This window comes from Kitasatospora sp. NPDC008115, from assembly GCF_042957205.1.
Lineage (GTDB): Bacteria > Actinomycetota > Actinomycetes > Streptomycetales > Streptomycetaceae > Kitasatospora.
Window position 1 is genome coordinate 1 of record NZ_JBIBHU010000017.1, and the last position, 115,343, is coordinate 115,343.

General features: G+C 72.0%; 90 protein-coding genes, 1 rRNA gene and 3 pseudogenes (1 of these 94 running past the window's edge). 62 read left to right on the forward strand and 32 right to left on the reverse strand.

Translation table 11 applies throughout. The annotated features are described in order from the left end of the window. Together rrf and ACFZBX_RS21600 are read left to right on the forward strand one after the other, a co-directional pair. Nucleotides 1-92 (forward strand): 5S ribosomal RNA (gene rrf, locus ACFZBX_RS21595); the annotation flags it as partial. 189 nt (nt 93-281) lie between these two features. Beyond that, entirely contained in the window at nt 282-1,730 is a 1,449-nt protein-coding gene (locus ACFZBX_RS21600; protein ID WP_391535384.1) for a glyceraldehyde-3-phosphate dehydrogenase, read from the forward strand. A 126-nt stretch (nt 1,731-1,856) separates the two neighbouring features. Here the strand turns inward: ACFZBX_RS21600 and ACFZBX_RS21605 are convergent, their stop codons facing one another. The 6 genes from ACFZBX_RS21605 to ACFZBX_RS21630 all read right to left on the reverse strand — a co-directional run bounded on the left by ACFZBX_RS21605 (nt 1,857) and on the right by ACFZBX_RS21630 (nt 15,460). Then, the gene (locus tag ACFZBX_RS21605; RefSeq protein WP_391535385.1) at nt 1,857-3,632 is read right to left on the reverse strand and encodes an HNH endonuclease; all 1,776 of its coding nucleotides are present in this window, start codon (nt 3,630-3,632) and stop codon (nt 1,857-1,859) included. A 391-nt stretch (nt 3,633-4,023) separates the two neighbouring features. Beyond that, nucleotides 4,024-6,180, reverse strand: coding sequence for a DEAD/DEAH box helicase (locus tag ACFZBX_RS21610; protein WP_391535386.1), 2,157 nt, complete (start codon nt 6,178-6,180; stop codon nt 4,024-4,026). Continuing rightward, nucleotides 6,180-7,484, reverse strand: coding sequence for a BREX system ATP-binding protein BrxD (gene brxD, locus ACFZBX_RS21615; RefSeq protein ID WP_391535387.1), 1,305 nt, complete (start codon nt 7,482-7,484; stop codon nt 6,180-6,182). The genes ACFZBX_RS21610 and brxD overlap by 1 nt, the downstream gene beginning before the upstream one ends. 105 nt (nt 7,485-7,589) lie before the next feature. Next, a complete protein-coding gene (gene pglZ, locus ACFZBX_RS21620; protein ID WP_391535388.1) occupies nt 7,590-10,475 on the reverse strand; it encodes a BREX-2 system phosphatase PglZ in 2,886 nt (961 codons plus the stop codon). Continuing rightward, entirely contained in the window at nt 10,472-14,386 is a 3,915-nt protein-coding gene (locus ACFZBX_RS21625; RefSeq protein ID WP_391535389.1) for a phage resistance protein, read from the reverse strand. Before ACFZBX_RS21625 ends, pglZ begins: the two co-directional genes overlap by 4 nt. A gap of 276 nt (nt 14,387-14,662) precedes the next feature. Then, the gene (locus tag ACFZBX_RS21630; RefSeq protein ID WP_391535390.1) at nt 14,663-15,460 is read right to left on the reverse strand and encodes an ATP-binding protein; all 798 of its coding nucleotides are present in this window, start codon (nt 15,458-15,460) and stop codon (nt 14,663-14,665) included. A gap of 278 nt (nt 15,461-15,738) precedes the next feature. Here ACFZBX_RS21630 and ACFZBX_RS21635 point away from each other — a divergent pair, with 278 nt between their 5' ends. Then, entirely contained in the window at nt 15,739-16,596 is an 858-nt protein-coding gene (locus tag ACFZBX_RS21635; RefSeq protein WP_391535391.1) for a helix-turn-helix domain-containing protein, read from the forward strand. 20 nt (nt 16,597-16,616) lie between these two features. Beyond that, nucleotides 16,617-16,820, forward strand: a complete 204-nt coding sequence (locus ACFZBX_RS21640; RefSeq protein WP_391535392.1) for a DUF397 domain-containing protein — start codon at nt 16,617-16,619, stop codon at nt 16,818-16,820. 74 nt (nt 16,821-16,894) lie between these two features. On the opposite strand, the gene pglX is transcribed toward ACFZBX_RS21640, so the two are convergent. The 4 genes from pglX to ACFZBX_RS21660 form a co-directional block, all read right to left on the reverse strand. Then, nucleotides 16,895-20,488: a BREX-2 system adenine-specific DNA-methyltransferase PglX gene (gene pglX, locus ACFZBX_RS21645; RefSeq protein ID WP_391535393.1), complete on the reverse strand. Its 3,594-nt coding sequence runs from the start codon at nt 20,486-20,488 to the stop codon at nt 16,895-16,897. Continuing rightward, nucleotides 20,485-25,155 (reverse strand): BREX system serine/threonine kinase PglW, encoded by a 4,671-nt coding sequence (gene pglW / locus ACFZBX_RS21650; RefSeq protein ID WP_391535394.1) that lies wholly within the window; start codon nt 25,153-25,155, stop codon nt 20,485-20,487. The genes pglX and pglW overlap by 4 nt, the downstream gene beginning before the upstream one ends. Nucleotides 25,156-25,316: 161 nt before the next feature. Further along, a complete protein-coding gene (locus tag ACFZBX_RS21655; RefSeq protein WP_391535395.1) occupies nt 25,317-26,357 on the reverse strand; it encodes a CBS domain-containing protein in 1,041 nt (346 codons plus the stop codon). Beyond that, on the reverse strand, nt 26,357-28,165 hold the full coding sequence (locus ACFZBX_RS21660) for a DUF262 domain-containing protein (protein ID WP_391535396.1): 1,809 nt from the start codon (nt 28,163-28,165) through the stop codon (nt 26,357-26,359). Before ACFZBX_RS21660 ends, ACFZBX_RS21655 begins: the two co-directional genes overlap by 1 nt. A gap of 594 nt (nt 28,166-28,759) precedes the next feature. Here ACFZBX_RS21660 and ACFZBX_RS21665 point away from each other — a divergent pair. Both ACFZBX_RS21665 and ACFZBX_RS21670 read left to right on the forward strand, forming a co-directional pair. Next, the gene (locus ACFZBX_RS21665; protein ID WP_391535530.1) at nt 28,760-30,448 is read left to right on the forward strand and encodes a glycosyltransferase family 2 protein; all 1,689 of its coding nucleotides are present in this window, start codon (nt 28,760-28,762) and stop codon (nt 30,446-30,448) included. Nucleotides 30,449-30,518: 70 nt separating this feature from the next. After that, entirely contained in the window at nt 30,519-33,560 is a 3,042-nt protein-coding gene (locus tag ACFZBX_RS21670; RefSeq protein ID WP_391535397.1) for an acyltransferase family protein, read from the forward strand. A gap of 83 nt (nt 33,561-33,643) precedes the next feature. On the opposite strand, the gene ACFZBX_RS21675 is transcribed toward ACFZBX_RS21670, so the two are convergent. Further along, nucleotides 33,644-36,670 carry a hypothetical protein gene (locus ACFZBX_RS21675; protein ID WP_391535398.1) on the reverse strand — a complete coding sequence of 1,009 codons (3,027 nt, stop codon included), beginning with the start codon at nt 36,668-36,670 and terminating at the stop codon, nt 33,644-33,646. 192 nt (nt 36,671-36,862) lie between these two features. Beyond that, nucleotides 36,863-37,732 (reverse strand): SDR family NAD(P)-dependent oxidoreductase, encoded by an 870-nt coding sequence (locus tag ACFZBX_RS21680; RefSeq protein ID WP_391535399.1) that lies wholly within the window; start codon nt 37,730-37,732, stop codon nt 36,863-36,865. A gap of 58 nt (nt 37,733-37,790) precedes the next feature. Here ACFZBX_RS21680 and ACFZBX_RS21685 point away from each other — a divergent pair, with 58 nt between their 5' ends. From ACFZBX_RS21685 to ACFZBX_RS21720, 8 genes and pseudogenes are all read left to right on the forward strand, one after another. Next, nucleotides 37,791-38,456 carry a TetR family transcriptional regulator gene (locus ACFZBX_RS21685; RefSeq protein ID WP_391535400.1) on the forward strand — a complete coding sequence of 222 codons (666 nt, stop codon included), beginning with the start codon at nt 37,791-37,793 and terminating at the stop codon, nt 38,454-38,456. 167 nt (nt 38,457-38,623) lie between these two features. Continuing rightward, nucleotides 38,624-39,364 carry a DUF5995 family protein gene (locus tag ACFZBX_RS21690; RefSeq protein WP_391535401.1) on the forward strand — a complete coding sequence of 247 codons (741 nt, stop codon included), beginning with the start codon at nt 38,624-38,626 and terminating at the stop codon, nt 39,362-39,364. Between the two features lie 112 nt (nt 39,365-39,476). Beyond that, entirely contained in the window at nt 39,477-40,196 is a 720-nt protein-coding gene (locus ACFZBX_RS21695) for a flavodoxin family protein (RefSeq protein WP_391535402.1), read from the forward strand. Between the two features lie 468 nt (nt 40,197-40,664). Then, a pseudogene (locus ACFZBX_RS21700) lies at nt 40,665-41,735 on the forward strand (family 2 encapsulin nanocompartment cargo protein terpene cyclase); the annotation flags it as partial. A gap of 15 nt (nt 41,736-41,750) precedes the next feature. Continuing rightward, nucleotides 41,751-42,632: a geranyl diphosphate 2-C-methyltransferase gene (locus tag ACFZBX_RS21705; protein WP_391535403.1), complete on the forward strand. Its 882-nt coding sequence runs from the start codon at nt 41,751-41,753 to the stop codon at nt 42,630-42,632. Nucleotides 42,633-42,838: 206 nt separating this feature from the next. Then, nucleotides 42,839-43,810: a hypothetical protein gene (locus tag ACFZBX_RS21710; protein ID WP_391535404.1), complete on the forward strand. Its 972-nt coding sequence runs from the start codon at nt 42,839-42,841 to the stop codon at nt 43,808-43,810. A 113-nt stretch (nt 43,811-43,923) separates the two neighbouring features. Next, nucleotides 43,924-45,801, forward strand: coding sequence for an HSP90 family protein (locus ACFZBX_RS21715; protein WP_391535405.1), 1,878 nt, complete (start codon nt 43,924-43,926; stop codon nt 45,799-45,801). After that, the gene (locus ACFZBX_RS21720) at nt 45,801-48,812 is read left to right on the forward strand and encodes a hypothetical protein (protein ID WP_391535406.1); all 3,012 of its coding nucleotides are present in this window, start codon (nt 45,801-45,803) and stop codon (nt 48,810-48,812) included. Before ACFZBX_RS21715 ends, ACFZBX_RS21720 begins: the two co-directional genes overlap by 1 nt. Before the next feature lie 76 nt (nt 48,813-48,888). Here ACFZBX_RS21720 and ACFZBX_RS21725 read toward each other — a convergent pair whose 3' ends face one another. Next, nucleotides 48,889-49,779, reverse strand: a complete 891-nt coding sequence (locus tag ACFZBX_RS21725; RefSeq protein WP_391535407.1) for a LysR substrate-binding domain-containing protein — start codon at nt 49,777-49,779, stop codon at nt 48,889-48,891. A gap of 126 nt (nt 49,780-49,905) precedes the next feature. On the opposite strand from ACFZBX_RS21725, the gene ACFZBX_RS21730 reads away from it, so the two are divergent. From ACFZBX_RS21730 to ACFZBX_RS21750, 5 genes and pseudogenes are all read left to right on the forward strand, one after another. Then, nucleotides 49,906-50,913 (forward strand): DMT family transporter, encoded by a 1,008-nt coding sequence (locus tag ACFZBX_RS21730; protein ID WP_391535408.1) that lies wholly within the window; start codon nt 49,906-49,908, stop codon nt 50,911-50,913. A 114-nt stretch (nt 50,914-51,027) separates the two neighbouring features. Continuing rightward, nucleotides 51,028-52,337 (forward strand): annotated as a pseudogene (locus ACFZBX_RS21735) (sensor histidine kinase). Further along, nucleotides 52,325-52,990 (forward strand): response regulator, encoded by a 666-nt coding sequence (locus ACFZBX_RS21740; RefSeq protein ID WP_391535409.1) that lies wholly within the window; start codon nt 52,325-52,327, stop codon nt 52,988-52,990. The pseudogene ACFZBX_RS21735 and the gene ACFZBX_RS21740 overlap by 13 nt, the downstream one beginning before the upstream one ends. Before the next feature lie 106 nt (nt 52,991-53,096). After that, a complete protein-coding gene (locus ACFZBX_RS21745) occupies nt 53,097-54,044 on the forward strand; it encodes an SPFH domain-containing protein (RefSeq protein ID WP_391535410.1) in 948 nt (315 codons plus the stop codon). A 9-nt stretch (nt 54,045-54,053) separates the two neighbouring features. After that, nucleotides 54,054-54,377, forward strand: coding sequence for a hypothetical protein (locus ACFZBX_RS21750; protein ID WP_391535411.1), 324 nt, complete (start codon nt 54,054-54,056; stop codon nt 54,375-54,377). Nucleotides 54,378-54,496: 119 nt separating this feature from the next. Here the strand turns inward: ACFZBX_RS21750 and ACFZBX_RS21755 are convergent, their stop codons facing one another. Continuing rightward, entirely contained in the window at nt 54,497-54,889 is a 393-nt protein-coding gene (locus ACFZBX_RS21755; protein ID WP_391535531.1) for a glycosyltransferase, read from the reverse strand. A gap of 59 nt (nt 54,890-54,948) precedes the next feature. Here ACFZBX_RS21755 and ACFZBX_RS21760 point away from each other — a divergent pair, with 59 nt between their 5' ends. From ACFZBX_RS21760 to ACFZBX_RS21800, 9 genes are all read left to right on the forward strand, one after another. Further along, a complete protein-coding gene (locus ACFZBX_RS21760; protein ID WP_391535412.1) occupies nt 54,949-55,977 on the forward strand; it encodes a GNAT family N-acetyltransferase in 1,029 nt (342 codons plus the stop codon). A gap of 66 nt (nt 55,978-56,043) precedes the next feature. After that, nucleotides 56,044-57,429 carry a pyridoxal-phosphate dependent enzyme gene (locus tag ACFZBX_RS21765; RefSeq protein WP_391535413.1) on the forward strand — a complete coding sequence of 462 codons (1,386 nt, stop codon included), beginning with the start codon at nt 56,044-56,046 and terminating at the stop codon, nt 57,427-57,429. 43 nt (nt 57,430-57,472) lie between these two features. Further along, nucleotides 57,473-58,261: an aminotransferase class IV gene (locus tag ACFZBX_RS21770; protein WP_391535414.1), complete on the forward strand. Its 789-nt coding sequence runs from the start codon at nt 57,473-57,475 to the stop codon at nt 58,259-58,261. Between the two features lie 228 nt (nt 58,262-58,489). Continuing rightward, nucleotides 58,490-59,287 carry an ABC transporter ATP-binding protein gene (locus ACFZBX_RS21775; protein ID WP_391535415.1) on the forward strand — a complete coding sequence of 266 codons (798 nt, stop codon included), beginning with the start codon at nt 58,490-58,492 and terminating at the stop codon, nt 59,285-59,287. Beyond that, nucleotides 59,284-61,920 carry an FtsX-like permease family protein gene (locus tag ACFZBX_RS21780; protein WP_391535416.1) on the forward strand — a complete coding sequence of 879 codons (2,637 nt, stop codon included), beginning with the start codon at nt 59,284-59,286 and terminating at the stop codon, nt 61,918-61,920. Before ACFZBX_RS21775 ends, ACFZBX_RS21780 begins: the two co-directional genes overlap by 4 nt. Nucleotides 61,921-62,325: 405 nt before the next feature. After that, entirely contained in the window at nt 62,326-62,919 is a 594-nt protein-coding gene (locus tag ACFZBX_RS21785) for a hypothetical protein (protein WP_391535417.1), read from the forward strand. Then, entirely contained in the window at nt 62,916-64,544 is a 1,629-nt protein-coding gene (locus ACFZBX_RS21790; protein WP_391535418.1) for a multicopper oxidase family protein, read from the forward strand. The genes ACFZBX_RS21785 and ACFZBX_RS21790 overlap by 4 nt, the downstream gene beginning before the upstream one ends. Before the next feature lie 177 nt (nt 64,545-64,721). Next, complete coding sequence (locus ACFZBX_RS21795; protein ID WP_391535419.1) at nt 64,722-66,080, forward strand: DUF2252 domain-containing protein; 1,359 nt, start codon at nt 64,722-64,724, stop codon at nt 66,078-66,080. 83 nt (nt 66,081-66,163) lie between these two features. Then, nucleotides 66,164-66,493 (forward strand): hypothetical protein, encoded by a 330-nt coding sequence (locus ACFZBX_RS21800; RefSeq protein WP_391535420.1) that lies wholly within the window; start codon nt 66,164-66,166, stop codon nt 66,491-66,493. Between the two features lie 79 nt (nt 66,494-66,572). On the opposite strand, the gene ACFZBX_RS21805 is transcribed toward ACFZBX_RS21800, so the two are convergent. Together ACFZBX_RS21805 and ACFZBX_RS21810 are read right to left on the reverse strand one after the other, a co-directional pair. Then, the gene (locus tag ACFZBX_RS21805; RefSeq protein WP_391535421.1) at nt 66,573-67,532 is read right to left on the reverse strand and encodes a diacylglycerol kinase; all 960 of its coding nucleotides are present in this window, start codon (nt 67,530-67,532) and stop codon (nt 66,573-66,575) included. Beyond that, on the reverse strand, nt 67,529-69,154 hold the full coding sequence (locus ACFZBX_RS21810; protein ID WP_391535422.1) for an FAD-binding oxidoreductase: 1,626 nt from the start codon (nt 69,152-69,154) through the stop codon (nt 67,529-67,531). The genes ACFZBX_RS21805 and ACFZBX_RS21810 overlap by 4 nt, the downstream gene beginning before the upstream one ends. A 20-nt stretch (nt 69,155-69,174) precedes the next feature. Here ACFZBX_RS21810 and ACFZBX_RS21815 point away from each other — a divergent pair, with 20 nt between their 5' ends. Both ACFZBX_RS21815 and ACFZBX_RS21820 read left to right on the forward strand, forming a co-directional pair. Next, the gene (locus ACFZBX_RS21815; protein ID WP_391535423.1) at nt 69,175-69,774 is read left to right on the forward strand and encodes a TetR/AcrR family transcriptional regulator; all 600 of its coding nucleotides are present in this window, start codon (nt 69,175-69,177) and stop codon (nt 69,772-69,774) included. A gap of 56 nt (nt 69,775-69,830) precedes the next feature. Then, a complete protein-coding gene (locus ACFZBX_RS21820) occupies nt 69,831-71,399 on the forward strand; it encodes a glycerol-3-phosphate dehydrogenase/oxidase (protein ID WP_391535424.1) in 1,569 nt (522 codons plus the stop codon). Here ACFZBX_RS21820 and ACFZBX_RS21825 read toward each other — a convergent pair whose 3' ends face one another. After that, nucleotides 71,400-71,624, reverse strand: coding sequence for a hypothetical protein (locus ACFZBX_RS21825; protein ID WP_391535425.1), 225 nt, complete (start codon nt 71,622-71,624; stop codon nt 71,400-71,402). Between the two features lie 385 nt (nt 71,625-72,009). Between ACFZBX_RS21825 and ACFZBX_RS21830 the strand changes: the two genes are divergently transcribed. From ACFZBX_RS21830 to ACFZBX_RS21850, 5 genes are all read left to right on the forward strand, one after another. Then, nucleotides 72,010-79,947 (forward strand): ricin-type beta-trefoil lectin domain protein, encoded by a 7,938-nt coding sequence (locus ACFZBX_RS21830; protein WP_391535426.1) that lies wholly within the window; start codon nt 72,010-72,012, stop codon nt 79,945-79,947. A 1-nt stretch (nt 79,948) separates the two neighbouring features. Further along, nucleotides 79,949-80,359 (forward strand): hypothetical protein, encoded by a 411-nt coding sequence (locus tag ACFZBX_RS21835; RefSeq protein WP_391535427.1) that lies wholly within the window; start codon nt 79,949-79,951, stop codon nt 80,357-80,359. Nucleotides 80,360-80,462: 103 nt separating this feature from the next. Then, a complete protein-coding gene (locus ACFZBX_RS21840) occupies nt 80,463-81,179 on the forward strand; it encodes a hypothetical protein (protein WP_391535428.1) in 717 nt (238 codons plus the stop codon). Nucleotides 81,180-81,207: 28 nt separating this feature from the next. Then, a complete protein-coding gene (locus ACFZBX_RS21845; protein ID WP_391535429.1) occupies nt 81,208-81,651 on the forward strand; it encodes a hypothetical protein in 444 nt (147 codons plus the stop codon). Then, nucleotides 81,648-82,031, forward strand: coding sequence for a hypothetical protein (locus tag ACFZBX_RS21850; RefSeq protein ID WP_391535430.1), 384 nt, complete (start codon nt 81,648-81,650; stop codon nt 82,029-82,031). Before ACFZBX_RS21845 ends, ACFZBX_RS21850 begins: the two co-directional genes overlap by 4 nt. Here ACFZBX_RS21850 and ACFZBX_RS21855 read toward each other — a convergent pair. Beyond that, a complete protein-coding gene (locus ACFZBX_RS21855) occupies nt 82,028-82,792 on the reverse strand; it encodes an SDR family oxidoreductase (protein ID WP_391535431.1) in 765 nt (254 codons plus the stop codon). The genes ACFZBX_RS21850 and ACFZBX_RS21855 overlap by 4 nt on opposite strands. A 72-nt stretch (nt 82,793-82,864) precedes the next feature. On the opposite strand from ACFZBX_RS21855, the gene ACFZBX_RS21860 reads away from it, so the two are divergent. Both ACFZBX_RS21860 and ACFZBX_RS21865 read left to right on the forward strand, forming a co-directional pair. Further along, complete coding sequence (locus tag ACFZBX_RS21860) at nt 82,865-83,782, forward strand: LysR family transcriptional regulator (RefSeq protein ID WP_391535432.1); 918 nt, start codon at nt 82,865-82,867, stop codon at nt 83,780-83,782. Between the two features lie 53 nt (nt 83,783-83,835). Next, complete coding sequence (locus ACFZBX_RS21865; protein WP_391535433.1) at nt 83,836-84,411, forward strand: TerD family protein; 576 nt, start codon at nt 83,836-83,838, stop codon at nt 84,409-84,411. 31 nt (nt 84,412-84,442) lie between these two features. On the opposite strand, the gene ACFZBX_RS21870 is transcribed toward ACFZBX_RS21865, so the two are convergent. Further along, nucleotides 84,443-85,711, reverse strand: coding sequence for an FAD-dependent monooxygenase (locus tag ACFZBX_RS21870; RefSeq protein WP_391535434.1), 1,269 nt, complete (start codon nt 85,709-85,711; stop codon nt 84,443-84,445). Nucleotides 85,712-85,913: 202 nt separating this feature from the next. Between ACFZBX_RS21870 and ACFZBX_RS21875 the strand changes: the two genes are divergently transcribed. The 3 genes from ACFZBX_RS21875 to ACFZBX_RS21885 all read left to right on the forward strand — a co-directional run bounded on the left by ACFZBX_RS21875 (nt 85,914) and on the right by ACFZBX_RS21885 (nt 89,626). Beyond that, a complete protein-coding gene (locus tag ACFZBX_RS21875) occupies nt 85,914-87,974 on the forward strand; it encodes an FAD-dependent oxidoreductase (RefSeq protein WP_391535435.1) in 2,061 nt (686 codons plus the stop codon). Between the two features lie 202 nt (nt 87,975-88,176). Then, nucleotides 88,177-88,728: a PadR family transcriptional regulator gene (locus ACFZBX_RS21880; protein WP_391535436.1), complete on the forward strand. Its 552-nt coding sequence runs from the start codon at nt 88,177-88,179 to the stop codon at nt 88,726-88,728. Between the two features lie 112 nt (nt 88,729-88,840). Continuing rightward, a complete protein-coding gene (locus tag ACFZBX_RS21885) occupies nt 88,841-89,626 on the forward strand; it encodes a hypothetical protein (protein WP_391535437.1) in 786 nt (261 codons plus the stop codon). A 44-nt stretch (nt 89,627-89,670) separates the two neighbouring features. Here the strand turns inward: ACFZBX_RS21885 and ACFZBX_RS21890 are convergent, their stop codons facing one another. Then, nucleotides 89,671-90,180, reverse strand: coding sequence for an RICIN domain-containing protein (locus ACFZBX_RS21890; RefSeq protein ID WP_391535438.1), 510 nt, complete (start codon nt 90,178-90,180; stop codon nt 89,671-89,673). Nucleotides 90,181-90,467: 287 nt separating this feature from the next. Between ACFZBX_RS21890 and ACFZBX_RS21895 the strand changes: the two genes are divergently transcribed. Both ACFZBX_RS21895 and ACFZBX_RS21900 read left to right on the forward strand, forming a co-directional pair. Then, the gene (locus tag ACFZBX_RS21895; protein ID WP_391535439.1) at nt 90,468-91,490 is read left to right on the forward strand and encodes a winged helix-turn-helix domain-containing protein; all 1,023 of its coding nucleotides are present in this window, start codon (nt 90,468-90,470) and stop codon (nt 91,488-91,490) included. A 26-nt stretch (nt 91,491-91,516) separates the two neighbouring features. After that, on the forward strand, nt 91,517-91,951 hold the full coding sequence (locus tag ACFZBX_RS21900) for a hypothetical protein (RefSeq protein ID WP_391535440.1): 435 nt from the start codon (nt 91,517-91,519) through the stop codon (nt 91,949-91,951). Here the strand turns inward: ACFZBX_RS21900 and ACFZBX_RS21905 are convergent. Then, complete coding sequence (locus ACFZBX_RS21905; RefSeq protein WP_391535441.1) at nt 91,906-92,136, reverse strand: hypothetical protein; 231 nt, start codon at nt 92,134-92,136, stop codon at nt 91,906-91,908. The two genes, ACFZBX_RS21900 and ACFZBX_RS21905, sit on opposite strands and share 46 nt — an antisense overlap. A 104-nt stretch (nt 92,137-92,240) precedes the next feature. Next, entirely contained in the window at nt 92,241-93,041 is an 801-nt protein-coding gene (locus tag ACFZBX_RS21910) for an NAD(P)H-dependent oxidoreductase (RefSeq protein WP_391535442.1), read from the reverse strand. Nucleotides 93,042-93,140: 99 nt separating this feature from the next. On the opposite strand from ACFZBX_RS21910, the gene ACFZBX_RS21915 reads away from it, so the two are divergent. From ACFZBX_RS21915 to ACFZBX_RS21945, 7 genes are all read left to right on the forward strand, one after another. Beyond that, nucleotides 93,141-94,031 (forward strand): helix-turn-helix domain-containing protein, encoded by an 891-nt coding sequence (locus tag ACFZBX_RS21915; RefSeq protein ID WP_391535443.1) that lies wholly within the window; start codon nt 93,141-93,143, stop codon nt 94,029-94,031. A gap of 96 nt (nt 94,032-94,127) precedes the next feature. Then, nucleotides 94,128-94,541 carry a RidA family protein gene (locus tag ACFZBX_RS21920; RefSeq protein ID WP_391535444.1) on the forward strand — a complete coding sequence of 138 codons (414 nt, stop codon included), beginning with the start codon at nt 94,128-94,130 and terminating at the stop codon, nt 94,539-94,541. Between the two features lie 145 nt (nt 94,542-94,686). After that, a complete protein-coding gene (locus tag ACFZBX_RS21925) occupies nt 94,687-95,181 on the forward strand; it encodes a hypothetical protein (protein WP_391535445.1) in 495 nt (164 codons plus the stop codon). A gap of 129 nt (nt 95,182-95,310) precedes the next feature. Further along, nucleotides 95,311-96,252: an arsenic resistance protein gene (locus ACFZBX_RS21930; RefSeq protein WP_391535532.1), complete on the forward strand. Its 942-nt coding sequence runs from the start codon at nt 95,311-95,313 to the stop codon at nt 96,250-96,252. Nucleotides 96,253-96,355: 103 nt separating this feature from the next. Next, entirely contained in the window at nt 96,356-96,892 is a 537-nt protein-coding gene (locus ACFZBX_RS21935) for a carboxymuconolactone decarboxylase family protein (protein ID WP_391535446.1), read from the forward strand. A 183-nt stretch (nt 96,893-97,075) separates the two neighbouring features. Next, the gene (locus tag ACFZBX_RS21940; protein WP_391535447.1) at nt 97,076-98,098 is read left to right on the forward strand and encodes a hypothetical protein; all 1,023 of its coding nucleotides are present in this window, start codon (nt 97,076-97,078) and stop codon (nt 98,096-98,098) included. Nucleotides 98,099-98,312: 214 nt separating this feature from the next. Further along, entirely contained in the window at nt 98,313-98,780 is a 468-nt protein-coding gene (locus tag ACFZBX_RS21945) for a hypothetical protein (protein ID WP_391535448.1), read from the forward strand. A gap of 47 nt (nt 98,781-98,827) precedes the next feature. Here the strand turns inward: ACFZBX_RS21945 and ACFZBX_RS21950 are convergent, their stop codons facing one another. Continuing rightward, the gene (locus ACFZBX_RS21950; RefSeq protein WP_391535449.1) at nt 98,828-99,778 is read right to left on the reverse strand and encodes a LysR family transcriptional regulator; all 951 of its coding nucleotides are present in this window, start codon (nt 99,776-99,778) and stop codon (nt 98,828-98,830) included. 72 nt (nt 99,779-99,850) lie between these two features. Here ACFZBX_RS21950 and ACFZBX_RS21955 point away from each other — a divergent pair, with 72 nt between their 5' ends. Together ACFZBX_RS21955 and ACFZBX_RS21960 are read left to right on the forward strand one after the other, a co-directional pair. Further along, on the forward strand, nt 99,851-100,264 hold the full coding sequence (locus ACFZBX_RS21955; protein WP_391535450.1) for a RidA family protein: 414 nt from the start codon (nt 99,851-99,853) through the stop codon (nt 100,262-100,264). 126 nt (nt 100,265-100,390) lie between these two features. After that, nucleotides 100,391-100,792 carry a DUF3052 domain-containing protein gene (locus ACFZBX_RS21960; RefSeq protein WP_391535451.1) on the forward strand — a complete coding sequence of 134 codons (402 nt, stop codon included), beginning with the start codon at nt 100,391-100,393 and terminating at the stop codon, nt 100,790-100,792. A gap of 65 nt (nt 100,793-100,857) precedes the next feature. Here the strand turns inward: ACFZBX_RS21960 and ACFZBX_RS21965 are convergent, their stop codons facing one another. Beyond that, nucleotides 100,858-101,043: a hypothetical protein gene (locus ACFZBX_RS21965; protein ID WP_391535452.1), complete on the reverse strand. Its 186-nt coding sequence runs from the start codon at nt 101,041-101,043 to the stop codon at nt 100,858-100,860. After that, nucleotides 101,030-101,542, reverse strand: coding sequence for an ATP-binding protein (locus tag ACFZBX_RS21970; RefSeq protein ID WP_391535453.1), 513 nt, complete (start codon nt 101,540-101,542; stop codon nt 101,030-101,032). Before ACFZBX_RS21970 ends, ACFZBX_RS21965 begins: the two co-directional genes overlap by 14 nt. Nucleotides 101,543-101,668: 126 nt before the next feature. Here ACFZBX_RS21970 and ACFZBX_RS21975 point away from each other — a divergent pair, with 126 nt between their 5' ends. The 8 genes from ACFZBX_RS21975 (at nt 101,669) to ACFZBX_RS22010 (ending at nt 108,422) form a co-directional block, all read left to right on the forward strand. Beyond that, nucleotides 101,669-102,556 carry a Scr1 family TA system antitoxin-like transcriptional regulator gene (locus tag ACFZBX_RS21975; RefSeq protein WP_391535454.1) on the forward strand — a complete coding sequence of 296 codons (888 nt, stop codon included), beginning with the start codon at nt 101,669-101,671 and terminating at the stop codon, nt 102,554-102,556. Beyond that, entirely contained in the window at nt 102,553-102,735 is a 183-nt protein-coding gene (locus ACFZBX_RS21980) for a DUF397 domain-containing protein (RefSeq protein ID WP_391535455.1), read from the forward strand. Before ACFZBX_RS21975 ends, ACFZBX_RS21980 begins: the two co-directional genes overlap by 4 nt. 143 nt (nt 102,736-102,878) lie before the next feature. Then, the gene (locus ACFZBX_RS21985) at nt 102,879-103,169 is read left to right on the forward strand and encodes a DUF397 domain-containing protein (protein ID WP_391535456.1); all 291 of its coding nucleotides are present in this window, start codon (nt 102,879-102,881) and stop codon (nt 103,167-103,169) included. A gap of 45 nt (nt 103,170-103,214) precedes the next feature. After that, nucleotides 103,215-105,122: a serine hydrolase gene (locus tag ACFZBX_RS21990; RefSeq protein ID WP_391535457.1), complete on the forward strand. Its 1,908-nt coding sequence runs from the start codon at nt 103,215-103,217 to the stop codon at nt 105,120-105,122. Nucleotides 105,123-105,331: 209 nt separating this feature from the next. After that, nucleotides 105,332-106,672: a guanine deaminase gene (gene guaD / locus ACFZBX_RS21995; protein ID WP_391535458.1), complete on the forward strand. Its 1,341-nt coding sequence runs from the start codon at nt 105,332-105,334 to the stop codon at nt 106,670-106,672. Then, nucleotides 106,669-107,616: a hypothetical protein gene (locus tag ACFZBX_RS22000; protein WP_391535459.1), complete on the forward strand. Its 948-nt coding sequence runs from the start codon at nt 106,669-106,671 to the stop codon at nt 107,614-107,616. Before guaD ends, ACFZBX_RS22000 begins: the two co-directional genes overlap by 4 nt. Before the next feature lie 190 nt (nt 107,617-107,806). After that, nucleotides 107,807-108,190 carry a glycine cleavage system protein GcvH gene (gcvH, locus tag ACFZBX_RS22005; RefSeq protein WP_391535460.1) on the forward strand — a complete coding sequence of 128 codons (384 nt, stop codon included), beginning with the start codon at nt 107,807-107,809 and terminating at the stop codon, nt 108,188-108,190. A 49-nt stretch (nt 108,191-108,239) separates the two neighbouring features. Beyond that, nucleotides 108,240-108,422, forward strand: coding sequence for a DUF6342 family protein (locus ACFZBX_RS22010; protein ID WP_391535461.1), 183 nt, complete (start codon nt 108,240-108,242; stop codon nt 108,420-108,422). 180 nt (nt 108,423-108,602) lie between these two features. Here the strand turns inward: ACFZBX_RS22010 and ACFZBX_RS22015 are convergent, their stop codons facing one another. Then, nucleotides 108,603-109,181, reverse strand: a complete 579-nt coding sequence (locus ACFZBX_RS22015; protein ID WP_391535462.1) for a TetR/AcrR family transcriptional regulator — start codon at nt 109,179-109,181, stop codon at nt 108,603-108,605. A gap of 69 nt (nt 109,182-109,250) precedes the next feature. Here ACFZBX_RS22015 and ACFZBX_RS22020 point away from each other — a divergent pair, with 69 nt between their 5' ends. After that, on the forward strand, nt 109,251-109,844 hold the full coding sequence (locus ACFZBX_RS22020) for a dihydrofolate reductase family protein (protein WP_391535463.1): 594 nt from the start codon (nt 109,251-109,253) through the stop codon (nt 109,842-109,844). Nucleotides 109,845-109,855: 11 nt separating this feature from the next. On the opposite strand, the pseudogene ACFZBX_RS22025 reads toward ACFZBX_RS22020, so the two are convergent. After that, nucleotides 109,856-110,086: pseudogene (locus tag ACFZBX_RS22025) on the reverse strand (IS5/IS1182 family transposase); the annotation flags it as partial. Then, nucleotides 110,080-110,721, reverse strand: coding sequence for a transposase (locus tag ACFZBX_RS22030; protein ID WP_391535533.1), 642 nt, complete (start codon nt 110,719-110,721; stop codon nt 110,080-110,082). The pseudogene ACFZBX_RS22025 and the gene ACFZBX_RS22030, both read right to left, overlap by 7 nt. Between ACFZBX_RS22030 and ACFZBX_RS22035 the strand changes: the two genes are divergently transcribed. Beyond that, the gene (locus tag ACFZBX_RS22035) at nt 110,648-110,965 is read left to right on the forward strand and encodes a Scr1 family TA system antitoxin-like transcriptional regulator (RefSeq protein ID WP_391535534.1); all 318 of its coding nucleotides are present in this window, start codon (nt 110,648-110,650) and stop codon (nt 110,963-110,965) included. The genes ACFZBX_RS22030 and ACFZBX_RS22035 overlap by 74 nt on opposite strands. A gap of 442 nt (nt 110,966-111,407) precedes the next feature. Here the strand turns inward: ACFZBX_RS22035 and ACFZBX_RS22040 are convergent, their stop codons facing one another. The 4 genes from ACFZBX_RS22040 to ACFZBX_RS22055 all read right to left on the reverse strand — a co-directional run bounded on the left by ACFZBX_RS22040 (nt 111,408) and on the right by ACFZBX_RS22055 (nt 115,101). Continuing rightward, nucleotides 111,408-112,016: a hypothetical protein gene (locus tag ACFZBX_RS22040; protein ID WP_391535464.1), complete on the reverse strand. Its 609-nt coding sequence runs from the start codon at nt 112,014-112,016 to the stop codon at nt 111,408-111,410. Between the two features lie 124 nt (nt 112,017-112,140). Beyond that, nucleotides 112,141-113,166, reverse strand: coding sequence for a helix-turn-helix domain-containing protein (locus ACFZBX_RS22045; protein ID WP_391535465.1), 1,026 nt, complete (start codon nt 113,164-113,166; stop codon nt 112,141-112,143). A 148-nt stretch (nt 113,167-113,314) separates the two neighbouring features. Then, nucleotides 113,315-114,019, reverse strand: coding sequence for a GNAT family N-acetyltransferase (locus ACFZBX_RS22050; RefSeq protein WP_391535466.1), 705 nt, complete (start codon nt 114,017-114,019; stop codon nt 113,315-113,317). A gap of 59 nt (nt 114,020-114,078) precedes the next feature. Continuing rightward, nucleotides 114,079-115,101, reverse strand: a complete 1,023-nt coding sequence (locus tag ACFZBX_RS22055) for a hypothetical protein (protein ID WP_391535467.1) — start codon at nt 115,099-115,101, stop codon at nt 114,079-114,081. 123 nt (nt 115,102-115,224) lie between these two features. Between ACFZBX_RS22055 and ACFZBX_RS22060 the strand changes: the two genes are divergently transcribed. Further along, nucleotides 115,225-115,343, forward strand: the 5' end (the start) of a protein-coding gene (locus ACFZBX_RS22060; protein WP_391535468.1) for a TetR/AcrR family transcriptional regulator. Its footprint extends 505 nt past the window's final position; the window shows 119 of its 624 coding nt (coding positions 1-119); the start codon lies at nt 115,225-115,227; its stop codon lies off the right edge, out of view.

The window sequence follows — 115,343 nt, forward strand, 5'->3', positions numbered from 1 at the left end:
CGCCCGGTTACATTCCGAACCCGGAAGCTAAGCCTCACAGCGCCGATGGTACTGCAGGGGGGACCCTGTGGGAGAGTAGGACGCCGCCGAACAATCATTCACAAACAGGCCCCCATCCCTTCGGATGGAGGCCTGTTTGCTTTGTCCCACCTTGTTCTGACAGGCAGACAGGGGGGGATCGCGTGTGATTCTTGTCATGCGCGATAGGGCGGGACCGCTTCGGTTCGGGGGGTGGGGCCCAGTTAGCATGTGAATACCCTCCTAGCTCGAAAGATGGACTTGTGACTGTCAACGACGACGTGTTCACGGACTGGAAGAACCGCGAGGAGATCGCGGAGTCGATGATCCCGATCATCGGCCGACTGCACCGGGAGCGGGACGTTACCGTCCTGCTGTACAGCCGTTCCCTGGTGAACAAGTCGGTGGTCAGCATCCTGAAGACCCACCGGTTCGCCCGCCAGATCGCCGGTGAGGAGCTCTCGGTCACCGAGACGCTGCCGTTCCTTCAGGCGCTGACCACGCTGGATCTCGGCCCCTCCCAGATCGACCTCGGCATGCTCGCCGCCACCTACCGCGCCGACAGCCGCGGCCTCTCGGTGGAGCAGTTCACCGCCGAGGCCGTCGCCGGCGCCACGGGTGCCAACAAGATCGAGCGCCGCGAGTCGCCGCGTGACGTCGTCCTCTACGGCTTCGGCCGGATCGGCCGCCTGGTCGCCCGTCTGCTGATCGAGAAGGCCGGCTCCGGCAACGGCCTGCGCCTGCGTGCCATCGTCGTCCGTGGCGGTGGCGACCAGGACATCGTGAAGCGTGCCTCGCTGCTGCGTCGTGACTCCATCCACGGCCAGTTCCAGGGCACCATCACCGTCGACGAGGCGAACAGCACCATCGTCGCCAACGGCACCGAGATCAAGGTGATCTACGCCAACGACCCGTCCGAGGTCGACTACACGGCGTACGGCATCCGGGATGCCATCCTCATCGACAACACGGGCAAGTGGCGGGACCGCGAGGGCCTCTCGAAGCACCTCCGCCCCGGCATCGAGAAGGTCGTCCTGACGGCCCCGGGCAAGGGCGACGTGCCCAACATCGTGCACGGCGTCAACCACGACACCATCAAGCCGGACGAGCAGGTCATCTCCTGTGCCTCCTGCACCACCAACGCGATCGTCCCGCCGCTGAAGGCGATGGAGGACGAGTACGGCGTGCTCCGCGGCCACGTGGAGACCGTCCACTCGTTCACCAACGACCAGAACCTGCTGGACAACTACCACAAGGCCGACCGCCGCGGCCGCTCGGCACCGCTGAACATGGTGATCACCGAGACCGGTGCCGCCTCGGCCGTCGCCAAGGCCCTGCCGGACCTCAAGGCGAAGATCACCGGCAGCTCCATCCGGGTGCCCGTGCCGGACGTCTCGATCGCCATCCTGAACCTCCAGCTGGCCCGCGAGACCACCCGCGAGGAGGTCCTCGACTACCTCCGCAACGTGTCGCTGACCTCGTCGCTGAAGCGCCAGATCGACTTCACCACCGCCCCCGACGCGGTGTCGAACGACTTCATCGGCTCCCGCCACGCGTCGATCGTCGACGCCGGCGCCACCAAGGTCGAGGGCGACAACGCCATCCTCTACCTGTGGTACGACAACGAGTTCGGCTACTCCTGCCAGGTCATCCGGGTCGTCCAGCACGTCTCGGGCGTCGAGTACCCGACGTACCCGATCGCGGCGGTCTGATCCGCGGAACGCCGTACGCCAGCACGTCACACGCCTGTGGGGCGGCAACCGATTACCGGTTGCCGCCCCACGGCACGAGGGACCCCGACAAGGACGAGCCCTGCAGAGGATGGAGTCCGTCTGTGCTCAGCTGTTGAGTGTGCAGAGCGTCCGATGGTAGCGGAGATACTCCTGGTCGACGGGGTGGTCGGGATGACGGTTGAGCGGACCTATCGATTCGTTGGTTCGGGACTCCCTCACCACGCCGTCCTCGTCGACGTAGATCTCCAGGCCGTCGAAGAGCACGTGATGGTTGGGACAGAGACACAGCAGGTTGTGAAGTTCGTCGGGGCCATCGTGCGGCTTCCCGAGCCCGCGGATGTGGGCTGCCTGGTTGTAGGGATTGCCTCGGTACTGCAGTTGGATCCCGCATATCTGGCACCGGTGGTGGTGGATCTTCTTGACCCCTGCCGCCAGCGCCTCGTCCCGGACGATCCGGGAGGAGTTCGTATTCCTTCGCCCGGCCGCGCCGGTGGCACGCTTCACCTCGGGAACGTCCTGCGGGGACCCTTGCTCGGGTGGCCCCAACAGACCGTCCGCGGTGGTGTAACCAGACAACCCCAGGCGGTCGAGCAGGGTATGAAAATCGACGCCGCTGAAGTAGCGATTGCGCAGTTCGACGAGAGCCTTGAGACGTGTCACGGGCTCTCTGAGCAGTACGGCAGCGTCATGGGCCACGCCGGCGAGTGGCTGGATCGTGTTGAAGACGCTGACCTGGGGCATCGGTCCGGGGTTCTCGGGTATACCGTGCACCTCCCAGAGCGGGCTCGCCCTGAGGTGCCAGAACGGGTACTCGGGAGTGACCTTGGAACCGGGGAGCCCGAACTCGGCCAGCAGCTTGCCGACCTCGGACCGGAAAAGGGTCCACGGAGCCAGGCGGGGCTCGCCGGCGGCGATCCGTGCAATCGTCCAGGCGAGGGCCAGTGGTTGGTGGCGGCTGGGGGAGCTGCCCTGGTAGTTGGTCCTGAGCGTGCCGAGCTGCTGAAGCAGATCGCGCTCGAGGAGGGAGGGAGAAGAGGGCGGCGCGCACGAAAGGCCGGCGATCGCTGAGGAAGACCTGGGTGGCAGCATGTGGGCCACGCGCTCGTACTGCTTGGCAGACCGCAGGGTGAGGCTCCACAGCGGGTACCGCGCGTCGAGTGAGGCCAGCACTTCTTCGGCCGGAACCGGAGCCTCGAACTCCTCGACGTCCGCGAGCAGCATGATGTGCTGCCAGGGCGCCCCCTGTTCGTCGGCGCCCCAGACGGCCTCGGCGAGAGCGGGGTTGTCGAGGAGGTGGATGATCCGCGCCCGGCCGATGAAGTTGTACCTGGTGTAGAAGAGGAGATCGTCGCCCACACGACGGTTGCGGATGGCCTTGGCCTTCTCGTCGTTGGTCCGGCGGGGAGTTGTGGAGCCCCAGAGGCGCGCGATCCCGTCGGGGAACAGCGCTTCGAAGGTGTCGGCGTCTGCGCCGAGCACCGACCGGAGTTCGGTGAGCGGGACTCCCTTGCGTACGGACTTGGTGAAGTTCTTCGCCCCGTGCGCGCCGCCTTGTGCTTGCAGAACCACCTGCGCCTGGCCAGGCCCCGGGGTGTCAGGAACCGCCTGTCGAGCCTCCACGGTGAAGCCCAGTGCACGCAGGCAGGCGATCACCGCCTGCGCATCCATGGCGGGCCCCTCCGGGAGCAGCGGATCCCCGGTGGCGTACCGGTGCGCGGCGGCCACCACGGCCTGCGCGTCGTGGCGGTGTCCGTTCAGCACCAGGTCGTACTGTGCGCTGTGTTCGAGGTCGTGAAGTCTGCGGAAGCCGTTGCTTCCCACCTGCTCGGAGTCGGAAGCAGCAGCCAGCACCGCCGGACGGGAGATATCCGCAAGACTCATGTGGCGAGAATAGTATGAGCATCTGACAAGGCGACCGGGTGCTTGAGTGGGTCCGGGACGAAGGTCTGCTGATCATCTTCAGACGCCGCTTATCGCCGGTCTTGCTCTCGCTGGCGAGTTAGCGGACGTGCTTCCGCCCGTGCACCTCGGCGGCCGCCATGCCACCGCCATCAGCTGCTCGGGCAGTTTGACCTCCCGGGCGAGCAACTGGCCCGCCGCATCGGCGCCCGAAGCAGGGCCGGCTCAAGTGGAGGCAGTCGATGAGCTTTCCTCGACGGTCCCCATGAAGAGGCACCCGTGCTGAGCCACAACCAGTACTCGAGCCGGACCTCGACGCCACAGAGGCCAGTAGCGCAGGCAAGCGGCCAGGCAACGGCAGGCGTGATCCGGCTCAGGAACGCGCGACGTGTATGCGCGTGGGCTCAGCCAGTGCGGCGGCTGCTCCCGCGAAGTCCGCCAGACGTGCCGCGACCGTGGCGACGGCGAGCCGCTCCGGCAGGGCAGCCGAGAACTTCAGACCCTTGACGGCTCGCCTGTCCACATCCGGGAACACCAGACCGTCCCCTGCGCCCGCGCGGGCCCGGTGCCACATCTCCGCGGTCAGATCCTCCCGGAGCCGCACGTAGCGGTCGGTCGGGCGCTGCACTGGGTCGGCGATCGACGACAGGGTTGCTGCGAGCGTCGAGTTCGCCCGGAACCCTGCCCATGTCCACCAGCGCACGTCGTTCCCGAAGCGGGTGACCAGATTGCCGGCAGGGTGCGCACTGTCGGGTGCCTCGCCCTCGCGTATCTCCTGGAGTCGGGCCTGAGCCCGTCGTGTGAGGGCCACCGGAGGATTCTCTCCCAGTAGTACCTCACGCATCGACCGGGTCAGGTCGTACGAGAGGCCCGCGATGCCGCTGCCGGACCACTTGGCTATGCCGCCGCCGTCGGTGGGCTCCACAAAAGCCCGACGTCTGGACCAGTCGATGAAGGTGACCTGCCAGCTGCGCCCGCCGAGCAGGAGTCGGCGAGGACCGGGTCGCTCCTCGGTGAGGACCGAGGGGTCGGTTTGGCCGATCTCCGTGCGTCCCGACAGGACGGTGAACTGGGGCGGGGCCGTGAACGAGGCGGTCAGTTCGATGAAGTGACGGCGACCGAAGCGCTGTTCCGCCTCCGGACCGATGAAGAGCAGGCCGTTGTCGTCATCGAGAAAACCTTCACCGACCAGATGGCGGATGATCGGCTCGCCCGAGCGGTCGAAGGGCGCGAGCCCGTTCCACTCCAGATTCCAGAGGTGGTTCCCGAGGGAGTGTTCCTGCAATGTCACGGCGAGGATCTGCTGGGCGACGAGGTGTCGGGGCTCGGGCGGTGGGGTGACGGCCTCGACCCAGCCGTGCCCCCACAGGAGCAGGAGGCCGGCGGCCTGAAGCAGGGTCTCGCTCTCCGTCGCCAGGAACAGACAGTTGCGCACGCTACCGGCGCGCCGGCCGGTGCGTCCGATGCGCTGGAGGAACGAGGCGACGGTCCGAGGCGCGTCGATCTGGATGACACGGTCGAGGTCGCCGACGTCGATGCCGAGTTCAAGGGTGGAGGTGGAGACGATGACGCAGTCGCGCGCCTCGGCGAAGGCCTGCTCGGAGCGGGCCCGTTCCTCGGCGGACAGTGAGGCGTGGGAGAGGAAGGTCGTGACTTCGCGGGCTCGGAGTGCGGCTCCGAGTTGTTCCACCTGCCGACGGGAGTCACAGAAGACCAGGCGCTTCTCGCCGCGGTGGAGAGAGGCGATCAGCTTCGCGGCGTTCTCCAGCGAACCGACGTAATCGAGCTCGACCTCGCCGGCAGGCCGGGTACCCGGGGGGAGCGTGGTGACGTCGGGTGCTACGACGCGGCTGGCGCGGGTGTTGGCATTCGAGCCTTGTAGCCAGCTGAGCAGCTGCTGCGGATTACCGACCGTCGCGGAGAGACCGATGCGTTGGATGGGACGGCCGCTGACGCGCTGCAGCCTCTCCAGGACGGCAAGCAGGTGCCATCCGCGGTCGTCTCCCGCGAAGGCGTGCACCTCGTCCACCACGACCGCGCGAACGTTTGAGAGCAGCTGGGAATGATCGGTCTTGATCCCGATGAGCATCGCCTCGAGCGATTCAGGGGTTGTGAGGAGGATGTCCGGAGGATCGGTCCGGATCCGCCGTCGCTGCGACTCCGTGGTGTCGCCGTGCCACAGCGCGGCTCGTCGTCCGATCCACTGGGCATAGGAGTCGACGCGGGTGACGAGGTTGTTGAGCAGGGCCTTGAGCGGGCACAGGTACAACACCGAGACGCCCGTCCAGCGCTGCTCCGCCATCGCGGAGAGCATCGGAAAGCAGGCGGCTTCGGTCTTGCCACCGGCTGTCGGGGCCAGTAGGACAGCGTCCTCGCCGTCCATCAGAGGGCTGATCGAGGCCCGCTGGAGCGGTCGGAGATCGGGCCACCCCAGGGTGTTGACGATGTGGTGCAGGACCACCGGGTCGAGCCGGTCGAGCGGGTCGGCGGCGCCGGCGTCGCCCTGGGAGGTGCTCGCGGAGTCGACCATCAGAGGTCCAGGTCGATATCGTCTGCCGAGCCGGCGGCGAGGTTCCGCTCCGTGGCAGTGAGTTCCTGGTCCGAGACCGTCAACCGGTAGTGCTGCCGGGGGTCGAACTCGTCGAACTGGTCGATTCGGTCCAGCACGTCCCCGACCAGCTTCTTCAGGAAGAGCCTCGGCGCTACGCCTACCTTTCCACCGAGCGCACCGCCGACGGCGTCCGCCAGGTCGGCGATGTAGGCGTCGTCGGCCAGCGATCTGATCCGGCCGGAGGAGCCGGCGCCGTCGGCGTAGAGGTCGCGGATCGTCGACCCGAGCCCGATGAGGGAGTCACGGGTGAACCCAGGGAGGCGGAGCTGGACGGCACGCGGGTTGTCGAACCGTGGGTCGGTGGTGAAGTCGGTGGCGAGGCGCTGGGCGAGCGGGGCGAGGCGCTGGACACCCTGCTGGCCGTCGTAGAACGCCGGCGTGCCGGTGATCACCAGGTAGAGGCCGGGGAAGCGGCCCGAGTGAACCTCGTCGATCAGCTGGCGCAGCGCGTTGAGTGCCTTGTCGCGGGCATCGGACCGGACCCGCTGGAGGGTCTCGACCTCGTCGAGGACGAGGAACAGCCCCGCATGGCCGGAGTCCCGGAGCACGGTGAGCAGACCCTGGAGGAACCCGAGCGCCCCGAAGTGGTCGAGGTCGCCACGAACCCCGGCGGACCGGCGCGCGGCGGCGGCGACGTTCGGCTGCCCGCCCAGCCAGGCGAGTACGGCCGCGGCCGTGGTCTCGTCGCCGGATGTGAGGGCGGCCCGGTAGCCGCGCAGGGCGGCGGCGAACGAGGGAGCGTGCCGGGACACCTCGCTCAGCCGGGCGGCCAGCAGCCGCTCCACCTCCTCGGGGAGCTGCTCCTCGGAGCAGCCGGCTGCGAGGGCGTCCTCCTCGAGCGCGTAGAACCAGCTGTCCACCACCGGGCGCAGCGCGCTCGGCGGGAAACTGGAGGTGCCCAGCCGTTCCGTCAGCCGGCGGTAGACCGTCTCCAGCTTGTGGAGCGGGGTCTCGGTCTCGGAGATCTGGATCTCGGCGACGGCGAAGTTCCGGCGTTTGGCGCGCTCGCTGAGCCACCGGGTGAAGAACGTTTTGCCGGACCCGTACTCACCGCGGACGGCCTTGAAAACCGACGCGCCGGAGACGACGGCATCCAGCTCGGCGTCGAGCGCGGACTCGAACCGTCCCAGCCCCGTGGCCAGCAGATCGAGCCCGTTCTCGGGCACCGCACCGCGGCGCAGCGCGTCGATGACGTCGCGTCGGCGGGCGGCACTGACGGTCACGGACCGGGAGGTTCCTTCGGCACTCACGCGGAAAGTCTCCCATTCACCGGGCGGGTGTGATCACTGTTGTCCGGGCGCCGGGACCGATCGGGCCCCGGCGCCGGTTCAGCGCAGGTCGAACTGGATGCACAGGAGATCCGTGTCGAGCCGAAGGGTGCGGCCGTCCGGAAGGGTCTCGAGCACTTGGATGCTGTCGTAGTTGAGCAATTGCCGCAGCACGGCGGCGAAACCGTCGGCGCGGACGGCGAGCTCGCCGATCCGCTGAGCCAGGGCGGTCACGGGCAGCGTGCCGCCTGCGTCCAGCAGCGCCCGCAGAGCCTTCTCGACCTTGACCAGATCGGGTTTGCGAGCGAGGAGATCGACCTGGTCCCGGAAGGTCTGGGAGCTCAGCAGCTTGCCGACCATGGCGTCCTGGGGAGAGAGCAGCTTCGGAGTCAGCAACGCGTCGCCGTCGTCCACGGCGGGCTCGATCGCGACCTCGAAGAGAGCCTCGTGGCCCGGTGCCACCGGCTTGGACGGTCGAGTCGCCTTGGCGGGCTTCTTCGGGACAGTCACCGGGATCGGCTCGGGGGTGGGAACGCCAGGGGTGAGGGACCACCAAGAGGGCTCGGGGCTGCCGAGTTCGCGCCAGCCCTTCGGCGGGGTGGCCCCGAACGGCAGGAGGGCGAGCAGAGGGATGGCGACCTCTGCCAGCGAGGCTCCACCGTGGTACCCCGCCTTGAGGGCCGTGTACCGGGAGTCGGAGTCCCACAGGGCGACGATCTCGTTGCCGGTCTGCGGGGAGACGACGCGCGGTCCCGAGAGCGTGATCTCGGTGTCACCGAGCGCCCCGCCAGGGGCCCGGTGTCGGGCCGAGAGCGGGGTGTCCCGATCCACCTTCACACCACCGCGGTCGACGACGTGTCCGTGGTCGCTGGTCAGAATGACCGCACGGCCCTGGGCAGCGGCGACTCGTAGGAGATCCTGCAGACCCCCTATCTGGGACAGCCGCCAGGATCCGTCGCCGTGCTTCTGCTCCTTGGCGAGCCGGTCGTCGACGGTGTTCAGTACGACTGCGACGTGAGTGTCGCCGGCCAGCGCTTCGGAGAGCTCAGAGCCGAAGACCGCGCCGCCGGTCTCGCTGCGCAGGTCGTCCTTGTGGAAGACCGCCACCTTCTCGCTGCCCCAGAACCGATGGGTGGGGACGATCCGGCTCTCATCGGCCTGGGTGCCTGTCATCAGGCGTGCGGCGAAGAGGGACGTCCGGGAGACGGCGGTCACGGTCGGCAGGGCGGCGGCGATGGCTCGGCGCTCCGGAGGGCGCGGCACGTCCGAGGAGGCCGTGCTTCCGGTGGCCCGGGGTGTCGGATCGTACTCGGCCCACTGCTGGCGGAGTTCGGTACCGAGTTCGGAAGCTATGGCGGCGCTCATCCCGTCCACGACCACGAGCAGCACGCGGCGCTCGCCGGCCTTCACCACGGGAGCGACGACTTTCTGCAGAAAGGTCTCCACCGTCAGCATGGCCGTCTTCGGGTCCGGCCCGGCTGCCGTCCAGGTCGCCAGTGTCTGCGCGAAGCATCGGTCGATCTCCCGCCGCTTGGTACGGACCGAGGAACAGAGCCGGTTGTAGGAGGACGCAAGCACCTCGTCGGTGTCGCCGCCGGCCTCGATGTGCTCCAGCGCCAGGTCGACCCAGCCGGTCTGGTTGGCGTGGTTGGTGATGCCGTCCGCCATGTTCGGGACTTCGGTGGACGGATCGGTGGCCAGCCACTGGGCCAGCCGCTGTGCCATGCGTGCTCGCTCGGCTCTGACCCGGGAGGACTGGCCGAGAGTGAGCCGATGCTCGCCCACCGCCAGCACCGCCTCTGCAACCTTCGACAGGTTACCGCCGTCGAGGGCCCTGCCGACAGCGGCGAACCGGGCGTCGAGGCCTGTCGCCAGCACCGGACTGGCCTCGGCCGCGAGGCGCGCGCCGAACTGATCCACCAGGGATTCGGCCCGGTTCAGGACGGCCCCGGTCATCTTTCGGGCGTCGGCTGCTTCGTCGTCGGACCCCGATCGGCCGATCAGCAGGAGGACGGAGACGAACTCCTCACAGCTGCGCCCGAACGCCGTTGCCAGCGCGTCCAGGGCCTCACCCTGGGCCGGCGGCTCCTCGCCGAACCAGCGCTCGGCGCGTCCGCGCGCCCGGTAGTCCTGGGCTGTCGCCGACGCTGCGTCCGCGTGCACCCACAGGGCCGCGCAGACCAGGCCGAACGCGACCGCGTCCGGGCCGTGTTCGGCGGCGACCAGGGCCAGTAGAGCCTTACCGGTGAGGCCGGCCTGATCCTCCTCGGCCAGGAACGAGGCCAGCCCGGCCCGCTCCGGCGCGCGCAGGGCAAGGAAGCGGTCGGGCCCGCCGGGCGTCAGCGACCAGCGCAACAGGGCGGGTACATCCAGGCCGGGGCCGGGGGAGCCCGACTGCTCCGCCCGGTCGGGGTCGAAGCGGCCGATGCCGAGCCGCCGCAGTGCGAGGGAGGCAAGGGCGCCGGGACGGGCCAGCACCCCGCCGCCCAGCTGTGGCCAGCCGGCCGGAGGGGTGGCGTCGAGGAGCGACTCGGCGGCCCAGTTGTCCTTGAGCAGCCGATTGTCGGCGCTGGCGGCGCCGAAGGCCTGGCGGACCACGTCCCAGGTGTCGACGGCGTTGACCCGCTGCCGGTGTACCCGGGCCAGCAGGTCGGGGCCCAGCTCCGACTCCTCCCGATCGGTCAGGACGACCAGGATCTCGGGCCCCGACGCGTCGGCAGCCAGGTGGGCCAGGACCAGCTCGTACGCAGCGAGGGGAGAGGGCGCCGCGGCGACCCGGGCCCGCTGCCGTTCGCCCCAACCGAGTTCGGCGGCGCCGGCCCATTCGGGGGCGGCACGCAGCAGGACGGCTTTGCGCCGGCCGGCCAGCCCGCGCTGTGAGGCCAGGTACTGGGTGACGGTGCCCGGGTTCAGGCGGACCGCGCTGGTGGTGACCGGGGTGCTCATTCGACCACCTTCCAACTGATCTCGACAGTGGCGTTCGGTTCCCTCGCTGCCAGCTCCGCCAGGTCGGCGTGGAGCTCGGCGATGGCGCGGGCCGCGGTGGTACGGCCGCCACCGGAGCGTCGGAGCGGGCGGCGGGCCGAGGGCTCGGCGGGCTTGGTCGGCACGCGCGGGTCGCTGGTCGGCGTGGTCAGATCCGTCTCGTCTGCTCCGGGTGTGGGCTTCGGCAGGGACACCGGGGCGACGGGCGGCGGAGTCGCGGCAGCCCGACTGCGGTCGATGACCTCGACGATGGCGCGCCGGGCCTCCTTGAGGGCCTGCGGCAGGTCGGTCGTGACCTCCCGGGCGATCCCGCGCAGCTCGTCCAGGACGGCCTGACCGGCCGGGCCGTAGTTGGGCGCGAGCTTGAGCATGTCCCAGGCGGCGCCGGCCAGCGCGGCGGCGACGGCCTCGGCCTGCTTGATCGACCTGCCGTAGCGCTCGGCCGACACGGCACCCAGGTCGAAGGCGGCGAAGGCGCCGATGACCTGCTTGGCCGCGCCGGAGCCGGCCGCCGGGCCCTTGTCGGCGGCGACTATCGCGTCGAGCAGGTCGAGCGAGCGCCGGGCCAGAGCAAGCCGACCGGTGCTGTCCGTGTCGTCCAGCCCGAGCAACTCGGCACGCCTGTCGAGCTGCTGGACGAGGCTTGTGGCGTGCGGCTGATACTTGCGTGCCGTGGCCACGATGTCGGCGGCGAAGCGACTGGCGATCCGGCTGCGGCGCAGGGTGGGCGGCTTGGTGCCGAGGATGTGCTGATAGCGGCGGCCGGCCTCCTCCCAGGCCGCCTCGTCGGGCAGCGGCTGGGTGCGCAGGGCGTCGCCCGACTTGATCGCGGTCGGTTCGGGAGCTGGGTCGAGCAGGCCGCCGCCCCGCACCCAGACCCGGTCGTCGAGCTCGGCGAACGAGGCGATGACGAGGTTGGCGAGGAACGGGTCCAGGCCCATAGGCTCGGGCCGGTCCAGCCAGTCGGTGAGACGGACCACGGTCAGGTCGCCGGTGACGCCCTCGGTGCGGGCCTCGCGGCGGAAGTGGTCGGGCCAGCGGGTGGAGAGCTCGAAGTACGCCTCCTTCTGCTGCCCGAGGCCCAGCTCACCGGCGATCCGCTTCATCACCTGGCGGTCCTTGGCCGGGATCTCGACGCGTCGGTCGCTGGCCTCGCCGGCGGCCCGGATGTGGGCGAAGACGGTCTTGGCGTCCGCGGGCTTGACGACACTGCCGGGGGCGTCCCGGTCGAAGACGGGGTGGGCCGGGTACTGGTGGGCGAGCAGCTTGCCGGCCACGTGGCGGGCGGCGTCGTGCAGCGACTGGCCGATGGACGGGCGCAGGTCGGGGACGTCCGGCAGCGGTTCGAAGTGGTCGTCGAAGCCGAGTTCGACGTCGGAGCTCTTCTTCTCGGCCAGCCCGTACGCCTGCTTGAGGGCAGCCTTGACGGTCTTGGTCAGCGACTCCCGCTGGCCCTCCAGCAGCCCCTTGGCCCGGGCCCGGTTGTCGGCGTTCAGATGTCCGGCGTACTGGGTGTCGAAGCGACGCTGGTCGCTGAGCGCGTAGTCGATGGTGACCAGACGGCGGAAGTCCTGGAAGCGCGCGGTTGACAGGTGGGTGGGGAGCCAGGCGACCGTCCGCGGACGGTTCTCGCCGGACTGCACGCGCAGCTCGCGGATCCGGTTGGCGTCGTCGACCGGCCCGTACTCGCTCTCGTCGAACGGCAGGTCGACGACGAAACGCCAGATGTTCTCGTAACCGGGGCTGAACTCGTGGTCGGGCATGGCGTCACGGTCGGCGACATTGCCGAAGACGACCTCCACCGAGCGGTTGGAGCCGCGCCAGACGAACTTCAGCTCGTCAGCGTCGAAACGGCCGTCGTGCGTCTCGACGCCCAGCTCCTCGGCGAGGAGGCGGCGGGCCAGTGCGCGCCGGTTGCCCGGGTTGTCGTTGACGTTGGCGTTGGCGATGACGGAGTCGACGTCCACGCCGGCGAGTTCGAGCCGGACACCCGGGTTGACCTGGGTACCGGTCTCCTTGATCTCGGCGAACCGGGAGGCCCACTCGGCGACCTTCGACTTGATGACACCCACATCGGCGCCTGGGATCGGTGAGACGACCGAACCGTGGTTGAGCGCGCCGAGTCGACGGATCGTCAGGTCGCGCAGGGCGGGAACGCTGGGCGCCAGGGCAGAGAGCAGCAGGGTGCAGATCAGCCGGTTGTCGCCGGTGAAGTTGCGGCAGCGCTGGGCCAGTTGGGCATCGGTGATGGAGTCCGGGCGGTTGCGGTACCGCTCGATGTCCTCCTCGGTGACGTCGCTGGTGTCGAGGAGGTAGGGCCGCAGTTTGGTGCGGTAGAGCTTGTCGGCGGCCTGGAACTCGGCCTTCAAGCTGTCGACGAACGGCTTGTCGCCGCCGTCGGCGATCACGGGGTAGAGGTCGCCGAGCGGAATCAGCTGCTCGAGCCGGGCGTCGTTCCGGTGGTCGGCGAGGAGCTGGCCCATCAGCTTCAGACCGGTACGGGAGCGCTGGAGAGCAGAGGAGATGTGGACGAGGGTGTCCATGAAGGCCGGGGAGAAGGGGTAGGTGAGGCGGAACGAGGCCTCGTCCGCCCCGGTGGTGCCCTCCTCGGAGCCGAGCAGGACGTCCCAGACCTGGTGGCCGCCGGTGCGCTTGGCCTTGGCGAACGCTGCGTCGAGCTTCTCGCGGGCCTCGTCGTCCTTCGGCGTGAGCAGGCGCGCGTGGGCGATCTGCGGAAGGTTGCGGTCCTCCAGAGTGATCTTGTCGAACCGGCCGGAGGCGAGGTTGAGGCTGTCCTGGATTGCGGTCTCGCCGGCACCGGACACCTCCTCGCCGACCAGCTCGCGCAGGTCGCGCTGGCGGGCGATGAACGACACCACCGGGATGGCCCGGCGGGAGTCGGCGCCCTCAACGAAGTTCGTGATCTTGTCGGCCTCGCGGGAGACGAACTTCTGGTCGTGGATGCGGTTGGCGAGCCAGAGGATCAGCTCGTCCATGAAGAGGATCAGGCCGTCGTAGCCGAGCGACTTGGCATGGGCGGCGATGACGGAGAGACCGGCGTCGAGGGAGATGAAGCCGAACTCGTCCTCCTTCGCGTTCTGCGCGAACCCGGGGAACCAGCCCGCGATGGCGTCATGGACGAGCTTGGCGCGCAGCTCGGCAGGGGTGGTGGGGCTGACGATGTTCAGGTTGGTCTCGGAGGCGTCCTGCTGCTCCGCCGCGAGCGCGGAGTCGAGCAGGGACGGCGTCCAGGCGAAGCCCTCGCCCCACTCGTCGTCCTCGTCGACGTCCGTACCGTTGTCACCGGCGAGGCCGGCGATGAACTGTTCGTCGCCGACCTTCGCCCGCAGACGCTGGACGTCCTCGAAGAGTGCGTCCGTGCGGTAGACCTGCGGGGTGGGCGCATCCGGGTGGAGCGCCTTGACATGGGAGACGTAGCCGCCGAGGACGCGCTGCTCCAGGGACTTCGCGCCGAGCATGTGGTACGGCACGAGCAGGAACTTCTTGCGCTCGGCGCTCAGCCACTCGTGCTTGGCGAGGGTGGGGTCGAACTCGGTGCGGGAGAGTGCCGCCTGGTTGCCGCGGAGGAGTGCATGCAGGACGGCCATGAAGTGCGACTTACCGGAACCGAACGAGCCGTGGAGGTAGGCGGCCTTGGAGGTGTGCCCGTCGAGGGCGGCCTTGATCAGGCCGAGCGCCTCGTCGAAGTTCTCGAGGAGGCGCTCGGTGAGGACGTAGTCCTTGAGAGCGTGAGCGGCGCCCTCGTCGGTGACCGCCTCGGCGAGCTTCAGGACGAAGTCGGAGGTGGAGATGGACGGCTTGATGTCGATGACATCGCGGAGAAGGGGCGGCTGGGCCGGTGTCGAGGCCATGGTCTGCTTTCGTCCGTTCCGTCGTCATCGTCGTCGTCCTGCGGTGCGTCGCCGGCGTGGGGCTCTGCCGGCCGTTCGCAGCCGCACGGGGCGGTGGTGAGCGGCGGAAGGTCCTCGGCGATCGTGCCGGCGACAATCAGCCATGCTATGACGGCGGCGCCACGCCGTGCCACCAGGTCGGGCTGGGTGACGGGGTTGGTGGCGCCGGGCGGCGAGGTGGCTTGGTCGCCTGTGGGGCAACTGCACTTCCTCGCCGTGGCGCCGACGTGGACGGGCTTATTCCTGGGTGGGCGGCGGCTCGGCAGGGCGGATGAGTGCGCTGTGCAGCCGGCCGTTCATCCGGAAGGAGAGGTCGAGCCTGCCGTCACGTCTGATCGACTCAGCGGCGAGGCCGACCGCGCGGGGGTGGGTGAGGGCATCGCGCATGGTGGCGGCCTGCGCTTCGCCCAGCGGGAGGAGCTGGAGGGAACGCCAGAGGGCGGCCAGGGCCTCTGGGAGCCGGGGGAAGGTCGCGGGGGCGCAGATGCCCTCGATTTCGACCAGCACGGGCTGCGTGCTGCTCTCGTAGAGCGCTTTGTGATCGCGCAGCGGGCAGCAGCCGGTTCCCTGGCCACAAGGGCGGTTGCCAGTGCTCACCCGGCGGTCCCGGTCCTCGGGCGCGATGGCCGCCCACACGACCTTGCCGATGCCGCCCTCGCGCGGGCACCAGCCCCAGTCGATGGACAGCTCCTGAACCAGCCGGAGCCCGCGGCCGTTCTCGTCGTCCGGGGAAGCGGCTCGGAGGGCGGGGCGGGTGCGGCCGGCGTCGTGCACCTCCAGGCGCAGGTGGTCGGGCTTGTGCTCGAACCGGATCAGGAGGAGGCGGCCGGGCGCCGTACGCGAGTGCTGCACGGCGTTGTTGACCAGCTCGGCGAGGACGGACTCGGCGGCGTCGAGGAAGCGCTCGCCGGAGGCGTGGAGCGCGAGGAACTCCCGGAGCAGCCGGCGGGCGGTGCTCCCCGACCTCGGATGACGCGACAGCCAGCATGAGTACTCGTCGTCGGCGGCGGGCGGGATCGTCAGGGCAGCGGGCATGGCGATGTCCCCTCGGGAGTGTGGGTGACTTCGACGTGATCGGGGCGGTTGAAAGCCCTGGTGACGGTCGGGAGGAGGCATGGGGATGCCCGGTGACGAGCCGTCGTGATCACGTTGTGTCGTGTGACTGACTACGCCAAGTAGCATGCCTCTGTGTGGCTGCGATGTGCAACAGCATCAGGCAAAGTGCATATGCACTTTCGTGTGAACGTGACGAAACCCCCTGTCGCACGCCAGACTCTGACGGGACGTGACACCGAGACGAGGGAGGTAGATGCGTGGCTGCAACGCCCACCGTGCGTCGCCGAATGCTGGGCTCGGAGCTCCGGAAGATCAGAGAGGGGCTCGACCTCAAGGTCGACGATGTGGCATCGCGCCTCGGATGGCACCAGTCGAAGGTCAGCCGCCTGGAGAACGGGCGCTCCGGCGTGCGCGCGAACGAGGTTGAGATACTTCTCGACGTCTATGAGGTCGCCGATCCGGCGACTCGTGAGGCCCTGGCGACTTTGGCGCGGCAGGGCAAACGGCGGGTGTGGTGGCAGCCTTACTCCGACGTGATCTCTCAGCGCTACGCCTCATTCATCAGCTTCGAAGCAGAGGCGGTGTCCGTTCGGAACTTCGAGTCGTCCCTGATTCCGGGGCTGCTCCAAAGCGCAGACTACGCACGGGCGCTGACCCGGCAGCTCCAGCCGGACGCTTCGCCTGACGTGATCAACGCTCTGGTGGACGTACGGCTGGCTCGACAGAACGCGGCGCTCCAGAGAGAAGACCCGCTCAAGCTGTGGGCCATCGTGGATGAGGCAGCCCTGCACCGTCAGATCGGTAGCCGGGACATCATGGCGAGGCAGTTGCAGTCCCTTGTCGCCACATCGCGAGAGCCGCATGTCACCTTGCAGGTGGTCCCGTTTGCAGCCGGCGCCCACCCCGGAGTACTCGGATCGTTCGTCATCCTGGAGTTCCCGGTTCGGAATGATCTCGACGTGGTGTACACCGAGTCGCTGACGAGTAGCCTCTACCTCGAACGAGACGACGACGTTCGCGCCTACGACCAGGCGTTTGATCGGCTTCGGGCAGCGGCACTTGATGTTGGGCCGTCGCGCCGACTGATCACGCAGATCGCAAAGGGACTTGAGTGATGCATGCTGACAGGAACGGAGTGGACCTGAGCCACGCCGTGTGGCGGAAGAGCACGTTCAGCGGCAACCAAGGAAACTGCATCGAGGTCGCTGACGGCTTCGTCAGCGTGATGCCGGTACGCGATTCCAAGGATCCCGAGGGGCCGGTGCTGGTCTTTCCGGCTGAGGCGTGGTTGGCGTTCGTCGCCGGGATCAAGGGTGGGGAGTTCTCCGCCGACTGCTGAGTCGGTCCTGCTTATGCAACAGCCTCCGGCCGGATCTCCGGCCGGAGGCTGTTGAGCGCTGTGTGGCTGAAGCGTCAGCTCTTGGCGGCGCGACCTCGGCGGGCGGGCGCCGGACGCCAGGCCCGCAAGTTGTCGTCGGTCAGACCATGCTCGCCCTGGATCTGCGCGCGGTAGCCGGCGAAGAAGTCGGCAGGGGAGCCGCCATACATCGCGTCGAACTCACCGTGCCACTGGCTCAGCCAGGGCTGGAGCTCCAGCAGACCCGCGAGGTACGGGGTCAACTCCTCAGTGGTGAAGTCGTTGTTGGTGAAGTACGTGGTGAGCGCCTGTGCCTGCTCGCGGTGGTCCCAGCCGGCCCAGCCAAAGAGGTCGGGGGCGCCGGAAGCCGTCGTCGAGTAGGAGATGAACCGCTCCTTGGGCACGTCGAGCTTGCCTCGGGCCCGCCAGTAGGAGGGCTTGAGGAAGTCGGCCGACGTGTACTTCGGCGGCACGGGGACCGAGTGCCGGATCTTCCGCTTGGCTAGCTCGTCCGGCGCAGCGTCCTCCTGGCGCTGGAGGTCCCAAACATGTTCCCAATCGGCGCGCTTCTTCAACCCGGAAGGCTTGTAGCGTAGGGCAGGAAGGAACGGCACGTGCTCGTCGGAGAGAAGATTGGCGACGACAATGGCGATTTCCTGGCGCGGTGCGTACAGCTCTGCGACCGAAACGAAGGCTTCATCGCGAGAGAGTGCGTCGGTGAGCTGAGCGCGACTGAGAAGCACGGGCTGCTCCTCCTGGAACCAGTAGTCGCGGCTCTCGATACGGTTGAGCAGCCAGGAGCGGAGCGCCTTGCCCTGAAGAGAGTCCCATCCGTCGCTTGCCCAGCGGCGCTTGTACTCTGGCCGCTCTGCCATGCCAATAGCTCGGGAGGTTTCGATGATCTCGATGCGCTTCTGGACGACGGCTTTGTAAGCGTCAGACCAGTTCGAAGGAAATTCGATGATGCGAGTAGAGCCATGACGCCGGAACCATTCATCAGACGCTTGGCCAGCCTCGAATCGGCGGGCGAGTGCAATCTCGAATGCTCTTTCGCCGAGGGAGAGCTCGGGAACATCGGCGTCGGGCGCACGAAGGTCCTGGTCGTTCAGCCCGTAGAGTGAGTAGACCTGCCAATCCAGCTCTTCTTGCAATGAAATCATCTGAGCCCGAATATGCGTCCATCGCTCCCTGGCGGCGAGAAGTCTGGCAGCGCTTGGAGCTGGTGCGTCAGGAGAGGCAATGGCGAACGGGGAAGCGGCAGTGAGCTGCTGAGCTAGAGATTCCAGAGCGGAGGAAATGGCGGTAGGGAGGTTGGCTGGAATAGAGAACTCGGCGACATTTGTTCCATTGAACTGATAGAAGTCCTCAAATGGGGTAGTGGTCTGACGTGCCCCGTGAGAGTCAACTGTGCTCCCCTTATTGTGGCACATCATTTTCAGCCAGAGGCAAGCTGAAGAGCTATTGAGTAGCCCCGTTAGGCCGAGATGGTCAGCCTCGCTGGTGCCATCGCGAAGCTTGATTACCGGCGCGGTCTGTTTGAAAGTCTTTCCACCGCGGTCTAGCGAGAAGTGATTGTGCGTTGCCACCTCTGCAAATGTGATTGAAAGGGGCGTGCGATGCCGATCTGAAAAATACAATCCGAGATCGAACCAGCGGAGACCCCTCTCTTCTGGATTCTTGCCGAAGTAGAGGCGGCGCCGGAGGTTTGTTCGATAGGGCCACAGGTGGGCCATTGCGGCAGAACTGAGGGAGCGCTGGGTTCCGTCCCATTTCCTCGGCATGATCGTCAATTGCGGAGGATCAATGGTGTGGTCTCGTACCTCGTCCCCGTTGACGAGGGGCACGCAGTCATCTGCAAAGGAACGCATTTTGGCAAGGCGATCTGGCACTAGGAAGGCATCATCCTCAAGTGTCAGGGTGGTCATGCCGATGGACGCTGAAATTTTAGACAATGAATTTTCTGAGGACTTGGAAATTAGCTCGACTATCTCCAGGCCGCCGTCGGCCAGTATCCAAGGGTGCCTGCTGAAGTAGTGGCTTCGGTTGAGATCATCTACAGATACCCAGCTGCTGACGGAGGGAGGGGTGTCGATTTGTTTGAGGATTGCGCCCCAAACCTTTCCGGTTTCGCCTTCGTCTGGTGCCCCGGGTTCGCCTTGGATGCTGCGAACTGTGCGTACCGTCTTTGAGCGGAGGCTTCCATTCCGACGTTTCCCGATCAGGATCACGGTTGGTGTGCCGTGTCCCGGAATGTAGGCGCCAGATGTGTCGATAACCTCGGTGAGCTCGATTTGGTGGGCGAAGTATTCCTCGATCAGCTTCGTGCCAAACTCTCGCTTCATGAAGGAGTTGGCAGTAATTTGACCGATTGTGCCGTACCCACGACCGTCTTCCGTTCCGGCCTTTGCGAGTTCGAAGAAGCGCTGGGCGAAAGGAATTGAGAGGGCGTACTTTCCTGAGCATGCCTCATAGAGCGCCCGGTACAGGGTGTTGAGCTTTGTGTCCTTGACGGTAATATAGGGAGGATTTCCTACAACGACGTGGTAGCGACCCTCTTCGAGGATGCTCGGGTATTCGTGTATATCCTCTGTCGCATATGCGAACTTTGCTAGCTCGTCACCCGACTCCTCACCCAAAAGAGTGAGCTCGAGCTGCCGTGCCTTGATGAGAGAGTCGCCTACGGCCAGATGGATCGGCCAGTCGTACTTTCCGGCCTCTGTCAGAGTCCGAACCTGCGCTGCCGCCATCGCCGCTACCAGAAGTCGGAACCGTGCAATGGCGACCGCGAATGGGTTGATGTCCACGCCGTGTACCGAGTCCAGCGCAGCGCGTACGCGCTCGTACCGGTCCCGCGCTGGCTGACCCTCAGCCCACAGCTTCACCAGCCGCCGGAATGCACCCAGCACGAAGTGGCCTGACCCGCACGTCGGGTCGATCATCTTCAGGCCCTCGTACCCGAATTCCCGTACCGCCGGGTCCATCGCCCGGTCCAGGATGAACTCCTCGACGAACTCAGGTGTCTGGAGCAGTGCGTACGTCTTCCGCGCCGCCTCCGACAGGTCCTGGTAGAGGTCACCCAGGAAGCGGGTGTCCCACCCCTCTGTACCGTCCTCGCTCAGCTTGTCCGTGAAGTCGTGGACGAGCACGCCAGCCTCGTCCCGCTCGCGCCAGAACTCGACCAGCGCCCGCGCGCCATCATGCGACAGCGGGATCTGGAACAGCGGGTTGTGCCGCCGGTCGAACAGCAGCCGGCCAGCCTGCCCTGCACCCAGCTCAGCGAACGCCCGCTCCAGCCACCCGCGATACGTCGGGTCGTCGTCCTCGTCTACATACGCCGCGTACCGCTCCAGCGCGAGGTCACGCCGCTCGTTCGAGGCACCCGCCAGGTACGGCTCCGGGATCAGCTCGTTGTCCTCGCAGAACCGCACGAACACGGTCCCGAGCACCCACGCCACCGCGACCTGCGTGATGCGCTCGTCGAGCCACGAGTTCCACGTCGCCGCGGTACGCCCCAGCTTCCGCGCCTGGTCGTACTCGCCGCGCAGCTTGACCCGCACGTCCTCCACAGCCTTGACCTGGGCGCCGAGGTCGGTTTCGACCGCCTTGACCTGCTTGATCAGATCTGCCAACAGGGCCTTGCGGTCGATCACTTGGTCGCCTCTCCACTCTCGCCGGCTCGGTGGGCGTTGTTGACCCACGAATCCGGAAGCTCGATCCATTCTCCCAGCCCCGACTGGTAGGGCACGGCCGTCGTCCCCAGCCGAGGATCACGCGCCGGGTCGCTCTGCGGGCAGAGCAGCCACAGCCCCCGGCCACTGTTCCGCGACCGTCCGGCCAGCCGGTCGAGCACCGCCATGGCGTCATACCGGGCGAACACCCCGCCGTCGACCAGCAGCACTGGCCGCCCGGGCCCCTCCGCCGTCACCAGCTCGCCGATCCTCGGCTCGACCGCGCCCCACGCCGTCCGTGCATACTCGGCGAACCGCATCGCCGCCGGCGTGCCCGGCTGGGCGGCGTCGGCACGAAGGATGGTCTCCCAGGTCGGCTTGGGCCGGGGATCCACCAGCTCGTGTAGGGCGTCGATGAACAACTCGGCCACCGACACCGCCTCGGCCCCGAACCTGCTGCCGCCGCCGTCCCCGGCCAGTTCACGCGCCGCCTCCTGGGCGAGCCCGGTGCGTACGGTCAGCACCCGGAAACCGTCGCGTCGTGCGGACGAGAGCAGCCGCTCCTCCGCCTGCATGGCCCCGGCAAGCAGGGGGTCGTCGTCGTACCGGGTGACCAGCGAGATGCGGGTGGTCCGGCGGCCGGCGCCCGAGGTGAGGTAGCTGGACCCGGCGTCGACCCGTCGCGGCAGGTAGCGCATGGTCTTGGTACCCGCGCGTAGCGAGAGGACCAGGTCGAAGCCGGCCTCCCGCAGTTCCTTCGTCAACGGACCGCCGACGGGCAAGGAGTGCCCGCCATTTCCGTCGAGCAGCTCGGGGAATCGGGCGCGGACGCGCTCGTGCACGTCCTCCCAGGTCAGCCCCGGCTGCTGGGACTCCGGTACGCCGGGCGTGATCCGGACCAGCCCGGCCTGGGTGAGCCGCAGGGCCCGGACCAGTGACAGATCGCGCGGGTAGATCTCGAGCCGAGGGGTGGCGGCGGCGTTGCGGGAGGCTGCCGCGGCCACGTCCACCATCCGCCGCTCGTCCCACTCCACCGCGCCGTTCGGCAGGGCAACGGCCCCGAGCTCAGCCAGCACGGTGGCCGCCGTCGGCAGGGTGTCGAGCTTGGCGAGCCGGTCGGCGACCTTCCCGAGTCGCTGCGCGTAGTCCAACAGTCCGGGGGCCGACGGGGTGTCGGGGGAGTCGTGCTCGCCGACTTCCAGCGCCAGCAGGCCGGCTCCCATGCCTTCGTCGGCGGCTTCCCGGTTGGCGACGTGCCGGAACTGTGCGCTCGCCGGATCAAGTTGCTCGACCTCGAGAACGGCCCGGACCGCGGCGAGCCCCAGGGCCCGGCGGTCCCCGCGCTCCTGCAGCCGGGTGCCGCGCCGGACGGCGAGGGCATCCGCGATCTCCGCCGCCGAGGCAACCCGCCCGAGCGCGTGCAGCAACTCGAGGATCTCGGAGCGCAGCGTTTGTACCGCCGCATTCTTGCTCCAGCGGGTGCGCTGGGGCTTCAGAATCTGCGGAATCCGACCGGCGGTGAGCTTGAGAGCAGTCGCGACGTCCTTCTGCTTCGGCCAGACCCCGATCTCCGGCAGCGTGCCCGTCTCGTTGGGCAGGCGCAGCAGCAGCCTGACCGTCTCGACCTCGTTGCGGTTGGATCCGTCCTTCTTGAGGACAGGCACGAAGATGGTTGCCAAGGTGTCCAGGCTGACTGTCCGCAGAGTCCGAGGGGACAGGCCACCCGCTGCGTCTCCGGTCGCCAGCGCGTCGACGGCGGCCTTCTCGACCACCGACAGTTCGGCCAGCTCCTCCTTCGCGGCCTTGCGCCCCTCGGGCGTGAGCGGGCCGGCCGGCTGCTCGGCGAGGCGGCGGCGCCACTCCTTGATCCGGCCCAGTACCTCGTTGCGCGTCTTGGGACCGAGCCCCGGTGAATTCACGAGCCGGCTCTTGGTGAGATCCAGCAGCTCGCCAACGGTGTTCACGCCGAGGCCGAAGACGAAGGACTCTGCCGCAGGCGTCAACCCGGCTGCGGAGATCGCCGTCTCCCGGGTCGCCACTGCGGCCTTCTGGTTCCGCTCTTGCTCGGCGTCCTCGGGTTCCGCGTCCGCGATCGCCGGCGCGGTGGCCTCGGGGGCCGCAGCTTCGGGCTGCTCGGCACCGGCCGTGGCGTCGCCAGTGGAAGGCCGGGGTCGACCGGAGCTCGGCTTGGCACTGTCCAGGTCGAGGAAGATCCTCTTCCAGGCGTCCCGCATGGGCTTGAGCTCGGGGAATCGCTGGGAGGCGTCCCGGTGCAGTGCCTTGCGGAAGAATGCGGTCAGGCCTGCACGCACTGCAGAGTCGAACGCCTCGATGGCGATCGTCGCGTGCGGTTCCTTCTCCGGATCGGTCTGCCGGGCGGACACCCGGCCGCCGCCCCACACCGGGAGTTCGCCCGAGGCCATCTCGTGCAGGGTCGCGGCGACGGCGTACCGTTCGGCGTGCGCGTCGTACACCGAGCGCGTGAGCGTCCCGATGAACGGGTCGAGGTAGCCGTCGGTGCCGGCACTGGTGTCCTGCACGCGGTAGCCGGCCAGCGAGAAGTCGATCAGGACCAGCTCGCGGGTGCGGTTGGGGCGGATGCGGATGGCGATGTTGTCCGGCTTGATGTCCCGGTGCCAGACGCCTTCGCCCTCGAGGAAGTCCACCGCGCCGAACAGGTAGTCGCCGTAGGCCTCGAGCTGGTCGATCAGCAGGCGGCCGCGCTCGCGCAGCTGCCTGCCGACGGTCTCCTCGCGTCGCCGGGTGGGCCTCGCTCCCGGAGTGGTGCTCTCGTCCTCACGTTCGTCTCCGACGAACTCGAGGGCGAGGACAGTTCGGGTGCCGATGCTCAGGGGCTCAGGCTCGGCGAGGCGGATGATCCCGGAATGCGGCCGCAGTCGGCCCATGACCTCGGCCTCGTGGCGGAGCACCTCGGCGCGGCTGTCGCTGAGGGCGACCTTGAGCACGCACATCGCCTTGGAACGCCGGGCCTGCGGGTCGGCCTGGAGGTCCCGAACGAGGAAGGCCCGGCTGGTGGAGCCGGTGCCCAGTCGGCGGCGCACCTCCCAGCGGCCGGCCAGGATGTCGCCCGCGACGGCGTCCAGGGGGTCCTTGTCCGGCTCCTCCTCGGCTGCGGGTGCAGCCTGCGTCTCCGGCGTCGGAGCGGTCAGGCTGTCCTCGACGAACTCCAGCATCTCCAGGAACTCGTCGACGGAGGACAGCCGCTGGTCGGCGTTGTAGGCCGTCGCAGCCTGGACGAGTTCGTCGATGTCCTCCGAGAGGCCGTCGACGATCGCGCTGGGGCGCAGGCCCTCGCCCGCCTCCAGCTGGGCGACCAGCTCGGCCTGGCTCGCGGCCGGTGGCTGGAGCGTCGCGATCAGATAGGTCAGCACCCCGAGGCCGTAGACGTCGAGCAGCACGGGGTTGGGGTTGACGGCGGTGAGTTCCGGGGCCAGGTACGGATCGGCGGCCTCGGCCAGGTGGGCGCCGGCATTGGAGAGCGCGGTGGGCGCCAGCCGCGGGGTCCCCTCCGCGGAGTCGCCGGACGAGCGCTGTACGGCGACCTGCCAGTCGGAGATCTGCAGCCGCGGGTTGAGCCAGCCCGCCTCCTCGCCGTCCGCACCCGCCATGCGGCCGCGTCCGCGCGGGACGACGTGGATCGCCCGGGCCGCGAGGGTGCGGTGGTAGATGCGGTTGCTGTGCCCGGAGCGCATCGTCTCGGCGAGCTGCCGTACCAGCGACATCCTGGTCAGGATGTCGAGCTTGGCCCCGTACTGCACCAGGTACTCGTCGAGCCGCAACGTCCGCGGGTCGTAGTCGAAGATCAGCGCGGGCCCGGCCGAGTGCCCGGACGAGTCGTACTGGCGCAGCTGCACCACGCCGGGGTGCCGGAATCGCCGCAGTACGGCGGCTTCGCGCAGCGCGGCCCGCTCGACCGAGGCCCGCAGGCCGGAGTCCGACCCGCGCTCGCGCAGGTAGATGCGGACCCGGGCAGCCTCCGGGAGCTCGGTGTGGCGGGCCAGGTAGTCGGCCCAGGTCGGGCCGGAGTCGAAGGACTTGCGGTTCAGCAGGTACGGGCCGACCTTGTACTCGGCGCCGCTTCGTGCGATCCCGACCTGCTCCAGCGCCGTCTTGATCTCCCGAGAGGCGACGGCGTCGATGCGTCGGCGCTCGTCGCGGGGCGGCTGTTGGAGCATCGCGACCAGCTCGTCGACGGTATAGACGCCGTGCTGGTCGGAGGGGGCGAGCCGCTGTCGCAGCGAGGCGTCGGTGAAGCAGACCGCCTCCGACACCCAGACCCGTCGGCCGTTGTGCGTGAGCAGCCCGGCGAGCTCCTTGGCCTTCTTGTTCGCCAGGTGGAGCGGGTTGCCGTGGGGGACCTGGCGGCCGCTGGGCTGGGTCTGCAGCCAGGTCCCGCTGCGGGACTCGATCGAGCCGTGCCAGTCCTTGAGCTCGATCAGGTAGACGCCGCCCGGCGCCACGACCAGCAGGTCCACTTCACGGACGTGCCCGGTGTTGGCGGTGAAGGTGAAGTTCGACCACGCCCGCCAGGGGTCGGCGTTCGGCAGCTTCTCCCGGATCGCCTCCAGGCCGCGGCGCTCGTGCTGGAACTCCGAGTCGGTGACCGTCACCCACCGGCCGTCCCGCATGCGCCCTCACCGCTTCTTTTCGCGTTGTGCTTCGCTGCTGGTCAGCAGCCGGATCACCCGGACGATCGTAGCGGGTGGCAGTCGTCCGTGTCGGGCTCGTACGGAAAGTGGGCGGGGTCGGGAGGGCCTGCAGAATCGCTCGCCGTCACAGCGCACACGGCTCAGGAGACGAAATCGCGGAGCAGCTTGGTGAACGAGGTGAGCTCCGTGAGCATGTCGTCGGGCAGTGGCTTCTCGCTGAAGTGGGCGATTCGGTTGCGGATTTCCTTCACCCGCTTCAGGTGGTGGACGAATTGTGTCCTGTCCATGGCAGGCCAGCCGAGGGTAGCCCAGTTGATATCGGCCTGCGCCGCCAGAGCCTGCGTCCGCTGTCCACCGTCGAGGAGCTTGATGTAGTCGCCGAACATCAGGTCTGTGATCAACCCGGATCGCTCATCGGCCCTCCTGTTGGTCTGTACAGCCTTGATCGCCTCCCGGTCGAGAGCAGCACCCAGACCCCGGCGAATCAGTGATTCGATCTCGCCGACGAGGAAGAAGGGGCGTGCCGCCCCCTCGAAGCGCTCGGTGACGTCCTCTGCAGTCACGATGCCGGACAGGCAGCCGTCCTCGCCGCGGACCAGGAGATAGCCGTGCTCCTTGATCACGGGGAGGCAGCTGAAGAGCTCCTGGCGCACGTCTGCGACCGGCGGCGAGTCCTTCTGCATCGCGTTCTCGATCGTGGCTGTCTTGCCGGTCTCGTACATCTTCGCCACGGAGTGCCAGGTGACCACGCCGTGCAACGTGGCCAGGCCCGTGGTCACCGGAACCTGCGAGTATCCATTGGTGCGCATCAGGTACGTCGCCTGCGCGAGGGAGGTGTTGAGGCCGACGCCGGCTACCCCGTTGCGGGCGCACGCCAGGTCGCCGAGGTGGAGCCGCTGCGGCAGAGCCTGCGAGGGAAGCGGTTCCTGCTCGTCGTCGGCTTGGGGCTCGGCGTCCGGGGCGGTGACGGTTGCCTGCTCGACGATGTCGATGTCGCCTCGGTGGTGGCAGACAGCGAAATCCGGGATGGTTGCCAGACCGACGTCGGCCAATGACTCCGAGATCAGCTGCACGCTCTGGTGGTTGCGGATGCGCACACCGAAGAGGTCGAGCACGTCCTGGAGAGGGATGCGTGTGCCCTTGAGCGCCAGGAGGTCCTGGGGAGAAGGCTTTGCGGACATCACGCGCCGCCGTTCGCCGCACCACGCAGGGCAGTGCGCTTGCCCATAGCGCCCTGGACCAGCTCCACCAGTTGCCTGGACCGGTTGAGGTAGAAGCGTTCGTAGTCGTTTGCGTGCAGTGTTTCGGGGTCGATGAGATGGGTCGCGATGACGTCGTCGAACCATTCGGGGCGCATGTCGGAGGCGCTGACCAGGGACGGGAGGTAGGCCGCTGGTGAGCCGGAAATGCCCTGGGCGGCACGATAGGAGAGAGGAGTCTTGTTCACGATGGAGCCGGCCGGGAACTTCTGCCCGTACTCCTTGTTGATCCAGGTCTTGGGGAAGATCTGCCGGACGTCGACCGAGTGCTCGTCCAAACGCCCGGGGCTGATCGGTGCACCGGTGTAGTGCCAGTCCACCGCGCCCTGCTTGATGAGAAGGGCGTAGATCCCCTTGTAGGCGGCACTGTGCCGGGTGGTCAGGGTGTCCAAGCGGTCAGGGAAGAAGTAGGCGTCGCCGACCGTGTCGGGGGCCTCGCCTGCACGGCGGATCCACCCGATGAGCTGCTCCACGTCTTTGGTGAAGCGGGTCTCGGTCGAGCCGCCGTACATCTCGCCGAGGACACCGCACCAGTACCACTGGGTGATCATCTCTTCGGCCGCGAGACTGTCGGTTTCCTCGCCCAGGATCGCGCGGACCGCCGCCAGCGGAACGAGCTGCGTCCGGTAGGGGAGATCTGCTGCACGCACGATGCACTGCTGTTGAAGGAAGTCGCCGACCCAGGCGAAGGCGTCGGCCAGTTTCGGTGCCAGACGGTCGAAGTCGGCGAGCGGAAGATCCAGAAGATCACGGCGCTTGCAGGACACGGCGGCGCCGGGCCGTTCCTGCTTGCGCTCCCACGTGCGCACCAGTGCGACGGCCTGGAGGAAGTCGCTGCTGCTCAGACCGTCCTCGATGTTCTGGTCCAGGCTGCCGAACACCGGGAAGCGGGTGGCCAGGCCTCGCTTGATCGCATGCCAGACGACGGGAAGCTGGTAGTAGTCCCCGGAGGTCGCTGTGAAGGTGCGGTCCCCGGCGTAGGTGGCGGTCAGTAGCTCGAAGACGTTCAACGGCACGCCGCCGGTGTTGACGCGTTCGAATACCGCGCACACGGCGTCCATCGAGGTCGTGGCAGAGAGCCGGATCATGGGGACCTGGAACGACCGGATCTTCTCGAGGACGCGCTCCTCGAAATCGGACCACAGGTCCCACTTCTGGTCGTCGCCCTTGACGAACGCCCTCTTCCAGGCGTTGACGAGTGGGATGTCGAAGACGAAGTGGAGTGGAAAGAGGCCTGCCCTGCACTCGCTCTCGACGGTGGTCAGGTCTAGGGTGTTGGCGCGGGAGAACTCGGTCCGCAGGATCTTGTTCTCCGGGACGGACACGACCGCCTCGTCCCGGTCGGCGGAGGCCCCTACGGCCTTGGCGATGTCGATGTAGTACCAGCGCTCAATCGCCTTGCCACGTGCGTCGACCGTCTGCACCGCGGCATCGAGGTAGAGCGCTTGGAACAGCGAGGTCAGACGCTGCTGCCCGTCCAGGAGCAGGAGGCTGGGGACCGTCTGCTGCTCGGAGTCCGCGCCTGTGAGCGTACGGGCCCGGAACGGGGACGCGCCGCCGGTTTCCAGAGTCATCACCACGCCGAGCGGGTAGTCGAGCGTCACTGTGGCGATGATCGCCCTGATCCGGTCGTCGTCCCACTTCCAATCACGTTGGAAGTCGGGAAGCTGAAGCGTTCCGGACGCGACGTCCGCGAGGACGTCCTTGAGCTTCGGACTGTCGAGCGCCACTCGGTCTGTTCCCCACCTTTGAATCCAGCATGTGCCATGTGCCGAGGTGATTCGACCAACAATCACCATTCGCAGTCAACCGGTTCCACGAAGTTGCCGCGGGCGTTCGGCGGGGATGAGCACTCGGGCCGTTCCCTGCACGCGTGCCCATGCTTGGTGCAACGGGGCGCCGACCACAGCTGGCCGACCTCCCGCAGACGAATGGCGCCGGCGCGGCCGGTTCGGCGACCGAGGTGGAAGGCCTCGGGCTCCTGTCCCGTCCGAATGAATGTCCACACGCATCGCGAGGAGGTCTTCGACTACATCCGCAACGCGTGGCCGGCGACGCCCGCGAGCGGGACGGGCGGGCGGGACCGGGTGGGGCGCAGGATGTTGGAGGAGCGTTCACGTCCGCTTGACCTGCTGCTTGACCAGGGCGTTTGAGGTGGCCGGGAAGTGGCGTCCGGGGCCTGGACGAATGGATTAATGGTCTATACCAATGGGGTAGTGTGACCGTGGAGCTGTCAGAAACACGGCTGTGGGGGCCACATGACTGTCCAACAGGTATCTCCTGTTTCCTCTTTGTCTTCTTCCTCTTCCGATCCTCTTGCGCATCTGCCGCAACCACCGGACGACCAGGAGTTGTACTGGTACTTCGGCCCGCAGCGCAGGTGGGTGCTCGTCGCCAGTTCGGCGGCGTTCGTGTTCACCGCGGCGACCATGCTGACGTTCGCGTTGCGGACGCCGGCGCTCTGGATCTTCCTGGCCGTCCTCGGGCTCAACGTGGTCGCGCTGGTGCTGTCGTCCGTCAACAGCCTGCGGCAGCGGCGGCTCACCCGGCAGTCCCACGAGGTGCTGGTGCACGCGTGGGCGCCGGAGGAACTGCCGACCGTCGACCTGTACCTGCCGACCTGCGGGGAGCCGCTGGACATCCTGGAGAACGCCTACCGGGCGGTCTCCCGGGTGGACTGGCCGGGCGCGCTGACGGTCTGGGTGCTCGACGACGCCGACCGGGCCGAGGTCGCCGAACTGGCGGCCGCGCACGGGTACCGGTACGTGGTGCGGCCCGACCGGGGGCACCTCAAGAAGGCCGGCAACCTCAACCACGCGCTCACCCTGAGCAGCGGTGAGCTGATCGCGATCCTCGACGCCGACTTCGCGCCCCGGCCGGACTTCCTGCGTCACCTCGTCCCGTACTTCGCGGACCAGCGGATCGGCATCGTGCAGAGTCCGCAGTGCTTCGACACCGACGAGACGATGAGCTGGATCGAGCGCGCCGCCGGTGCCGCGCAGGAGTGGTTCTTCCGCTGGATCCAGCCCTCCCGCGACGCCAGTGACGCCGCCATCTGCTGCGGCAGCAACGCCGTCTACCGGCGCGCCGCGATCGACGAGGCCGGCGGCTTCGCCCGGCTCGACCACAGCGAGGACCTCTTCACCGGCCTCGGCCTGTACGCCAAGGGGTACCGCACGCTGTACGTCCCGGTGCTGGTCGCCAAGGGCACCTCGCCGGACAACCTCGCCTCGTACGTCAACCAGCAGTACCGCTGGGCGATGGGCAACCTGCACCTGCTCGGCTCGCCCGAGCTCAAGCGGATCGGCGCGCCCTGGCGGATGCGGCTCTGCTTCTACGAGGGCATCGTCGGCTACCTGGCCGCCGCCGTGAACATCTTCGTCGCGCCGCTGCCGCCGCTGGTGATGATGTTCTTCTACCCGGACCAGATCCGGCCCTGGCACGTCCTGCCTATGCTCGCGCCGCTCTGGCTCTGGCACGTGCTGCTGCCCAGGGTCAGCCGGACCCGCTGGCGGATCGAGGTGATCCGCTCCAACGTGCTGATGAGCGTCGCCGCCGGTGTCGCGTTCTGGCACACGCTGCGCGGGCGCAGCGCGGCCTGGGTGCCGACCGGCATGGCCGGTGCGGGCGCCCCGGCGACGGGGGGTGGGAGCCGGTCCGGCGGGATGGCCCGCAAGGTGGTGCTGCTCTCGCTCGCCTGGCTCTGCGCCTCGCTCGGCGCCGGCGCCCTCGGCCTCGCCCTGGCCGTCGCCGAGCACGGCTGGGCGCCCAACTGGGGCCTCGGCCTCTATCTCCTGGTGCAGGCGCAGATAGGCCTGCCGCTGGTCCGCGACCTCCTCGGCGAGGTACGCGGCTCCACCCGCGCCGAGGGCGCCGCCGCCGGGCCGAAGGCGCCCCGGCCCGGCATGCTGCCCCGGCGCTGGCCCGAGGGTCTGGCCGCCACGGCCGCGCTCGTGCTCACCGCTCTGCTCGCCTCCGGTTGGGTCCGCCCGATGCTGCCCTGGCTGGGTTGAAAGGTCGTCGCCTTCCATGCCGTCGTCATCCGTACCGTCACCGTCCCCATCCCAGATGCCGTCACTATCGGTGACGTCGCCATCGCCGTCCGTCCCTGAACTGCGGCCGGCCGCCTTCACCATTCCCGGCCGGTGGGCCGGCGCCGCCTCCCGGGGTTCCGATGCCCCGGGCCCGGCGCCCCGTCCGGCCGGCTTCCGCCCCGACATCGAGGGCCTGCGCGCGGTCGCCGTGCTCGCCGTCCTCGCCTTCCACGCGGCCGTCCCCGGCCTGGCCGGCGGGTTCGTCGGGGTGGACGTCTTCCTCGTCATCTCCGGTTACCTGATCACCGGCCTGCTGCTGCGCGAGGCCACCACCACCGGCCGGATCCGGCTCGGCGAGTTCTTCTCCCGACGGGCCCGCCGGCTGCTGCCCTCGGCGGCGATCGTGCTCGCCGTGGTGGCGCTGTTCGGTGCCTGGCTGACCGTGCCGCTGCGGCGCGCCGACCTGGAGTACGACGTGCTGGCGGCGGCGCTGTCCGTCGGCAACTGGCGCTTCGTCGCCCAGCAGACCGACTACCTGGCCGCCGGCCGGGACGAGAGCCCGCTGCTGCACTTCTGGTCGCTGGCCGTCGAGGAGCAGTTCTACCTGGTCTGGGGCCCGCTGCTGGCGCTCACCGTCCTCCTGGTGCTGCGGCTGGTGCGGCGCGGCCGGGCGGACGGGCGCGGGCGGGCGGTGCGGCCGGTCGCGGCCGCGCTCGCCGCCGTGCTGACGGCCGGCTCCTTCGCGCTCTCGCTGCACTGGACGCAGGACTCCGTCTCGCTCGCCTACCTCGGGACGCCGTCCCGGGTCTGGCAGTTCGGGGTCGGCGCGCTGCTCGCCCTGCTGCCCTGGCACCTGCTGCGCGGGCCCCGGGTGCTGCGCGTTCTGGTCGGCTGGGCCGGGGCGGCGGCGATCGTGGGCTGCGTGCTGGCGTACGACAACACCACGCCGTACCCGGGCTGGGCGGCGCTCGTCCCGACCCTCGGCACGGCCGCCGTCATCCTGGCCGGCACGCCCGGACGGGACGGGGCCGGCGCGGCCGCCCCGGGTCCCGGCGTGGACCGGGTGCTCGGCCTGCGCGTGCCGCGCGCGATCGGTCGGCTCTCCTACAACCTGTACCTGTGGCACTGGCCGGTGCTCGTCCTCGTCGGAGCGAAGTTCGGCCCGCTGTCCTGGCCGGTGAAGGTGGCGCTCACGGCGGCCGCCGCGCTGCCGGCCGCCGCCGTCATGCGCTGGGTCGAGCGGCCGCTGCGGCACAGCCGCACCGTCTCCGAACTCCCGCGCCGGGGTCTGTCGTTGGGTCTCGCCTCGGTGGTCATTCCGGTGGTGCTGGCGCTGGTCGTCGGCACCGGCACGCTGCGGCTGCTCGGCCCGGCCGCGCCCGTCGACCTCCAGGGCCTGCCGCCCGGCTCCTCGGACGGCACCTCGCTGCTGGTGCGCACCGCGGCGCCGGCCAAGGGCGGGCCGGCGGTGGTGCCGGACGCCGTCCAGGCCCGCAAGGACTTCCCGCCGGACGGCGAGTGCGAGGTCGCGCCGACCGCCACCACCAGCCCCGACTGCCGTTTCGGCGTGGTCGGCAGCCCGGACCGGATCGTGCTGCTCGGCGACTCGCACGCCGGCCAGTGGTTCTCGGCGCTGCTCGCTATCGCCGCCGAACGGCGCTGGGAGCTGGAGGAATTGGTCAAGCAGGGCTGCCCGCTTCCGGAACTCACGGTGGTGAACCCGCAGTTGGGCCGCACCTATCGTGAGTGCGACACCTGGCGGGCGAACGCGCTGACCCGGTTGAAGGAGGGACCCAAGCCCCGGCTGATCGTCGTCTCCACCCTCAACCGCTACACCGACGACCGTGAACTGCTGCTCCAGGGCTGGGAGAAGACCCTCGCCCCGCTGCGCGAGATCGGCGTCCCGATCGTCTACCTGCGCGACACCCCGGTCCCGGGGACGGACGTGCCGGCCTGTGTGTCGGGCCACACCGACGAACCGGCAACCTGCGAGTTCCCGCGCGACAAGGCGCTGTGGGCGGACCCGCTCGCCGACGAGATCGCGGCCGGCCGGATGCCGGGGGTGCGCACGGTATCGGTGAACGACGTCATCTGCCCCGGCAACGGCCGCAGTTGCCCGGCGGTGCTGGAGCGGATCCTGCTCTACCGCGACGACGCGCACCTCACCAACGTCGCCGTCGTCGTCCTCACGCCGCGCCTGGAGCGGCTGTTGACGGAGTCCGGCGCCCTGCCGCCCAGGTCGGCACCCACCCAGGACCGGCCGGTCACCGTGGACGGCTGGACGCAGCTGCTGCGCGACGACTTCGACGGCCCGGCCGGCAGCCGCCCGTCCGAGGCCAACTGGCAGTACGACCTCGGCACTTGCTACCCGGGCTGCCCGGCCCCGCAATGGGGGACGGGCGAGATCGAGACCATGACGGACTCCACCGCCAACGTCAGGCTGGACGGCCGCGGCGCCCTGGAGATCGTGCCCACCCGGGACGCCGCCGGGCAGTGGTCGTCCGGGCGGATCGAGTCCCGCCGCGCGGACTTCGCCCCGCCGCCCGGCGGTGTGCTGCGGATCGAGGCCGGGATCGCCCTGCCGGACGTCACCGGCCCGGCCGCCGCCGGGTACTGGCCCGCCTTCTGGACCCTCGGCGGTGAGCTGCGCAACGGCTACACCGGCTGGCCGGCCATCGGCGAGCTGGACATCATGGAGCAGGTCAACGGCCGGGACACGGTGTTCGGCACGATGCACTGCGGCGTCCTCGACGGCGGCCCCTGCCAGGAGCCGCGCGGCCTGGGCTCCGGCGACCAGCCCTGCGGCGCCGAGTGCCGCACCGGCTTCCACCGGTACGCGGTCGAGGTCGACCTGAGGCCGGGGGCCGAACAGGTCCGCTGGTACCTCGACGGGCGTGAGCACCACCGGGTCACCGCCGCGCAGATGGACCGCGCGACCTGGGACCGGGCCGTGAACCACGGCCTGTTCCTGATCCTCAACGTCGCCGTCGGCGGCAACCTGCCCACCGCGTTCGGCGGCGCCGTCACCCCGGCCACCGAACCCGGGCACCCGATGCGGGTCGACTACGTCTCCGTCGCCACGAAGCCGTAGCGGTCGCGTTCGCACGGGAAGGGCCCCGGGCCGGGGAGCACGCCGCTCCCCGGCCCGGGGCCCTTCCGTCGCTCGGGGGGCGGTCAGCCCCAGTTGCCGACCAGCGGGGTCTCGCCGTCGCCGACGGTCGCCCTGAACACGGTCAGGTCGCTGCCGGCCGCCGCGCCGGAGAAGGAGTGGTCGGAGGGCCGGAAGACGCCGACGCTGTCGACGCCGGTGCCGTCCCAGTCGCCCTTGACCGGGATGTCGCCGGTGTTGCCGAAGACGATGTCCCGGACGTTCTCGGTCTGGTTGGAGTCGTTGAGGTGGAAGGTCCGCGTCTGCGGGTCGTAGACCGCGACGGTGGTGGTGCCGTTGCCGTCCCAGTCGCCGACCAGCGGCTTCCACCCGACGTTGCCCAGCATGATCCGGTACTTGAAGACGGCGTTGTCGTCGCTGAGGTAGAAGGTCGCCTCGCTCGGGCGGTAGACGCCGATCGTGGTCCTCCCCCGGCCGCTCCAGTCCCCGACGACGGGGACGTCGTTGTAGTTGCCGTACCGCACCGGGGCGCCGATCGTGCCGTCGGGGCCGGGCAGGAAGAACTCCGCGGTGCTCGGGCGGTAGTAGCCGATGGTGTCGACGCCGGGCCCGTTCCAGTGGCCGGCCAGCGGGACGTCACCCGGAGCGCCGACGGTGGCGCGGGCGATGGTGACCCCGTTGTGGGAGGTCTGGGTGACGGACTGGTCGGCCGCCCGGTACACGCCGACCGAGGAGGGGCGGGGGGCGGGGGTGGCGTTGACGATGGCCCGGCCGGTCTTCTGCTGCTGGGCGACGGTCTGCGGCAGGAGGGTGGCGGTGTTGTCCATCCAGCGGAAGGGGTGCAGGTAGACGACGCGCGCGTCCTGGGCCGCGACGGCCTTGTACTCGGCGTTGAACGCGGCGATCTGTGCGTCGCTCGTGCTTCCGCATTCGTTGGACTGGAAGATCTCCGGGAAGAGCATGAGGTGCTGGTCGGGCGAGGCGAGCTTGTTCTTCAGCCTCGTCACCAGGTCCTGGACCGTTCCACGGCCCTGGCAGTACCGGTTGACGCCGACGATGTCGGCGATCGCGGGGACGGGGTTGACACCGGGGACCGGCGAGAGGTCGCGCTCGGCGTAGTCGAAGATGAGCAGCTTGCCGGGGAAGGCCGCCCGGACCTTGTCGGCCTGCACCCGGATCTGGTCGGCGGTCAGCCCGCGGTAGTAGGCCTCGTCGGTCAGGTAGACGGCGCCGATCTTGTCGAGGTTGCCGCCGATCCGCTTCTTCAGGGCGGCGAGGTTCGCCTCGATCTCGGCGGCCGGCTTGGCTTCGAGCCTGTGCTCGACGCCCGGATTGACGACCTCGGGGTTGACGCCGAGGGCGCAGGCGGCCGGCAGGCAGTTGTCCAGGAAGCCGAGCGAGATGTTGTCCGCGTCGCGCGAGTAGCCGTTGAAGTTGCTCCAGCCCGCGACCTTGGGGGTGAAGTCCGAGTGGGGGCCGTCGACGGGGTCCACGGTGGCGTAGTACCCGTAGTAGCCGAGGCCGCCGAGCATCGAGACCCGCAGGTCGTCGACGGTGGCGACGCGGCCCGGGGCCGAGGGGTGGGCGCCCAGGACGACGTAGCCGTCGCCGGGCAGTTCGGCGGCGGTCGTGCCGGAGAAGACCGCCCTCTCGTTGACGGTGACGGTGGCGAGCTTCTCGGGTCCGGCCGCCAGCACCAGGGAGACCGTGTACGAGGTGGCCGCCGGTACCGGCGGGAGCACGGTGGCGGTGCCGCCCTGGTAGAGGGCCAGGCCACCGTCCGCCTGCACGCGCAGGCCGAGTGCGATGTCGGGTGCGTCCACGGCGCCGGTGCCGTTGCTCGCGCGGCTGATGGCGAGGGAGGACCAGTCGGTGCCGGTGGTGCTGTCGACGGCGGGCGTCAGCTTCGCGCTGACGGTGTAGCGGCCGCGGACCTCGTTGCCGCCCGGCTTGGGGAGGTCCGCGGTGGCCGGCTTGGCGAGGCGCACGGCGGCGGTGCCCTGGGGGAAGGAGAGCACGTTGGGGTGGGCGGGGGAGTTCACCTGGACGGCGCCCGGGACGGGGTTGGTGACCAGGCCGTTGACCCCGGACTCGGCGACGTAGCCGGAGGAGAGCAGGCTCGGCTGGCGGACACTGAGGTCCTGGTTCAGTCCGAAGTCCGCGGTACCGGCCGGGGCGCCGTCGAAGGTGTCGACGAGCGGCTTGGCGCTGGCGCCGGCGGAGGTGTCGACCCGGCTGACGGACAGGCCGTGGTTGCCGCCGTTGCCGAAGGTGGTCACCTTGGAGGTGTTGTCGTCGAGGTAGGCACCCAGGTAGAGGAAGGCGCTGCTCGGCCAGCGGGTGACCGTCGGCGGGGCGGTGGCGGTCAGCGTGGTGTCGTTCACGGTCAGCGTGACCGTGCGGTCCGCGCCGGTGGAGACGGTGAGGGAGACCGCGTAGCTGGTGGCCGGGGCGACCTGGCCGGACCAGAAGGCGGTCTCGCCTCCGCCACCGTGGTAGAGGTCGAGCGTGCCGTTCGACTTGACGGTGAGTCCGAGGTCGACGTCGGCGTTGGTGACGTAGCCGGTGCTGCGGTGGCTGCGGCTGAGGACGATGGACGCCCAGTCGTTGCTGGTGGTGTCGCCGACCGAGGGGTCGACCACGGTGGAGACGGTGTAGCGGCCGGTCTCGTCCGCGACGGCGGGCGCGCCCAGCATCACGGCGGAGATGCCCTTGGAGAACTGCAGGCGGTTGGGCTGGGTGGCGGGGCTGACCTGGACGAACGAGGCCTCCGGCGGGGCGGCCGTCCACCAGCGGCCGGAGACACGGGTGTAGGAGATCGCGCGCTCTCCGTCCGGCGGCGACTGCCGGGTGGTGAGGTCGGCGGCGACCCCTGCGTTGAGCCCTCCGTTGAGCCCGTAGAACGGGGCGGCGGCGAGCGTGGAGTCCTGGGTGAAGGTGTCGTTGAAGGCGCGGGTGGCGGTCAGGTTCGCCGGCGTGGGTCCGTCGGCGGCGGCGGCCGTGGCGCCTCCCGGCCCTGCGGGTATCAGGGCCAGGGTGAGTGCCGAGGCCGCGACGCCGAGGGTGCGGCGGGCACGTGGGGTGAAGGTCACCGAGTCTCTCTCCTGATCTCTCGTCCGGCCCGGTGACCGGAACGCCGGACCGGCGGTGCGGGCGCGCCACCGGTCCGGCGGGATCATAGAGGACGGATACGAACTTCCGTCAGGGGTTTTCGGCCCACGGGTGTGCGTCGGCCGGACAATTGAGGGGACATCGGGAGCTTCCGCCGGCCGGGGCGGCACTGGTCAGTGCGCGGAATCGGGCGGGAAGGGCACGGGGTAGGCCTCGGCGAAGTCGGCGGAGCGGGCGACCTCGCGCCACCTGGTGTCCTCGTCGAGCAGTCGGCGGTCCATCGCGATGGAGCCCTCGGCCGCGTTGACCCCGAGGGGCAGGTGGTGGGGGATGTCGCGGCGTCCGGCCATCCGCACCAGGATCCCGGCGGCGCGGACCGGGTCGCCGGCCGCGCCGTCGCCCCCCTGGCGCATGCGGGTGTTGAGGGCGCCGACCGTTTGGGCGTACGCCTCCGGGACGTCGTGCACGGTCATCGAGGAGCCGGCCCAGTCGGTGCGGAACCCGCTCGGCTCGACGACCAGCACCCGCACGCCGAACGGCTCGGTCTCGGCGCGCAGCACGCGGCTGAACCCGTCGATGGCGAACTTGGCCGCCTGGTAGGAGGCGATGCCGGGGGAGCCGCCGACCCGCCCGCCCATCGAGGAGAACTGCACGACCAGCCCGCCGCGCTGCTCGCGCAGCAGCGGAAGCGCGGCCTTGGTGACGTTGTAGACGCCCCAGAAGTTGGTCTCGAACTGCGCGCGGAAGTCGGCGTCCTCGGTGGTCTCGATCGGCGAGACGTTGGCGTAGCCGGCGTTGTTCACCAGTACGTCGATCCGGCCGAAGTGCGCGTGCGCCTCGGCGATCGCGGCCCGGGCGGCCGCCGGGTCGGTGACGTCGAGTGCGATCGGGCGGATCCGGGAGCCGAACTCCTCGACGAGGTCGGCCAGTTGTTCGGGGCGGCGGGCGGTCGCGGCGACACCGTCGCCGGCCTCCAGGGCCGCGCGGGTCAGGGTGCGGCCGAAGCCGCGGGAGCTGCCGGTGATGAACCAGGTCTTGTCCATGCCGTTAGTAAAACATCGTTGCGCTAATAGTGCAACGGCGTTGCGCTAGCATGGACGGGTGACTGCATCGGAGTTCCAGCGCGCGCGATCCCCCGAGGCCAAGCGGCAGCGCGAGGCGGCGATCCTGGAGGCGGCCCGCTCGCTCGGCCGGGAGCGCGGCATCAGGGACGTCACCCTGACGGACATCGCCGCCGCCGTGGGAATGCACAAATCGGCGCTGCTGCGCTACTTCGAGACCCGCGAGGAGATCTTCCTGCGGCTGACCGCCGAGGGCTGGGCCGAGTGGTCCGACGCGCTGACCGCCCGGCTGCGCGACACCGCCGACCCGGGCCCGGCCGCCGTGGCCCGGGCCTTCGCCGCCACCCTCGCGGCCCGCGGGCCCTTCTGCGACCTGCTCGCCCACGCCCCGCTCAACCTCGAACGCAACGTCTCCCTCGACGCGGTCCGCGACTTCAAGCTCGCCACCCGGGCCGCCCGTGAGCCGGTCACCGCCGCCGTCCGCGCCCTCCTGCCCGCCCTGAGCGAGCAGGACGTCACCGACCTCTTCGCCACCGCCGTCGCCCTCGCCGGCGCGATGTGGCAGATCGCCAACCCCGGCCCCGAGGTCGCCGCCCTCTACCGCACCGACCCCCGCCTCGCCCACGCCGTCATCGACCTCGAACCCCGCCTCACCCGCATCCTCACCGCCACCGTCCACGGCCTCTCGGCGGGCCCGGACGCCTGACCGGCCGGGTCGGCGCGGGCGCACCGGCGGCGGCGACGCCGTCGCCCGCGCCGAGCCGTCACCGGAACGGGTGATGGGCGGCGAGGTGTTCCCCGGTTCGGCGGATCCGGGGCGGCGGTGGTGTGTATAGCTGGCAGCCGGAGACCACCGACGGAAGGGACCACCCCATGACCCGGTCAGCCGCCAAGCCCGCGCAGAGTGTCGGCGAGGTCATCGAGCGGATGCGGGAGATCAAGGCGCGGCTGGACCCGCGGGACGGGGTCGCGTGCTTCAACCGGATGTACCTCGAGGTCACCGAGCTGGTGGGGGAGCGGCTCACGGACGGGTACTTCCAGGACGAGGCGTTCATCGAGCGGCTGGACGTGGTGTTCGCGAACCTGTACTTCGACGCGGTGGAGGCCGGCGAGGCGGGGCGGCCGGTGAACGCGGCGTGGAAGCCGCTGTTCGACGCGCGCAGCCACCGGAAGGTGTGGCCGGTCCAGTTCGCCTTCGCGGGGATGAACGCGCACATCAACCACGATCTGGCGCTCGCCGTGGTCGAGACCTGCATCGAGCGGCGGACCACGCCCGACACGCCGCCGGTGCACGCCGACTACCTCAAGGTGAACGAGCTGCTGGCGCAGGTGGAGGCGGAGGTGCGGGCGTCGTTCGAGGCGCAGATCGTCAAGGTGGCCACCGAGGAGGCGGAGCCGCTGAAGCACATCGTGTCCAGCTTCTCGATCGCCCGGGCCCGGGACGCCGCCTGGGCGACCACGCAGACGCTCTGGCACCAGCGCAACATCCGCCCGATGTACGACGCGACGCTCGCCGCCGTCACCGCGAGCACCGCGCTGGCGGGGGAGATGCTGGTCACGCCCGTGCTGCCGCCGGTGGAGCAGCCGGACGGGGAGCAGCCGGACGGGGAGTAGCCGGACGGGGGCGGCGCGACGGCCCCGGTCGGCGGAGCCCGGCGGGCGGGAGCGGGCGGGGCGGGGTGGACTGGTGGGTGACCAGCCCTGATGGAGCCGCGAAAGGCCGTCGATGTCCTCCTCGTCCCCCGCCCGGTACGCCGATCTCAGCGCCCTGGTGATCAACTGCACGCTCAAGCGCTCGCCGGAGCGCAGCCACACCCAGGGCCTGATCGACGTCAGCACCGGGATCATGGAGCGCCAGGGCGTGCGGGTCGACGTGGTCCGCGCGGTGGACCACGACATCGCCACCGGCGTCTGGCCGGACATGACCGAGCACGGCTGGGAGACGGACGAGTGGCCCGTCCTCTACAGCCGGGTGATGGCGGCCGACGTCCTGGTGCTGGCGGGGCCGATCTGGCTCGGGGACAACTCCTCGGTGATGAAGCGGGTCGTCGAGCGGCTCTACTCGTGCTCGTCGGTCCTCAACGGGCACGGGCAGTACGCGTACTACGGGCGGGTCGGCGGGTGCCTGATCACCGGGAACGAGGACGGCGCCAAGCACTGCGCGATGAACGTGCTCTACAGCCTCCAGCACCTCGGGTACACCATCCCGCCGCAGGCGGACGCCGGGTGGGTCGGGGAGGCAGGTCCAGGGCCGTCGTACCTGGACGCGGGGTCGGGCGGGCCGCAGAACGACTTCACCAACCGCAACGCGACCTTCATGACCTGGAACCTGCTGCACCTGGCGAGGATGCTCAAGGACGCGGGCGGCGTCCCGGCGTACGGGAACCAGCGTTCGGAGTGGGAGGCGGGCTGCCGGTTCGACTTCGAGAACCCGGAACACCGCTGAAGGGCGGAACGCCGTGACGTGCCGGGCGGGCTGACGGAACGTCGGTATCGGAACGATCCTTGGTGGGCGGCCCCGTCCGGTGGCGGGGCCGCTTCGGCGGTGAGGGTGGTCCGAACCGATCATCAGATGCGCCATTTCAAACGCGACTGATGTGAACGTTCACCCTTTCGAGTGCACAGGATCATGCGAAGCGGTCCAGATCGTTCCGCCCCGCCTACGGTTGGGCAACAGACGAGACGGGGCCGCCGCCGCATGCGGAGATCCCCTCTTTCCGGGACGACGGCGACGGCCGACGACCCGTCATGGCGTGTCCCCCTTCGAAGAGGAAGGTTCTCCCATGCCCGTGGCCACGAGCGGCGAGACACCGCAGGCGACGCAGCAGCACTCGTACCCGCACGCGCATCCGCAGGCCGGCCGGCGCGCGGCGGTGCGGTCATGAGCGGGACGGCCCTGGAGCAGCTCCTCCGCGGGCCGAGCGGGATCGGGACGGCCGGCCTGAACCTGGCACCCCGTCAGGAGGCCTCCGTCGCTCTCGAAGCGCCGTCGGGCAAGCCGAAGTCCGGGGACCCGGTGCCGGGCCTGTACTTCCACCCCGTGCCCGAGCCGGACGCGGAGCGGGTCGCGGAGGTGAACCGCCGGATCAAGCTGTGGGCCGAGGAGATCGAGCTCTACCCGCCGGACTGGGAGGAGCAGTTCGACGGCTTCTCGGTGAGCCGCTACATGGTCGCCTGCCACCCGGACGCCCCCAGCGTCGACCACGTCATGCTCGCCACCCGGCTGATGGTCGCCGAGAACGCCGTCGACGACTGCTACTGCGAGGACCTCGGCGGCTCGCCGGTCGGCCTCGGCAGCCGGCTGCTGCTCGCCCACACCGCCCTGGACCCGGTGCACACCACCGCGGAGTACCAGGGCGGGTGGCAGGAGTCGCTGGGTTCGGACGCGCCCCGGCGGGCGTACCGCTCGGCGATGGAGCACTTCACCCGGGCCGCCACCGCCTCCCAGGCCGACCGCTTCCGGCACGACATGGCGCGCCTGCACCTGGGCTACCTCGCCGAGGCCGCCTGGGACCAGGACGACCACCACGTCCCGGAGGTGTGGGAGTACCTGTCGATGCGGCAGTTCAACAACTTCCGCCCCTGCCCGACGATCACGGACACCGTCGGCGGCTACGAGCTGCCCGCCGACCTGCACGCCCGCCCGGCCATGCAGCGGGTCATCGCGCTCGCCTCCAACGCCACCACCATCGTCAACGACCTGTACTCGTACACCAAGGAGCTGGCGAGCCCGGGCCGCCACCTCAACCTGCCGGTGGTGATCTCCGAACGCGAGGGCCTCGACGACCGCGCCGGCTACCTGAAGGCCGTCGAGGTGCACAACGAACTGATGCACGCCTTCGAGGCGGAGGCCGCGGCACTGGCCGCCGCCACGCCCGTCCCGGTGGTGGTGCGCTTCCTGCGCGGGGTCGCCGCGTGGGTCGACGGCAACCACTACTGGCACCAGACCAACACTTTCCGCTACAGCCTGCCCGATTTCTGGTAACCAAGGAGCTGAACCGTGTCCGTCACCGACACCACCCCCGTGAGCCGCACCGCCGTCCCCGGGCCGGCCACTCCCTACCAGGGCGACATCGCCCGCTACTGGGACCATGAGGCCCGGCCGGTGAACCTGCGCCTCGGCGATGTGGACGGCCTTTACCACCACCACTACGGCATCGGCGAGGTCGACCAGGCGGCGCTCGGCGACCCCGGCGACAGCGAGCGCGAGAAGAAGCTCGTCGCCGAACTGCACCGGCTGGAGTCCGCGCAGACCGACGTACTGCTCGACAGCCTCGGCGACATCCGCCCCGAGCACACCCTGGTCGACGCCGGCTGCGGGCGCGGCGGTTCGATGGTGATGGCCCACCAGCGCTTCGGCTGCAAGGTCGAGGGCGTCACCCTGTCGGCCAAGCAGGCCGAGTTCGGCAACCGGCGGGCCAAGGAGCTCGGCATCGACGACTCGGTGCACGCCCAGGTCTGCAACATGCTCGACATGCCGTTCGGCAACGGCACCGTCCGGGGCTCCTGGAACAACGAGTCCAGCATGTACGTCGACCTGCACGACCTGTTCGCCGAGCATTCCCGGATCCTCTCGGTCGGCGGCCGGTACGTGACCATCACCGGCTGCTGGAACCCGATCTACGGCCAGCCGTCCAAGTGGGTCTCGCAGATCAACGCCCACTTCGAGTGCAACATCCACTCCCGCCGGGAGTACCTGCGCGCGATGGCCGACAACCGCCTCGTCCCCAACGCGGTCGTCGACCTGACCGCCGCCACCCTCCCGTACTGGGAGCTGCGGGCCACCGTGCCCTCGCTGGTGACCGGCATCGAGGAGGCGTTCATCAACTCCTACAAGGACGGCTCCTTCCAGTACCTGCTGATCGCGGCCGACCGGGTCTGACCCCGCGTCGCCGCACCGGCGAGGACCCGGCCCGGCCGAACGGCGGCGGGGCCGGGTCCGCCGTGTGACGGGCCCCCGGAACCGGGCTGGTCAGCAGGACGTCGGCGGCACGTGATATGCAGTGCATCATCCGATTGGCCGCACCGAGGCCATACGAACGATGCCGACGGCCGTGCCGGTCGACGAGGTCTCAGGGGGGCCGCACCATGTCCTTTTTCCGCCGCCTGGCCGGGCGGAAGCCTCCGCGTTCGCTGCCCCCCGTACTGGACCCCTCGCACGGCGACGAGGAGCTGCGCCGGCTGCGCGCCCTCGCCGAGGCCGGGGACTGGGCCGCGCTGCGCCCCGCCCTCGCCGCGGTCGCCGACCAGGCCGAGCTGACCTGGCTGCTCAACCGGATCACCGACGTCGAGGGCACCGAGGAGTGGCTCGCCAAGGCCGTCGCCGAACGGCCCGAGGACACCCTCGTCCTGCTGGTCTCCGGTGCCCGGCACATCTCCTGGGCCTGGAACGCCCGCACCGGCGCGCGCGCCAAGGACGTCACCGAGGAGGGCTGGCGGCTGTTCGGCGAGCGGCTGGAGACCGCCGAGGAGCAGCTGCTGGAGGTGGCCGAACGCGAGCCCGGCTGGCTCGCCCCCTGGTACTTCCTCCAGATCGGCGCGCGCGGCGCCTCGCTCGGCCGCACCGTCGCCACCACCCGCTTCGACGCCGCGCTGCGCCGCGACCCCGGGCACCTCGCCTCCCACCAGCAGCGCCTCCAGCAGCTCTGCGCCAAGTGGGGCGGCTCCCACGAGGAGATGCACGCCTTCGCCCGCACCGCGATGCTCGGCGCGCCGGAGGGCTCCCCGCTCGGCGAGCTGGTCGCCGTCGCCCACCTGGAGCACTGGCTGGACCTGCCCGACGGCGAGGACCACGCCTACCTGACCGGCCCCGCCGTGCGCACCTCGCTGCGCGAGGCGGCCCTGCGCTCCGTCCTGCACCCGGCCTACCGGCCCCGGCGCGACTGGCGGACCACCCACAACACCTTCGCGATGGTCCTCTCGCTCGCCGACGAGCGCGAGCTGGCCCACGCCGTGTTCGCCACCCTCGGCGACGCCGCCACCGACTGGCCCTGGTACTACCTGGGCGGCGACGAGGCCGAGAACTTCGGCCTCCACCGCGACCGCTGCGCCCCGCGCTGAGCCGAGCACGCCCGGCGCGCCACGCCCGCCGAGCACGCCGACCGGCCGCCCGGGCCGTCCCGCCCGCCGGCCACCGAAGCCCGACACACCCCTTGCGATCGAAAGAGCCACCGGTGTCCCCATCCGAGAACCCGACGAGCGCGCACACCTTCCAGGTCGACCTGCGCGGCCTGGTCGACCTGCTCTCCCACCACCTCTACTCCAGCCCCCGCGTCTACCTGCGCGAACTCCTGCAGAACGCGGTCGACGCGATCTCCGCCCGGCAGGCCCTCGATCCGGCCGCGCCCGCCGCGATCACGGTCCGCGCCGACCGCGACCTGACCGTCACCGACACCGGCATCGGCCTCACCGAGCAGGACGTCCACACCTTCCTCGCCACCATCGGCCGCAGCTCCAAGCGGGACGCCGACGGCCGCCTCGACGGCGACGGGCTCGCCCGCGCCCGCGGCGACTTCATCGGCCAGTTCGGCATCGGCCTGCTCGCCTGCTTCGTGGTCGCCGACGAGATCACCGTCGTCACCCGCTCCGCCGCCACCCCCGACGCCCCCGTCATCGAGTGGCGCGGCGGCTCCGACGGCCGGTACACCATCCGCACCCTGCCCGCCGACGCCAAGCCCGAGCCCGGCACCACCGTGCGCCTCACGCCGCGCTCCGACGCCGCCGAGTGGACCCGCCACGACCGCGTGCTCACCCTCGCCCAGGACTTCGGCAGCCTGCTGCGCCACGAGGTCACCGTCGTCGACGGCCGCGGCGACGCCACCCGGGTCAACCGGACCCCGCCGTGGGCCGCCCAGCACGGCTCCCCGCTGGCCCGCCGCGAGGCGCTGGCCGCCTACTGCCGTTCCACCTTCGACTTCACCCCGCTGGACACCATTGAACTGGACCTGCCGCTGGTCGGCCTGCGCGGCGTCGCCTACGTGCTGCCCGACGCCGTCCCGCCGTCGCGCCGGGCCGGCCACCGGGTGCACCTCAAGGGCATGCTGCTCTCCGACCACGCCGACGAACTCCTGCCCGACTGGGCGTTCTTCGTCCGCTGCGTGGTGGACACCGACGGCCTGCGGCCCACCGCCAGCCGCGAGGGCCTGTACGCCGACGAGACGCTCGCCGCCGTCCGCGACGCGCTCGGCGCCCGGATCCGCGACTGGCTCACCGGTCTGTCCGCCAGCGACCCGGCGCTGCTCCACCGGTTCATCTCGGTGCACCACCTGGCCGTCAAGGAACTCGCCCGCTACGACGACGAGTTGCTGCGGATGCTGCTGCCCTGGCTGCCGTTCGAGACCACCGACGGCAATGTCACCCTGGACGAGTTCGCCCGCACCCACCCGGTGGTGCTGGTCACCCGCACCGTCGAGGAGTTCCGCCAGGTCGCCCCGATCGCCGGCGCCGCCGGGCTCGGCGTCGTCAACGGCGGCTACACCTACGACCGCGACCTCGTGCACCGGCTGCCCGAGATCCGGCCCGGCACCTCCGTCGCCGACCTCGACCCGAGCACCGTCACCGCGCACCTCGACACCGTCGACCCGGCCGCCGAACTCGCCGCCTCGGCGTTCCTCGCCACCGCCCGCGAGGTGGTCGGCCGCTTCGACTGCGACGTCGCCCTGCGCAGCTTCCACCCGACCAGCGCGCCCGCCCTGCTGCTCGACAACCGGGAGGCCCGGCACGAGCGCACCCGCGCCCAACTCGCCGACGAGGCCGACGGGCTGTGGGCCGACATCCTCGGCTCGCTGCGCGCCGAGGTGCCCCGCGCCCAGCTGGTGCTCAACCACCTCAACCCGCTGGTCCGGCGGGCGGCCTCGATCGGTGACCGCGAACTCGCCGTCACCGCCGTGGAGACGCTCTACGGGCAGGCGGTGCTGCTCACCCGCCGGCCGCTGACCTCCAGCGAGAGCGCGCTGCTCAACCGCTCGTTCATCAGCCTGCTGGACCACGCGATGCTCGGCCACGAGGCCGCGTCCGGCGGCAACGGCGGCACCGGTCCGAAGGAGGCGTGATGCTGAACAGCATCGACGCGGTGATGACCGCGCTGCGCGAGAACGACGCCCGCCCCTACGGGCGCCAGCGGACCGTCACCGCCGAGGAACTCGTCGACGCCGCCGACCAGTTCGACGACACCGCGGTCCGCTCCATGGCCCTCCTGGAGCTGATGGAGGCCTACGAGTACGACGGCGAGCGCAGCAAGGCCCCGGTCGTCTTCGCCCGCGTCCTCAAGCTCTGGGACAACGACCCGGACGGCTTCGGCGAGTGGGCGCGGCAGCAGGTGTTCTGGCGCTTCAAGTGGGTCGCCACCTCCCTGCTCGGCACCCCCGACGTGCCGCTGCCCGCGATCCGGCGCTGGCACGAGGAGATGCGCAGCCGCTACCGCGCCGCCGGGCACGGCCTCCAGCCCTACTACGCCCAGCGCTTCCACCTCGCCGCGCACACCGGCGAGGGGGCCCTGGACGCCTACGAGCTGTGGGCCGGGCGGCCGCGCACCGAGCTGAGCGACTGCCACGCCTGCGAGATTCGCGCCCGCGCCGTCCACCACCTGCGCCAGGGCGACGACGTGACCGCGCTGGACGTCTGGCGGCCGGTGCTCACCGGCGAGGCCACCTGCGCCGAGGAGCCCTACGTCAGCCACGCCCAGGCGCTGCTGCCGCTGCTGCGCCAGGGCCGGCTGGACGAGGCCCGCTCCAGTCACCTGGTCGGCTACCGCTTCGCCCGCGGCAAGAGCGGGATGGCCAGCTCCGTCGGCCTGCACATCGAGTTCTGCGCGCTGTCCGGCAACGAGCCGCGCGGCCTGGAGCTGCTCGCCGAGAACCGCGACCTGTTCGGCGTCACCGGCGACCCGGTCAGCCGGCTCTCCTTCCTCACCGGCGTCGAGGTGCTGATCGCCGCCCTCGCCCGGGCCGGGCACGGCGAGCTCACCGTCAGCGGCCCGCCCGGGGCGGGCTGGACCGTCGACACCCTGCTCGCCCACCTGCGCACCGAGGCGGACGCGCTCGCCGCCCGCTTCGACGCCCGCAACGGCACCGGTGCGGTGAGCGGCCGGCGCCGGGAGCGGCTGGCCGGCCGGCCGCTGCTGGCCGAACCGCTCGCCCTCGGCGTGCGGGCGGCGGCGTCGCCGGAGCTGGCGGCCGTCCCGGTCGTCCCCGCGGTGCCGGCCCGGGAGGCCGAGCCGGAGCCGGAGGACTTCACCGCGCTGGTGCTGCGCGCCCGGGAGCTGCACCTGGTCGGCCACCCGGACGCGGACCGGCTCTGGAAGCGGATCGACGAGCGGTTCGCCGCCGCCGGGGGCCTTACGGGGGACCCCGAGGGGCTGCTGGCCGCGGACGCCGGGCCGCTCGGGCAGCTGCGCGCCGAACTCGCCGAGCGGCGGGCGCACGAGGCGCTCGACCGCGGCGAGTGGGAGGAGGGCGCCGCCGAACTGCTGGCCGCCGGCGGGCTGTACAAGCGGGAGGGGCTGGCCGGCCGCGCGCTGGCGGCCCGGACCCGGGCGCTGGTCGCCGAACTCGTCCGCGAGGACGAGGACGAGGACGGGGATGAGGACGGGAACGGCGCGCCGGTCGAGGCCGCCGCGCCGGTCGTCGACTGGCAGGCCCTGGACGCCGCGCTGGCCCGCGCCGAGCAGCTGGCCGCCGGGGCCGCCGGGGCCGCCGACGGCGCGCCGGGCATCTCGGACGACGACTACCTGATCGTCCTCCAGTGCCGCGCCTACGCCGCCCACCAGGAGCTGGTCCGCGCGCTGCCCGAGCCGCCGGCGCAGCCGCCCGCCGAGCAGTCCGCGCGCTTCGCCGCCGCCGTCACCGCCTACCGCGACGCGGCCGCCGCCCGCGGCTCGGTGCGCCGGCTCTCGGTGGCCCGCCAGTACGCCGCCGACGCCGCCGCCCGGCAGGGGCGGCTCGCCGAGGCGGTGGCGGAACTGCGTTCCATCATCGCCGAGTTGGAGCAGGCCGGGCAGCCCTGGCACACGCCGAGGCCGTACGGGCTGCTGGGGCAGGCGCTGCTGCAGAGCGACGAGCAGGCCGAGGCCGTCGAGGTGCTGCACCGCGCCCTGGCCGCGGCCGCCCGCTGGGCCGACGACTCGTACCCGTTCGCCGCGACCTATCTGATGGCCGGGCACGCCAGCGCCCACATCGGCGACACCGGCGCCGCGATCAGGTCGCTCTCCGAGGCCGCCGCCCGGTTCGACCGCAAGGGCCCGGAGGCGGCCGAGGACGCGGCCCGCACCCGGCTGCAACTCGCCGACCTGCTGACCGGCGCCGACCGGACCGCCGACGCGGTGGCCGTCCTGGAGTCCGTCGTGGCCGAGGGTGCGGCCGCCGGCCTGGACGAGCGGGTGCTCGCCCAGGCCCGGCTCGACCTCGCGCGCGGCCTGTTCGCGCTGGACGAGGACCGCGACGCAGCCGAGGAGTTCCTGCGGCTGGCCGCCGTCCTGGAGGGCTGGACCGAGGACCTCCACCTGCGCACCATGGTCGCCTCGGAGGCGACCGTCGCGCTGCTGCACGCCGACCGCTGGGAGGCCGCGCACGCCGCCCGCGCCCGGGCGCTGGCCGCGCACGAGCAGTGGCCGCAGCCCGGCCCGGTGTCCGCGATGCTGCGGCAGTTCGCCCGGCTCACCGCGCAGAAGGAGGGCCCGGACGGGGTCGGGGAGGCGCTCGCCCGGCTGGCCGAGGCGGACGCCGTGCGCGAGCGGCTGGAGCGCGAGGAACCCGGGGCCGAGACCTGGTACCCGCGCGCGGCCGTCCACTACGAGCGGGCCCGGGTCCGCGCGGTGGCCGGCGACCACGAGGAGGCGCTGGCCGAGGCCGAGCGGGCGATCGCCGCCTACGAGGAGGGCGGCGAGCAGGCCGAGACCCCGCGCGCCGAGGCCGTCCGGGTGGCCGCGCTGATCGAGGGCACCGACCTCGGCCGCCTCGCGGCGGCCCGGGACCGGCTCACCCTCGCGATCAAGCGCTGCCGGGCGCTCGGGCTGGAGGAGGCGGCGGAGATCCTCGCCGAGCTGCGCGAGCGCCTCGCGGACTGACGATCGCGCCCCGGTGCCGGGAGAACCGGCACCGGGGGCGGCACCGGGGCGGGCGGCACTGGAGCCGAGGCGTCGCTCAGCGGGCGGCGGCCGTCCCGCGGGAGCCGCGCACGGCGGCCAGCAGGCCCGTCACCGCGGGCGACCACGGGCGGCCCGCCGGGCCGGTGAGGGTCAGCGTCCGGTGCGCGGCCGGCCGGATCGGGACGAGCACGCAGTCCGCCGGCAGCATCGGCTGCGCCAGCGCCGGCATCACCGACACCCCGACCCCCGCGTGCACCATGCCGATCAGCGTGTTGAGGTCCCGGATGCGGTGGCGCGGAGCGAAGCGGACGCCCGCCCGCCGGTAGGCGTCGCGGATGTGCCGCTCGCAGCCGCCCTCGGAGAGCAGGAAGTCGTCGTCCTCCAGGTCGGCCACGTCGACGCTCCGCTCGCCCGCGAGCGGATGGTCGCGGCGCAGCAGCGCGTGCATCGAGTCCGCGCCGAGCGCGACCGCCCCCGGCGGCACCGGGTCCGCGTCCACCAGGACCGCCGCGTCCACCGTGCCGGCCTCCAGCCAGACGCCCAGCTCGTCGTCCTCGCCCTCGAACACCCGCACCGTCAGCCGGGGGTGCTCGCCCCGCCAGTCGCGCAGCAGGCCGGGCAGCAGCCCCTGGCAGACGGTGGTCGGCGCGGCCAGCCGGACCGTGCCGGTCAGAGCGCCCGCGTGCCGGGCGGCGATGGTCCGGACGGCGGTGGCGGAGGCGACCGCCGTCCGGGCGTGCGGCAGGATCCGCTCGCCCAGTGGGGTCGGGCGGGCCGGTGCGCCCCGGTGCAGCACGGGCGCGCCGAGCACCCGTTCCAGTGCCGCCACCGCGTGCGAGACCGCCGACTGGCTCACGCCCAGTTCGGCCGCCGCCGCCCCGAAGCCGCCCGCGTCCGCCACCGCGACCAGCGCCCTGAGCTGGGCGAGGTTCACCTCCGGGGCCATGAGACCTCCTCATCCCTGCTGCACCGCCACTTGTTGGACTCATGGTCGGTCGGGCCGTCACCCTCTGTCCAACCCCGGCCGGTGGGCGGTGGGGGGTCCCACGTGCGGGAAGGACGGGAGGCGGCTGTGACGGGACGGCGCTGGTGGCCGGGGTTCGTGGCCCTGTCGGCGATCTGGGGTGCGAGCTTCGCGCTGATCAAGGTGGCGGTCGACGCGGGGGTGCCGCCGCTCTGGGTGGCGGCCTGGCGCTGCCTGCTCGGCGCGGCCGCGCTCTGGGCGGTCCTCGCCGCGCGCCGCGAGGCCGCCCCGCGCGACCTCGCCACCTGGGGCCACTGCGCGGTGGTCGCGCTGCTGCTGAACGCGGTGCCGTTCGTGCTGTTCTCCTACGGCGAGACCCGGGTCAGCTCGGTGCTCGCGGGCGTGCTGAACGCGACCACCCCGCTGTTCGCCCTGCTCTTCGCGCTGGCCGCGGTGCCCGGGGAACCGCGCCCGGGGCGGCGGCGGATCGCCGGGCTGGCCCTCGGCTTCGCCGGGGTGCTCGCGGTGCTCGGCGTCGGTGGCGGGCACGGGTTCGGTGCGGCTTCGGGCTCCGCGGTGGTGGCCGGCGGGCTCGCCTGCCTGGCCGCGACCTGCTGCTACGGCGCCGGCTTCGCCTATCTGCGCCGCCACCTCTCGGCCCGCCCGCACTCGGCCGCCGCCCTGTCCGCCGCCCAGATCACCTGCGCCGCCGCCGAACTCGCCCTCGCCGCCCCGCTCGCCGCCGGCGCCCCGCACTGGCCCGGTGCCGGGGCCGGGGCCGCCCTGCTGGCGCTCGGTGCCCTCGGCACCGGCGTCGCCTACGTCCTCAGCCTCGACCTGGTCCGCACCGCCGGAACGGCCGTGGCCGCCGCCGTCACCTACGTCACCCCGCTCTGGTCGACGGCGCTCGGCGCCCTGCTGCTCGCCGAGCCCGTCGGCTGGAACACCCTGCTCGGCGGCCTCGCCGTGATCGCCGCCGTCGCCCTCACCCGGCCACCACGCGTCGGCTCGGGCACCGGCCCGGGCACCGGCCCGGGGGCCGCCCCGGGCACCGGTTCGGCTGCCGGGAAGCGCACCGGCCGCCGGGGCCGGAGGCGGCGTCAGCCGGTCGGTTAGGGTGGGCCGATGGGCACGGGAAGGGCAGCGGACGTAAGCGTTGACGCAGGCGTTGACGTTGGCGACACGGCCGACCTGCCGTCCCCCTCGCCCGACGTCGCCGTACAGTCCGTGCTGCGCGCCCGCCCCCTCCGCTTCCCGTTCACCCCCGACTCGCTGCGCTGCTGGGCCTACCTGACCAGCGGCACCCTGCTCGGCCTGGTGGTGGTCGTCCTGCTGGCCGCCCTCATCGCCCTCGGCCTCGGGCTCGCCGTCGTCGGCATCGGCCTGCCGCTGCTGCTGGCCGTCGCCCTCTGCGGCCTGCCGCTCGGCGCCCTGGAACGCCGCCGGCTGCGGCTCGTCGAACCGTCGCCGGTGCCCGATCCGCACCGCCCGCTGCCCGGGGCCGGCCGCCGCGCCCGGCTCCGGACCCGGCTGCGTGAACGCGCGACCTGGCGCGAACTCGCCCACACCGTGCTCGTCGGCCCGCCGCTCACCGTCGCCGGACTCGGCCTCGTCGCCCTGCTGGTGTTCTCCGGGGCGCTGGTCATCAGCCCCCTCGTGGTCTGGGCGCTGGCCCCCGAGACCGTCATGCTGATCCCCGGCCACGCCGTTCCCGGACCGCTCCACGCGCTGCCCGCCACCGCCCTCGGCCTGCTGGGGCTGCTGGGGCTGCTTACGCCGCGGCGCTGCTCACCACCGTCCACGTCCGGCTGGCCCGGCTGCTGCTCGGCCCCCGCGAGGAGGACCGCGGGCGGCAGGTCCTCGAACTGACCCGCTCCCGGGCCCGGCTGGTCGACGCCTTCGAGGCCGAGCGCCGCCGTATCGAGCGCGACCTGCACGACGGCGCCCAGCAGCAGCTCGTCGCCCTCACCATGACCCTCGGCCTCGCCGCCCACGAGCTGCGCGAACGCGCCGCCGCCCCCGGCGCGGGCACTGACGGCGCGGGCACCCCCGGCGCGGGCACCGACGGCGACCCGGTGCTCGACCTGGTCGACCGGGCGCGCGGCGAGGCCCGGCAGGCGGTGGAGCAGCTGCGCGGCCTGGTCCGCGGCATCCACCCCCAGGTGCTCACCGACCACGGCCTGGCCGCCGCCGTCACCGAGGTCGCGCTGCGCCACCCGATCCCGGTCGAGGTCGATCTCGACCTGCCCGGTCGACTGCCCGGCGCGGTCGAGTCCACCGCCTACTTCACCGTCACCGAGGCGCTCACCAACGCCGCCAAGCACAGCGGTGCCACCGCCATCACCGTCCACGGGCGGATCGCGGCCGACCGGCTGGTGCTCCAGGTGACCGACGACGGCCGCGGCGGGGCCGACCCGGCCGCCGGGGCCGGACTCCAGGGACTGGCCGACCGGGTGGCGATCCTGAGAGGACGACTGATGGTGACGAGTCCGAGCGGCGGGCCGACCAGGCTCCGGCTGGAGGTGCCGTGCTCCGGCTAGTCATCGCCGAGGACGCCGTCCTGCTCCGGGCCGGCCTGGTCGAACTGCTCACCAGGGGCGGCCACGAGGTGGTCGCCGCCGTCGGCGACGCGGAGGCCCTCGCCGCCGCCGTCGACGTGGACCGGCCGGACGCCGTCGTCACCGACGTCCGGATGCCGCCCGGCTTCCGGGACGAGGGCCTGCGCGCCGCCCTGGACCTGCGCGAACGCCATCCCGGCCTGCCCGTTCTCGTCCTCTCCCAGTACGTGGCGACCCCGTACGCCACCCGGCTGCTCGGCGCGGCCGGCGCGCAGCGGGCCGGGCTCGGCTACCTGCTGAAGGACCGGGTCGGCGAGGTGTCCGAGTTCCTGGACGCGCTGCGCCGGGTGGCGGCCGGGGAGACCGTGATCGACCAGGAGGTGGTGCGGGTGCTGCTCCGTCAGCAGTCCGCCGACCGCCCGATCGCCCGGCTCACCCCGCGCGAGCGCGAGGTGCTGGGGCTCATGGCCGAGGGCCTAAACAACCAGACCGTCGGCACCCGGCTGAGCATCACCGAGGCGTCCGTGGTGAAGCACTGCGGGAACATCTTCATGAAGCTCGACCTCGATCCGGTCGAGGGCAACCGCCGGGTCCTCGCCGTCCTGGCCCACCTCGCGGACCTGCGCGGCGAGTAGCCCCTGCACCCGGCCCCACCCTCAGAGTCGGGCAATGGCGTGGCGGCGCGAAAAAGTGATATCACTTTGCCGTCGGATGCCGATGCTCGCCGAAGGAGTCGCTCCCATGACCACGCCGCGTTTCCCCGTCGAGGACGGCCTCGTTCTGGACCTCCCGGCCCCGGCGATCACCGAACGGGTGATCACCGGGCGGGCCGGCCTGCCGATGCTCGGCGCGACGCTGCTCGGCCTGCTCGCCGGGGTCGGGGCCGCCGTCGCGGGTGGCGTCCAACTCTCCGGCGGCAGCAAGGGACTGGGGATCGCCCTGCTGGTCGTCGGGCCGCTGCTGGCGCTCGGCTCGCTGCTGATGACGATCGGTCTGACGGTGGTCTCGCCCGGTGAGGCCCGGGTGGTCCAGCTGCTCGGGCGCTACCGGGGCACCGTGCGCGTCGCGGGCCTGACCTGGCTGAACCCGTTCACCAGCCGGCACCGGATATCCACCCGGATCCGCAACCACGAGACCGAGACCGCCAAGGTCAACGACGCCGACGGCAACCCGATCGAGATGGCCGCCGTGGTGGTCTGGCAGGTCGAGGACACCGCGATGGCGGTCTTCGAGGTGGACGACTACGTCGACTTCGTCGCCATCCAGACCGAGACGGCCGTGCGGCACATCGCCACCAGCTACCCGTACGACGCCCATGAGGAGGGTCAACTGTCGCTGCGCGACGGCGCGGAGGAGATCGCCCGCAAGCTCTCCGCGGAGATCGCCGCCCGGGTCGCCTCGGCCGGTGTGCGGGTCGTCGAGTCCCGGATCACCAGGCTCGCGTATGCTCCGGAGGTCGCACAGGTGATGCTCCAGCGCCAGCAGGCGGGGGCCATGGTCGCGGCACGCAGGCTGATCGTCGAGGGCGCCGTCGGCATGGTCGAGGAGGCGCTGGACCGGCTCGCCGAACGCGATGTCGTGGACCTGGACGAGGAGCGGAAGGCCGCCATGGTGAGCAACCTCCTGGTGGTGCTCTGCGGCGACCGCGGCACCCAGCCCGTCGTGAACACGGGCTCCCTCTACCAGTAAGGCGAGGCCTTGGCGACGGAACGGAAGAAGCTCCTGTTGCGGCTGGACCCTTCAGTTCACGACGCGCTCGCCCGTTGGGCCGCGGACGACCTGCGCAGCACCAACGCGCAGATCGAGTTCCTGCTCCGCCGCGCCCTCGCCGACGCGGGCCGGATGCCCGGCGGCGCCGCCCGGATCCCCGGCCGCGGCCGCCCGCCCAAGCAGGGTCCGGGTCCGGGTCCGGACCCCGGCCCGGCTCCGGCTTCCGATCCGTACCCGGACCCGGACTCGGACCCGGATTCCGGGACCTCGGCCGGGGAGCCTCCGGAGCGGGGCGGAGCCGGCCGGGCCTGACCGGACGGACCCGACCGGACGGGCCTGGTGACCTGAGCCGGGGATTCGCCGCCGAATCTCCGACTCGGGTCGCACGTCGTCTCGGCCGGCCGGGCCGTGGCCGGTTGCCTGAGGCGGTGTCACCGGCGGGTCGGGTCCGCGTGATCGACCCGGGTGCGAGGCGCGGGAGGGCCTTCCTCGGTCAGGAAGGTGGTCAGCCGGTGGGCGGTGGTGTCCCAGGACCATTCGGCGCGGACCCAGTCGCGGCCGGCGGTGGCCATGCGGGCGCGGTCGGGGGCGGGGGCGGTGAGGATGCGGGCGATCGCGGTGGCGACGGCGGCCGGGTCGCTGCCGTCGACGACAGTGCCGTTGACGCCGTCGAGCACGGCGTCCGGGGCGCCGCCGGAGCGGCCGGCGACGACGGGCAGGCCGGCGGCGGCCGCCTCCAGGAAGACGATGCTCGTCCTCGTTCTCGGGCTCGTCTCGTCTCGTCTCGTCGGCCGACTTCCCGAACAATGGAATTCGTATCCGATCTCACGTTCGGTGTCTACTGAATTACATTCGGTACCGGTCGCTCGCTATCGTGGGCAGCGTGGCGAGGTCCTGGGATGCGGTGGTCGGGCGGGCGCAGGAGCGGTTGGCGGCGGCGTCCGGAGTGCGGGCGGTGGGGGAGGACGAGGGGCGCGGGTTCGCGCTCTGGGGCCTTGCCTCGTGCGCCGAGGGGGAGTTGGGCGAGTGCCTCGATCCGGACGGGATCGGTCCGGCCGAGGAGCGCCGGCTGCGTGAACGGCTCGGCGAGAGCGGCCGTGAGTGGCCCGGCGACGAGTTGTACCGCCGCCGGTACTGGCTGCTCGACGCCGGCGCCCGCGAGCCCGTCGGCACCGTCGCCGTCGGCAACGGGACCAGGGGGCCCGGCCAGTTGGCCGTCTCCTCACTCTACCTCCGCCCCTCCGCGCGCGGCCGCGGCCTGGCGGCGGCAGCCCTCGACCAGGTCTACCGCGCCGCCACCGCCGAGGGCTTGCCCGGCTACCGGCTGGAGGCGCACTGGACCTGGCAGCACGCCGTCCGCTACTACCTGCGCCGAGGCCTGTGGACGGTCTCCTGGAAGCACGCCATCGGCCTCGCCCGGATGCCCCAACTCCCGCCCTACCGCGTCCAGGAGGAGGACGGCCGCCTGGTGCTGCTGGTCGCCGGCCGCCCGTCCCCCGACCCGTCCGAGGCGGACTGGACCCCGCTGCTCGCCGCCGGCAGCGAGGGCGGCCGGCTGCGCCTGGACGAGACCGCCGCCTACCGGCGGAGCGACGGTTGGGTGCACGGCTACGCCCGCTCCACGCTCGCCCTGCACCTCGCGCTCGCCGGCCGCCCGCTGGTGCGCGGCCCGCAGTGGTGGGCGGAGGCCTGGCGCTGGGCCGACGCCGGTGAACCGGAGGGCCTCGCCTACCGGATCGCGCAGTTCGAGGAGTCCGCCCGCGCGGCGGGCCGTACGGTGGTCACGTCCTGTCGGCCCCCGGCCGTTCCGGGCCTGCCCGGCGTGCCCCGCCAGGCGGAAGCGTCCCGCCAGGCGGACGCGCCCCGCCCGGACGCCGCGCCGCGCCCGTCGGACGGCGCGCCGACCCTCTGAGGCAGGCGTCCGCCGGCCGCACACCCGTCAGCACCGCCCGCAGAACACCGAGTCGAGGAGCCCGCCATGCCCACCAGGCCCGCCGTGCACGAATCCGTACTCGACGCGATCGGCGGGACACCGCTGTTCCGCCTCGCCCGGCTCGGCGCCGGCCTCGCCGCGCCGGTCTACGCCAAGGCCGAGTTCCTCAGCATCGGCGGCAGCGTGAAGGACCGCGCCGCGCTGTCCATGGTGCTGGCCGCCGAGCGGGACGGGCTGCTGGCGCCCGGCGGGACGATCGTGGAGGCGACCTCGGGCAACACCGGCATCGGCCTGGCCATCGTCGGCCGCCAGCGCGGGTACCGGGTGATCGCGGGGGTGGCCGACCGGGCGGCGCCGGAGAAGGCGGACATCCTGCGGGCGTACGGCGCCGAGGTGGTGCTCGCCCCGACCGCCGTCCCGCTGGAGGACCCGGCCCACCTGTTCAACGTCGTCCGCCGGCTCGCCGAGCAGACCCCGGGCGCCTGGCTCGCCGACCAGTACGACAACCAGGCCAATCCCGACGCCCACAGCCGCACCACCGGCCCCGAGATCTGGGAGCAGACCGGCGGCCGGGTGACCCGCTTCGTCGCGGGCGTCGGCACCGGCGGCACCATCACCGGCACCGGCCACCACTTGAAGGAGGTCTCCGGCGGCAGGGTCAGGGTGATCGGCGCCGACCCCGAGAGCTCCGTGTACGGCGGCGGGGACGGCAGCCCGTACTACGTCGAGAGCATCGGCCACTTCATCCACCCCGACACCGTCGAGGACCGCTGGCCGCAGGCCTACCGCGAGGACGTCGCGGACGCCTTCGAGCGCATTCCGGACCGCGAGTCGCTGCTGACGGCCCGCCGGCTGGCGCGCGAGGAGGGCATCCTGGCCGGGCCGTCGTCCGGCACGGCGGTGGCGGCGGCGCTGCGGGTGGCGCGCCGGCTGGGGCCGGAGGACCTGGTCGTAGTGCTGTTGCCGGACTCGGGCCGCTCCTACCTGTCCAAGGTGCACAGCGATTCGTGGATGCGGCAGTGGGGCTTCCTGGAGGGGGCGGAGAGCCTGCGTCCGCTGCTCGCCGGCGCCGGTCCGCTGGTCACCGTGGACGCGGGTGCGACGGTCGGCGAGGCGGTGCGGGCGCTGCGCGGCGTGCCGGGCGGCGTCGCCCCGGCGGTCCTGGCGCGGGCGGCGCGCCCGTACGGGGTGAGCGCGGCGGAGGTGGTGGGCTCGGTGTCCCGGGAGGTGCTGGCGGCGGCGCTCGCGGACGGCACCGCCGGGCCGGACGCTCCGCTGGGCGCCCTGCTCGGTCCGGCGCTGCCGGCGGTGGGCGTCGGGCAGTCGCCGGCGGAGGCCCGCGCGGCGCTCGGGGCGGAACACCCGGGCGTGCTGGTGCTGGTGGACGGCCGGGCCGCCGGGGTGCTGCCGCGGCCCGCGCTCACGGCGTAGTGCCGGATCGCCCCCGGAGACGGCCCCTGGGAGACTCGACGCCATGGCAGAGATCGAGATCGACGGCGCCCCCGCCGACCCCGCCCGGCTGGCGGCGCTGGGCCTGCTCAACTACGGGCACTTCACCACCCTGCGGGCCGAGGCCGGCGGCACCCGGGGCCTCGGGCTGCACCTGGACCGGCTGGTGCGCGACTGCCGCACGGTGTTCGGCGCCGCGCTGGACCGGGAGGAGGTGCGCGCCCGGATCCGCCGGGCGCTGCCGGCCGACGGCGCACCGGTGATCGTCCGGGTCACCGTGTTCGACCCGGCGCTCGGCCTGGAACGCCCCTCCGCCCCCGCCGTGCCGCACCTGCTGGTCACCACCCGCCCGGCGTCGGCCGCCGTGCCCGGGCCGCTGCGGGTGCGCACCGCCGCGTACCGGCGCGAGCTGCCGGAGGTGAAGCACGTCGGCCTGTTCGGCCTGCTGCACCAGCGCCGGCTCGCCCAACTCGAAGGCTACGACGACGCCTTGCTGATCGACGAGGCGGGCCGGGTCACCGAGGGCGCTACCTGGAACCTCGCGCTGTACGACGGCCGCGAGCTGGTCTGGCCGGACGCCGCCGCGCTGCCCGGTGTCACCGCCGCCCTGCTCACCGGCGCCCACCGGGGCCCGCAGCGGCGCGGGCCCGTCAGCGCGGACGGCCTCGGCCGCTTCGTCGCCGGCGTCGCCGTCAACGCGGGCGTCGGCGTCCGCCCGCTCGCGGCGGTCGACGGCACCGCCCTCGACCCGGCCCACCCGGTGGTCGCCGAACTGCGCGCCGCCTACGAGGGGGTCGCGCCGGAGCGGATCTGACGGGAGCGGATCGATCAGCGCGGATCCGACCGGAGCGGATCCGGCCGGAGTGGATCCGATCAGCGCGGATCCGACCGGCACCCGTCATCGACTGGCGTCACCGGGAGCACGGACGGGGGGATAACCCCACCCCCGGTCCGCCAGCGGCCCGTATGGTCCGCCGCACCCCGCCTTCCTAGCCTGGAACACGTCGACGACCGGCGACGATCCACGAAGGAAGGCCCCACCATGGCACCCCGCCGTTCCCGCCCCCAGCCCGAGCCGACCGGGCGCCCCGCCGCCCACGCCGCGATCGAGCTGCGCGGCGTCCGGCGCAGCTACGGCCGGGGCGGCGAGGCCGTGCACGCCCTGCGCGGCATCGACCTGGCGCTCGGCCACGGCACCTTCACCGCCGTCATGGGACCGTCGGGCTCCGGCAAGAGCACCTTCCTGCAGTGCGCGGCCGGCCTGGACCGGCCGACCGCCGGCGAGGTGTACCTCGGCGGCGAGGAGATCACCAAGCTGAGCGAGGACCGGCTCACCAAGCTGCGCCGCGACCGGATCGGCTTCGTCTTCCAGTCCTTCAACCTGCTGCCCTCGCTGACCGTGCTGCAGAACGTGCTGCTCCCGCAGCGCCTCGCCGGGGTGCGCCAGGACCGCGCCAAGGCCAAGGAGTTGCTCGCCCGGGTCGGCCTCGGCGACCACGGCCGCAGGCGCCCCGGGCAGCTGTCGGGCGGTCAGCAGCAGCGGGTGGCGATCGCCCGCGCGCTGATCACCGCCCCGGACGTGCTGTTCGCGGACGAGCCGACCGGCGCGCTGGACACCACGACCGCCCACGAGGTGCTCGGCCTGCTGCGGCGCGCGGTGGACACCATGGGCGCCACCGTCGTCATGGTCACCCACGACCCGGTGGCCGCCTCGTTCGCGGACCGGGTGGTCTTCCTGGCCGACGGCGCGTTCGCCGACGAGCTGTACCACCCGGACCCGAAGACGGTCGCGGACCGGATGGTCGGCCTGACCGTGCGCCCGGTGGGTGCGGCGGCATGAGCAACGGACTCGCGCGCGCCTCGGTGCGCTTCCGCCCGGCGTCCTTCGTCGGCACCTTCGTGGCGCTGCTGTTCGCCGCCGCCGTGATCATGGGCTGCGGCACGCTGCTGCAGACCGGCATCACCGCCTCGGTGCCGTCCGTCCGGTACGCCGAGGCGCCGGTCGTGGTGGCGGCCGACCCGAACGTCAGCATCACCTACAAGAAGAACGACGACTCCGACACCCACGAGCAGCCGCTGTCCGAGCGCGCCCGGGTGGACGCGGGGCTGGTGGCATCGATCGCCGCACAGCCCGGCGTCGCGGCCGCCCGCCCGGACACCGCGTTCCCGTTGCAGAGCGGCGCGCAGAACAACGCGGCGCAGGCCGCCACACCCCAGGCGCTCACCGGCCGGGGCTTCGCCGCGCTCGGCATCGCCGGCCCGCAGGACAAGCTGGTCGAGGGCCGCGCCCCCGGCGCGGGGGAGGTGGTGCTGGACGCCGACACGGCGCGCGCCGCCCACCTCGCGCCGGGCGCCACCGTGGCGCTGACCGCCCCCGGCGGCACCGGCACCTACCGGATCGCCGGCCTCGCCGCCTCCCAGCAGGCCGGCCCCACCGCCTGGTTCGCCGACGAGCAGGCCGACCGCCTCTCCGGACACCCCGGCCGGGTCGACGCCATCGCCGTCCAGCCCCGCGAGGGAATCGACCGCAAGGCCCTCACCGCCCAGGTGAAGCAGGCCGTCGGCGGCACCGCCGAGGTGCTGACCGGCAAGGGGCGCGGCGTCGTCGAGCAGCCCCTGCTCAACGAGGGCAAGGTGATGCTCATCGCCCTCGGCGGCTCCTTCGGCGGCACCGCCACCATGACCGCCGTGTTCGTGGTCATCTCCACCGTCGCGCTGGCGACCGGTCAGCGGGCCCGTGAGTTCGCCCTGCTGCGCGCCGTCGGCGCCACCCCGCGCCAGATCCGCCGCACCATCGCCACCGAGGCGATGCTGGTCGCGCCGCTCGCTGCCGCGCTCGGCATCCTGCCCGGCGTGGGCCTGGCCCGCTGGTGGTTCGACGGGATGGTGGAGCGCGGCGCCGTCCCGGCGGACGTCGAGCTGTCCGTCGGACCGATCCCGATGCTCGTCGCCGTCGCCGCGTGCACCCTGGCCGCCCTCGCCGCCGGCTACTTCGCCGCCCGCCGCCCCGCGCGGATGCGGGCCGGCCAGGCGCTGGGCGCGGCGGCCGTCGAACCGGCCCGGCTCGGCATCGTCCGCACCGTCCTCGGCGTGCTCTTCGCGGCCGGCGGTGTGACGCTCGCCGGTGTCGCCGCCGGCCTGGACGGCGAGAACGCCGCCAACACCGCGCTCGGCGTGGTGATGTCCTTCCTGGTCGCGGTCGCCCTGCTCGGCCCGTGGGTGGCCCGCGCCGCGGCCTGGGTGCTCGGCCTGCCGCTGCGGGCGGGCGGCGCGCCCGGCTCGCTGGCGGCCGACAACGCCCGGGCCAACGCCCGCCGGCTGGCCTCCGCGATCACGCCGATCGTGATGGTCACCGCCTTCTGCGGCACGCTGCTGTTCATGCAGAGCACCATCCGGCATGAGACCGGCGAGCAGGTGCGCGCCGGCATCACCGCCGACCACGTGCTCGGCTCCACCGGCCCCGGCCTGCCGGTCGCCGCGCCGGGAACGACCGCGTCCGGAACGACCGCGTCCGGAACGACCGCGTCGGGAACGAGCGGGACGCCCGCCACGGTCGGCGTCGTCGAGCGAGCGGCCAAGGTGCCCGGGGTGGACACGGCCGTCGGCGTGCTGCGCACCGGCATCGTCTACCGGACCGGCGACCAGTTGCTCTCCGCCACCGCGCTGGGCATCACCGGCGACCCGTCCCGGCTCCCCGAGGTGCTCGACCTCGGCGTGCGCAGCGGTTCGCTGGACGGGCTGGGCCGCACCACCGACACCGTCGCGCTCGCCACCGACCTGGCCTCCGCGCTGGGCGTGGAGGTCGGCGAGCACGTCCCGTTCTGGCTCGGCGACGGCACGCCGGCGAAGGCCCTGGTGGTCGCCACCTACGAGCGCGGGCTCGGCTTCGGCCAGGTGCTGCTGCCCCGGGCGGCGGTCGCGGAGCACGTCACCGCCGCCTACGACCACCAGGTGCTGGTCGCGGACGCACCCGGCGCCGACCGGGCCGCCGTCGCCAAGGGCCTGTCCGGCCTCGGCGTTCCCGGCCTGACGGTGACCGACCGGGCGGGCTTCGCGGCGCAGGCCGACAAGTCGCAGGAGATGGGTTCCTGGGCGAACACCGTGATGGCCGGCGTACTGGGCGGGTTCGCCGCCGTCACGGCGGCCAACACCCTGGTCATGACGGTGCTGGACCGGCGCCGTGAGGTGGCGCTGCTGCGGCTGGCCGGTACCACCCGGCGGCAGGTGCGCCACATGATGCGCTGGGAGGCGCTGCTGGTGGCCGCGGCCGGGCTGGGCGTCGGCTCGGTGATCGCCTGGCTCACCCTGGTGCCGATCACCCGGGGCATCGCCGGCGTGACGCCGTACGTCCCGGCCGGGACGGCACTGCCGCTGGCGGCCGGCGCCGTGGTGCTCTGCCTGGCCGCGACGGGGCTGCCGGCCCGGGCGCTGCTGCGGCTGAGCCCGGTGGCCGCGAGCGGCGGGAAGCAGTAGCGAGGGAGAACAGGGGCAGGACCTACGGGCCGGGCCCCGGTCCACCGGCGACGACGGGGGTGTCGCCGGTGGGCCGGGGCCCTCTGCCTTCGGGGTCCTTTCCTTCCGGGGCTCGGCCTTCCGGGGGCCTGAACGGGCGGTGCGTGCGGGGCGGCGCACCGCCCGTTCGGGTGACAAAGCCGCGCTGAACAGACGGGATAACGGGGTCGTCGGCCGGAAAGCGACGGCGGCGCGCGGATAGTTGAGGGGTGATCAGCCGCGCTCGCGGCCCGCGCCCGTCCCGGTGGCGTGTGCCCGTGGCGCCTGTCCCGCCCACCCCTCGCGCCGAGCGCGTCCGGCATGCCCGCCTCCCCGGCGCGCGCGCCCACCGCGCCCCGGCGCGCCCGGCAGAGAGAAGGCCGACCGTTGAGCAGTCCCCCGGTGATCCGTACGCCCCGCCTGCCGCTGTTCCCCTCGGCCCGTTCGTCGGGCCGTCCGCCGGCGCCCCCCGCGGTCCGCCTGCCGCGGCTCCTGCTGCGGGGCGCCACGACGGCCTCGGCCGCGCTGGTGCTGGCCGGGACGGTGCTGGCCGCGGGCTTCCTGAACGGCCACTACGAGGCGCTGCGGGCGCACGGGGTGGCCGCGATGGCACTGGGCGGCGTGCTGATCGTCCAGCTGCTGGCGGCCGCGCTGGTGCGCCGGGCCGCGGGGCCGACGGGGGAGCGCGGGCCGTGGTGGCCGCTCGCGGCGGCGGCACTGCTGCTGCTGGCGGACGGGGCGCAGACCGGGACCGGCTACGAGCGGGCGGTCGGCGTGCACGTCACGCTGGGGGTGCTGCTGGTCAGCGCGCACCTGTTCTGCCTGGTCGGCGCCTGGCGGCTGCCGCTGACGGCGTCCGCGCCGGCGTCCGCGCTCGCGCCCGCACCGGTGGCGGTGACGGCCGAGGACGGACCGGGCCGGCTGCCCCGGCCCTCCGGGACGGGGGCCGGCGCCGGCGGCCCGGTGGAGGTGGCGCCGTGAACCGCCGCCGGTTCCTCGGCGCCGGCGCCGCCGTGCTCGGTGCCGGCGCCCTCGGGGCCTTCACCGTCCCCGCCACCGCCCGGCTGCTGGCCGAGGGCCGCCCGGGGCGGCTGCTGCGCAGCGAGGTCCCGCTGCCGGACCCCTTCGAGGTGCCGCTCCCGGTGCCAGCCGTGCTCGCCCCGGTCCGCTCCGACGACACCGCGGACCACTACGAGCTTACCCAGCAGGTCGCCGCGCTGGAGATCCTGCCCGGCCTGCGCACCGAGGCCTGGACGTACGGGGGCACCTACCCGGGGCCGACCATCTCCGCCCGCTCCGGCCGCCGGACCGTGGTGAGCCACCGCAACGAGCTGCCGGTGCCCACCGTGGTCCACCTGCACGGCGGCCACACCCCGGCGGAGAGCGACGGCTACCCGGTGGACCTGCTGCTCCCGGCCGGCTCGTCCGACGACCACCTCGCGGCCCACGCCGGCGCGCATCCGATGGCCGGCATGTCAGGCATGTCAGGTATGTCAGGCATGTTCGGCATGGAGGGCATGGACGCCGACGGCTACCCCGCCCGCATCCTCACCGGCACCCGCGACTACACCTACCCGGGCCACCAGCGCGCCGCCACCCTCTGGTACCACGACCACCGGATGGGCTTCACCGGCCCGGCGATCTGGCGCGGCCTGACCGGCTTCCACCTGGTCCACGACGACGAGGAGGACGCCCTGCCGCTGCCGCGCGGCGACCGCGACCTGCCGCTGATGCTCGCCGACCGCGCCTTCGCCGCCGACGGCTCCTTCGCCTACCCGGCCACCGACCCCGACCTCGCCGTCCCGGGCGTCACCGACGAGTACATGAACGGCGTCCTGGGGGACGTCGTCCTGGTCAACGGCGCCCCCTGGCCGCGCGCCGAGGTGGACCGGGCCCGCTACCGGCTGCGCCTGCTCAACGCCTCCAACGCCCGGGTCTACCGGCTGGAGCTCGACCCGCAGCCGCCCGGCGGCGACGCGCTCGTCCAGATCGGCTCCGACGGCGGCCTGCTGGAGGAGCCCGTCGCGCACGACGCGGTCGAGATCGCGCCCGCCGAGCGCTTCGACCTGGTGGTGGACTTCTCCCGCTACCCGCCCGGCAGTTCGGTCCGGCTGATGAACCGCTTCGGCGGCGGGCGGACCGAGGAGGTGATGCTCTTCGAGGTCGGCTCAAGCCCGGTGAGCGACGACTCGGCCGTGCCCGAGCGGCTCTGCACCCTCGAACGGCTCGACCCCGAGGCCGCCGTCGCCACCCGGGTCTTCGGCTTCCGCCGCAGCCGTGACGGCGACTGGAGGATCAACAACCAGGGCTACCGGCCGGGCCGCGCGCTGGCCCGTCCGGCGCTCGGCGGCACCGAGGTCTGGCGGTTCTTCAGCGACGTCCACCACCCCGTCCACGTGCACCTGAACTCCTTCCAGGTGCTGTCGCGCAACGGCCGCGACCCGGGCCCGTACGACGAGGGCTGGAAGGACACCGTGGACCTGCGGCCGGCGGAGGCGGTGGAGGTGCTGGTGCGGTTCGCCGACTACCCGGGGTCGTACATGCTGCACTGCCACAACCTGGAGCACGAGGACATGGCGATGATGGCGGACTTCGTCGTGGAGTGACGGGCGAAGCCGCCGTCACCCGTTCGGCGGAGCGTGGGCGGGCGTCCCGGACGCCCGCCCTTGCGTTCGCGCGCCAGGGCCCGCGCCCCGACATGCCGCCTTGCCGCCGCTGCCCTAGCGTCACCCGGAGGGCCGATTCGCCGTTCCGCCCCGGAGCGCCATGCCGAGGAGTCGCAGATGACCAGTCCGACCGAACGCCGGCGGCGCGGCCGGGCCGCGCGCGACCGCATCCCGCGCTCCGCCCACGGCCGCTGGATCCCCGCCGCCGACCGGCCCGACCCGCTGGCCGTCCTGGAGGGGCAGGCCGAGGACCGGCTCACCGACCTCAACCCGATCCGCTACGGACGGATGGCCGAAACGCCGTTCGCCTACCTGCGCGGCGCCGCCGCCGTGATGGCCGCCGACCTCGCGGCCGTCCCCGAGACCGGCATCACCGTCCAGCTCTGCGGCGACGCCCACCTGTTGAACTTCGGCGTGTACGCCTCCCCGGAGCGGGCGCTGCTCTTCGACGTCAACGACTTCGACGAGACCTACCCCGGCCCCTTCGAATGGGACGTCAAACGGCTCGCCGCCAGCGTGGCCGTCGCCGCCCGCGACAACGGTCACGGCGACGACCACGCCCGCCGGGCCGCGCTCACCGCCGCGCAGGGCTACGCCCTCGCCGTGCGCCGGCTCGCCGGCCTCGGCGAACTCGACGTCTGGTACGCCCGGATCGACACCGACGACCTCCTGCCGCTGGTCCGCAGGAGCCGCCGCAAGCGGGTCGAGGCCACCCTCGACAAGGCCCGCCGCCGCACCAGCCTCCAGGCCTTCGGCAAGCTCACCGAGCAGGGCGAGGACGGCCGGCGCCGGATCGTCAGCGACCCGCCGCTGCTGGAACCCGTCCCGCGCGAGGAACTGCGCCGGGTCGGCAAGATCTTCGGCGACTACCGGGCCACCCTCGCCGAGGACCGCCGGGTCCTGCTCGACCGCTTCCGGCTGGCCGACGCCGCCCGCAAGGTGGTCGGCGTCGGCAGCGTCGGCACCCGCTGCTTCATCCTCCTGCTGGAGGGGCGCGACGAGAGCGACCCGCTGTTCCTCCAGATCAAGGAGGCCGGGCGGTCCGTCCTGGAGCAGCACCTGCCCGCCACCCGCCCGCCCGCCGAGGCCCCGGTGGTGCACGGCGGGCACCGCGTGGTCACCGGCCAGCGCCTGCTCCAGGCGGCCAGCGACATCTTCCTCGGCTGGACCACCGGCCCGGCCGGCCGCTACTTCTACGGCCGCCAGCTGCGCGACATGAAGGGCTCCGCCGACGTCGCCGGCATGACCCCCCGCGACCTGCGCGCCTACGCCGACCTCTGCGGCCGCGCCCTGGCCCGCGCCCACGCCCGCTCCGGCGACCGCATCGCCATCGCCGGCTACCTCGGCGGCTCGGACACCTTCGCCGAGGCCATCGCCGACTTCGCCCTCCAGTACGCCGACCGCACCACCGCCGACCACGCCGCACTGGAGTCGGCGATCGACGACGGCGCACTGGCCGCCCGGCGCGGAGTCTGAGGGGCCCCGCCCCCGGCTCCCCGGGCCCGCGGGGGTGGCCCTTGCGGAGGCGTTGTCAGTGGTCCGTGCCAGGATCTGCGGTCATGTTGGAGATCACGGTGCGGACGGAAAACGACGAGGGCCACCGGCAGCCGGGCGTCGAGGCGCTGGCGGGGCTGGTGCGGCGGATCGGGGCGAAGCGGGACCGGTTCCTGGTGGTCGAGCGGATACCCGATGAGCCGGACGTGTACGTCCAGGTGTGGCACGAGGAGGGGGAGGAGTACACCTTGGAGTACCGCGACGGTGGGCCGGACAGGCACTTCCAGGTGATCCTCGACGACGCGGAGCCGGTGATCGCCGTCATGACCGCCTGGGCGCGGCGGGAGCCCGGGTGGGGTGACGGGTTCGAGTGGCAGGCGCTGGAGCTGCCGTAGCGCCTGCCGTCGCCGGGAGTCGAGGGCGGCCGGTCCACTGAACCCGGCGCCCGTTGCGGGGTGCGCCGGGAAGGTCCGCTCAGGGTGCGGGGACGAGCAGGTGGAGGGCCGCCGGGACGGCGGTGACCTCGATCGGGAGGCGGGCCATGAACTCGCCGTCGGCGTAGGCGGTGATGCCGGGCGAGGAGAGGCGGAGCGACGGGGTGCGGTGGGTGGTGACCTCGGGGTGCCGGACGTGGGTGCCCTTGAACAGGGTGGGGAAGAAGCGGGCGACGCGGAGCCGTGGCATGGCGTCGACCAGGGTGACGTCCAGGAGGCCGTCGGCGGGGTCGGCGTCGGGGCAGATGAGCATGCCGCCGCCGTAGCTGGTGGTGTTGCCGACGGCGGCGAGGGTGAGGTCGCGGGTGATCTCGGTGCCGTCGGCGAGGGTGATCCGGAACGGCAGCGGGCGGAGGTTGGCGAACTCGACCGCGATGGCGAGGTGGTAGCGCAGCCGGCCGCGCGGCCACCGCAGGCGGTTGGTGCGGTCGCTGACGAGGGAGTCGAAGCCGCCGGCGAGGACGGAGCCGAACCATCGGGTGGTGCCGTCGTCGGCGGTGACCCGGCCGAGGTCGACGGTGCGGGTGTGGCCGGCGGCGATGACGTCGGCGGCGGCCTCCGGGTCGTCGCGGGGGAGGCCGTGGGCGCGGGCGTGGTCGTTGCCGGTGCCGGCCGGTATGACGCCGAGGGGGGTGCCGGTGCCGGCGACGGCTTGCAGGCCGAGGTTGATCATCCCGTCGCCGCCGACGACCACCAGGGCGTCGCACGAGCCGGAACCGGAACCGGAACCGGAGCCGGAGCCGGAGCCGGAACCGGAGGCGGCCGCGGCGCGGGCGAGGGCGAGCGACTCGGCGGCGGAGGCGCCCGCCCGGGCGTCCACGGTGATGCCCAGGGCGCGCAGGCGGGCGGTGGCGCGGTGGGCCGCCGGTTCGGCGTGGCCGGCGGCCGCCGCGGGGTTGGTGAGGAGAACGACGCGGGCGATGGTTCTCCGGCCGGTCATGGGATCAACTTGCCCGGGTTGAGGATGCCGGCCGGGTCGAGTTCGGCCTTGACCGCGCGCAGCACGCGCACGCCCAGGTCGCCGATCTCGTCGGCCATCCACGGGCGGTGGTCGGTGCCGACGGCGTGGTGGTGGGTGATGGTGCCGCCGGAGCGGACGATGGCGTCGCCGGCGGCACGCTTGGCGGCGGCCCAGCGCTCCAGCGGCTCCTCGCCGAGGGCGGCTACCACGGTGAAGTAGAGGGAGGCCCCGGTCGGGTAGACGTGCGAGATGTGGCACAGGACCAGGGCGCCGGGCAGGGCCTCGGTCAGCGCGGCGGTGACGGCGAACCGCAGGGCCGGCAGCTGCTGCCAGTTGGCGGCGGTCTCCAGCGTCTCGCACAGCGCGCCCGCGTCGAGCAGCGAGTCGCGCAGGTACGGGGCGTTGAACCGGCCGTGCTCCCAGGCCCGGGCGGGCGCCTCGCCGAGCGGGCTGCCACCGGCGGCGAGCAGCACGGCGCGGGTGAGCCGGTGGCGGGCGGAGACCTGCTCGGCGGTGCCCTCGAAGACGGTGACGGCCAGGCAGCCGGTCACCGCGGGCTCGCCGCCGATCTTCTCGGTCATCGCGAGGTTGATCATGGTCTCGGCCTCGTCGGAGAGCCGGATGACGGTCGGCCCGGTGCCCTGCTGCTCGACGGCGCGCAGCGCGGCCGCGCCGGTGGCGAAGTCGGGGAACGACCAGGCCTCGTACGCCTTGACGGCCGGCACGGGGTGCACGCGCACCCGTACGGCGGTGATCACGCCGAGGGTGCCCTCCGAGCCGAGGAACAGCTCGCGCAGGTCGGGGCCGGCGGCGGAGGCGGGGGCGCGGCCGAGGTCCAGCACGCCCGCCGGGGTGACGACGCGCAGCCCGCGCACCATCTCGTCGAAGCGCCCGTGGCCGGCCGAGTTCTGTCCGGAGGAGCGGGTGGCCGCGAAGCCGCCGATGGTGGCGAAGCGGAAGCTCTGCGGGTAGTGGCCGAGTTCGAACCCGCGCTCGCCGAGCAGGGCCTCGGCGGCCGGGCCGGTGAGGCCGGCGCCGAGCAGGGCCTCGCCGGAGGTCTCGTCGAGGTCGAGCAACTGGTCGAGGCGGCGCAGGTCGAGCGAGACGACGGCGGCGAAGGTGCCGCGCTCCGGCTCCAGGCCGCCGACGACGCTGGTCCCGCCGCCGAATGGCACGACGGCGATGCGGCGTTCGGCGCAGACGGCGAGCAGCGCGGCGATCTCGTCCTCGTCGCCGGGCAGCACGACGGCGTCGGGCGCGTCCTGCGGCTCGCGGGAGCGGCGGCGCAGCAGGTCGGGGGTGGACTTGCCGCCGGCCCGGGGGAGGCGGTCGGCGTCGGCGGTGCTGACGTGGGCCTCGCCGACGGCGGTGGCGAGCGCCGCGAGGTCCTCGGGGGAGAGGGCGGACGGCCGCAGCACGACCTCCGAGGCGTCCGGGCCGGGGGCGGCGTCGCCGGTGACGCCGAGGGCGGCGGCGAGCAGGCCCTTGATGTCGGCGGACAGCTCCTTGGCGAGGGCCGGGTCGCCCCAGGCGTCCCACTTCATCGGGGGGAGGGGCAGCCCGGCCGCACCGGCCGGTGCTGCTTGCTTCTCGGGGGTCATGCGTTACAGTTTTACACATCATGTCAAGTAGTAACGAGCCCCTGGGCGGGCGCTCCCGCGAGCGCGGAACCGACGATGCGATCCTCGACGCCGCCGCCGATCTGATCGTCCAACTCGGCGTCGGCCGAACCCAGTTGGCCGAGATCGCGCGCCGCGCCGGAGTGAGCCGGCCGACCGTCTACCGGCGCTGGCCGGACGTCCGGGCGGTGATCGGCGCGCTGCTCACCCGGGAGATCGGGGCCACCAGGGACGCCGTGTGGCTCGGCGGCGCCGACCGGGCCGCGTTCGTCGACGGCGTGGTCGAGGTGGCCGTCCGGCTGCGCGACCACCCGGTGCTCGGCGCGCTGCTGCGCTCGGCCGACTCCGACCTGCTCTTCGAGTACGTGGTCGAGCGCCTCGGCGCCAGCCAGCGCGGGCTGCTGGAGGCACTGCGGGCCGGCATCGTCCAGGGGCAGCAGCACGGGTCGATCCGGGCCGGCGAGCCGCTCGAACTCGCGGCGATGGTGCTGCTGATCGCCCAGTCCACCGTCCAGTCGCACCGGATGGTCGCCGCGCTGCTGCCCGAGGCGGCTTGGCGGCGCGAACTCGCCCGCGCCCTCGACGGGTACCTCGCGCCCTGACCCCTCGACCGCCAGCAGTCCGACCGTCAGCAGTTCGATCGCCACGGAGGCCGCAGATGACCACCACCGCCGGCCCCTTCGCCGGAACCACCCGCCTCACCGCCCGCCGCCGGGAGTCGGAGCTGGACGCGCTCGCCGCCGGCCCGGCCGTCGACCTGCTGGTGATCGGCGGCGGCGTGACCGGCGCGGGCGTCGCGCTGGACGCGGCCGCCCGCGGGCTGACCGTGGTCCTGGTGGAGGCCCGCGACCTCGCGTTCGGCACCAGCCGGTGGAGCTCCAAGCTCGTCCACGGCGGCCTGCGCTACCTCGCCTCGGGGCGGGTCGGCGTGGCCCGGGAGAGCGCCGTCGAGCGCGGCGTGCTGATGACCCGCACCGCCCCGCACCTGGTCCGCCCGCTGCCCCAACTGGTGCCGCTGCTCGACGGGTTGATGAAGCCGGGGCAGGCCGCACTGGTCCGCGCCGGCTTCCACGCGGGCGACGCGCTGCGACTGAGCGCGGGCACCCCGGGCCGGCTGCTGCCGCGCGTGCGCAGGGTGGGTGCCGCACGGGCCCGCGCCCTGGTGCCGGGCCTGCGCGCCGCCGGGCTGTCCGGCGCGCTGGTCGCGCATGACGGCCAACTCGTCGACGACGCACGCCTGGTGGTGGCTCTCGCCCGGACGGCGGCGCAGTACGGGGCGTCCGTGCTGACCCGGGTGCGCGCCGAGCGGGTGACCGGCACGGGCGCCCGGCTCACCGACACCGTGACCGGCGAATCGTTCCTGCTCGGCGCCCGCGCCGTCGTCAACGCCACCGGCGTCTGGGCCGGCGAGGTGGACCCGTCCATCCGGCTGCGCCCCAGCCGGGGCACCCACCTGCTGGTCGACGCGGCCGCGCTCGGACGGCCGGACGCCGCGCTCACCGTGCCCGTCCCCGGCTCCACCAGCCGGTTCGTCTTCGCCCTGCCGCAGCAGCTCGGCCGGGTGGCGATCGGCCTCACCGACGAGGACGCGCCCGGCCCGATCCCGGACGAGCCGCAGCCCACCGAGGCCGAGCTGGACTTCCTCCTCGACACCGTGAACACCGCCCTGGAGACCGCCCTGACCAGGGACGACGTGCTCGGCGCGTACGCCGGGCTGCGCCCGCTGATCGACACCGGCGACGGCGCCACCGCCGACCTCTCCCGGCAGCACGCCGTGCTGGAGTCCCCGGACGGCGTGATCACCGTGGTCGGCGGCAAGCTCACCACCTACCGCCGGATGGCCGAGGACGCCGTGGACACCGCCGTCCGCCTGCGCGGGCTGCCCGCCCGCGCCTGCTGGACGGCCCGCCTGCCGCTGGTCGGCGCACCCGGTCACCGCGACAGCCGCCCGGCGCCGGAGGGCGAGGTGGCGGCCTCGCTGCTCGCCCGGCACGGCGGCGCGGCGTGCGAGGTGCTGGCGGTGGGGGAGGAGCGGCTGGGCGCCGGCTACGGCGCGCCGGTCGCCGAGGGCATCGACGTCACCCGCGCCGAGATCGCGTACGCGCTCACCCACGAGGGCGCGCTGGACGCCGAGGACGTGCTGCACCGCCGCACCCGGATCGGCCTCGTCCCGGCCGACGCCGAGCGGGCCCGCGCCGCCGTCGAGGAGATCGCCGCCAAGGCGTAGCTACCGTTCGGTCTTCTCCGCCATCGGGTGCACCGCCCCGCCCAGCTCAAGCGAGCAGCGCAACGGCCGCTCCGGCTCGCCCGTCCGCTCCAGCCGCACCGCCACCGGCAGCGGCGGCTCCTCGGCGAGCTGGGCGGCGAGCGTGAGCGGATACACCCCGTGACCGTGCACCCGGTGGAAGGCCACCTCCTTGCCGTCCACCAGCAACTCGGCTCGGTGATCCAACCGGACCGGACGTTCACCGTGACGGAGTGCCCACCCCGGTCGAGGTGGAAGCTGTGCCGCTGGCGCATGGGGACCTCCCGGCGAATCCGGCGGAACCGAAGTCAGTCTACGACCAATCCGGCAAAGTGCTCCGATCCACGGCAAGGGGAATGATCTTGTCAAAAAGCCGACATTGACAGGAAAAACTACCCGGTGTGACCGATGGCATGCGATCTGTTATCTGATCGTCATCTGAAAGCCCCCTGAGAAGCTGCTGTGAGTGAGAGGTTGTGCCTCGGCTTTAGGTAAGCCACTCAAGCTCTTTGACGACATTTCGGAAGGGCCGATGTCACAACTCTCACGAGCCTCGTCCGCGTTCGCGGGCGGGGCCTTTTCTTCGCGCTGGATGCGCCGGATATCGGGCGTCCTGACGCTCGGTCTACTGGTGCAGACAGGTGTCGCGTTCGACGCGCTGACGGCGGCGCCGGCCGAGGCCGCGCCCGCCCCCAACACCACTCCGTCCCCCACGGCCGAGGCGACCGACGAGGCGTCCGCCCTGCTGGCGGCCCGCCTCCAGGGCCGCCGGATCGAGGTCACCAAGGCACGGACCGAGTTCACCACCCTGTGGGCGAACCCGGACGGGACGCTGACCTCGGACCGGTCCGTCGGCCAGGTCCGGATGAAGGTCGGCGACGCCTGGGTGCCGGTCGACACCACGCTGGTGCAGACGTCCGACGGCAAGGTCGCGCCGAAGGCGCACCCCGAGGGCGTGGTCTTCGCGGGCGGCGACGCGGGGGTGACGACCGGCGACAGCCTGCCGGCGGCTCCCGGGGCTCCCGGGGCCGCCGCGGCCAAGGCGGCTCCCGCCGCCCCGTCGGCCGACCAGCCGTCCGCCGACCAGCCGTCCGCCGACCAGCCGTTGCCCCCGTCGAGCCCCTTGGCCGACCCGGCCGCGCCGGCGCTCGCCGAGCAGCCGATGGCCTCGATCGGCTCCGGTGACCAGCAGATCTCCTTCGGCTGGCTGGGCAGGCTGCCCAAGCCCAGGCTGGAGGGCAAGAAGGCGACCTACGTCGACGCCCGCCCCGGCGTCGACCTCGTCCTCCAGGCGACCAGGACCGGCTTCGAGCAGTTCCTGATCGTGAAGAATCGTTCCGCCATCTCGCAGGCCGGCACGTTCACGCTCCCGCTCGACACCACCGGCCTCGACGTCGCCGCGCAGCCGGACGGTTCGATCCAGCTGCTGGACAAGGCCACCGGCAAGCAGGCCGTCAGGATCCCGGCGCCGGTCATGTGGGACGCCACGGTCGACGAGGCCTCGCAGGAGCACCTCAACCGGGCCCCGGTGACCATGGAGCTGCGCGGCCAGGGCGCGGACACCGAGCTGGTGTTCACCCCGGACGCGGCGTTCCTCGCCGACGCGCGGACCCAGTACCCGGTCACCGTCGACCCGATCGCCGACGTCGCCACGACCTTCGACACCTACATCCAGAACAACGAGAACTCCGACAACTCGTCGGCCGATCTCCTGAAGCTGGGCAGCTACGACGGTTCGGTCCGGGCCCGTTCGTTCCTGACGATCCCGGGTGCCGACTTCAACGGCAAGCAGATCCTCGGCGCCACGCTCAACCTGTACAACTTCCACTCCTCCTCCTGCATCGCGAAGCAGTGGGAGGTCTGGAACGCGCCGGGCGCGGCCGGCTGGATGCGGTGGAACAACATGCCGCAGCCGGAGAGCAAGTGGGCGACGTCCAACGACACCTACGACAACGACGGCGGCGACACCCACCACTGCACCGCCGGTGACGGCTCGGTGTGGGCCAAGGCCGACGTCACCGGGATGATCCGGCACTTCGCCCAGTTCGGCTACCACGACTACGGCTTCCTGCTGAAGGCGGCGGACGAGTCCAGCAGCCTCTCCTGGAAGAAGTTCGACTCCGCCGAGGGCGACTACCCGCCGTACATCTCGGTCACCTACAACACCGTCCCGGCGACCCCGGCCACCGTCCAGGTGCAGCCCTCGCAGCCGGGCAACCCGGCCTACACCCCGGACGCCAACCCGCGCTTCCAGGTGCAGGCCGCCGACGTCGACAGCGACGCGCTCACGGTCTACCTGGACCTGTGGCGCGGCAGCACCTTCATCGGCAGCATCGCCAGGCCCACCCCGAACGGCGCCCTCGCCACCGTCCGCCCGTCCGACTACGGCCTCGCCAGGCTCGACGAGGGCGTGCAGTACTCGATCTGGGCGATGCTGGACGACGGCAAGTCCCGCTCCGGCTGGGTCGGCACCCACCTGATCGCCGACACCGTCAAGCCCGGCGCGCCGTTCGTCACCTCCGCCGACTACCCGTCGGACACGCTGTGGCACGGCGCCGCCAACCAGGCCGGCGCGTTCACCTTCACGCCCCCGCAGGGCACCGACGACCTGACCGCCTACGTCTACACGCTGGACGGCGGCACCCCGGTCACGGTCAACGCCACCGCGGCGCTGACCACGTCGATCACCCCGACCACCGAGGGCCGGCGCGTGCTCAGCGTGCAGGCCAAGGACCGTGCGGGCAACCTGTCCCCGCCCACGGTCTACACCTTCCAGGTCGGCCAGGCCGGTCTGAGCTCGCCGGTCAACGGCAGCCAGTCGGCCAAGCGCGTCAAGCTGTCCGTCGACGCCCAGGCGCAGTTCAAGCGGGTGGTCTACGAGTACCGCCGCGGCCCCGGCGCCACCGAGTACACGGTGCCCCGGACGAACCTGACCAAGGCGGACAACACCCCGGTCACCGAGGACAAGCCGCTGCTGTCGGACCTCGGTCCGCACGCCAACTGGACGGTCGTCGACACGCTCGGCAACGTCGGCGGCGTCCTCCAGGTCCGCGCCAGGCTGTTCCCGCAGGACGGCTCCGGCGCGGGCTACGCGACCGTGTGGAACACCATCACGGTGGACCGCAACGCCGACGGCGCGGCCTCCAGCGAGGTCGGCCCGGGCTCGGTCAACCTGCTGACCGGTGACTACTCGGTCAACGTCACCGACGCCAACGAGTTCGGCATGTCGGTGGCCCGTACCTCCTCATCGCGCGACCTCGCGCGCGGGTGGCAGCCGCAGGGCGAGCGCCTGACGGCCAATCAGCGCCAGGTGGGCACCGACCTCACCGGCTTCACCCCCGGCCAGGCGGACATCAGCCGCTCGACCGCCCGCGGCCACGACAGCTCCACCGACTCGCTGCTGGTCAAGCCCGGTAGCGGCTGGGACAGCTACGCGGCCGTCGGCCCGGAGTACACCCTCGCCCAGGGCATGCAGCCCGGTAAGACGTACCGTCTCACCGGCTGGATCTACGTTCCCGGCGCGACCGGCCTGGACAACCCGCTCGCCGACCGCGGCCTGACCCTCACCGGTCTGTACCACACCGCGGCCGGCTACGGCCAGACCACCTCCAAGAAGGCCTCGTTCACGGACGGCTGGCAGCAGCTGACCGTCGACATGGCCGTTCCGAAGGACGCCGACCAGGCGTGGTTCCGGCTCTACAACGGCAACCTGCCCGGCACGGGCAAGGAGGTCTTCTTCGACGACCTGTCGCTGAAGGAGATCGTCGCGCCGTTCGGTCCGCAGTGGGCCGGCGGCCCCGACGCGGGCGCCGGGTCCGACTACCGCTCGCTGTCGTTCCCGCAGTCCGACCTGGTCGAGATCAAGGGCAACGACGACACGGCGATCACCTTCGCCAAGGGCACCGACGGGACGCTGTTCCCGGAGCCGGGCGCCGAGTCGCTCACCCTGAAGGCCGTGCCGGCCACCTCCGGTGCGATTGTGCTCAACACCAACGGCCTGTGCCTGGAGGTGCCGAACGGCTCCGCGGGCAACGGCGCGGTGCTGCAGAGCGCGCCGTGCACCGGTGCGACCAACCAGCAGTGGACCCGGGGCGACGACCTGACGCTGCGGGTGCTCGGCTACTGCCTCGACAACCCGTGGGGCGTCTCGGCCGACAATACCCGGCTGACCCTGTGGGGCTGCAACGGCGGCGACAACCAGCAGTGGGAGGTGCACTCCAACGGCATCCTGGTGAACCGCCACTCGGGCAAGTGCCTGGACGCCTACAACGGCGCCACCATCTGGTCGTGCTGGGCCGGGGCCAACCAGGTCTGGGACGTGCAGACCAACGGCACCACCTACGAGCTGAGCGAGCTGGACGGCTCCAAGACCGTCTTCGCCCGCCAGGCCGGCTCGAACATCTACCAGGTCATCGCCGACATCGGTCCGGAGGCGGCCTCCGCCACCCGGTACCAGTACGACACCGCCGACGGCCGCTCGCTGGTCAAGCGTGTGATCCCGCCGGTCGACCCGGGCGTCGACGACGCCAACCACTGCTCGGTCGCCCCGCTGCCGCGCGGCTGCGAGGTCATGGAGTACGACTACGCGAAGGTCACCACGGCGACGGCCACGACGTCCGGTGACTACGTGGACCGCATCCGCTCGGCGAAGGTCTGGTCGTGGAACCCGGCCACGTCGCAGCAGGAGGCCGTCGAGGTCGCGCACTACGTGTACGACGACAAGGGCCGCCTGGCCCAGGTCTGGGACCCGCGCCTGGCGCAGCCGCTGAAGACCACGTACAGCTACGACGCGGACGGCCGGGTCACCCGGATCGGTGCCGCCGGTGAGCTGCCGTGGAACTTCGACTACGGCCAGGCCGCGGCCGACCAGGACCCGGGGCGCCTGCTGAAGGTCCGCCGCGCGGCCCTGGCGCAGGGCAGCAAGGACCAGGTCAACGGCGAGGTCACGACCAACGTCGTCTACGAGGTGCCGCTGACCGTCGGCGCGGGCGGTCCGTACGACCTGTCCGGCGCGGAGACGGCCACCTGGGCGCAGCTGGACGCGCCCACCGACGCCACGGCCGTGTTCGGTCCCGAGGACGACCCGGGTGCCAACACCGCCACGGCGGTCAAGCCCGGCCCGAACGGCTACAAGCCGGCCACCGTCCACTACCTCAACGCCTCCGGCAACGAGGTCAACACGGCTAGCCCGTCGGTCACCGCCGGCGGTGACATCGACACCACCGAGTACGACCGCTACGGCCATGCCGTCCGCACCCTGGAGGCGACCAACCGCGCGATCGCGCTCGGCACCTACCCGGACGCCGACCGCTTCACCGCCGAACTGGGCCTGCCCCAGATCCCGGCCGAACTGCTCGCCGCGAACCTGACCGACGAGCAGAAGGCGCGCAAGGCCGAGATCACCAAGTCCCGGGCCCGGCTCCTGGACTCGCGCACCACCTACAGCGCGGACGGCCTCGACGTCGTCGAGACCCTCGGCCCGGTCTACCGCGCCTCGCTCGCCGAGCAGGTGAACGGCCAGACCACGCCGGTCACCGTCACCTCGGAGGCCGAGAAGCTGCCGCAGCTCGGCGCCACCGTGCCGGTCCAGATCGACAACGACTGCTGCGGCCTGCTCTGGTCCGGTGGCGCGCACCTCAGCGTGCGGGCGACCGCCCCGGGCGGCTATGACGTGGTGCGGGTCAACGTGCCGGAGGAGGGCGACTACCTGCTCTCCGGTCAGCAGACCAAGAACGGTGACCACGGGATCGTGCAGTTCGCGATCGACGGCCAGAACCTCGGCCAGCCGATCGACCAGTACTCCGCCGACCCGGTCGTGGTCCCCTACACGGTCGGCACGCCGATCCACCTGGCGCGTGGTGACCACGAGCTCAAGCTCACCATCACCGACACCAACGCGGCCAGCAGCGGCGCGCGTTACCACGCCGGCCTGGACACGGTCACGCTGACCAAGACCACCGTGAACCCGACGCTCCTGGCCGGGACCTCGGTGGTGGCGCGTGACCACAACACCAACACCTACGACGAAGGGAAGCCCGACGGCCAGGCGTACCACCTGGTCACCACCCAGACCGACGGCGCCCGGATCGACGGCTACGCCGACGACGTCGAACTGCGGGTCACCAAGAACGGCTACGGCACCCCGATCGGCGGGACGTCGGGCTGGACGCTGAAGACCGCGACGTCGGTCACCACCGACGCCGCCCCGGGCGGCGCCAACCTGACGTCCACGGTGAAGTACGACGCCTCGGGGCGCGCCCTCGAATCCCGCAAGCCGGGCTCCACGGGCACCGATGCCGGGACGGTGAAGTCGGTGTTCTACACCGCCGGCGCCAACCCGGACGACGCCGCGTGCGGTAACCGTCCCGAGTGGGCGGGCCGGCCCTGCGTCACCGGTCCGGGCGGCGCCGTCGCCGACGCGGACGCGACGCGGATGCCGACCACCCTGCCGGTCAAGCGGGTCACCCGCTACTCGCCCTCCGGCGAGGCGGAGGAGGTGACCGAGACCAACGCGGGCAAGTCCCGCAAGACGGTCACCACCTTCGACGGCGCGGACCGGATCACCTCCACCGAGATCACCTCGGACGAGGGCAAGGCGCTGCCGAAGGTCACCACCGAGTACGACCCCGCCACCGGGAACCTGGTCAAGACGACGGCCGGCGGCAAGTCGCTAACCCGGGTGATGGACCAGCTCCGCCGGCTCATCTCGTACACGGACGCCGACGGCGGCACCACCACCTCGGAGTTCGACAAGTTCGGCAAGCCCGTCAAGGTGACCGACCCGACCGGGTTCACCACCTACACGTACGACCGCGCGAAGGAGCCGCGCGGACTGGTCACCTCCGTCAACGACAGTGTGGCCGGTGAGTTCACCGCGAAGTACGGTCCGGACGGCCAGCTGGTCGAGCAGACCTACCCCGGCGGGATCGTCCGCAAGGACACCACCAACGCGGTGGGTGAGGCCACCAGCCGCACTTACACCCGTACCAGCGACAACAAGGTGATCTGGGCCCAGACCACCGACATCTCCACCCAGGGCCAGGTGGCCAAGGACACCAGCTCCACCGCCACCCGGACATACCAGTACGACCGGCTCGGCCGGCTGGTGAAGGCCGAGCAGTCCACGGTCGCCTCCGGCTGCGTCACCCGCCAGTACGCCTTCGACGCCCGCTCCAACCGGCTGTCCAAGCAGACGTCCCCCCAGGGCGCGTCCGGCGAGTGCACCACCACCGGAGCGGTCGCGGAGAACCACACCTACGACGGCGCCGACCGTCTGATCGACGCGGGCTTCACCTACGACGCCTTCGGGCGCACGGTGACGACCGCGACCGGCGCGACCAACACCTACTGGGCCAACGACCGCGTCGCCGCCCAGGAGAAGGGGGACACCAAGCAGGAGTGGGCCGTCGACGCCGCCCACCGCCTGACCGCGTTCACCACGTCGAAGAAGCAGGCGGACGGCTCCTGGGCCGGCGCCACGTCGAAGCTGAACCACTACGGCGACGACTCCGACGAGGTCCGCTGGACGATCGAGGACACCGCTCAGGGCACCCTGACCCGCAACGTCTCGGGCCCCGACGGCGACCTCACCGCCACCACCAGCGGGACCGGCGACATCCGGCTCCAGCTCACCAATCTGTTCGGCTCGGTGGTCATCACCACCGACACCGCGCTCACCACCCCCGTCGTCCTCGACTTCGACGAGTTCGGCATCCCCCAGGACGGCCAGGCCACCGCGCGGTACGGGTGGCTCGGCGGCAAGCAGCGCTCCGCCGAGGCCCTCGACGGCGACATCCTCATGGGTGCCCGCCTCTACAGCCCCGCCCTGGGACGCTTCCTGCAGATCGACCCGGTCCCCGGCGGCAACGCCGGTGCCTACGACTACTGCACCGGCGACCCGGTCAACTGCACCGACCTCGACGGCAACTGGGGCATGCCCAAGTGGCTGAAGAAGACGGTCCAGGTCGTCGCCGTCGTCGCCGAGATCGCCTCCAACATCCCCGGACCCATCGGAGCGGTCTCGGCAGCGGTCTCCTCGGTCTCCTACGCGGCCACGGGCAACTGGGCCAAGGCCGCCGAGATGGCGATTACGGCGGTCGCGGCCACGGTGGGTGCCGGACCGGTCGTGAAGGCGGTCGCCGCAGCGGCAACCACGGTGAAGGCCTCGGTCAAGACGGGGGTCCACGCCGGGCTCGCGGCGGCTTCCAAGACGACGAGGAAGCCGAACGCGATCTTCAAGGACTCCAGGGTGGGCGTGCGGCTCTTCCGGATGCCGGTCATCGGAACGAAGTCGAGGCTCTTCGGTGACACGGTCGGCGGAGCCAAGAAGCCCGGTCTCCTGAACCCGCCCGGCAATCAGCACAAGTGGGCGGCCGGCTGGAGTGTCCGGACGAACTTCAAGGGGAAGGACGTCAAGTTCCGGGCCCACCCCGGGCAGTCCCATTCGAAGAAGAAGCAGAAGGCCCGGACGGTGTTCCGCGTCAAGGTGGCGGGACACAAGTTCGATCTCTTCAACGGGCCGTGGAGGTAACGTGACCGAACCGAGCAGGACTCCGCCGATCCTTTCGGTCGAGGACCTCGCGGCCGCCATCGAGGGGTCCGGGAGCTTCCCGGACGTCGAACTGGTCGAGGCCGTGGCGGATCCCAGGGTCGTCGACTTCTACCTGGAGCACTCGACAGGCCATGAGTTCGTCGTCATGCTGCGGGAGGACCGGCGCGAAGCCAGGGTCCTGTTCGAGGAGTACGTGATCGATGTGGTCCCCGTGCACCGGGTCCTTGAGTTCCTGGACCTGATCGTGCGCCGGGAGGTCGCACTCTCGCTCAACCGCTCCCGAACCCTGCTCACCCTCCGGGTCTCCTTGCCCGAGGGCGATTGGGCCGACAGCCGTACCTACACGGACGACCCGACGGACTGGGAGCGGAGCATTCTGGACCGCGACTAGCGATTTCCTTCGGGACGTATCCTGACCTCGGCCGCGGAGAGGATCCTCTCCGCGGCCGAGGTGTGTCCGGCTCCCGGTGATGATGGGGGTGGAAGGGAGTGTCATGGGGAAGTGGACGGCTCCGGGTGTTGCCCGGGCCCTGGCGGCCGGCGTGCTCGGTGAGGGGTTCGTCGTCAGGGGTGGGGTGTGCTCGTTCCAGGGCGGGCTGACGTCGCGGGTGCTCGTCAAGGCGGTCAGGGGAGCGCTTGTGGAACCAGGGCGTGGATGCGTCCGGTTCCCTGCTGTCGAGATCTTTGTCGATGTCTCGGTGGACTATCCGGACCGTGCGGTCGAGAAGTTCGGGCAGTTCGGGTTCTGGGTGCCGTTGCGGAGTGCTCTGCGGGTGGATGCCAAGGGGCGGCCGGAGGGGGCGCAGTACCGGATCGGCGACGTGCGGGACGGCCTGCCCGGGGAGATCGTCGAGGATGTGGGGGAGGCGAGGGGACTCCTCGCCTTGAGCCCCCGGGAGTTGGTCGAGCTCATGTCCGACCCCAATGGTGCGGTCCGGTTCGGGCGGATGAACCTCGGGGTGTACGTGAGGAACCGGGAGAGCCGTCTGGTGAAGGCGTATCTCATGGCGCGGAGGCTCGGTTTGCGGGACTGCGCAGAGCGGATTGTTCAGGAGTACTGCGACCTGAGGGAGCGGAAGCACCTTGCGGCGGAGAGGCAAGAGGTGCTGGACGACTACCGGCGGTCGGGGTTCGACGTCTCCGAGTTGCGCTCCGCATTGGGCGTGGGGAGTCGGGGCTGTACGTTGACGAGTTCGGGTCGCCGTATCTGAGGTGGCGGGTCGGTGGGAAGGGACAGCGATGTTCGGGTGGTGGCGGCGGAAGCCGGAGTGGAGTCGACTGGTCGACATCGACGAGTTCGTCGGCCGGGTGGAGGGCTCGGAGCTCTTCGTCGACGTCGAGGTGCGGGAGATCCTGGAGGCCCCGCGCATCGTCGACCTGTGGACGGACACCTCGGCGGGGCAGGTCGTCGGCATCTCGGTGGCTGAGCACTCGGACACCGTGCGGGTGTTCTGTGACGGATTCGTCTTCGACGAGGTCGAGATCGCGGTCGTCTTCGAGTTCGTCGGCGCCATCGTCGACGGCCGGGCCTGGGCGAAGCTGTCCCGGAACGGCCGCTGGTTGCAGGTGTACGTGCCGACCTCCCGGGGGGTCCGGGAGGAGCCCCGGAGGGTGAACGCCGGGCTGGAGATCTGGGAGCAGGAAGCGATCGCCCACGCCGCGGAGCGCAGGATGAAGGGATGACGGTGCAGGCGGTCTCGTTCCCCTGTGTGCTGGTCGACGATGACGACTGGCTGATTCCCTGCGAGTCCCCGGAGGACGTCCGCCTCGCCTCCGAGCCGGAGTTCGTCAGTGACATCAGGGACGCCTTCGACGCCGGGGGCAGGCCGCTGAGGCTGTTCGCGACCGGGCCGAAGGGGAACGAGGTCGACTTCGAGCTCGCCGGGCCCGCCGACCCCGAGCGGTTCCGGCGGTGTGTGGAGGCGTACTTCCACCACTGGACGGACGCCGCGCCGCCGGTGTTCGCGGGGGATGCGGCGGGGTACGCGGCGGCCGTCGTGGTGGCGGCGCGGGAGACGGCGGTCAGGCGGCGGAAGCGGAAGGGCGACGCGGGCGGCGGTTAGGCCAGGCGGGCGCCGCCGTCGACGTGCAGGACGGTGCCGGTGACGAAGGGGCTGGTCATGGCGAAGTGGACGGCGCGGACCAGGTCTTCGGGGGTGCCGGTGCGGCGGGCGGGGTTGCGGGTGGCGGTGGTGTGGAGGAAGGCGGCCTTGTCGGCGCCGAGGCGGTCCCAGGCGCCGGTGTCGACGATGCCGGGGGAGACGGCGTTGACGCGGACGGGGGCGACCTCGACGGCGAGGGCCTGGACGAGGAAGGCGAGGGCGCCGTTGGTGGTGGCCATCACGGTGCGGGCGGGGGCGGGGCGCCAGGCGGCGACGCCGGAGAAGAAGGTGAAGGAGGCGCCGTCGGGGGTGTCGGTGGCGGCCTGCGGGGCGAGGTGCTTGGCGAGCAGCAGCGGGCCGTAGACCTTGGCGCCGAACGCGCGGTGGATGTCGGCGAGTTCGAGGTCGGCGAGCGGGCCGTTGGCGGGGAGGGCGGCGGTGGAGACCAGGTGGTCGAAGCGGCCGGTGGCGGTGGCGAGGGCGGCGATGGAGGCCTCGTCGGTGAGGTCGACGGGGACGACCTTCGAGGGGCCGGACAGCTCGCCGGCCGTCCACTCCAGCTTGCGCGGGTCGGGGCCGGCGAGGATCAGTTCGGCTCCGGCGGCGGAGGCGGCGTGGGCGAGGGCGCGGCCGGTGTGGGAGCCGGCGCCGACCACGACGACGCGGCGGGAGGCGAGGGGGAGGGGGAGGGGGAGGGACGAGGGGAGATCACTGTTGCTCATGCGGACAAGGCTGCGCTGAGCTGCTGGGATGCGTCCAAGGCTTGTTTCTTGCGAAAGCCATAAACTGCGTGCATGGCAGCAACCCTCCGGCAGTTCGAGTACCTCGTCACCGTCGTCGACACCGGCTCCTTCACCCGCGCCGCCGAGCTGCTGCACGTCACCCAGCCCGCGCTGTCGCACCAGGTGCGGGCGCTGGAGAAGGCGGTGGGCGGGCCATTGCTGGAGCGGCTGCCCCGGGGGGTGCGGCCGACGCCGATGGGGCGGGCGGTGCTGCCGCACGCGCGGGCGGCGCTGGCGGACGCCGGGCGGGTGCGGGCGGCGGCCCGGCAGGCGGCCGGACTGGCGGGCGGGGAGCTGGAGTTGGCGACGGTGTACTCGGTGGGCCTGGGCATCCTGCCGCCGGTGCTGCGGGCGTGGCGGGCGGCGCATCCGGGGGTGCGGATCCGGCTGCGGGAGTTCGCGCACAACGAGGAGCTGCGGGCGGCGATGGCGGCCGGTCAGGCGGATGTGGCGGTGGGGACGCCGCCGGCGGACTGGGAGGGGCCGATCCGGGAGCTGGGGGTGGAGGAGTTCGTGCTGGTTCTGCCCGAAGGCACGGGGGTGACAGGCGGCCGGGTGCCGCTCGCGGACCTGGCCGGGCACGACTGGGTGCACTACGCGCCCGGCAACGGCCTGGCGGACCTGCTGGACGCGGCCTGCGCCGAGGCCGGCTTCCGCCCCAGGGCGGCGGTGCGCACCGAGCAGACGGCGGCGGCGCCGTTGCTCGCGGCGGCGGGGCTGGGGCCGGCGCTGGTGCCGGCGAACATCGTGCCGAACGGGTTCGACGGGCTGGTGCGCAGGCCCGAACCGCCGGTGCGCCGGCCGCTGGTGGCGTACACCCGTACCAGGCCGGACGCGCTGACGGCGGCGTTCGTCGAGCTCCTCTCCCGCCGGGCCTGTCTGCTGCCGGAGCATGTGGCCGGGTTGTTGTCGCACGACCGGGCCTCGTGATCTCTACAGTGCTGTAGATTCATTGGCAGGGAGAGCGACCGAGGAGGGCAATCGTGGGAGTTTCGCTGGCCAAGGGCGGCAATGTCTCGCTCACCAAGGAGGCGCCGGGCCTGACGGCCGTCATCGTCGGACTCGGCTGGGACGTGCGCACCACCACCGGTACCGACTACGACCTGGACGCCAGCGCGCTGCTCTGCAGCGCGCACGGCAAGGTGCTCTCGGACCGGCACTTCGTCTTCTTCAACAACCTGAGCAGCCCGGACGGTTCGGTCGAGCACAGCGGTGACAACCTCACCGGTGGCGGCGACGGCGACGACGAGCAGATCAAGGTCGACCTGGCCGCCGTCCCGGTGGAGGTGGCCAAGGTGGTGTTCCCGGTGTCGATCTACGAAGCCGAGAGCCGCCTCCAGAGCTTCGGCCAGGTGCGCAACGCGTTCATCCGGGTCGTCAACCAGGCCAACGGGCAGGAGATCGCCCGCTACGACCTCTCCGAGGACGCCTCCACCGAGACGGCGATGGTCTTCGGCGAGCTGTACCGCAACGGCGCCGAGTGGAAGTTCCGCGCGATCGGCCAGGGCTACGCCTCCGGCCTGCGCGGCATCGCCATCGACTACGGCGTGAACGTCTGATCCGTAGGTAGGCCCGGAGCGGCGTGGCGGGTCAACGCCCGGTGGCCGACGGCGGGTTCGGCGGGCGGTCGAGTGCCAGGCCGCCGAACCCGCCCGTGCTGCCCAGCTGCCCCCGCCACCACGCGGCCATCCCCGCCGCGTCGATGGCCGACCAGTCCGGCGCGCCGGTGACCTGCGCCCGGCCCAGCCGGCGGCTGAGGTCCACCAGGGCGTGTCCGGCCGCGCCGCGTTCGCGGTCGTAGCCGGGCAGCAGGTCCGCCCAGCCCTCGGCCGCCCGCCAGGCGTCCTCGAAGGCGGAGGCGTCCTGGAGCGCCTTGGCGGCGCCGCTGGTGGTGTGCGGGCGCACGAGCGTGGCGGCGTCGCCGGCGAGCAGCAGACGGCCGGCGGTGCGGCGCGGGGTCTCCAGGTCGTGGATCGGCTGGAGCAGGATCCGTTCGACCGGGGTCAGGTTGACGGCCGCCGCCCAGTACGACGGCAGCACGCGCTCGGCGAGTTCGGCCAGTTCGCCGTGGCGGGCGGTGTCCAGTGAGCCGACCGCGAAGCCGAGCGGGTCGGAGTCCTCGTCGGCGCGCTCCAGCCAGGCGGGCGCGGGGGCGTAGAAGACCCAGTTCACCAGGGTGGAGCCGGGGGCGAGCCCGGGGATGCGGTAGAGCACGACCTGGCCGCCGGGGTAGCAGGCGGTGATCACCTCCTGCTCCGGCCAGCGGGCCGCGCCGCCGGGGAGGGTGTCGAGCAACCGCGCGTCGAAGCTGCCGCGCCAGGCGACGTACCCGGCGTACTCGGAGCGGGCCTCGGGGCAGACGGCGGTGCGCACCACCGAGCGGTGGCCGTCGGCGCCGACCACCAGGTCGTGCTCCTCGCGCCCGCCGGCCGCCGTCTCCACCCAGGCGGGCCCGGCGCAGTCGGTGCCGCCGACCGCCGTGACGGCCGTTCCGGGGCGGAACTCGACGCTGTCCGGGGTGCGTTCGCGCAGGCCCTGCCAGAGCACGCCCCAGTGGTAGGAGTGCATGGCCATCGGCTGCACCCACAGCACCCGTCCGCGCCCCGCGTCGTCCCCGCCGCGCGCCACCCAGTGCCGGGAGGTGACGGGGTGGTGGCGGATGCCGTCGTCGAGGTGCCCGGCCCGGACGAGTTCGTCGTAGCGGTCCAGCAGGATGCACAGGCCCACCCCGCGGTCCTCCAGGTGCCCCGGGCTGCGCTCCAGCACGGTGACCCGCTCGGCGCCGCCCCGGGCCGCCGCCCGCGCGAGCGCGCACCCCGCGATGCTGCCGCCGACCACGGCGACCGATCCACCCCGCACGACCGTCCCCCTCTCGCCGGGACCTCGCCGGCCCCGCGCCGGCCCCTTCGTCGTCCCGTCGGCATCGACGATACGGCGCGCACTGACGATCCGTCAGCGGAAGTCGGACGGTGTTCCCCGGATCACTTATGCAACTCGTTGCATAAGGGGTCGCACGTCCCCTACCGTGGAGTAACCACCAGCCCGTCCAGGAGACGCCGTGATGACGACGACCGCCGGCACCGAAGCCCCGCCCCCGCCCTACCCGCACCTGCTGCGCCCGCTCGACCTCGGCTTCACCACCCTCCCCAACCGCGTGATCATGGGCTCCATGCACGTCGGCCTGGAGGAGGCCCCGGACGGCTTCGAGCGGATGGCCGCCTTCTACGCCGAACGCGCCCGCGGCGGCGTCGGCCTCATCGTCACCGGCGGCATCGCCCCCAACGAGGCCGGCCGCCCCTGGGACGGCGGCGCCATGCTCACCACCGAGGAGGAGGCCGACCGGCACCGCGTCGTCACCGACGCCGTGCACGCCGCCGGCGGCCGGATCGCGCTGCAGATCCTGCACTTCGGCCGCTACGCCTACCACCGGGGCCTGGTCGCCCCCAGCGCCGTCCAGGCCCCGATCAGCCCCTTCCCGCCGCGCGCCCTCACCGCCGACGAGGTCGAGCGGACGATCGACGACTTCGCCCGCTGCGCCGCGCTCGCCCGGCGGGCCGGCTACGACGGCGTCGAAATCATGGGCTCCGAGGGCTACCTGATCAACGAGTTCACCGCCGCCGCCACCAACCACCGCGAGGACGAGTGGGGCGGCCCGTACGAGAACCGGATGCGCTTCCCGGTCGAGATCGTCCGCCGGGTGCGCGAGCGGGTCGGCCCGGACTTCATCCTGGTCTACCGGCTCTCCATGCTCGACCTCGTCCCCGGCGGCTCCACCCTCGACGAGGTGATCCGCCTCGCCAGGGCCGTCGAGGAGGCCGGCGCCACCATCATCAACACCGGCATCGGCTGGCACGAGGCGCGCATCCCCACCATCGCCACCTCGGTGCCGCGCGGCGCCTACGCCTGGGTGACCAAGCGGGTGATGGGCTCGGTCTCGATACCGCTGGTCACCACCAACCGCATCAACACCCCGGAACTGGCCGAGCAACTGCTCGCCGACGGCTGCGCCGACCTCGTCTCGCTCGCCCGCCCGCTGCTCGCCGACCCCGACTTCGTCGCCAAGGCCGCCGAGGGCCGCCCCGAGGCCGTCAACACCTGCATCGGCTGCAACCAGGCCTGCCTCGACCACACCTTCAGCGGGAGGATCACCTCCTGCCTGGTCAACCCGCGCGCCTGCCACGAGACCGAACTCGTCCTCGCCCCCACCCGGCTCGCCAAGCGGATCGGTGTCGTCGGCGCCGGACCGGCCGGCCTCGCCTTCGCCGTCACCGCCGCCGAGCGCGGCCACCGGGTCACCCTGTACGACGCCGCCGACACCATCGGCGGCCAGCTCGACATCGCCCGCCGCATCCCCGGCAAGGAGGAGTTCGCCGAGACCCTGCGCTACTACCGCCACCGCCTCGACACCCTCGGCGTGGACCTGCGGCTCGGCACGCCGGCCGACGCGGACGGCCTCGCCGCCGAGGGCTTCGACGAGGTCGTGCTCGCCACCGGCGTCACCCCGCGCACCCCCGACCCCGCCGACCTGCCCGGCGTCGACCACCCCAGCGTGCTCGGCTACCTCGACGTGCTGCGCGACGGCGCCCACGTCGGCGAGCGGGTGGCCGTCCTCGGCGCCGGCGGCATCGGCTTCGACGTCGCCGAGTACCTCACCGACGCGGGCGACGCGCCGAGCCTCGACCCGGCCGTGCACCGCCGCCACTGGGGCATCGACGGCGAGTACCGCGAGCGCGGCGGCCTCACCCGCCCCGAGCGGCCCGAGCCGCCCCGCCGCGTCCACCTGCTCCAGCGCAAGCCGGGCAAGGTCGGCGGCGGACTCGGCAGGACCACCGGCTGGATCCACCGCACCGAGCTCAAGCACCGCGGCGTCACCATGGTCGCCGGCGCCCGCTATGACCTGATCGACGACGCCGGACTGCACCTCACCCTCGACGGCGAACCGCAACTGCTGCCCGTCGACACCGTGGTGCTCTGCACCGGCCAGGAGCCGCGCCGCGACCTCGACGCCGCGCTGCGCGCCCTCGGCGTCACCCCGCACCTCATCGGCGGCGCCGACGTGGCGGCCGAACTCGACGCCAAGCGCGCCATCAAGCAGGGCACCGAACTGGCCGCCGCCCTCTGAGCGGCCACCCCCGCGTGCGGCGGCGCTCCAGGGGCCCGACCTGGGGCCCGTCCTCGAACCCCCGCCTGCCGGGCGACGCGCCCCCGGCCTTCGGCCGGGAGGCGCCCCCACCTCCGCCTTGCGATGCACGCACCCGGACGCCGCCCGGCCCGCCCTGCGGGCGGACGGCGGGGGTTCGAAGGCGAGCCCTAGGATCGGTGCCATGTCGCTGCCGCACGCCATCCTCACCGCCCTGCTGGAGAAGCCATCCTCCGGTCTGGAGCTGACCAGGCGGTTCGACAAGTCGATCGGCTTCTTCTGGTCCGCCACCCACCAGCAGATCTACCGCGAGCTGAGCCGGCTGGAGGCCGCCGGGCTGATCCGGGCGCTCCCGCAGACCGGGCCGGTGCGCGGACAGAAGAAGGAGTACGAGGTGCTGTCCGGCGGGCGCGCCGAGCTGGAGCGGTGGACGGCCGCCGCCGACGAGCCCCGGCCGATCCGCGATCCGCTGCTGCTGCGGCTGCGCGCCGCCGCGGTGGTCGGCACGGCCGGGCTGGACGTCGAGCTGCGCCGTCACCTCGCCCTGCACCGCGAGCAGTTGGCGCATTACGAGGAGATCGAGCGGCGCGACTTCCCGGCCGGGGCGGAGCTGGACGGCGACCCGCTCCAGCACGCCGTGCTGCGCGCCGGGATCGGCCTGGAGACGTTCTGGGTGAGCTGGCTCGCGGAGACCCTCGACGCGCTGCCCCCGGCCCGCCCCGCCGACTCCGCCTGATCCTCTCAAGACTCCCTCTGACCTGCGGCGATGTCCGCCGGAGGGGCGGGGCCCGGCCGTCGGTGGGAGACTGGACGCCTGTCCCTGTCCGACCTCTCGACCGGGGGCCCGTATGTCCCTCCCGAGGCCTCTCCCCGCCCTCACCGCGGTGGCCGTCGCGACGGCGCTCACCCTTGGCGGCGCCCAGCTCTCCGCCGGTTCGGCACCAGCGCCGGCACCCGCGAACGGCGCCGCGACCGCCGCCGCGAACGCACCCGCGGCCGTCACCCAGCTGCCCACCGACGACGAGCTCAAGGCGGCCCTGCTGACCGCCGCCGAACTCGGCCCCGACTTCACCGATCTGGAGCCGGACACCGAGAGCCCCTCGCCCGAGCCCGGCTCCGGCGCCACCCCGCTGGCCGGCTGCGACGCCCTGCGCGCCCTGCTCAACGGCACCGTGACCGACGACCTGCCCAGCTCCGCCCAGAGCCCCTACCAGGAGGCCCAGTTCGAGGGCCCGGACGGTCACCCGTTCATCCTGGAGTTCCTCACCGCGGCGGAGCCCGACGAGATGGACTCCGACCTCGAAGCCGTCGAATCCGCGTTCACCGAGTGCCCCACCCTCGACATCACCGACGGCGAGGGGGAGAGCGTGACCCTGACCGTCACCCAGGTCACCCTCGGCGACCGCGAGGAGGCCCCGGCCGTCCGCATCGACGGCACCGTCGGCGGCACTCCGCTCTACGGCTACCTCGGCATCGAACGCCTCGGGGACGTCGCGCTCGGTTACGGGTACTTCCAGGAGGGCTCGGACGACGCCGACCTGGCCTCCCTCTACTACCGGGCCGCCGTCGCCAAGGCCGAACGCACCCTCGGCGTCGAGGCCGGCTCCACCGCCGCCCCGGGCGCGGGCGCCTGAGCACGGGCGCGCCCCGGCGGCGCGCCGCAGCCGGAGCCGGCCCGTCAGCGCAGCAGCCACTGCTGGTAGGCGCTCCCGTTGCACTGCCACATGTTGACCTCGCGCCGGCTGCCGTCGCCCGAGAGCCAGTCCTGGAGGCACAGGCCGGTCGCCTTGTTCTTGAAGGCGACGGCGTTGACGCCCTGCGGGACCAGCTCCCACTTCTGGGTGTCCGCGCCGGAGCACTGGCGCTGGATGACGCTGCTGTAGGCGTTCAGGGTGGTCGGTTCGAGACAGAGGAACGAGCTCTGCACCCGGATCTCGGTCCCGCCGACGGCGGCGTCGTCCGTCCAGAACCGCTGGTTCGAGGCGTTCTTGCAGCTGAACTCCTGGAGCAGCGCACCCTCGGCGTTGGAGGAGCCGCGGATGTCGAGGCACTTGCCCTGGACGACGTTGGCGTAGCCGTGCAGCACCGGGGCGGCCTGCGCGGGGGTGGCCAGCACGGCCGCGGCGGCCAGCACGCTGCCGGCCACGACACCGGAGCGGACGAGGGACTGACGGATGGTGGATCGCATGACGGGACGCACTCCTCACCAAGAGACCGGGACGCCGCGGTGGGACGCCCTCGGCGATCAGCATCACCAGTCGGCCCGGTTCGCCCCAAGGCCCTTCGAGGTCCATCGAATTCGGGCGGGGCAATGTCCGGGGCGTGCCACGAACCGGTCAGAGCCGGGCAACGTGCCCGCCGTACCCGGACAGTGCGCTTACGGTGGGCTTACGGCCGCCCGGGGCCGCAGGGATCGGTGGGGGCGAGGCCGGGATGTCGCCGCACCCCGCCGGGAGGCCGACGGAAGGGACCGGATTGCTGCGTATCCACTTCACCCACGACGACCTGACCAGGGTCCGGATCGCGCGGGCACCCGACCCGCTCGCCGAGACGGTCCTGAGCCTGTCCCTGGTACAGGCCCGCGACCTGGGCGGAGTGGCACTGGAGGGGTGGCGCGGAAGGACCCGTAAACGCCTGCGCCCCGAACTGGGCGCGCTGTTCGAACTGGCCACGCCGGCCGGGGCGGTGGAGGCCCCGGAGGCGTTCCTGCACGCCACCACCGACAGCCTGCCGGACAGCCTGGACCACACCTGGTCGCTGCCGCGCCGGCAGTGGGCGGCGGACCTGACCGTCCTGGAGTACCTGCGGCCGAGGACGCCCCGCTGGGTGCGGGAGCTGCACGGCGGCTGCCGGGAGTGGCGCGGGGTGGTCGACCGCAGGCTGCGCGAGTACCACGCGTTCGCGGTCGCCCCCTACTGGTCGCAGCTGACGGCCGCCGCGCACACCGAGCGGACCGCGCGGGCGCTGGCGGTGGCCGACGCCGGGCTGGACGGCCTGCTCGGCTCGCTGCACCCCGACATCCACTGGGCCTCGCCGGTGCTGTCGGTGCCCTGCCCGCTGGAGGCCGACGTGTACCTGCGGGGGACCGGCGTCCTGCTCGTGCCCACCTTCTTCTGGCCCGAGCCGATCGCCATGACGGACAACCGGGGACCGGAGCACCCGCTGGTGCTGCACTACCCGCTGGCCCGTGACCTCGCCACCTACCGGAGCGTCTGGGCCGCGGCCGCCGCCGAGGAGCCGGCCGGAGCGCTCGTCGCCCTGCTCGGCGCCACCCGCGCCCGCGTCCTGCGGGCGGTGGCCGACCCGGCGGGCACCGCCGAACTCGCCCGCCGCACCGGCACCTCCGCCGCGACCGCCAGCCACCACGCCACCGTCCTGCGCACCGCCGGCCTGCTCACCACCGAACGCACCGGCCCCGGCGTCCGCCACGCCCTCACCCCCCTCGGCAAGGCCCTCCTCGACGACCGCCCGCCCGCCGGGCCGGACCCGTCGTGCTAGCGTGCCGCGACCAGGGAGGGGGAGCGATGAGCGACGTGAGCACGGACACGCCCGACCTCGGCAAGCCCGTCCACCAGCCGGGCGACCCGACACCGGTGACCGGCCCCGTGCACGGTCCGGTGCGCGGCTGCCTGAACGCGATCGGGGAGTTCCTGGGGGAGCTGCTCCTGGAGGCGGTCCTCGGCACGCTGCTCACCGTGCTGACCACCGCCTCCCTGGTCGCCGCCTTCGTCCTCGCCGAACTCGCCCACCGCCGCAGCCCCGCGCTCGCCTACGCCCTCGGCGCCGTCGCCGTCCTGGTGACCGTCCTCGGCGTGCGGCAGCTGCGCCGCGCCAGGGAGCGGCGCGGCCGGTTCGGCCGGGTGCTCGCCCGGGTGACCGCCGGGCTCGGCGTCTGGCTGCTGCTCTGCGTCTTCTACGCCTCGCTGAGCGACGCGCTCGACCTGGCCGCCGCCTTCTGAGCGATCCGCCGCTCCAGGCGGGCCCGCCTCTCGGGCCACTCCTCGGCGCGCGGCACCTCGGTGAAGCCGTACGTGCCGCGCTCCTCCTCGGCGGCCGCTTCGAGGCCCGCGCGGTGCCCCGGGCCGAGCGGCTCCAGGCGGACGACCGCGCCCTCCAGCACCGGGGCGTCGAACGGAAAGGACATCAGGCCTCCAACGGGGTGACGGGCAGGGCGCGGACCACAACGGTCACCCGCGCAACTCTGCCCATCGGCAGACCCGTTGGCGAACGGGCTTCTCCTCCGTCACCTCACCGCGTGTGCAGCTCAAGCCCGCTCGCCCCCGGCCGCTCCAGCCCCTCCCGCAGCCGCATGTCCCGCCCGTAGTCGCCGCCGTCCAGCCGCCGGAACGGCACCGGCTGCTCCGTGAACAGCCCGTCCAGCCGCCGCCCGTACGCCTCCGCGACGGCCTCGAACCCCTCCTCCGCCAGGCTCACCGTCCCGTACGCGGCGAACGGTTCGAGCGCCGCCATCCCGGTGAACCAGAGCACGCCGTGCTGCAGCGGGAACAGCACGTCCGCCAGCGGCCCGTGCGCGCCCCGGTCGGAGAACGCCGACTCGCGCGCGCCGACGCTCACCGCCAGCAGCGCCCGCTTGCCGCCGAGCGCCCCCTCGCTGTACGGCGGCGCGAGGGCCGGGCCGTGCGCGAACTCGAAGGTGAGCACCCGGTCGATCCAGCCCTTGAGGATCGCCGGCACCGAGAACCACCAGAGCGGGAACTGGAACACCACCGCGTCCGCCCAGCGCAGCTTCTCCTGCTCGGCCGCGAGCTCCGCCGCCAGCCGCCCGGCGCGGGTGGCCTCGCCCTGGGCGGCGAGCACCTCCAGGCGGGCGCCGGCCGGGTGCTCTGGGAAGTCGTCGGCGCCGAGGGCGGACTGCCACTTCATCGCGTACAGGTCCGAGACCCGCACCTCGTGCCCGGCCGAGCGCAGCCGCTCGACGGCGAAGTCCGCCAACGCGGCGGTGAGGGAGCGGGGTTCGGGGTGGGCGGTGACGATCAGGACGCGCTGGGGGCGCCCCTCGGACGGCTGCTGCGGTGCGTGGCTGCTCATGGCGTCCACCCTCGCCCGCGCCGCGCGCCGCAGCCAGCTCCCTGTTCTTCCGGTGGACTCCCGTTCCTGGTACCGCGAGGGCCACCCATACTGGAGCGCATGGACACCACCACCGCCGCCCGCCCGGCCGAACCCGCGGACCCCGCCGCCCGTTCCGTCGACCCCCGGCACGCCCTGGGCGAGTTCCTGCGTGCCCGCCGCGGCCGGGTCGCCCCCGAGCGGGTGGGGCTGGCGGGCGGTGGCCGGCGGCGGGTGCGCGGGCTGCGCCGCGAGGAGCTGGCGCAGCTGGCGGGGATCAGCGTCGACTACTACGTCCGCCTGGAGCAGGGCCGCTCCACCCAGCCGTCCGGTGAGGTGCTGGACGCGCTGGCGCGCACCCTGGGCCTGGACGAGGCCGAGCGCCTCCACCTGACCACGCTGGCCTGCGGCCGCCGGGTGCCGCTGCCCACGCCCCGGGTGGGCCCGGTACTGCGCCGGATGCTGGACGCCCTGGGCGAGGCGCTGCCCGCCTTCGTCACCGACCACCGCCTCGACGTGGTGGCCTGGAACCCGCTGGGCTCCGAACTGCTCGGCGGCGCCGGGGACCCGGCCCGCCGTGACCGCAACCAGGCCCGCTTCCTCTTCCTGGACGACGCCGCCCGCACCGTCCACCCCGACTGGGCGGCCCGCGCGGCCGAGGCCGTCGGCCAGCTGCGGGTGGCGTCCGGCACCTGGCCGGAGGACGCCGAGCTGACCGCGCTGATCGCCGAACTCTGCGCCATCAGTGCGGAGTTCCGCCGGATCTGGGACTCCGGTGAGGTGGTGATGTGCGCGGCGGGCCGCAAGCGCCTGCACCACCCGCTCACCGGCGTCCTCACCCTGGACTTCGAGGCCCTCCACCTGCCGGACGCCCCCGGCGCGACGGGCCTGCTGCTGCACGTCTTCTCCCCGGGCGAGGACACCGCCGCCGCCGAGGCCCTGGCCCGCCTCGCCGACCTCGTCCGGCCGTAGCGCCGCCCCGCGCGCCCCGCGCGCCCCGCGCGCCCCGCGCGCCCCGCGCGCCCCGCGCGCCCCGCCCGCCCCGCCGCCCGCTGCCATGATGGCGCGATGGACAACAGCGAGCGACGCAACGTCGGTTCGGGCTCCCCGCTGAAGCCGCGGATCGGATTCTCGCGGGCGGTGCGCAAGGGCGCGCACGTCGCCGTCGCCGGGACGGCCCCGATCGGGGACGACGGCACGACGGTCGGGGTGGGCGACGTGTACGCCCAGACCGTCCGCTGCCTGGACATCGCGGAGGCGGCGCTGAAGGAGGCGGGCGCGGAGCCGTCCGACGTCGTCCGGACGCGGATCATGCTCACCGACGTCACCACCTGGCGCGAGGCCGCCCGCGCCCACGGTGAGCGCTTCTCCGCCGTCCGGCCGGTCACCACCTTCGTCGGGGTGTCCCGCTTCATCGACCCGCAGTGGCTCGTCGAGATCGAGGTCGACGCGATCCTCACCCGGGGCCCGGCGGCTCCCTGACCCCGCGCGCGGTCGCGCCCCGCGCCCCCCGCCAGCCCCGCTGCGCGCCCCCGTGCGCCCCGGGTGGGTCCCCTCTGTGTGGCGGGGGAGGTCCTTGGGGCAGGATCAGTGCGATCGGAACGGGCGGGTGCGGAGGAGGCGCGGGGTGCGGCGGCACGGGGCGGGAGCGGTGGTGGCGGTGACCGTGGTGGCGTTGGTCGGCTGCGGCGGCCCGCAACCCGAGCAGGAGGAGCTGATCGCCGTCCGGGTGGACGGCGGCCGGATGGTCGTCCGCACCGGCCTGTGCCCCGGCGAGCGCCTGCACGCCGTCCGCGTCAAGGTCTTCCCCGGCTCCGAGAAGCTGGAGGTCCACCCGCGCGAGGGCCGCTCCGCCGCGAACGCGCTGGAGACCGTCGACCTCGGCGCCCTCCCGCCCGGCTGGACGTCCTCCGGCCAACTCACCGGGGGCATCAGCGCCGACAAGCGCTACACCGTCGAGGTGGCCCGCGACCGCGCGCTCACCGTGACCGTCCCCGGCGGCGTGCTGCTCGCCCTGCCCGCCGGCAAGTGGGCGGCCGGCGGCTGGGACTGGGAGTACAAGGTGCTCGGCGCCAAGGAGTTCGACAAGCGCCGCAAGGCCTCCTGCCAGGACGGCTCCTGAGCCCCAGGAAACCCACTTGACCTGCGAGGATGGACGCCGGTCCGCCACCGCGGCGGCCCGGCGTCGACGCGTGAGGGAGCAGCGAGGGTGTCAGAACACGGACTACGGACCGGCGGCCCGGTCGAGCGGATGGAACGCCACCAGGTGGCCGTCTACCTCGCCGCGATGGCCCTCGGCGGCCTGATCGGCCTGCTCGCCCCCGGCGCGGGCCCCGGCCTGGAGCACGCCGTCAACCCCGTGCTCGGCGCGCTGCTGTTCGTCACCTTCCTCCAGGTCCCCGCCGCCGAACTGCTGCGCTCGCTGCGCGACACCCGCTTCCTCACCGCCGCGCTGACGGTGAACTTCGCCGTCGTCCCCCTCGTGGTGGCCGCGATGTTCACCTTCCTGCCGGACGACCGGGCCGTCCGCATCGGGGTGCTGTTGGTGCTGCTCTGCCCGTGCGTGGACTACGTCATCGTCTTCTCCGGCCTGGCCGGCGGCTCCAGCCGCCGCCTGCTCGCCGCCACCCCGCTGCTGCTGGTGGCGCAGATGCTGCTGCTCCCGGTGTACCTCTACCTGTTCCTGGGCCCGGAGCTGTCCGACATCGTCGAGGCCGGGCCGTTCGTGCGGGCGTTCCTCACCCTGATCGTCGTCCCGCTGGCCCTCGCCTGGCTGCTCCAGGCCTGGGCGGCGCGCGGCCCGTCCGGCCGCCGGGTCGCGGCCGCCGCGACGACGACGATGGTGCCGCTGATGGCCGCGACCCTGCTGACCGTGGTCGCCTCGCAGGTCCCCAGGCTGGGCGACAGCCTCGGCGACGTCGCCGGGGTGGTCCCGTTCTACGTGCTGTTCCTGGTGGTGATGGCGTTCGCCGGGAAGGCCGTCGCCCGCCTCTTCCGGCTCGGCACCGGCGCCGCCCGGGCGATCGTCTTCACCGGGGCGACCCGCAACTCCCTGGTCGTCCTCCCGCTCGCCCTCGCCCTGCCGGACGCGTTCTCCGTGGCGGCGGCCGTCGTGGTCACGCAGACCCTGGTCGAGGTGCTCGGCATGGTTGCCTACGTCCGCTTCGTTCCCCGCCTGGTTCCGGCCAGTTAGTACTCCGATACGGCCGGTCGCCCATATGCTCTCAACCAGTTCAGCACTAACGGGACGACCGTCTCACGGTTCGACAAGTACCCTGCCACGGAGGTCGATTCGCATGCCGCACATCGCCGTCCCCCAGCAGCGCCCCGGTATCCGGGGTCTGATGGACAGCAAGCCCGCCTCGGGCCGCGCACTCAGTGAGCTCGCGGAGCAGCTGCTCCGCGGCGAGTCCCCGCTCACCGTGGGCGAGCGCGAGCTGATCGCCGCGTTCGTCTCGGCCCGCAACGAGACCCGCTACTGCACCGGTTCGCACAGCGCGGCCGCCGCCCACACGCTGAGCGGGGGCGACTACACCGTGGTCGACGCCGTCAAGCGCGACCTGGCGACCGCACCGGTCAGCGACCGGATGCGCGCGCTGCTGGAGATCGCGGGCCAGGTCCAGATCAGCGGCCTGGCCGTCACCGAGGAGCACATCGCCGCCGCCCGCGCGGCGGGCGCCGACGACGAGTCCATCCACGACACCGTGCTGGTCGCCGCCTCGTTCTGTATGTTCAACCGCTACGTCGACGGCCTCGCCGCGATCACGCCCGACGACCCCGCGGTGTACGACGAGATCGGCGAGCGCCTCGCCGCCAAGGGCTACCTGCCCTGACCCCCGCACCACCAGGGCCCCGGCCGGTCACCGCGACCGGCCGGGGCCCGGCGCGTGCCCGGGGCAGTGGCCCGTTCGAGCGGAGCCCGGCCGGGAGGGTCCACCGATCGGCCGCCCAGCACATCCCCGCCCGGGCGCGGGGGCCTTCCACTGGAGGAAACACCCCCACCGAGAGGCCCCACCATGGACAACCCGCGCCACCACCTCCCCGGCCGGCTGCTCGGCCCCGCCGCCGTCGGCTGTCTCGTCCTCCAGTTACTGGCGACCGCCACCCCGGCGCAGGCCTTCATCACGGCCAACCACACCAAGGTGACGCTGGACGCCGTGACGTTCGAGACCGCCACCCGCGAGCAGGTCACGCGCGCGGTCAACGTCAGCGACAAGAAGCCCTGGGGGGACGACTCCAAGGCGCACTGCGACAACGCCGACTACCTGACCGACGCGGACAACGGCGGCAAGGCGTACCCGCGCACCCGCATGCGGGCCTTCCGCGAGCTCCAGAACTGCGCGCAGTACTCGTACGACAACTTCGTCCGGGCCCTCTCGGCGGCGGACGGCGTCGTGGACGCGGCCGGGGCACCGGTGCAGGCCCAGGTCGAGGACCGGGCGTGCAAGCTCGACGAGGGGCCGGACTTCAAGAAGTGCGAGGTCCTCGACGGCCTCGGCCGGTCCTGGCACGCGATCGAGGACTTCTATGCGCACAGCAACTACGCCGACAAGCACGACCAGGGCCAGAACGTCAGCCACCTCAACCCCCCTGGCCTCGCCCAGCTCGCGCCGGCGCCGATCTTCGACATGGCCGCCTACCGGAAGGACTGGTCCAGCCTCAACGTCCTCGCCGACTTCTCCAAGCGACTGGACGCCCGCCTCATCACCGGCTGCTACCACAACGACGAGGACTCCCAGGGCGACCGCAACAACGACTGCGAGCACGGCTCCCCGCGCGTGACCCACCAGGACGGCCAGAAGGGCTCGCAGTACCTGGGCAACGGCATCGGCCTGGCCAAGGACAGCACCGGCTTCCGGCGGGCCCAGCTGACCTTCTCGCCGGGGAAGAGCAACTTCACGCAGGTGATGGAGCAGGCGACCGCGGAGATCAAGCACCAGTGGCAGTTGTTCCAGGACGCCCTGGTGAGCGAGTACGGCCGGACCCGCGCGGACGGGATGGTCAAGGCCCTCACCACCGACCACCCGGCCGCCGGGTAGACGCCCGCCGGGTAGGCGTCCGGGGCGGCCACCAGGGCCTGCCGTGCGTGCGGGCAAGTCCGGGTGGTCGGTGGGGCATTCCCTCCGGGCTGCTCGGGCTGTGCCCGGCGGTCCGGCTGACGGGGCCGCGCGGCGGCGGCACGCTGTCCCGGGAGGGCCTTCGCGCCGCCTGCCGCACCGGTGGGCGGGCCGGTCCGCTGCCCGGAGGTGGGTCATGGGGATGAAGAGGTTAGGGAAGACCGCAGCGTCGGCGGCCGTGGTCGCCGCCACGCTGGTGGGGTCCATCGCCGTGACGGCGGGCACCGCCCAGGCCGCCTGGGCGGACTCGACGGTGAAGAGCCAGTGCAACAAGCCGGCGGTGACGTCCGAGGACTGGACCGGCTGGCCCGGTGCCAAGTTCCTCTGCGGCGGCGGCTACGGCGACACCATCCCCGTCTACCACTTCGACGACGGCACGACCCAGTCGTTCTTCATCGGCACGGACTACGCGCTCTGGACCACCTGGACGACGCCGACCGGCAGCAAGAGCCCCACGGTCTCGCTGGGCGGTGCGTCCCTGTCCGACCCGACCATCGTCAACCACGACGGCGGCTACCTGAAGGTGAGGGTGCTCGGCACGGACGGCAAGGACTGGTACATCGAGCGCAACTCGTCGGGGAACTGGAGCCCCTGGCACAAGTAGGCCCTCCCATGGTCGCCCCGGCCGGACGGAGGGGCGCGCGGGTGCGCTCAGGATGCACCCGGCTCCGTCCGGCCGGGGTCCCCGCCCTCACGGTCCTCCCCGTCCCCGCCGACGGCCGCCAGCAGGTTGGCCACCAGGGGGCTGCGGTCCTCCCGGCGCCAGGCGACCGCGACCAGGGTGCGCACGGAGCGCGGTTCGACGGGCCGGAAGGCGACCTCCCGCAGCCCGAGGCGCCGGATGCCCGCCGGGGCCAGGGACACCCCGAGGCCCGCGCCGACCAGCGCGCACACCGTCTGCCACTCCACCGCGTGCTGCACGATGCGCGGCGCGAACCCGGCCGTCCCGCACAGCTCCGTGATCCGGTCGTACAGCCGTGGCCCGACGGGCCGGGGAAGCAGCACGAACGGCTCGTCCGCCAACTCGGCCACGTCCACCGTCCGTCGGCCCGCCAGCGGGTGCCCCGCCGGGAGCACGGCGAGGAACGGCTCGGTGAGCACCGTCCGGAAGCCGAGCGGCCCCGCCCCGTCGTCGTCCGGGGGCTCGCGCAGCAGCCCGACGTCGATCGTGCGCTCGCGCAGGGCGTCGAGCTGCGGGGCGGTGGTCATCTCGCACAGGTCCAGGTCCACGTCCGGGTAGCGCTCGCGGAAGGTGCCGAGCACCCCCGGCAGGACGGTCAGCGCGAGCGAGGCCGAGAACCCGATCCGCAGCCGTCCCGCCCGCCCGCTGCCCACCGCCCGGGCGGCGGCCAGCCCGTCGGCGAGGTCCGCGAGCGCCCGCCGCGCCGCCGGCAGCAGCTCCCGACCGGCCGGGGTGAGCGCGACCCGCCCCGGCTCGCGCACGAACAGCGGGTGCCCGACCTTCGCCTCCAGCCGGGCTATCTGCTGGCTCAGCGGGGGCTGGGCGATACCGAGGCGGGCTGCGGCGTGACCGAAGTGGAGTTCCTCGGCGAGGACAGTGAATGCGTGCAACTGGGGGAGCGGGAGTTCGGGGCGGCTCATATTCCTAGAGATATCAGGCGATGGTTTTCCGGGTATTAGACGTATCGCCGCAGCTCGCTTAGCGTTCGCCGCATGACAGAGCGACGCGCCATTCTCAGCGGTTCGACCTTCGAGGAACAGATCGGCTACGCGCGGGCGGTGGTCCTCGGCGATTGGGTGCACGTCTCCGGCACCACCGGATTCGACTACCGGACGATGACGATCTCCGACGACGTGGTGGAACAGGCCGAGCAGTGCCTGCGCAACATCGGCGCGGCCCTGGCCGAGGCCGGCTGCACCTTCGCCGACGTGGTGAGGGTGCGCTACCTGCTGCCGGAGCGTGCGGACTTCGAGCCCTGCTGGCCGGTGCTGCGCCGGTACTTCGGGGAGGTGCGGCCCGCCGCCACGATGATGGTGTGCGGCCTCGCCGACCCCCGGATGCGGATCGAGATCGAGGTCGATGCTCGGAGTGGGAAGTCGGAGGGGCCGACTTCCTGCGCGGGGTGATGTCGTCTTCGGGCGAGTTCGATCACTTTCTGTCCAGGTGTGGCAACCACGCCCGACCGGAGGGCGGACCGGCGACCATGGCCCGGGCGGTCGAACCGCCGCCCCTTGTGGAGCAGAGGAGTTCGGATGACGGCGGAAGCGACCATCGCGACGAAGCTCGGGATCCAGCCGGGCACGGTGGCCATGGAGATCGGCCATGACGACGATGTCGACTCGGAGTTGCGGGAGGCGGTGGAGAAGGCGACGGGGGCGGACCTCCTCAGCGACGAGAGCGGCGAGGTCGTCGACGTGGTCCTGGCGTGGTTCCGGGAGGACGACGGGGACCTGATGGACTTCCTCGTCGACGCGCGCGCGCCGCTGGCGGAGGGCGGGATCATCTGGCTGTTGACCCCGAAGACGGGACGGGACGGCTACGTCGAGCCCTCCGACATCAGCGAGGCCGCGAGCTCCGCAGGCCTCGCCCGGACCTCCACGATCTCCGCCGTGTCCGAGTGGAGTGCCACCAGGCTTGTGGGGCCCAGGGGGTAGCCGCGTCGGTCCTTGCGGCCCTCGTCCGGACGACCGGGCGAGGGCCGTTTCTATGTGATCAGCCATCAGCGGTCCCTGCTGACCGGGCTGCTGGTCGCGGCGGGGGCGGGGCGGTGGAGGTCGTGGTGGTGCTTGAGGACGGGGTAGATCCAGGCGACCAGCGCAAGGAGGAGGGCGAAGGGGAGGACGGTGTAGGCCGCGGCGGCGGCCGGGCTGTGCTGGGCGTGCGGGTTCTGGTCAGGCAGCGACATCGTCGGTGGGGGAGGGGTCGTCGGAGGTGTTCTTGAACTCGGCGGCGGGCAGGTCGAGTTCGGCCCAGACCGTCTTGGCGCTGGGGTCGCGGGGGAGGGTGCCCCAGCGGTCGGCGAGCGCGTCCACGAGGGTGAGCCCGCGCCCCGACTGGGAGTCCGCCGGGCAGGCCATCGTGGGGAGCGCGGGCCGGCGGTCGCCCCGGCAGTCCGAGACCTCGATCCGGAGCACGGTGGTGCACGCCCGGCGCGCGGTGGTGAGGGAGAGGTGCAGCTCGAACCCGCGCCCCGGCATGCGCCCGTGCGTGGAGGCGTTGGCGGCCAGCTCCGCGACGATGATCAGCGCGTGGTGAAAAGCCTCCGGCCAAAGGGAGTTGAGGTCCCAGGTGGTCAGCTGCTGTCTGGCGATCCGGCGGCCGGTCGCGGCGCCCTTGGGGGTGGCGGAGAGGAGCGCGGTGTGGGCGCGCGGCTCCGGTTCGTCGAGGGGGATTTCGGACTTCATGGGGAAAAGCCTGCCCCCCCGGGCTTAGGCTGACGATGCATCTGGTGGGCACGGTGAGTGCCTGTGCGTGCGCGGAAAGTGTCGTGTGACGGCGGTCGGCCGTGACCGGAAAATGGGGAGGTCGGAATGACCGAAGTTAAGGGAACCGGCGGAGACAGCGGCGACGTCGTGCGCCCGCAGCTGGACGAGGACCTGTCGGAGGTGTCGGACTTCCTCAGGGCGATCGGCAAGCAGATCAAGCTCCTGCGCGAGCGGGCGGGGCTGACGCAGAAGGAGTTCGCCAAGCAGGTCGGCTACACCGAGAGCCTGATCGGGGCGGTCGAGCAGGGGAAGCGGACGCCGCAGCGGGAGCTGTTGGTCGCGTCGGAGAGGGTCCTGGATGCCAAGGGGCTGCTGATCGTCACCGCGGACGACATCGAGAGCGCGAAGGCCAAGGCGCGCGTGCGGCACCCCGAGTGGTTCCGGGGCTACGTGGGCCTGGAGGCCGAGTGCGAAGAGCTCAACAACTGGAGCCTCTGGGACTTCCCGGGACTGCTCCAGACCGAGGCCCACGCCCGAGCCGTCTACGAGATGCGGCAGCCGCCGCTCTCCGAAGAGGTCATCGAGATGCGGGTGGCCGCTCGAATGGCGCGGCAGGAGATCCTCGCCAAGTGGCCCCGAGCCATGTTCAGCTGGGTGATCGACGAGAGCGTGCTCCGTCGACCGATGGGGGGTTGGGACGTTCACGCAGGCCAGCTGCAACACCTGCTGGAGGTGGGGAACACGCGGGGGATGGTGATTCAGGTGATGCCCCTGAACCGTACGGACCACGCTGGTATGGGTGGCCCGTTCATCCTGCTCACCCCGAAGGGCCGTCCGCAGATGGGCTACATCGAGGTGCAGACGAGCAGTAGGCTGATCACGGAGCAGAGTGAAGTCCGTATCCTGAACGCGCGATACAGCACGCTCAGGTCGCAGGCGCACACTCCTGAGGAGTCCCTGTCGTTGATCGAGAAGATTCTGGGAGAGCGATGAGCAGCGAACTGGTGTGGTTCAAGAGCAGCTACAGCGGCAACGAGGGCGGCGAGTGCGTCGAGGTCGCCGAGGCGACGTCGGCCGTGCTCGTCCGTGACTCGAAGGACAAGTCCGGTCCCCACCTCACCTTCTCGCCGGCCGCCTGGCAGGCGTTCGTCGAGTTCGCGCAGTCGGTCTGACGACCAGTCTCCCCACTCGACACCTCGCGGCCGTCCACCCCTCAGTGGACGGCCGCCTTCTGTGTGGGTTCCGCTCCTCCCGTGTGGGGGTTGTGCCCCGTATCCTGAACCCGCGCTACAGCACCCTCACTTCAGGGAGAGCCATGAGCAGCGAACTGGTGTGGTTCAAGAGCAGCTACAGCAGCAACGAGGGCGGCAACTGCGTCGAGGTCGCCTGGTTCAAGAGCAGCTACAGCGGCGACGAAGGCGGCGCGTGCGTCGAGGTCGGCTGGCACAAGAGCAGCCACAGCCACGGCGACAACGCATGCTGCGTCGAGGTCGCCGAGACGACGTCTGCCGTCCTCGTCCGCGACTCCAAGGACCAGTCCGGCCCCCACCTCACCTTCTCCCCGGCCGCCTGGCAGGCCTTCCTGGACTTCGCCCGGTCCGCCTGACCTCCTCATGAGGCGGGCCGGGAAGGATGGCCGTAGCGTGAAGGTGTGGCGGAGCTAAATCCAGCGCTCAGGGTGCTCCGTGGTCTGTCACTGGCAGAGCACGAGGCGGAAAGCACGCTGCTGCGGGCGCAAGGTTTTCACCCGTTGGATGTGACGACATACGCCCAGAACGGCGTTGAGCTGCACGCGTCCATCTGGGAGCAGTCTCCAGTGCCGTACATCTGGCGGATTCTGCCTGCGCTGACCGGCGATGCCTACAGTGCGCTGTTCAATGACCTGCTTCCGCAGGGGTTCATGCCACTCACCGTGAGCGCCTACGACGTCGGCGAGGGCCCCCGGTTCACCTCGTTGTGGGCCACGGCCGGCCCTGTGCCTCCGATCATCGGTCGGCACGGTCTGGACGTCTTCGAGTTCCAGGCGGTGACCAACGAGCTCGCCGGGAACGGATTCCTGCCGTACGACGTGGCGGCCTACTTGTCACCCGACGGCCGGCCCTCCTTCGCGGCGCTGTGGCGGCCCGGCGCGCCCGCCGAACGGCTCGTCGAGCACAACATGTCGGAAGGCCTGCTGGACCTGCGGCGTCGTGACTGGGAGCCGGCGGGCTATGTCCTGACGGCGCTGACCGGATACGACGTGTTCCACGAGGCCCGGTACACAGGGATCTGGCAACGCGGCGATGTCGTGAACAGCGAGGTGCGGGTCGGGCTGTCGTTCGGCGACTTGCAGATGCAACACGACGGCCTGTTGTCCCGAGGCTTCCGGCCGGCGCGGATGCGCGCCTACACCTTGCTCGGTGATCCGCTGACCAGGTGCGCCGGGATCTGGCGCAAGACCTATCTCACCGCCTCGGAAGTGGCATTGCTGGACGACATGATGAAGCCGTTCATGGTCAAGTACCAGGTCCCGGGCGCGGCGGTGGCGCGGGCCGAGCGCGGTCGCCTGGGGCTGTCCCGCGGGTTCGGCGTGGTCGCCCAGGGCTCGACCGATCCCGTCCGCCCCACCTCCCTGTTCCGCATGGCGAGCCTGTCCAAGCCACTGACGGCTGTCGCGGTCTTCCGGCTCATCGAGAGCGGCCAACTGGCGCTGGGGGACCTGGTGTTCGGGCCGGGCGCGCGACTGGGCACGACCTTCGGAACCCAGCCGTACCCGGGCGGCGTTCCGGGAATCACGGTCCAGCATCTGCTGGAGCACACGAGTGGATGGGTGAACAGTCCGAACGACCCGATGTTCAATCACCTCACGTTGAGCCAGCACCAGTTGATCGACTGGATGCTCGGACGCCGGCCCGACGGCTCTCCCAACGCCCCGCTCGCCCACACGCCGGGCCAGACGTACGAGTACCTCAACTTCGGCTACTGCGTGCTGGGCCGGGTGATCGAGGCCGTGACCGGCCAGACGTACGAACAGGCCGTCCGTGAACTGGTGCTGCAGCCGTGCGGCATCACGGACATGTTCCTGGCCGGCGACACGCTCGGCGACCGGCGCCCTGGCGAGGTCGTCTACACCGAGCATCCCGGCGGTGGCGTGGGCCCGTACGACTTCCGCGCCTCGCGGATGGACGCGCACGGTGGCTGGCTGGCGACCGCGGAGGCCCTGGTCCGCTTCCTGGTGCACGTCGACGGCTTCCCGGGGGTCGGGAACATCCTCTCGCCGGGCTCCCTCGCCACGATGTTCACCCGCACGACGGCACACGATCCGACCGGCAAGCCGGTCACCTATGCCAAGGGCTGGCAGATCTCCGACGAGGGAAACCGGTGGCACAACGGTGATCTCCCGGGCAGCGTGGCCCTCATGGTCAGCACTGCCGACGACCGCTGCTGGGCCGTGCTCGTCAACGCCCGCGACCTCTCCCGCCTGGGGGAGATGCACAAGGAACTCGACGACCTGATGTGGCTGCTGGGCAACGTGATCACCGACTGGCCCGTCCTCTCCACCTTCCGCGGCAACCCCTGACGCGTCCTGGTTCGGGGGCCCTGCGGCCGTAGCCATCAGGGCAGCCACATGGTCGGCATGCGAACGATGCCGCTCCTCTCTATGGTTGAGCTGTCTGTGTGCCTCACCCCTAGGAGGCAGCCACCATGTGCTCCTCATACGCACCTGACTTCTCCCACCCCGGCGCCTCCCACGAGAGCCGGGAAACGACAGCGATCCGGGGCCGCCTCGTGTGGTTCCGTGACGACCCCTTCCTGACGTCCAGTGACAACGCGCTGGTGTACGAGGAGGACGGGCTCCTGGTCTGCCAGGACGGGATGATCGTCGCCGCCGGCGACTACGGCCGGCTGGTCGGCGACCTGCCGCCGGGCGTGACCGTCGTGTCCTACCGCGACAAGGTGATCCTGCCGGGGCTCGTCGGTTCCCACGCGCACTACGTCCAGATGCGGATCATCGCCTCCTACGGCGAGCAACTGCCCGAGTGGCTCCAGGACTACGTCTATCCGGAGGAGAGCCGCTTCGTCGACCCGGCCTACGCCCGGCCGATCGCCGCCCTGTTCTGCGACGAGCTGCTGCGCAGCGGGACGACGACCGCCATGGTCTACTGCGCGCCCTCCCCGCAGTCGGTCGACGCGCTCTTCGAGGAGAGCGTGGGCCGGGGGATGCGGCTCGTGGCGGGCAAGGTGCTGATGGACCGCAACGCCCCGCCCGCCATGCTGGACTCCTCTCCCGAACAGGCCTACGAGGACTCCGCGAACCTGATCAAGCGGTGGCACGGCCTTGGCCGCAGCGTCTACGCGGTCACGCCGCGCTTCGCCTTCACCTGCACCTCCCGGATGCTGAGCGCGGCCGGCGAGCTGTGGCGCGACCATCCCGGCACCCTCCTCCAGACCCACGTCTCGGAGAACGTCCGGGAGATCGAACAGGTGGCGGAGTTGTTCCCGCGCCCGCAGTACCGCGACTACGTCGACGTCTACGAGCAGCACGGGCTGCTCGGGCCGGGCGCGGTCTTCGCCCATGCCGTGCACCTCAGCAAGCGGGAGTGGCGGCGGCTGCACGAGACCGGCAGCGGGGTGTCGCACTGCCCGACGTCGAACCTGTTCCTCGGCTCCGGCCTCTTCCGCATGAAGCGGGCGGTCAAGCCGGGGCGGCGGGTGCCCGTCGGCCTGGGCTCCGACGTCGCCGGGGGCACCAGCCTCTCGCTGCTCCAGACCGCGAGCGAGGCCTACAAGGTCGGTGCGCTGCGGGGGTTCCCGATGGACGGGGTCAAGCTCTTCTACCTCGCGACCGTGGGCTCGGCGACGGCGATGCGCCTCGACCACCTGATCGGGTCGCTGGAGCCGGGCCACGAGGCCGACTTCATCGTGCTGGACCCGGCCGCGACCCCGCAGCTGGACGCGCGCACCGGCCACGTCGACTCCGTCGACGACCTGCTGTTCTCCCTCGCGGTCATGGGCGACGACCGCACCGTCCTGGCCACGTACGTCGCCGGACGCCTCGCCCACCACCGCGACGCCTGCCCCGCACCCCCGCCCGTTCGCCTGGCCGACACGAGAGGACCAGAGAGATGACCGAACAAACCAGGCCGCTGCTGTGCGCCTCCTACGACAAGGACGCCAAGGAGAAGTGGAAGCCGGTCCCCGGGATCCCCGGAGCCGGATCGAGCTTCGGGCCCGCCGTCGAGGCGTACAAGAGCCTGCTGTACTGCGTCCACCAGGACGTGACGGATGAAGGCTCCAGCACGCTGTGGTGGAGCCACACCGGGGACGATCCCGTCGCCTGGACGCCGGACGAGGCCGTCCGCGATGCCGACGGGCGTACGGTTCCGTGCGTCGGCGCCCCCGCGGTGACGCACGCCAACGACTTCCTGTACTGCGTCAACCACCGGAGCGAGGAGAACAACTACCTCTGGTGGTCGCGCTACAACACGGAGGGTGAGGAGATCGGCTGGCGCAACTGGCAGCCGCTGGAGGACAAGGAACACAGCATCGTCCGCTCGGCGAACCCGGCCGCGCTCGCCGTCTACGACGGGCTCGTGTACTGCGTGCACGACGACGAGGACGGCGCGCTCAAGTGGATCACCTACGACACCCACGACAGGGCCTGGGGAGAGGACAGCCCGATCCCCGGCGGCATCCCGTCCCGGCAGGTGCTCGCCATCGAACGGTACAAGGGCCGGCTGTACTGCCTGCACGACGGCGAGGACGACTGCCTGTACTGGATCACCTATGACAGCGAAACGGGGGAGTGGAGCGAGGACCGCCGCGTCCAGGACATCCACGGCAGACCGGTCCAGGGCGCCCGGACCCTCGCGGTCTCCCGGTACAACGACGGCCTCTACTGCAGCTACTACAAGGGACCGGACGCCGGCCCCGGCACGCTGCACTGGCTCAAGTACAACAGCGACTACGAGAACCCCTGGAGCACGGAGCAGTCCGGCCCCGCCGGCCAGGCGTATCCGGGGCTCGACACCGCACCCCACTTCGGCCTCATCTACCTGGTGTACCGGGGCTGAGCGGCGAACCGCCGGGGCCGGCGTCGCATCGACGCCGGTCCCGGCAGTTCGGGATCAGATGTTCCTCCGGAACCGGGCGGAGGCCGAGACGTGGTGACGTCCGGTCAGTCATGTCGTGGTCGTCCACCCTCTTCTCGGCGACCTGGGGCATGCTGAGTCCGTCGATCGACCACACCCCGGAGGAGTGAGCATGTCGGACATCCCTGACGAGCTGCGGTATGCCGAGACACACGAGTGGGCGCACCTGGAGGCGGACGGCACGGTGACGGTCGGGATCAGCGACCACGCCCAGAAGGCCCTCGGCGACATCGTGTTCGTGGAGCTGGCGGAGGTCGGCAAGGTCTTCGAGGCCGGCGAGCCCGCAGGCATCGTCGAGTCGGTCAAGAGCGCATCGGACTTCTACGCCCCGGTGGGCGGCAAGGTCCTCGCCGTGAACGAGGAACTGATCGACACCCCGGAGTTCATCAACGACTCGCCCTACGAGGCCTGGATCCTCAAGCTCCAGCCGTCGAACAAGACCGACTACGGCAACCTCCTCGACGCCCCCGCCTACCGAGCGGCCACCGCCGACTGACCCGCGGCCCCGTGCCGCCCACAGGAACTGACAGACCGTGAGGGATCGGATGGCGCCCCGGAACGCCTCCATCCAGCGGGTCTCGCGGACGCCGCCGGTCCACTGGTCGCAAAGGGTCTTCTCCACGACCTACCGCGGCGCAACTCGCCGGGTCATCGGTGTGCTCGACTCCGACGGCAACCTCTCCATCGCGGGCAGGCTCGTCACCGACCAGAAGAACCTGACGAACTGACCCACGGTTCTGACCCGGCGCGGGGCGGCGCCGACCACCGGCGCCGCCCCGCACTGCTGCCGACCGCTAGGCCCGTTTCGTTCGGATCAGTAGACGGAACCAAGGGCGGGTGACTGCCGAGGCCGGTGCGGTCCAGCCCACTTCCACCGCAGCAGGTCGGGGTCCTCCTGGGCCGGGCAGCTACGCCGCCGCCACGATGCGCTCCACTGCGGCCGTTACCAGTTGCTCACGCTCAACCTCCGTGAAGACGTCCGGCAGGGTGAGCTGTTCAACGATCAGCCAATTCAGCGTCAGCATGAGCAGCTTGACCGCCGTGGTGTCGCCGGGGAGACCGGAGGTCTCGTGATGGGCGACGTTGGCGTCCACGTCGGCCCGGACCCGCTCCGTGAGGACCTTGCGCAGTTCGGGGCGGCGGGTGGCTTCGAGACGGAGTTCCAGCAGCGCGAGGTAGCCGGTGCGGAAGGAGGCGATGCGGCCCACGAGTTCGCGCATCAGCTCTACGTAGGCGTCCCGGTCGCGGCCGGCTGCTTGCTGGCGGGCAATCGTGGCCTCGTCGGGCTGGAGTCGCTCGTAGACCCGGGCGCCGGCCTGCGTGAACAGGTCGTCGCGGTTGGGAAAGTAGTTGCACGCCGTGCCGGCGGGAACGGCCGCCTCGGCGTCCACGGCCCGGAAAGTCAGGCCGCGTGCGCCTTCCCGGGCCAGCACCTCGATCGCCGCGTCGACGAGGGCCGCGCGCCGCTGGTCATTCCGTCTCACCATTGACACCACTCCAGGTGTAGTACTACGTTCAAACCACTTCAATCAGAGTACTACGTATGGGGGGCCACTTTGCGGAAGCTCGTGTACTACATCGGCGTCTCGCTCGACGGCCGCATCGCCGGTCCCGGCGGCGAGGTCGACTTCTTTCCGCAGGGCGACGAGCAGCAGGCCGCCGCCTACTCGACTTGGATGAACGCGCTGTACCCGGAGACCGTCCCGACCGCCATTCGCGCGGCCGTCGGTGTCGCCGACGCGCCCAACCGGCGTTTCGACACCGTCGTCATGGGCCTCGGTACCTACCGCCCGGCCCTCGACAACGGGATCACCAGCCCGTACGCGCACCTGCGCCAGTACGTGGTGTCCGGCACCCTCAAGCCGGACACCGACCCAGCCGTCACCGTGGTGCCGAGCGACCCGCTCGCCCTCGTCCGCGAGCTCAAGGGCGAGGCGGACGCCGTGCTGGACATCTGGCTCTGCGGGGGCGGCCGGCTCGCGGGCACCCTGCTGTCCGAGATTGACGAGCTGCTGATCAAGACGTATCCGGTCATTGCCGGAAGCGGAGTCCCGGTGGTCGAGGGTGCCTTCGACCCCACTGTCTTCGACGTCGCCGAGCGCACCGCCTTCCCCAACGGGGTCACCCTCACCCGCCTCACCCGTCGCTAGGCGGTTTCGGTTCAGCGGGCGGACCAGAGGCAGATGCCCGCGATGTGGAGTCCGGCCAGGTAGCTGGTCGCCGTCTTCTCGTAGCGGGTGGCGATGCCGCGCCACTGCTTGAGGTGGTTGATGCACCGCTCGACGGTGTTGCGCTGCTTGTAGGTGTCGCGGTCGAAGGCCGGTGGTCTGCCGCCTTGTCCGCCGCGCCGCAGCCGGTGGGCCTGCTGGTCCGCCGGGACTGGGATCACCGCGGCGTTCCGGTCTGGAACGTGAAGGCGATCGCGTTGATCACCTGTCGGTGGTCTCGCCGGCGGCCACCCTGCTTCGGCGTCCGGTCCGGCAACAACGGCTCCATCCGCGCCCACTGCGCGTCACTCAACGGCACGACCGGACCAACGATCCGATGATCGGAACGAAACGCCCAACCGCAGTCGGCCACGCCCCCTCGCCCGGCCCGGCCTCCCGCCCTGACCCGGCATGGCGCGGAGTAGGAAGTCGGCCAGGCCGACTTCCTACTCCGCGGGAACGGCTCGGTTCGTCCGGGTGGCCTCGCCGATTCCTCGGCGAGGCCACCCTCAAGCAGTCCACACTCTGATCCGACGGCACGAGTGTGGCCGCGAAGACCCAGGGCCCCATGCCGCCCGAGTGGAGTGACAACCCGTGAGTTCACCGGAGCCGAGAAGCTCCCCGCAGAGGCCGCCCCCCAGTGCCCCCGCCACCGGGAGATCGCCGAATCCCACGCCGTCCCCTTCACCGAGTACTGGCTGCCGTCCGGGTCGTGAGCCCGCCCCCGACCCGATTTCGCGTGGCTGATCGTCTCGCCAGTGGAGATGGCGCTCCAGATCGACAGGCCCGTCACGCTGTCCCGACTTCCGGGCGTGCGCATCGGTGTCGTACCGCTGTCAGCGCGGATGACCGAGGTCGGCTCGTCCTCCTTCATCGCCTGTGACAGTCGGCTGGTCATCGTGGAGATCCCGCACGCCGAGGTCTCCACCACGGACCCCAAGGATCTGGACCTCTACCTGGCGCGGTTCAGAAGATTCGAGCAACTGTCCCTCGAAGGCGAGCCCATGCGGGAATTGCTAGCGGCCATCCGGGACGAGTTCTTGAGGCAACGAGAAACCTCCTGATTTCCCATCAGGTCCGGCCCTACCTTGAATCCCGCTCGCCCCGTGCGGTTAGCAGAAGGTGAGGGAGATCCATGTCCACCGCGACATTGCCGGCGCTGGACGAAGTGGGTCACGGGGAGCGGGGGAGTTCTGGCCTCCGAGTCCGACCGTCGATCTGGTGGTCGAAGAACTCAGCCGACGTGCGGTGCCGGTCTTCCGGGCGGACACGGCGTGGTTCCCGTCGAGGCTCGCCGTGGCGGCGAGCCTCGACGGCCAATGCGGCTGGCGCGGAGAGCTCGCCGCCGACTACCGCTCGCTCGGCCTGCAACCGCCGCCCCAAGCCGAGCCCGCCCGAACTACCCTCGGAGGCGATGAGGTGCTGGTCACCGAGGTGGACGGTGCGCCGGGCGCGGGGGTGGGCAACGTGGCGACGTCGTCGTCCACGGCGCCCGGGCTGATCGGATCAGATGGCGACCCAGAACGCCTCCATCCAGCGGGCCTCGCCGATGCTGCCGATCCACTGGTCGTACGACCACAGGTCCGTGCCCTTCCAGCCGACGTTCTGCACGTGGGCGGCGGCCTTCATGGTCTCGTTGGTGCTGCGCAGATGAATCGCTTCGAGCGCGTTGCCGGCGGGGTTGTAGATCTCGGCCCAGGTGCCCGGATCCACGCGGCGCTCGACGCCGGTGCCGGCGTTGGCCCAGTGCATCTGCACGTTGAAGTTCAGGTCTCCGTACACGGCGAAGTACACGCGGTCGATCGGGTCGTTCTGGCCCGTGGTGCCGGTGAAGCCCGCGGCGCCGTCGGTGCACAGCAGGGAGGTCCACCCCGCGTTCCGCGAGTGGGCCCGGTAACACAGGGAGCGCGCGTTCTGGAGCGTGGTGCCGGACGGGGCCGCCGCCGTGCGTGCCACGTCCACCGCCTCGGCCGTGTCCGGGGCCGGCTTCTGGATCTTGGCCTCGGTGCCCGACGCGGGGGTGGCGGCCGGGCCGGTCGCCTGCGCCACCGGGACCATGCCGAGGAACGTGAGTGCAGTGAGCGCAGAGACGGCGGTCAGTGTGCGGGATCGCATGATCACTTGTCCGTTCGCTAGCTGGGTCAACTGCTTTGCACGCGTAAGGAAATAACATGCGACGCACCCGGGCCATGCGGGAACCGGACACAATTCCGGCCGCACGGCGCAGGCGCGGCCCGGGTTACGGGTGTGCCGGGAGGATCCAGTGCGCGTGCTTCTGCGGCGAGTGGAGGGAGGTGTTGCGCCACTCGCGCGGGGAGAGGCCGTAGGTGGCCTTGAACGAGCGGCTGAAGTGCGAGGCGTTGGTGAAGCCCCAGTGATGGGCCACGGCCGCGATGCTCCGGCCCCGGCCCTGTCGGCCGCCCAGGGCGCGGCGGCACTGTTCCAGGCGGCGCTGCTGGATCCAGCGGCGGACGGTGGTGCCTTCGAGTTCGAAGAGCTTGTGCAGGTGGCGCACGGACATGTGGTGGTGGCGGGCGATGGCCTCGGGGGTGAGGCCCCGGTCGGTGAGGTTCTCGTCGACGTGGGCCTGGATCCGCAGCAGCGTCATCCGGGAGGGGTCGGGCGTGTCCCGCAGATCGCGACCGAGGTGTTCCTCGGCGAGCGTCTGGATCAGGCTCACCGCGCGACCGGCGACCAGCGCTCCCGCCTTCGGCCGGTAGCTGCCCGCCGAGTCGGCGAGGTGGGACAGGAGCGGCGGCATCAGCCGGCCGAGCGGCGATCCGGCGCCGAGCGGAATCGCGGTGATCCGCCGGAGGTCGGACTCGGTCAGGCCCAGCGCCCGGCGGGACAGCACCAGGGACTTGGTGCTGAACCGCTCGGGTACGGTCAGCCGGACCGGGCGCGCCAGGTCGTAGACGAAGAGCTGACCCGCGCGCAGACGGGTCTCCCGGGTGTCCTGTTCGACGTGCAGGGAGCCCCGGTCGAGGATCTTGACGACGACGAACTCCTCGTCGTCGCTGCGGGCGATGAGGCGCCGGGTCCGTTGCGCCTGGTGGGGGTCCCCCTCCACGGTGACGGCCTGGAGCCGGCCCAGCAGCGAGGTGCGGATCGTGCCGTGCTCGACCTCGTCGGGCAGCTTCATGTCCACCGGCCCGAACGTCCGCGAGAGCGCCTCGCGCCAGTACGCCCGTCTGCCCGACACGGGCAACCCCTCGGTCGTGTAGTGCGCGGCCACACCCTCCGGCACCGTCTCCGACGTCTCCAACGATACGATCCTTGACCCGTTGACCTGCAGATTCGATCCACATCATGAACCGGGCCCCGGTCCACCGGGGAACGGCGGGCGGAACCCGTGCACGCAGACGGCAGGTCATTGCGCGGACGGGCAAGTCGGCTCGGCGGTTCCCGTCGGCTTACGGAACGAAGCGGGCATCGGCGGCCCGGCGGCGCCCCACAAGCCGTCCTGCCGCTCGGCCCAGGCCGAACCAGGGCAGGCACTGCGGCAGTCCCTCGATCTCCACCGGGACCGTCCGGTGCTCCCGCCACCGCTCGGCGGTGAGGCGCAGCCGGCGCAGGACGACGGCCCGCTCGCGGACGACGTGGTGCTCGATGCCGTCCTCGCGGTACCCCAGCTTCCCCGACACCCCCAGCGACGCCGTGTTGTGGGCGTAGGCACCGGAGACGGCGTGCCGGGCGGCGAGCCCGGCGAAGGCCAGGTGGAGGACGGCGGCACGCATCTCGGTGCCCAGGCCCCGGCCGTGGTGTTGCCGGCCGAGCCACGAACCGGTGCGCACCTCGCGGAGGATCGCGAAGTCCCGGGCGCCGATGCCCTGGGTGCCCACGACGACGCCGTCCCGCAGCGCCACGAGGTTCAGCTCCCAGTCCGCCGGCTGCCACGCGCCCCAGCAACGCCAGTGGTACTGCAGGACGCTCCGCGCCCGCTGCGCCGGTGCGACGTCCGTCCAGGCGACCGTGAACGGCTGCACGGCCGGGTCGTGCACGCCTTCGGCGGCCAGCGAGGCCAGGGCGGCGAGCTCGTCCGGGTCGGGCAGTCGCAGCTCCAGGCGTGGGGTGGTCAGCCGTAGGCCGCCGAGCGGCCAGTGCGGGAGCAGGCTCATGCCCGGCCATTCTCCGGACCCTCCGCCGCCGAGGCCACCGGATATCGGGGGTCGGCGCATCAGCCGCGGTAGTGGTCGGCGACCGCGGCGAACGCGGCCTTGGGCTCCCACGGCAGGTCCGGGTAGGTGGCGCCGTTGCGGTCCTCCAGCACCTTCACGACGCCGTAGCTCGCCAGGTCCAGGTCCTCGCGGGGGTCGCCGTCCGGGCGGTACGGGTAGTCGTAGAGGGCGAAGGTGAACACGAAGGCGCTGTCGATGCCTCCCGCGTCGAACGCCTCCAGCAACTCGCGCAGGTAGGCGGCCTGGCCGGCCTCGTCGCGGGCGTACGCGCCGTCGAGCCGCAGCGGCGCGCGGGTGGCGGCGTCGTACTCGACGACCTCCAGGCCGCGGGCCCCCCGGTCGCCGGCGCCCCGGTAGCCGGCCGCGCCGAACTCGGTGACGGCCACCGGCTTGCCCTGGCCGACGAGTTGCCGCACGCCGGCGGCGAACCGGTCGGCGACCTCGGCCGACCGGTAGAGGTCCAGGGAGACGATGTCGAACGGGGTCCAGTCGACGTTCTCCAGCGGGACGGCGGCGTAGGTGACCCTGCCGCCGAAGCGCTCGCGGACCAGCGGCACGGCCTCGGCCAGGAACGCGTTGACCTTGGCACCGGCCGTACCGATGTGCTCGCGCACCCGCTCGGGGCGGCTCAGCAGCGCCACGCGCTCGTCGGTGCTGTCGCCGGGCAGGAACCCCTTGTTCATCAGGCTGAGTTCGGCGCCGGTGACGAACACGACCTCGGCTCCGCGCCGCCTGAGCCGCTCCGCGCGCTCGGCGCAGTCGGCGAACAGCGACAGCATCCCGTCGGTGGTCAGTTCGAGCGGGTAGGGGGAGAACCAGACCTCAAGGCCGAGGTCGGCGGCGTACCCGGCGGCGAGTTCGATCCGGTCGGGGTCCCCGCCCATGACGCGGACCGCGGTGCAGTGCAGGTCGTCGCGGATGATCGCCAGCTCGCGCCGGACCACCTCCGGGTCGAACCGCTTGCGGCCGAGGTGGCCGTTCCAGGCGAAGCCGGTGTCGTAGCTGATGCCTTTGGCGCGCATGCGTCGCTCCCTCTCCTTGGACGCGGAGGTTTACGGTACGGACCGTACCCTACTTGTCGGGGCTTCGGGCAGCTGGCCAGAATGGGAAGGTACGCAGCGTGCCGATAGCGAGTAGGGGCCGCCATGCCGGAACGACCGATGGGCCCGCCGTCCGCCGCCGGGCGGACGCGGCGGCGCGGAGCCGCCCTGGAGGACGCGATCCTGCGCGCGGCCGTGGACGAACTCACCGGGTCCGGGTTCGC

Excerpts from the sequence above, each read along its gene's own strand:
- ACFZBX_RS21605 (WP_391535385.1), bottom strand. The coding sequence starts at position 3,632 with ATGAGTCTTGCGGATATCTCCCGTCCGGCGGTGCTGGCTGCTGCTTCC.
- ACFZBX_RS21610 (WP_391535386.1), bottom strand. The coding sequence starts at position 6,180 with ATGGTCGACTCCGCGAGCACCTCCCAGGGCGACGCCGGCGCCGCCGAC.
- pglZ (WP_391535388.1), bottom strand. The coding sequence starts at position 10,475 with ATGAGCACCCCGGTCACCACCAGCGCGGTCCGCCTGAACCCGGGCACC.
- ACFZBX_RS21625 (WP_391535389.1), bottom strand. The coding sequence starts at position 14,386 with ATGGCCTCGACACCGGCCCAGCCGCCCCTTCTCCGCGATGTCATCGAC.
- ACFZBX_RS21630 (WP_391535390.1), bottom strand. The coding sequence starts at position 15,460 with ATGCCCGCTGCCCTGACGATCCCGCCCGCCGCCGACGACGAGTACTCA.
- pglW (WP_391535394.1), bottom strand. The coding sequence starts at position 25,155 with ATGCGGGACGGCCGGTGGGTGACGGTCACCGACTCGGAGTTCCAGCAC.
- ACFZBX_RS21655 (WP_391535395.1), bottom strand. The coding sequence starts at position 26,357 with ATGTCCGCAAAGCCTTCTCCCCAGGACCTCCTGGCGCTCAAGGGCACA.
- ACFZBX_RS21680 (WP_391535399.1), bottom strand. The coding sequence starts at position 37,732 with ATGGACAAGACCTGGTTCATCACCGGCAGCTCCCGCGGCTTCGGCCGC.
- ACFZBX_RS21690 (WP_391535401.1), top strand. The coding sequence starts at position 38,624 with ATGACCCGGTCAGCCGCCAAGCCCGCGCAGAGTGTCGGCGAGGTCATC.
- ACFZBX_RS21695 (WP_391535402.1), top strand. The coding sequence starts at position 39,477 with ATGTCCTCCTCGTCCCCCGCCCGGTACGCCGATCTCAGCGCCCTGGTG.
- ACFZBX_RS21710 (WP_391535404.1), top strand. The coding sequence starts at position 42,839 with ATGTCCTTTTTCCGCCGCCTGGCCGGGCGGAAGCCTCCGCGTTCGCTG.
- ACFZBX_RS21720 (WP_391535406.1), top strand. The coding sequence starts at position 45,801 with ATGCTGAACAGCATCGACGCGGTGATGACCGCGCTGCGCGAGAACGAC.
- ACFZBX_RS21725 (WP_391535407.1), bottom strand. The coding sequence starts at position 49,779 with ATGGCCCCGGAGGTGAACCTCGCCCAGCTCAGGGCGCTGGTCGCGGTG.
- ACFZBX_RS21745 (WP_391535410.1), top strand. The coding sequence starts at position 53,097 with ATGACCACGCCGCGTTTCCCCGTCGAGGACGGCCTCGTTCTGGACCTC.
- ACFZBX_RS21765 (WP_391535413.1), top strand. The coding sequence starts at position 56,044 with ATGCCCACCAGGCCCGCCGTGCACGAATCCGTACTCGACGCGATCGGC.
- ACFZBX_RS21770 (WP_391535414.1), top strand. The coding sequence starts at position 57,473 with ATGGCAGAGATCGAGATCGACGGCGCCCCCGCCGACCCCGCCCGGCTG.
- ACFZBX_RS21775 (WP_391535415.1), top strand. The coding sequence starts at position 58,490 with ATGGCACCCCGCCGTTCCCGCCCCCAGCCCGAGCCGACCGGGCGCCCC.
- ACFZBX_RS21780 (WP_391535416.1), top strand. The coding sequence starts at position 59,284 with ATGAGCAACGGACTCGCGCGCGCCTCGGTGCGCTTCCGCCCGGCGTCC.
- ACFZBX_RS21795 (WP_391535419.1), top strand. The coding sequence starts at position 64,722 with ATGACCAGTCCGACCGAACGCCGGCGGCGCGGCCGGGCCGCGCGCGAC.
- ACFZBX_RS21800 (WP_391535420.1), top strand. The coding sequence starts at position 66,164 with ATGTTGGAGATCACGGTGCGGACGGAAAACGACGAGGGCCACCGGCAG.
- ACFZBX_RS21805 (WP_391535421.1), bottom strand. The coding sequence starts at position 67,532 with ATGACCGGCCGGAGAACCATCGCCCGCGTCGTTCTCCTCACCAACCCC.
- ACFZBX_RS21810 (WP_391535422.1), bottom strand. The coding sequence starts at position 69,154 with ATGACCCCCGAGAAGCAAGCAGCACCGGCCGGTGCGGCCGGGCTGCCC.
- ACFZBX_RS21815 (WP_391535423.1), top strand. The coding sequence starts at position 69,175 with ATGTCAAGTAGTAACGAGCCCCTGGGCGGGCGCTCCCGCGAGCGCGGA.
- ACFZBX_RS21820 (WP_391535424.1), top strand. The coding sequence starts at position 69,831 with ATGACCACCACCGCCGGCCCCTTCGCCGGAACCACCCGCCTCACCGCC.
- ACFZBX_RS21830 (WP_391535426.1), top strand. The coding sequence starts at position 72,010 with ATGCGCCGGATATCGGGCGTCCTGACGCTCGGTCTACTGGTGCAGACA.
- ACFZBX_RS21840 (WP_391535428.1), top strand. The coding sequence starts at position 80,463 with ATGGGGAAGTGGACGGCTCCGGGTGTTGCCCGGGCCCTGGCGGCCGGC.
- ACFZBX_RS21845 (WP_391535429.1), top strand. The coding sequence starts at position 81,208 with ATGTTCGGGTGGTGGCGGCGGAAGCCGGAGTGGAGTCGACTGGTCGAC.
- ACFZBX_RS21850 (WP_391535430.1), top strand. The coding sequence starts at position 81,648 with ATGACGGTGCAGGCGGTCTCGTTCCCCTGTGTGCTGGTCGACGATGAC.
- ACFZBX_RS21855 (WP_391535431.1), bottom strand. The coding sequence starts at position 82,792 with ATGAGCAACAGTGATCTCCCCTCGTCCCTCCCCCTCCCCCTCCCCCTC.
- ACFZBX_RS21860 (WP_391535432.1), top strand. The coding sequence starts at position 82,865 with ATGGCAGCAACCCTCCGGCAGTTCGAGTACCTCGTCACCGTCGTCGAC.
- ACFZBX_RS21875 (WP_391535435.1), top strand. The coding sequence starts at position 85,914 with ATGACGACGACCGCCGGCACCGAAGCCCCGCCCCCGCCCTACCCGCAC.
- ACFZBX_RS21880 (WP_391535436.1), top strand. The coding sequence starts at position 88,177 with ATGTCGCTGCCGCACGCCATCCTCACCGCCCTGCTGGAGAAGCCATCC.
- ACFZBX_RS21885 (WP_391535437.1), top strand. The coding sequence starts at position 88,841 with ATGTCCCTCCCGAGGCCTCTCCCCGCCCTCACCGCGGTGGCCGTCGCG.
- ACFZBX_RS21890 (WP_391535438.1), bottom strand. The coding sequence starts at position 90,180 with ATGCGATCCACCATCCGTCAGTCCCTCGTCCGCTCCGGTGTCGTGGCC.
- ACFZBX_RS21900 (WP_391535440.1), top strand. The coding sequence starts at position 91,517 with ATGAGCGACGTGAGCACGGACACGCCCGACCTCGGCAAGCCCGTCCAC.
- ACFZBX_RS21905 (WP_391535441.1), bottom strand. The coding sequence starts at position 92,136 with ATGTCCTTTCCGTTCGACGCCCCGGTGCTGGAGGGCGCGGTCGTCCGC.
- ACFZBX_RS21910 (WP_391535442.1), bottom strand. The coding sequence starts at position 93,041 with ATGAGCAGCCACGCACCGCAGCAGCCGTCCGAGGGGCGCCCCCAGCGC.
- ACFZBX_RS21915 (WP_391535443.1), top strand. The coding sequence starts at position 93,141 with ATGGACACCACCACCGCCGCCCGCCCGGCCGAACCCGCGGACCCCGCC.
- ACFZBX_RS21920 (WP_391535444.1), top strand. The coding sequence starts at position 94,128 with ATGGACAACAGCGAGCGACGCAACGTCGGTTCGGGCTCCCCGCTGAAG.
- ACFZBX_RS21930 (WP_391535532.1), top strand. The coding sequence starts at position 95,311 with ATGGAACGCCACCAGGTGGCCGTCTACCTCGCCGCGATGGCCCTCGGC.
- ACFZBX_RS21935 (WP_391535446.1), top strand. The coding sequence starts at position 96,356 with ATGCCGCACATCGCCGTCCCCCAGCAGCGCCCCGGTATCCGGGGTCTG.
- ACFZBX_RS21940 (WP_391535447.1), top strand. The coding sequence starts at position 97,076 with ATGGACAACCCGCGCCACCACCTCCCCGGCCGGCTGCTCGGCCCCGCC.
- ACFZBX_RS21945 (WP_391535448.1), top strand. The coding sequence starts at position 98,313 with ATGGGGATGAAGAGGTTAGGGAAGACCGCAGCGTCGGCGGCCGTGGTC.
- ACFZBX_RS21950 (WP_391535449.1), bottom strand. The coding sequence starts at position 99,778 with ATGAGCCGCCCCGAACTCCCGCTCCCCCAGTTGCACGCATTCACTGTC.
- ACFZBX_RS21955 (WP_391535450.1), top strand. The coding sequence starts at position 99,851 with ATGACAGAGCGACGCGCCATTCTCAGCGGTTCGACCTTCGAGGAACAG.
- ACFZBX_RS21960 (WP_391535451.1), top strand. The coding sequence starts at position 100,391 with ATGACGGCGGAAGCGACCATCGCGACGAAGCTCGGGATCCAGCCGGGC.
- ACFZBX_RS21965 (WP_391535452.1), bottom strand. The coding sequence starts at position 101,043 with ATGTCGCTGCCTGACCAGAACCCGCACGCCCAGCACAGCCCGGCCGCC.
- ACFZBX_RS21970 (WP_391535453.1), bottom strand. The coding sequence starts at position 101,542 with ATGAAGTCCGAAATCCCCCTCGACGAACCGGAGCCGCGCGCCCACACC.
- ACFZBX_RS21975 (WP_391535454.1), top strand. The coding sequence starts at position 101,669 with ATGACCGAAGTTAAGGGAACCGGCGGAGACAGCGGCGACGTCGTGCGC.
- ACFZBX_RS21980 (WP_391535455.1), top strand. The coding sequence starts at position 102,553 with ATGAGCAGCGAACTGGTGTGGTTCAAGAGCAGCTACAGCGGCAACGAG.
- ACFZBX_RS21985 (WP_391535456.1), top strand. The coding sequence starts at position 102,879 with ATGAGCAGCGAACTGGTGTGGTTCAAGAGCAGCTACAGCAGCAACGAG.
- ACFZBX_RS22000 (WP_391535459.1), top strand. The coding sequence starts at position 106,669 with ATGACCGAACAAACCAGGCCGCTGCTGTGCGCCTCCTACGACAAGGAC.
- gcvH (WP_391535460.1), top strand. The coding sequence starts at position 107,807 with ATGTCGGACATCCCTGACGAGCTGCGGTATGCCGAGACACACGAGTGG.
- ACFZBX_RS22010 (WP_391535461.1), top strand. The coding sequence starts at position 108,240 with ATGGCGCCCCGGAACGCCTCCATCCAGCGGGTCTCGCGGACGCCGCCG.
- ACFZBX_RS22015 (WP_391535462.1), bottom strand. The coding sequence starts at position 109,181 with ATGGTGAGACGGAATGACCAGCGGCGCGCGGCCCTCGTCGACGCGGCG.
- ACFZBX_RS22030 (WP_391535533.1), bottom strand. The coding sequence starts at position 110,721 with ATGCGCACGCCCGGAAGTCGGGACAGCGTGACGGGCCTGTCGATCTGG.
- ACFZBX_RS22040 (WP_391535464.1), bottom strand. The coding sequence starts at position 112,016 with ATGCGATCCCGCACACTGACCGCCGTCTCTGCGCTCACTGCACTCACG.
- ACFZBX_RS22050 (WP_391535466.1), bottom strand. The coding sequence starts at position 114,019 with ATGAGCCTGCTCCCGCACTGGCCGCTCGGCGGCCTACGGCTGACCACC.
- ACFZBX_RS22055 (WP_391535467.1), bottom strand. The coding sequence starts at position 115,101 with ATGCGCGCCAAAGGCATCAGCTACGACACCGGCTTCGCCTGGAACGGC.